This is a genomic window from Planctomycetia bacterium (assembly GCA_016795155.1).
Lineage (GTDB): Bacteria > Planctomycetota > Planctomycetia > Gemmatales > HRBIN36 > JAEUIE01.
The window spans coordinates 1-100,145 of sequence record JAEUIE010000027.1 but is presented as its reverse complement, the minus strand read 5'-3'; the positions used below and the strand labels follow the sequence as shown (position 1 = coordinate 100,145).

Annotated in this window: 73 protein-coding genes and 1 tRNA gene; 47 read left to right on the top strand and 27 right to left on the bottom strand. The window is 52.7% G+C overall.

The features are described from left to right. Positions 1 to 227: 227 nt before the first annotated feature. Together JNJ77_10930 and JNJ77_10925 are read right to left on the bottom strand one after the other, a co-directional pair. Positions 228 to 1,676 (bottom strand): DUF1501 domain-containing protein, encoded by a 1,449-nt coding sequence (locus JNJ77_10930; GenBank protein ID MBL8823092.1) that lies wholly within the window; start codon positions 1,674 to 1,676, stop codon positions 228 to 230. A gap of 132 nt (positions 1,677 to 1,808) precedes the next feature. Beyond that, positions 1,809 to 4,385: a DUF1549 domain-containing protein gene (locus JNJ77_10925; protein MBL8823091.1), complete on the bottom strand. Its 2,577-nt coding sequence runs from the start codon at positions 4,383 to 4,385 to the stop codon at positions 1,809 to 1,811. 151 nt (positions 4,386 to 4,536) lie between these two features. Here JNJ77_10925 and JNJ77_10920 point away from each other — a divergent pair, with 151 nt between their 5' ends. Genes JNJ77_10920 through JNJ77_10910 form a run of 3 tightly spaced genes read left to right on the top strand, consistent with a single transcriptional unit; the run spans position 4,537 to position 6,556 of the window. Further along, positions 4,537 to 5,223: a glycosyltransferase family 2 protein gene (locus tag JNJ77_10920; protein MBL8823090.1), complete on the top strand. Its 687-nt coding sequence runs from the start codon at positions 4,537 to 4,539 to the stop codon at positions 5,221 to 5,223. After that, positions 5,220 to 5,573, top strand: coding sequence for a DUF2304 domain-containing protein (locus tag JNJ77_10915; GenBank protein ID MBL8823089.1), 354 nt, complete (start codon positions 5,220 to 5,222; stop codon positions 5,571 to 5,573). The genes JNJ77_10920 and JNJ77_10915 overlap by 4 nt, the downstream gene beginning before the upstream one ends. Then, complete coding sequence (locus JNJ77_10910) at positions 5,573 to 6,556, top strand: hypothetical protein (protein ID MBL8823088.1); 984 nt, start codon at positions 5,573 to 5,575, stop codon at positions 6,554 to 6,556. Before JNJ77_10915 ends, JNJ77_10910 begins: the two co-directional genes overlap by 1 nt. A 154-nt stretch (positions 6,557 to 6,710) precedes the next feature. On the opposite strand, the gene JNJ77_10905 is transcribed toward JNJ77_10910, so the two are convergent. From JNJ77_10905 to JNJ77_10895, 3 genes are all read right to left on the bottom strand, one after another. Then, positions 6,711 to 7,313 (bottom strand): thermonuclease family protein, encoded by a 603-nt coding sequence (locus JNJ77_10905; GenBank protein MBL8823087.1) that lies wholly within the window; start codon positions 7,311 to 7,313, stop codon positions 6,711 to 6,713. A 65-nt stretch (positions 7,314 to 7,378) separates the two neighbouring features. Further along, on the bottom strand, positions 7,379 to 8,431 hold the full coding sequence (locus JNJ77_10900) for a hypothetical protein (protein ID MBL8823086.1): 1,053 nt from the start codon (positions 8,429 to 8,431) through the stop codon (positions 7,379 to 7,381). Positions 8,432 to 8,826: 395 nt separating this feature from the next. Beyond that, a complete protein-coding gene (locus JNJ77_10895; GenBank protein MBL8823085.1) occupies positions 8,827 to 9,324 on the bottom strand; it encodes a hypothetical protein in 498 nt (165 codons plus the stop codon). Between the two features lie 937 nt (positions 9,325 to 10,261). On the opposite strand from JNJ77_10895, the gene JNJ77_10890 reads away from it, so the two are divergent. Further along, the gene (locus JNJ77_10890; protein ID MBL8823084.1) at positions 10,262 to 11,335 is read left to right on the top strand and encodes a DUF1559 domain-containing protein; all 1,074 of its coding nucleotides are present in this window, start codon (positions 10,262 to 10,264) and stop codon (positions 11,333 to 11,335) included. Positions 11,336 to 11,507: 172 nt separating this feature from the next. Next, positions 11,508 to 12,611: a phytase gene (locus JNJ77_10885; protein ID MBL8823083.1), complete on the top strand. Its 1,104-nt coding sequence runs from the start codon at positions 11,508 to 11,510 to the stop codon at positions 12,609 to 12,611. Between the two features lie 103 nt (positions 12,612 to 12,714). Here the strand turns inward: JNJ77_10885 and JNJ77_10880 are convergent, their stop codons facing one another. After that, positions 12,715 to 13,293 (bottom strand): hypothetical protein, encoded by a 579-nt coding sequence (locus JNJ77_10880; protein MBL8823082.1) that lies wholly within the window; start codon positions 13,291 to 13,293, stop codon positions 12,715 to 12,717. Between the two features lie 640 nt (positions 13,294 to 13,933). On the opposite strand from JNJ77_10880, the gene JNJ77_10875 reads away from it, so the two are divergent. The 4 genes from JNJ77_10875 to JNJ77_10860 all read left to right on the top strand — a co-directional run bounded on the left by JNJ77_10875 (position 13,934) and on the right by JNJ77_10860 (position 19,945). Next, complete coding sequence (locus JNJ77_10875; GenBank protein MBL8823081.1) at positions 13,934 to 16,366, top strand: VWA domain-containing protein; 2,433 nt, start codon at positions 13,934 to 13,936, stop codon at positions 16,364 to 16,366. Next, complete coding sequence (locus JNJ77_10870) at positions 16,333 to 18,279, top strand: hypothetical protein (protein MBL8823080.1); 1,947 nt, start codon at positions 16,333 to 16,335, stop codon at positions 18,277 to 18,279. Before JNJ77_10875 ends, JNJ77_10870 begins: the two co-directional genes overlap by 34 nt. 146 nt (positions 18,280 to 18,425) lie before the next feature. After that, the gene (gene cysK / locus JNJ77_10865; protein MBL8823079.1) at positions 18,426 to 19,388 is read left to right on the top strand and encodes a cysteine synthase A; all 963 of its coding nucleotides are present in this window, start codon (positions 18,426 to 18,428) and stop codon (positions 19,386 to 19,388) included. 128 nt (positions 19,389 to 19,516) lie between these two features. Then, the gene (locus JNJ77_10860) at positions 19,517 to 19,945 is read left to right on the top strand and encodes a hypothetical protein (GenBank protein MBL8823078.1); all 429 of its coding nucleotides are present in this window, start codon (positions 19,517 to 19,519) and stop codon (positions 19,943 to 19,945) included. Positions 19,946 to 20,033: 88 nt separating this feature from the next. On the opposite strand, the gene JNJ77_10855 is transcribed toward JNJ77_10860, so the two are convergent. Next, a complete protein-coding gene (locus tag JNJ77_10855; GenBank protein ID MBL8823077.1) occupies positions 20,034 to 21,338 on the bottom strand; it encodes a thymidine phosphorylase in 1,305 nt (434 codons plus the stop codon). Next, positions 21,335 to 22,516 carry an HlyC/CorC family transporter gene (locus JNJ77_10850; protein ID MBL8823076.1) on the bottom strand — a complete coding sequence of 394 codons (1,182 nt, stop codon included), beginning with the start codon at positions 22,514 to 22,516 and terminating at the stop codon, positions 21,335 to 21,337. The genes JNJ77_10855 and JNJ77_10850 overlap by 4 nt, the downstream gene beginning before the upstream one ends. 166 nt (positions 22,517 to 22,682) lie before the next feature. Between JNJ77_10850 and JNJ77_10845 the strand changes: the two genes are divergently transcribed. Then, positions 22,683 to 22,937, top strand: coding sequence for a hypothetical protein (locus tag JNJ77_10845; GenBank protein ID MBL8823075.1), 255 nt, complete (start codon positions 22,683 to 22,685; stop codon positions 22,935 to 22,937). Between the two features lie 171 nt (positions 22,938 to 23,108). Then, the gene (locus tag JNJ77_10840) at positions 23,109 to 23,792 is read left to right on the top strand and encodes a hypothetical protein (protein MBL8823074.1); all 684 of its coding nucleotides are present in this window, start codon (positions 23,109 to 23,111) and stop codon (positions 23,790 to 23,792) included. 230 nt (positions 23,793 to 24,022) lie between these two features. Here the strand turns inward: JNJ77_10840 and JNJ77_10835 are convergent, their stop codons facing one another. From JNJ77_10835 to JNJ77_10825, 3 genes are all read right to left on the bottom strand, one after another. Beyond that, positions 24,023 to 25,249, bottom strand: a complete 1,227-nt coding sequence (locus JNJ77_10835) for a BON domain-containing protein (GenBank protein MBL8823073.1) — start codon at positions 25,247 to 25,249, stop codon at positions 24,023 to 24,025. A 166-nt stretch (positions 25,250 to 25,415) separates the two neighbouring features. Further along, positions 25,416 to 25,967: a hypothetical protein gene (locus JNJ77_10830; protein MBL8823072.1), complete on the bottom strand. Its 552-nt coding sequence runs from the start codon at positions 25,965 to 25,967 to the stop codon at positions 25,416 to 25,418. 320 nt (positions 25,968 to 26,287) lie between these two features. After that, on the bottom strand, positions 26,288 to 29,635 hold the full coding sequence (locus JNJ77_10825) for a PQQ-binding-like beta-propeller repeat protein (protein ID MBL8823071.1): 3,348 nt from the start codon (positions 29,633 to 29,635) through the stop codon (positions 26,288 to 26,290). Between the two features lie 182 nt (positions 29,636 to 29,817). Between JNJ77_10825 and JNJ77_10820 the strand changes: the two genes are divergently transcribed. After that, a complete protein-coding gene (locus JNJ77_10820) occupies positions 29,818 to 31,335 on the top strand; it encodes a hypothetical protein (protein MBL8823070.1) in 1,518 nt (505 codons plus the stop codon). A gap of 242 nt (positions 31,336 to 31,577) precedes the next feature. Here JNJ77_10820 and JNJ77_10815 read toward each other — a convergent pair whose 3' ends face one another. After that, positions 31,578 to 32,531, bottom strand: a complete 954-nt coding sequence (locus tag JNJ77_10815) for a methionyl-tRNA formyltransferase (GenBank protein ID MBL8823069.1) — start codon at positions 32,529 to 32,531, stop codon at positions 31,578 to 31,580. Positions 32,532 to 32,749: 218 nt separating this feature from the next. On the opposite strand from JNJ77_10815, the gene JNJ77_10810 reads away from it, so the two are divergent. Further along, complete coding sequence (locus JNJ77_10810) at positions 32,750 to 34,351, top strand: serine/threonine protein kinase (protein MBL8823068.1); 1,602 nt, start codon at positions 32,750 to 32,752, stop codon at positions 34,349 to 34,351. 153 nt (positions 34,352 to 34,504) lie between these two features. Here the strand turns inward: JNJ77_10810 and JNJ77_10805 are convergent, their stop codons facing one another. Both JNJ77_10805 and JNJ77_10800 read right to left on the bottom strand, forming a co-directional pair. Continuing rightward, positions 34,505 to 35,887: a DUF11 domain-containing protein gene (locus JNJ77_10805; protein ID MBL8823067.1), complete on the bottom strand. Its 1,383-nt coding sequence runs from the start codon at positions 35,885 to 35,887 to the stop codon at positions 34,505 to 34,507. A gap of 117 nt (positions 35,888 to 36,004) precedes the next feature. Next, positions 36,005 to 37,219 (bottom strand): hypothetical protein, encoded by a 1,215-nt coding sequence (locus JNJ77_10800; protein ID MBL8823066.1) that lies wholly within the window; start codon positions 37,217 to 37,219, stop codon positions 36,005 to 36,007. 202 nt (positions 37,220 to 37,421) lie between these two features. On the opposite strand from JNJ77_10800, the gene JNJ77_10795 reads away from it, so the two are divergent. Next, the gene (locus JNJ77_10795) at positions 37,422 to 38,405 is read left to right on the top strand and encodes a hypothetical protein (protein ID MBL8823065.1); all 984 of its coding nucleotides are present in this window, start codon (positions 37,422 to 37,424) and stop codon (positions 38,403 to 38,405) included. A gap of 142 nt (positions 38,406 to 38,547) precedes the next feature. On the opposite strand, the gene JNJ77_10790 is transcribed toward JNJ77_10795, so the two are convergent. After that, on the bottom strand, positions 38,548 to 40,851 hold the full coding sequence (locus JNJ77_10790; GenBank protein MBL8823064.1) for a hypothetical protein: 2,304 nt from the start codon (positions 40,849 to 40,851) through the stop codon (positions 38,548 to 38,550). A gap of 255 nt (positions 40,852 to 41,106) precedes the next feature. Here JNJ77_10790 and JNJ77_10785 point away from each other — a divergent pair, with 255 nt between their 5' ends. Further along, a complete protein-coding gene (locus tag JNJ77_10785; protein ID MBL8823063.1) occupies positions 41,107 to 41,979 on the top strand; it encodes a phytanoyl-CoA dioxygenase family protein in 873 nt (290 codons plus the stop codon). 68 nt (positions 41,980 to 42,047) lie between these two features. On the opposite strand, the gene JNJ77_10780 is transcribed toward JNJ77_10785, so the two are convergent. The 3 genes from JNJ77_10780 to JNJ77_10770 are packed head-to-tail and all read right to left on the bottom strand — an operon-like array spanning position 42,048 to position 43,855. Further along, the gene (locus tag JNJ77_10780; GenBank protein MBL8823062.1) at positions 42,048 to 42,290 is read right to left on the bottom strand and encodes a type II toxin-antitoxin system HicB family antitoxin; all 243 of its coding nucleotides are present in this window, start codon (positions 42,288 to 42,290) and stop codon (positions 42,048 to 42,050) included. Beyond that, positions 42,181 to 42,498, bottom strand: coding sequence for a type II toxin-antitoxin system HicA family toxin (locus tag JNJ77_10775; GenBank protein ID MBL8823061.1), 318 nt, complete (start codon positions 42,496 to 42,498; stop codon positions 42,181 to 42,183). The genes JNJ77_10780 and JNJ77_10775 overlap by 110 nt, the downstream gene beginning before the upstream one ends. Before the next feature lie 7 nt (positions 42,499 to 42,505). Continuing rightward, complete coding sequence (locus JNJ77_10770; GenBank protein MBL8823060.1) at positions 42,506 to 43,855, bottom strand: cystathionine beta-synthase; 1,350 nt, start codon at positions 43,853 to 43,855, stop codon at positions 42,506 to 42,508. A gap of 138 nt (positions 43,856 to 43,993) precedes the next feature. On the opposite strand from JNJ77_10770, the gene JNJ77_10765 reads away from it, so the two are divergent. Next, the gene (locus JNJ77_10765; protein MBL8823059.1) at positions 43,994 to 44,494 is read left to right on the top strand and encodes a gamma carbonic anhydrase family protein; all 501 of its coding nucleotides are present in this window, start codon (positions 43,994 to 43,996) and stop codon (positions 44,492 to 44,494) included. Positions 44,495 to 44,590: 96 nt separating this feature from the next. On the opposite strand, the gene prfB is transcribed toward JNJ77_10765, so the two are convergent. Together prfB and JNJ77_10755 are read right to left on the bottom strand one after the other, a co-directional pair. Continuing rightward, positions 44,591 to 45,698, bottom strand: a protein-coding gene (gene prfB, locus JNJ77_10760) for a peptide chain release factor 2 (GenBank protein MBL8823058.1) whose coding sequence is annotated in 2 segments (ribosomal slippage) — positions 44,591 to 45,625 and positions 45,627 to 45,698 — 1,107 coding nt in all. Because the reading frame shifts where the segments join, the coding sequence is not laid out codon by codon here. A 30-nt stretch (positions 45,699 to 45,728) separates the two neighbouring features. Further along, a complete protein-coding gene (locus JNJ77_10755; GenBank protein ID MBL8823057.1) occupies positions 45,729 to 46,871 on the bottom strand; it encodes a response regulator in 1,143 nt (380 codons plus the stop codon). A gap of 186 nt (positions 46,872 to 47,057) precedes the next feature. Here JNJ77_10755 and JNJ77_10750 point away from each other — a divergent pair, with 186 nt between their 5' ends. Next, complete coding sequence (locus JNJ77_10750) at positions 47,058 to 47,468, top strand: dual specificity protein phosphatase family protein (GenBank protein ID MBL8823056.1); 411 nt, start codon at positions 47,058 to 47,060, stop codon at positions 47,466 to 47,468. 1 nt (position 47,469) lies between these two features. On the opposite strand, the gene JNJ77_10745 is transcribed toward JNJ77_10750, so the two are convergent. Continuing rightward, positions 47,470 to 48,867, bottom strand: coding sequence for an alkaline phosphatase D family protein (locus tag JNJ77_10745; protein ID MBL8823055.1), 1,398 nt, complete (start codon positions 48,865 to 48,867; stop codon positions 47,470 to 47,472). An 81-nt stretch (positions 48,868 to 48,948) separates the two neighbouring features. Here JNJ77_10745 and JNJ77_10740 point away from each other — a divergent pair, with 81 nt between their 5' ends. Both JNJ77_10740 and JNJ77_10735 read left to right on the top strand, forming a co-directional pair. Continuing rightward, a complete protein-coding gene (locus JNJ77_10740; protein ID MBL8823054.1) occupies positions 48,949 to 49,509 on the top strand; it encodes a glutathione peroxidase in 561 nt (186 codons plus the stop codon). Between the two features lie 444 nt (positions 49,510 to 49,953). Next, positions 49,954 to 50,790, top strand: a complete 837-nt coding sequence (locus JNJ77_10735; protein ID MBL8823053.1) for a sugar phosphate isomerase/epimerase — start codon at positions 49,954 to 49,956, stop codon at positions 50,788 to 50,790. Positions 50,791 to 50,847: 57 nt separating this feature from the next. Here the strand turns inward: JNJ77_10735 and JNJ77_10730 are convergent, their stop codons facing one another. Beyond that, positions 50,848 to 51,804, bottom strand: coding sequence for a ribose-phosphate pyrophosphokinase (locus JNJ77_10730; GenBank protein ID MBL8823052.1), 957 nt, complete (start codon positions 51,802 to 51,804; stop codon positions 50,848 to 50,850). A gap of 162 nt (positions 51,805 to 51,966) precedes the next feature. Between JNJ77_10730 and fhcD (JNJ77_10725) the strand changes: the two genes are divergently transcribed. The 7 genes from fhcD (JNJ77_10725) to JNJ77_10695 all read left to right on the top strand — a co-directional run bounded on the left by fhcD (JNJ77_10725) (position 51,967) and on the right by JNJ77_10695 (position 60,920). Beyond that, on the top strand, positions 51,967 to 52,887 hold the full coding sequence (gene fhcD, locus JNJ77_10725; GenBank protein MBL8823051.1) for a formylmethanofuran--tetrahydromethanopterin N-formyltransferase: 921 nt from the start codon (positions 51,967 to 51,969) through the stop codon (positions 52,885 to 52,887). Positions 52,888 to 52,941: 54 nt separating this feature from the next. Further along, the gene (locus JNJ77_10720; GenBank protein ID MBL8823050.1) at positions 52,942 to 55,806 is read left to right on the top strand and encodes a protein kinase; all 2,865 of its coding nucleotides are present in this window, start codon (positions 52,942 to 52,944) and stop codon (positions 55,804 to 55,806) included. Between the two features lie 274 nt (positions 55,807 to 56,080). Further along, the gene (gene lpxB / locus JNJ77_10715) at positions 56,081 to 57,223 is read left to right on the top strand and encodes a lipid-A-disaccharide synthase (GenBank protein ID MBL8823049.1); all 1,143 of its coding nucleotides are present in this window, start codon (positions 56,081 to 56,083) and stop codon (positions 57,221 to 57,223) included. A gap of 36 nt (positions 57,224 to 57,259) precedes the next feature. Then, on the top strand, positions 57,260 to 58,156 hold the full coding sequence (fhcD, locus tag JNJ77_10710) for a formylmethanofuran--tetrahydromethanopterin N-formyltransferase (GenBank protein MBL8823048.1): 897 nt from the start codon (positions 57,260 to 57,262) through the stop codon (positions 58,154 to 58,156). Further along, positions 58,156 to 58,986 (top strand): formylmethanofuran dehydrogenase subunit C, encoded by an 831-nt coding sequence (locus JNJ77_10705; GenBank protein MBL8823047.1) that lies wholly within the window; start codon positions 58,156 to 58,158, stop codon positions 58,984 to 58,986. The genes fhcD (JNJ77_10710) and JNJ77_10705 overlap by 1 nt, the downstream gene beginning before the upstream one ends. A gap of 78 nt (positions 58,987 to 59,064) precedes the next feature. After that, positions 59,065 to 59,904, top strand: a complete 840-nt coding sequence (locus tag JNJ77_10700; protein ID MBL8823046.1) for a metal-dependent hydrolase — start codon at positions 59,065 to 59,067, stop codon at positions 59,902 to 59,904. A gap of 92 nt (positions 59,905 to 59,996) precedes the next feature. Further along, positions 59,997 to 60,920, top strand: coding sequence for a metallophosphoesterase (locus JNJ77_10695; protein MBL8823045.1), 924 nt, complete (start codon positions 59,997 to 59,999; stop codon positions 60,918 to 60,920). A gap of 2 nt (positions 60,921 to 60,922) precedes the next feature. Here JNJ77_10695 and JNJ77_10690 read toward each other — a convergent pair whose 3' ends face one another. After that, a complete protein-coding gene (locus JNJ77_10690) occupies positions 60,923 to 61,732 on the bottom strand; it encodes a hypothetical protein (protein MBL8823044.1) in 810 nt (269 codons plus the stop codon). A 223-nt stretch (positions 61,733 to 61,955) separates the two neighbouring features. On the opposite strand from JNJ77_10690, the gene JNJ77_10685 reads away from it, so the two are divergent. The 5 genes from JNJ77_10685 to JNJ77_10665 all read left to right on the top strand — a co-directional run bounded on the left by JNJ77_10685 (position 61,956) and on the right by JNJ77_10665 (position 77,907). Beyond that, entirely contained in the window at positions 61,956 to 63,050 is a 1,095-nt protein-coding gene (locus JNJ77_10685; protein MBL8823043.1) for a HEAT repeat domain-containing protein, read from the top strand. Positions 63,051 to 63,397: 347 nt separating this feature from the next. Continuing rightward, on the top strand, positions 63,398 to 63,604 hold the full coding sequence (csrA, locus tag JNJ77_10680) for a carbon storage regulator CsrA (protein MBL8823042.1): 207 nt from the start codon (positions 63,398 to 63,400) through the stop codon (positions 63,602 to 63,604). 410 nt (positions 63,605 to 64,014) lie between these two features. Next, positions 64,015 to 73,797 carry a proprotein convertase P-domain-containing protein gene (locus JNJ77_10675; GenBank protein ID MBL8823041.1) on the top strand — a complete coding sequence of 3,261 codons (9,783 nt, stop codon included), beginning with the start codon at positions 64,015 to 64,017 and terminating at the stop codon, positions 73,795 to 73,797. Between the two features lie 126 nt (positions 73,798 to 73,923). After that, entirely contained in the window at positions 73,924 to 74,910 is a 987-nt protein-coding gene (locus JNJ77_10670) for a malate dehydrogenase (protein MBL8823040.1), read from the top strand. A 102-nt stretch (positions 74,911 to 75,012) separates the two neighbouring features. Next, a complete protein-coding gene (locus JNJ77_10665; GenBank protein ID MBL8823039.1) occupies positions 75,013 to 77,907 on the top strand; it encodes a c-type cytochrome in 2,895 nt (964 codons plus the stop codon). Here the strand turns inward: JNJ77_10665 and JNJ77_10660 are convergent. Beyond that, positions 77,877 to 78,857 carry an alpha/beta fold hydrolase gene (locus tag JNJ77_10660; GenBank protein ID MBL8823038.1) on the bottom strand — a complete coding sequence of 327 codons (981 nt, stop codon included), beginning with the start codon at positions 78,855 to 78,857 and terminating at the stop codon, positions 77,877 to 77,879. The two genes, JNJ77_10665 and JNJ77_10660, sit on opposite strands and share 31 nt — an antisense overlap. A gap of 628 nt (positions 78,858 to 79,485) precedes the next feature. On the opposite strand from JNJ77_10660, the gene JNJ77_10655 reads away from it, so the two are divergent. The 10 genes from JNJ77_10655 to JNJ77_10610 all read left to right on the top strand — a co-directional run bounded on the left by JNJ77_10655 (position 79,486) and on the right by JNJ77_10610 (position 89,136). Beyond that, positions 79,486 to 80,445 (top strand): DUF1559 domain-containing protein, encoded by a 960-nt coding sequence (locus JNJ77_10655; GenBank protein ID MBL8823037.1) that lies wholly within the window; start codon positions 79,486 to 79,488, stop codon positions 80,443 to 80,445. Positions 80,446 to 80,610: 165 nt separating this feature from the next. After that, positions 80,611 to 82,119, top strand: coding sequence for a xylulokinase (gene xylB, locus JNJ77_10650; GenBank protein MBL8823036.1), 1,509 nt, complete (start codon positions 80,611 to 80,613; stop codon positions 82,117 to 82,119). 9 nt (positions 82,120 to 82,128) lie between these two features. Next, positions 82,129 to 82,644 (top strand): hypothetical protein, encoded by a 516-nt coding sequence (locus tag JNJ77_10645; GenBank protein ID MBL8823035.1) that lies wholly within the window; start codon positions 82,129 to 82,131, stop codon positions 82,642 to 82,644. A gap of 332 nt (positions 82,645 to 82,976) precedes the next feature. Then, on the top strand, positions 82,977 to 84,044 hold the full coding sequence (locus JNJ77_10640) for a polysaccharide biosynthesis protein (protein ID MBL8823034.1): 1,068 nt from the start codon (positions 82,977 to 82,979) through the stop codon (positions 84,042 to 84,044). A 77-nt stretch (positions 84,045 to 84,121) separates the two neighbouring features. After that, positions 84,122 to 85,834, top strand: a complete 1,713-nt coding sequence (gene polX, locus JNJ77_10635; protein ID MBL8823033.1) for a DNA polymerase/3'-5' exonuclease PolX — start codon at positions 84,122 to 84,124, stop codon at positions 85,832 to 85,834. Positions 85,835 to 85,921: 87 nt separating this feature from the next. Next, positions 85,922 to 86,818: a ParB/RepB/Spo0J family partition protein gene (locus JNJ77_10630; GenBank protein MBL8823032.1), complete on the top strand. Its 897-nt coding sequence runs from the start codon at positions 85,922 to 85,924 to the stop codon at positions 86,816 to 86,818. A gap of 42 nt (positions 86,819 to 86,860) precedes the next feature. Then, a tRNA-Pro gene (locus tag JNJ77_10625) sits at positions 86,861 to 86,935 on the top strand. Positions 86,936 to 87,112: 177 nt separating this feature from the next. Then, the gene (locus tag JNJ77_10620) at positions 87,113 to 87,994 is read left to right on the top strand and encodes an RNA polymerase sigma factor (protein MBL8823031.1); all 882 of its coding nucleotides are present in this window, start codon (positions 87,113 to 87,115) and stop codon (positions 87,992 to 87,994) included. A 66-nt stretch (positions 87,995 to 88,060) separates the two neighbouring features. After that, complete coding sequence (locus JNJ77_10615) at positions 88,061 to 88,816, top strand: glucose 1-dehydrogenase (protein MBL8823030.1); 756 nt, start codon at positions 88,061 to 88,063, stop codon at positions 88,814 to 88,816. A gap of 32 nt (positions 88,817 to 88,848) precedes the next feature. Continuing rightward, positions 88,849 to 89,136: a DUF1330 domain-containing protein gene (locus tag JNJ77_10610; protein MBL8823029.1), complete on the top strand. Its 288-nt coding sequence runs from the start codon at positions 88,849 to 88,851 to the stop codon at positions 89,134 to 89,136. A gap of 32 nt (positions 89,137 to 89,168) precedes the next feature. Here JNJ77_10610 and JNJ77_10605 read toward each other — a convergent pair whose 3' ends face one another. Continuing rightward, on the bottom strand, positions 89,169 to 90,035 hold the full coding sequence (locus tag JNJ77_10605; protein ID MBL8823028.1) for a LysR family transcriptional regulator: 867 nt from the start codon (positions 90,033 to 90,035) through the stop codon (positions 89,169 to 89,171). A 126-nt stretch (positions 90,036 to 90,161) separates the two neighbouring features. Between JNJ77_10605 and JNJ77_10600 the strand changes: the two genes are divergently transcribed. From JNJ77_10600 to JNJ77_10580, 5 genes are all read left to right on the top strand, one after another. After that, positions 90,162 to 91,511, top strand: a complete 1,350-nt coding sequence (locus tag JNJ77_10600; protein ID MBL8823027.1) for a proton-conducting membrane transporter — start codon at positions 90,162 to 90,164, stop codon at positions 91,509 to 91,511. A 10-nt stretch (positions 91,512 to 91,521) separates the two neighbouring features. Continuing rightward, on the top strand, positions 91,522 to 93,762 hold the full coding sequence (locus JNJ77_10595) for a DUF2309 domain-containing protein (GenBank protein MBL8823026.1): 2,241 nt from the start codon (positions 91,522 to 91,524) through the stop codon (positions 93,760 to 93,762). Positions 93,763 to 93,793: 31 nt separating this feature from the next. Continuing rightward, positions 93,794 to 94,633: a hypothetical protein gene (locus JNJ77_10590; GenBank protein ID MBL8823025.1), complete on the top strand. Its 840-nt coding sequence runs from the start codon at positions 93,794 to 93,796 to the stop codon at positions 94,631 to 94,633. Between the two features lie 297 nt (positions 94,634 to 94,930). Beyond that, positions 94,931 to 95,902: a hypothetical protein gene (locus tag JNJ77_10585; GenBank protein MBL8823024.1), complete on the top strand. Its 972-nt coding sequence runs from the start codon at positions 94,931 to 94,933 to the stop codon at positions 95,900 to 95,902. Positions 95,903 to 96,017: 115 nt separating this feature from the next. Continuing rightward, on the top strand, positions 96,018 to 96,824 hold the full coding sequence (locus tag JNJ77_10580; GenBank protein MBL8823023.1) for a hypothetical protein: 807 nt from the start codon (positions 96,018 to 96,020) through the stop codon (positions 96,822 to 96,824). Positions 96,825 to 96,945: 121 nt separating this feature from the next. Here JNJ77_10580 and JNJ77_10575 read toward each other — a convergent pair whose 3' ends face one another. Continuing rightward, on the bottom strand, positions 96,946 to 97,425 hold the full coding sequence (locus tag JNJ77_10575) for a DUF4411 family protein (GenBank protein MBL8823022.1): 480 nt from the start codon (positions 97,423 to 97,425) through the stop codon (positions 96,946 to 96,948). After that, positions 97,412 to 98,557: an ImmA/IrrE family metallo-endopeptidase gene (locus tag JNJ77_10570; GenBank protein MBL8823021.1), complete on the bottom strand. Its 1,146-nt coding sequence runs from the start codon at positions 98,555 to 98,557 to the stop codon at positions 97,412 to 97,414. Before JNJ77_10570 ends, JNJ77_10575 begins: the two co-directional genes overlap by 14 nt. Positions 98,558 to 98,886: 329 nt before the next feature. On the opposite strand from JNJ77_10570, the gene JNJ77_10565 reads away from it, so the two are divergent. Beyond that, positions 98,887 to 99,981, top strand: coding sequence for an NADH:flavin oxidoreductase/NADH oxidase (locus JNJ77_10565; protein ID MBL8823020.1), 1,095 nt, complete (start codon positions 98,887 to 98,889; stop codon positions 99,979 to 99,981). Positions 99,982 to 100,145 lie beyond the last annotated feature (164 nt).

Below are 100,145 nucleotides of genomic sequence, written 5' to 3'. Positions count from 1 at the left end.
TCCACCACGACGACCGGGAAGCAAACCTTCCAAACGGGCCCACTGCTCATCTGTCAACTCATGACGATGCATCGGCTTACTCCTTGCCTAATCTCGCACCATCATTTACCATCTTGGCTAGATTCAATCAACACGGCCTAGGACAATGGCTGTTTATTTACGCGGGTGCACGTGTGACGCCGTTTCGGCACCGTTAGCGACTACGCAAACTGTGGCACTCAACTCCTCTACACCACTTGCTCAATTACCTCCGCACCTTCTACCCCCACCAGCTTCTGATCCAAGCCGCCATAGAAGTAAGACAACTTGTTCTGATCCAGCCCCATCTGGTGCAGAATCGTGGCGTGCAGGTTCTTGACGTGGTAGCGGTTGCTGATGGCAGCGGAGCCTAGTTCGTCGGTTTCGCCGACGCTCACGCCGCCTTTAATGCCGCCGCCTGCCATCCACATGGTGAAGCCATAGCTGTTGTGGTCGCGGCCGGTACCCTGGGCGTATTCGGCGGTGGGTTGTCGGCCAAACTCGCCGCCCCAGACTACCAGCGTGCTATCGAGCAGGCCCCGGCGTTTCAGATCAGCCAGCAGGCCGGCAATCGGCTTATCGGTATCGCCCGCGTGCTTGGTGTGGTTCTTCACGATGTCGGTGTGGGCATCCCAGTTGTCGTCATTGTGGGCGCCGCCTGAGTAAATCTGAATGAACCGCACGCCCCGTTCCACCAGTCGGCGGGCGAGCAGGCACTTGCGGCCAAAGTCTTCCGTGCGGGAGCCATCGATGCCATAGAGTGCCTTGGTCTCTGCCGATTCCTTGCTGAAATCGACCGCTTCGGGAGCATGCTGCTGCATGTTGTAAGCCAGTTCATAGCTGGCAATGCGTGCCGCCAGTTCGCTGTTGGCTTCCCGGCCACGCTGGTGTTCGTTGTTCTTCTCACGCAGCCTGTCGAGTAGATCGCGCTGGGCAGCACGAGTCATGCCAGGTGGCAAATCGAGATTGAAGATTGGAGTCTTGGTTGCACGCAAGATGGTGCCCTGGAAGCTGGCAGGCATATAGCCCGATGCCCAGTTGCGTGGTCCGCTGATCGGCCCGCCTTTATTATCGAGCATCACCACGTAGCCCGGCAAATTCTCATTCACGCTTCCCAGGCCATAGTTGATCCATGAGCCGAGCGATGGATGGCCTGAGAGCAGTCGGCCTGAATTCATCATCAACAGCGCTGAGCCGTGAATAGGCGACTCGGCATACATCGAATGAATGAAAGCAATGTCATCGACATGCTGGGCGAGGTTCGGGAAGAGATCGCTGACGTACTTGCCACACTGGCCGTACTGCTTGAACTTCCACTTGGGACCGACGGCCCGGCCTTCGTTGCGGTGCCCACCCCGACCAAAGGTTTTGACGGGAATGGTCTTGCCATCGAGTGGATAGAGCTTGGGCTTGTAGTCGAAAGTATCAACCTGGCTCGGCCCGCCGTACATGAAGAGGAAGATGACCGCCTTGGCCTTGGCGGGAATCATCGGTGGCTTGGGTGCCAGCGGATTGACGAACTTACCCGACTGATCGCTCGCCTGCAGCTTGTTGAAGAAGCCGTCGCTGGAGAGCAAGCCGGTGAGAGCAACTGCGCCGAAGCCACAGCCTGTTTCCCACAACGCTTCACGACGGGTACGGTGACAGAATTGGGACATGGGTTTCACCCTAAGTCTAGTTCGTTGTTTTGATTGTACACACTCCGCCAGTATGTCCGGCGGGGTGTGGATTCTTGTTATTCGAAGCACACCCCAGCGGAGTACCGCTGGAGTGTGGCACAGGTTTAAAGCTCAATCCACATACACCATTTCGTTCGCATTCAGCAGCATCAGCATCACCTGCTTCATGGCCTGGGATTCGTTCATGCCATGCTTGGCTTTGAACCGCTCCAGCAATTCAACATCCTTCTGAATTTCCGCTTCCGTGGAAACACGACCGGTGGTCAGACGAATGGCACGGCCAATCTGCCCCTTCACATCGCTGGGCACATCCTTCGCAACGCGCTGGGCCAGTTTCTCCGCCTGCTGGTTCGTGAACTCGCTGTTGAGCATGCCCAGGGCCTGGGTAGGCACCGTCGTCGTGTACCGCACCGGGCAACTGCTGTCCGGATCAGCCTGATCATGGCTCACCAGAATAGGCACCTGGAGCGAACGCTTGACATAGACATAGATGCTGCGTCGGGCCGCTTCCTCCGCCGAAGACTTACCCCAGCCATCACCCGGAATCGATTGCCCCGCCAGCACTTCCCTGGGGATGATCGGGTAGACACTGGGGCCATACATCTTCATGTTGAGTGTGCCATTGACCGACAGGATGGTGTCACGCACTTCCTCTGCAGTGAGGCGGCGAGGGTTGAAGTGCCAGTATAGATTGTTCTCGGGATCCATGGTGGTCGCATTCGCTCCACTTGAAGAACCCCTCACCCCCAGCCCCTCTCCCCGGGAGGGAGAGGGGAGATTGGTTGCCTTCACCCCTGCCCCCTCAACCCTGGAACTCATCTGATACACATTCGACATCATGATCAACTTGTGCAGCCGCTTCATCTTCCAGCCATGGGTCATAAAGTCGGTGGCCAGCCAGTCGAGCAATTCGGGGTGGGTAGGTGGTGAACCGAACTTGCCGAAGTCGTTGGAACTGGCAACGATGCCTTTACCCAGATGATGCTGCCAGATGCGGTTGACTATCACGCGGGCTGTCAGCGGATTGTCCTTCGAGGCAATCCAGTTGGCCAGCACGGTTCGTCTGCCACTCGATTTGGCTTCCTTCGAAGGTGCAGGCAACTCCGGGTCTTTATCGGCCAGCACGCTGGGATAGCCTGGAGACACGCGGGCACCAGGAGAATGAGGCGATCCACGCACCATCACAAACGTGGGAGGCGGATTCACTTTGCACTTATTCACAGATAAGGCCAGGTCCCGGTCCGGCTCAGGCTTACGCTTCAACTGGGTCTGTTCTTTCTTCAACGTCTCATATTGCTGCTTCTCATCTTCCTTCCAGTACTTGTTTAGTTTCTTGATCACCTCAGGCCGATCCAGCCCTTCGGATGCTCGCTGTTCTTCTTCAGGCATACGCTTGATGATCTTATCTTCCAGGAAGGTCATCTCCTTTTCCAACGCATGCAGCTTGGCCTGCCGGGCCGTGAACTCAGCTTCATACCTAGCCCGTTTCTCCGGCGGAGAAATATCGGTCAGGTTGTAAGGCGAGCGCACATTCCGATCCAGACTGAAGCGTTCCACATCAGCAAAGAAAGCCAGCAACTTGTAATAGTCCGCCTGCGGGATTGGATCGATCTTGTGATCGTGACACCGGGCACAGTTCATGGTGATGCCCAGAAAGCCCTGCGACGTGGTCGCGACAATATCATCCATCTCATCGAACCGGGCCTGCTTCGGGTCTGCTGGTTCATCATCCCACAAGCCAAGCCGGTAGAAACCGGTAGCGATAATCGCATCAGGGTTCTCGCCCGGCAACTCATCACCCGCCAACTGTTCCTTGATGAAGAGATCATAAGGCTTATCGCTGTTCAAACTGCGGATGACATAATCGCGGTATCGCCAGGCGAAAGGCTTCGGGCCATCCCGTTCGTAGCCATTGGTTTCCGCAAAGCGCACCACATCGAGCCAGTGCCGTGCCCACTTCTCGCCGTAGTGCGGCGATGCCAGCAACTTGTCGATCAGCTTCTCATAAGCCGCAGGGTCTTTGTCGTTAACAAAGCTGTCGATCTCTTCAGGTGTTGGGGGCAAGCCAGTCAGGTCGTAGGTAGCCCGTCGGATCAGTGCCAGTTTGTCCGTAGCCGGGCTTGGCTGAATGCCCTTTGCTTCCAGCTTGTCCAAGATGAACGCATCAATAGGTGTCTTCACCCATGCAGTGTTCTTCACCGCCGGTGGCGCTGGCGAATTGACCGGTTTGAACGCCCAGTAATTCTTCGATTCCGCTGTCACCACGCCGCCCATTGCCTTGTGCTCTTCTTTCGAAGTTTCAAGCTTGACCGAATCGGACCAGGGGATGCCATCTTTCATCCACTGTTCGAGCACGGCCAGCTTCTCAGGGGCAAGCTTGCCTGTAGGAGGCATCTCGTAGCCATCCTGATGATGAATCGCTTTCCAGAACAGGCTCTCGGCAGGCTTCTTCAGATCAACCGCAGAACCGGTATCACCACCTTTCAGAATGTCTGCCCGCGAAGTGATGCGCAGCCCGCCCCGAATCTTGGCCTGCCCGCCATGACATTTGAAACAGTTTTCCTTCAGGATAGGCAGAACCTTGCTCTCAAAATGCTGCAATTGCGCTTTGGTCGCCTTCGGCGGCTCCTGGGCCTGCATCGATACTGCAACCACCGTTATGATCAGGGAAAGGATCAATAATCGCATGAGTTCAACCAGATACGGTCTGAAGGCAAGCAATAACACGCTGAGCATTATTGCCCAAATGGCAGGAAGGAGCATTCTCCCTCCTTTAGTTTATCATAACCCACCGTGAAATCATATATCCTGTTGCAACAACACCTTATAATACTTTCACATGGCCATGCATTCTCCATCCATCTGGATCATCGTCCCGGCATATCAGGAAGCAGCCCGGCTTGGCAACACTTTGCACACATTAATGCAAAGTTATCGGCAGGTCGTAGTCATCGACGATGGCTCCGCCGATGCTACCAGCCAGGTGGCCCACGATGCTGGGGCGTGGGTTGTCCGGCATCCTATCAATTGTGGCCAGGGCGCAGCATTGCAGACAGGCATCACCTTTGCCTTGCAACAAGGTGCAGACTACCTCGTCACCTTCGATGCTGATGGCCAGCATGATCCCACTGAAATCCCCAGGCTGCTTGAGCCACTGCAAACCGGCCAGGCTGATGTGGCACTTGGCTCGCGGTTCCTCGGCAACACCGTCAACATGCCTTGGACTCGTCGCTTCATTCTGAAAGCAGGCGTACTCTTCACTCGCATCGTTTCCCAGATGCGGGTGACCGATACACACAATGGCTTTCGCGCTCTCACACGACAAGCCGCCTTGAAGATCAACCTGCTCCAGGATCGCATGGCACATGCCTCAGAAATTCTCGACCAGATCCGCAGGCATCGCCTACGCTATGTCGAAGTACCTGTCACCATCCGCTACACCGCCGACACCTTGGCCAAGGGACAATCATCGCTACACGCTGTGAAAATTGCAGGCGAACTCCTGCTCGGGAGAATGATCAAATGAACCTGTTTCAAATTGCCGCCGTCACTGTGCTCTCGTGCCTGGTGCTCTGGGAGTGGGTCAGACACTACCGCTTGCAGACCAACCTCGCCGGCCCGCTGTTCCGCTCCGCCATCTGGCTGAGTGCCATCGGCTTCATTCTCTTCCCCGATTCCCTCACCTACATCGCCCGCTGGCTCGGCATCGGCGTCGGTGCCAACCTGCTTCTCTACTTGCTGACGTTGTCCTTCATCGCGGTCAGTTTCCTGCTCTACGCCCGGCAAGTTCAGTTACAACGGCAAATGACTTTGATCATTCGCCAAATGGCCCTGAGCCAGCCCGTAGCACCCCGCAAATCCACAGGCCCCTCGTAATGCTTTGTTTACTCACTGCACTTCTGCTGCAACCAGCCTCGCTTGCAACTCCTCAAGCCAGCGTGGTGATTCTTCAAGGTGGCGAGTCACCAGCACAGGTTTTGCAACTGCTGAACCAGACAGGTAATCGCGTAACAACACGAAATAATCTGCCTGTTCAATGGCCTGATAAGCAGTTTCAGTTGACTGCAGGTAAAAAGACCTTTTGGGAACTGCTCGATCTTCTTACTTTGCAGTGCCAGCTATCGGTGCAGCTGAAAGCAGAAGAGATAGAGTTATCCAGCATCGATTCCACTACAGCAACCTACATCGCCTACAGTGGCCCCTGGCGGGCCAGGCTGTTGCGTCGAAGCATCGTGGCCTATGAAGACGCATCGCTGGATAGGCTGATTCTTCAAGTAGAACTGGCCTTGGAGCCACGACTAGTTCCTTTGCTGATTGCCTTGCAGCCTGCTGGACAAAGCAGCCCTGCAACGAGTTACAGTTTCGAAGGAGAACCGATCAAGGTGCTGGAGTTTCGCCTGCCTCGCCCGCCGCGAACGCAAACGCATCTGGAAGAAGTGCAACTCGCTGGCATAGCCTGGCTCGCCCCGGGACGCATTACCATGACCATGCCCTGCCAGCCGAACACTCAGGAAAAGAAGTCCGGCATCACTGCAATCCTGCGTCGCGTGGATAAGAACTCCGCCAGCCAGACCTGGGAACTCTCCACCGAAGTGCAATATCCCCCCGGCACACGCGAATGGGAAAGCCATCAAAGCAGGCTGTTCAACTCTCTCAAGCTGCAACTACGCAGTGATTCCAACATCATCACACCCGTAGGCCGGGAAATCCGCACCGATTCAGGCAGCACCGTCAACGCCAACTGGCTCCTCCGCAATGTCCCCAACAGCCCCTCACCCTGGAAAGTAGAACTCACCATCCCCACCACCCCCCAGGAAATGCCCGTGCAGTTCACCTTCCGCAAGGTGGCGTTACCTTGATGTGCCGAGTAAGATGGGTGAGCGCTAAGTCTCAGGTGATAAGACACCCACGAAACCAAGCTCGCCCCATCAGCGCTTGCAATCGCAAGGCGGGGCGAGATTGATTCAGTGACTTCAGTATCGTTTCGAAGCTGTTTCGCTCGACCCACACTGTTTAGCTAATTCTGCCGAATAAACTTTTTGCTTTCAGACGAATACCTATGAAAGTGGCGACAAGGAGTAGGCAAACCAATGCTATAGATGTTCTGCTCCATCCATTTGGACTAGTAGGTTTTTTAACTGAAGCATTTTCATTCGGTATGTTACGGTCTTTCCGAAACTGCCAAGGCGAGATTGGATTATTTAATGCCCATAAACCACTTTTTGAATTTCTGGCTTCAGCTTCAGCATTTGACAACGATTTTGAGCTCGAATATTCCTTGAAGTGCCAGGCCATGCCGCACTTAACTAACTCTAGGTTAACGTGTAATTCACCAACAAAAACGTCTCCTAGTATGCGTCCATAACGATCCTTTTTCGACCAACGAATCGTTACATCCTTTCCCATTATCAATGTACTTAACGCATCCTTACTCTTTGAGCCGAATGGCTGGCTCTTTTCTGGAGCATCAATGCCTTCGAGCCGAATCTTATGTTGTTGTTTTTCAGAATCCAACACTACTATCGTGTCTCCATCAGTAATTCCAACAACTTTGCATGTCATCTCATCGGGAGAAATAAGCGTGACCAGGACAAGTTGAATTAATATTTCTAGCACAGCATCATTATCCTTCAATAGCTGGGTATCACAAGCTGCGAATCACTCACGTTGATCAATTGCTCTTAGAACCAATTTACGACGATGCAAACGCAGGCTGTTGCCCCTACCACTAGGATAACACATAACAACATTAAGCAACCACTGCTCTCTGGAATCTTTTGATGTTGCTTGTCCACAAGTTGCTGAGAATTAGAAGGACATGGCCGTCCCTCCATAATTCCTGTTGCAGATTTGTCAAAGAATATTTCTAATCTCTGGTTACATAGTGTGTATTCTTGTTTGATGCATTCCGTCCATTGCCCGTGTTGTTGAAGATGCTTCATGATTATTTTGGTTCGATTACTAGCATCCTCAATAATTAAGGCTCTTTCCTTCTCAAGAAAATAGTTCAGCAAATCTTGTCGTATCGAAACATCACCTGCAGAAAGCCAGCTAAACCGATTTTCGAGCTCATGGGGGATTGTGTACTTCGAAATGCTCTCAAGAAGATGCTGTTCAATAATATTGCAAGCCAAGGTTGGGTCGCAGTCTGGTCCAATAACATAGCTTGCCTTCGAACTCGGGCTGAACTTTTTCCAAAGTGTTTGCACCATGTCATATTTAATCTGCAAGGGCATTCTCGGCGGTAATAGATTGTAAAGTCGTTCTGCAACCAAGCCACTCATTTTTCTGCGTCCAGTTCGCCAGAGCGGTAGTATATTTTCTGCGTATTCTCTCTTGCTTGCACCATATTGATTTTCATATTCGTTCAAGATCACGGAAAGATCGCTTTCAGACAAACTGAATAGATACTGTTTCACATCAGCGTCTGTCCCTCCTAATAATTCAGACAACTTCTTCGCTTCATCAATGTGTTGTAGTGCTTGTTCTAAACCTTTATTCTTGAATGTTGACTTTGCAGACGAACGCTGAGCTTGAATCTTCCAGCGATGTTCTTCGTCCTTTACAGCTGTATGCCTAAGTTCAGAGTAGAGAATTGAATTGATGTCTTTTACCGTGATTGATGGTAGATCAAGCTCTCGACAAATGGAAGTTCTAATCTCTCTCGCCTTTAATGGGAGTGGAGAATTCTGAAGAATCTTTAGAATTGCATCCTGGAGTTGCTTACGGCTCATTGAATGATGTGCTCATTTTCATGGAAGGAATGAACGTAACCACGAGAATAAAGAACGATACTTTGGGTTACCGTAGGTAGCAGAGATCTGGATTTTGCAACCCAATAATTGAAGAGTTTTGACTGTCCTAAACTGGCTGCCGAGGGATGCTAAGTCCTTACCACGTTGCTCTAAGTCATAGATGATGGTGCTAATTTGTGAAATAATTTGATCCCGGTCGGTTGGCGTCATGTGTCCGCACTGGCTTGCTAAAGAGTCGAGCACTCTATTAGCTTCGATGTCGTCGCTGATGGTTAGATTAATCGTTGACATCGGTTCATTTTAAAGCAGCTTTAACATACTGGTTTTGAAAACGAATTTAGTTCGGACTGGCGTTGCAAACCAATTTCAAGATGCTACCAGGAAGAGAACACTGCTATGCACATAAATGCTCCAAGACCACCTGCTATGATAGCTGCAATCATTAGAGAACAACCACTTCCACGTTGTTTAGTTTGAGACAACGTCAGTTTGCCTTTTTTTGCTGCGTCGCTTGTCCCCATAATTATTTCGGTACGCCCAAGCGAGCTATCTTGAGTGTGAGTAATCGTCACGTCTTGCCCGGAAGATGCAACTTCACCAGTATGATGTGCCATTGTTCCAAGAGCATGATTCAATGCACCTGCATCGGTAACAAGTTCCTGCGCCTTTTTATTAACTCCAATCATGGCTTCTGCATGTTTTATTTTTAACTGTTGTTGCTGCTCAACTGTTAGACCGGTCAGGTCTAGCTGCAAATTTGCTCCAAGTTGGATGACTGCACCAGAACCTGCAGTTGCTGCAAGATCCTTATTTCCCGATTGTTGATCATTCAATCGGATCAAGTTCTTTTCCGTGCTATCGTTGATCGCCATGAAATGCTCCAGTGCAAACTACAGCCAATTCACTCACAATGCAATTTAGCTTGCAGCATGTTGGGATACAAGAGAAATGCTACAAACGCAGCCTCTTGAGAGCTAAAATACAGTAAATCTGAATAAATCGACCACATCAGTGAATTACTCTAGCCTGTTTTAGCCGAGTAGGATGGATCGAGCGCCAAGTCTCTGGTGATAAAACACTTGCGAAACCAGGCTCGCCCCATCAACGCCTGCAATTGCAAGGCGGGGCGAGCTTGATCCAGCGTATTAACCATTTTTTCAAGGTTTTATCGCTCGACCCGCCCTACTGCTTCTCATTCAACTGCTCATCCGCAAAACTGTATCCAGGTCTGCATCGGTATGGCTGGCAAAGCCTGCGGAGACAAAGTCCTTGGTTCGTCTTCCTCAAAGAGGATTTGTGCACACCCCGCAGGCCGGCCGGAGAGTGATGCTGCAACTCCTTAGGTCTGCTGCAACAGATCCCGCGACGTTGGTGCGTCTGTCTAATATGTTGCGAGAGCACACGTGCCTCGCAACTCTACGCTGTGACACACCCAACGGTTATCGAATATCGTGTTTCGGAGGCACCGTCGCTCAGCAGCAGTACACCCACCTTTTCTCAACTTCTGCCCAACAAAAAGCTAGCGTGCCTAGACGCAAACCGCGGTATCCTCACTGCCTGCAGTCTACATCAACTCTACACAAAACCTTTACTGACACTTCTCGGTTGCATGACAGCAGTAGTCCTAGAATCTCGTTGCCGTTAAGCATCAATAGTTTTTGACCGGCAGCGATCGAAGCTGAGTGGTCCAATTGCTGCTATGGATCGGCACACTGAGTATGGCTGAGTTTGCTTGACTAGCATCAACTCCGTGTTTGGCAACTGCCAAACAACTCCTTTTCTTTTTGACGAATCTGCTGGAGGCTTAGGATGAACACTTGTTTCCCATCAAGACGTCGAGCAGGGTTCTCCCTGATTGAATTGCTGGTAGTGATTGCGATCATTTCCCTTTTGATGGCCATGTTGCTGCCCGCCATTCAAAAAGTACGTGAGGCAGCCAACAAGATGATTTGCCAAAGTAACATGCGACAATTTGGCATCGCGATGCACAATTACGCAGGTGACTACAGCAGCCAGCTGCCTCCAGCCAGAGGTTTTGCTCCAGCAGGTCCAAAGATTGACGACAAGCACCGCTGTTGGACACACCTGGTGTTGCCGTACATCGAGCAGGATAACGTTGCCAAGCAGTACGACCCGAACAAACGGTGGAGCGACGCCACCCCCAATCTAGGCGGACTGTCCAACCTGGATGTTGCGAAGGCTAAATTCAAGGTCTTCATCTGCCCCACTTCCCCTTCCGAAAGAGCAGCGAATACCGCCTTCACCACGACCTTCAGCCCCGGGCCAGGCTCGGCATCGATTCCAAGCGATTTTTTTGGTCCTGGCGACTATGCAGCCATTCGCCAGGTGCGATATCGCTTTTACCGTGCAAATGGCTTGACCATTGCGGATAGTGCAGGCAGCCCAATCATTGATCCACCTGGAATCACTGCTGATAGCGAAGCTTCTCTGGGTGGCCCGATGAAGCAAACTATCAACACACCAATCATGTCGGTTTTTGATGGATTGTCGAACACCATCCTGTTCGTTGAAGATGCTGGCAGACCTAATAACTGGCGCAGGGTAGGAAATTCACCTCGAGTTGATCAGGCACCTGCGCTCACAGACCAGCTCGGCTGGGCCAGTCCCGATGGTGGTGTTATGAGTGTGGATGGATGCAACAGTAACACTGGCAACGTGAATGGCGGAAGTGCACCACGCACGACGGCCAACGCCATTATCAACTGCAACAATGATAGCGAACCCTACAGCTTCCACCCAGGTGGTGTCAATGTATGTATGGGCGATGGCTCGATTCGCTTTATCAAGGAAACGATTTCTGCCCGGGCGTTTGCTGCTCTGTGCACAGCTCGCGGCGGTGAAGTAAATTTCCTGGATGACTAGTCACCGGGTGAAGAATACCCGTACATCTCTGGCGATGACCTGACGTAATCATCAAGACTGACGGACGTGATTAATGATACCTGCCAGACTCATCAAAAGTGGATAATGCTGTAATTTCTTTCCGGCCCGCGTTTGTGCGGGCCGATGTCTTTTACCAGGATGGCTCACTCTTATGCTTCGAATGTTCATATTTCTGATGGCAGTTGCGACTTGCTCTGCAGGTTTACTCTTTCCACAAGACTCAAACCCAGCTGCCGATCGCCAGGGTGTACTGCTCCGGCCAGAACCAAAATTCGAAACGGTGTCGTCGGGTACTACAGAAGACAGCTTTGATGATCCCGCTATCTGGATACATCCCAGCGACCCGGCATTAAGCCTTATTCTTGGCACCAATAAGAAGGGCGGGATGCATCTCTTCCAACTGGATGGACGCCAGCTTGGGGTGGCAAGTCCCACCACACATCCAAACAACGTCGATATCATTTATGGGTTCCCTCTGCGCCAGAAACCTACCGATCTGGCTATCAGCGTCTGTCGCGACAAGACGAATCCCTGTGTTCGAGTCTGGAAGATCAACCCGACTGCCCGGACCCTGGAGGAAATCACCGGACCCGAGGGAATCAAGGTATTTGATGGTGATGTTGGCTATGGCTCCTGTACCTATTTCAGCCGCAAGACCGGCAAGCATTACTTCTTCGTAAATCACAAAAACGGAAAGTATGAACAATATGTGCTCGAGGATACCGGCGATGGCAAGGTGCGTGGGAACAGGGTTCGCACCTTCCAGGTATCATCGCAGGCCGAAGGGTGTGTGGCCGACCAGGAAACAGGTGCCCTCTATGTCTCTGAAGAAGACGTTGGTCTCTGGCGTTTCTCAGCAGAGGAAGATGGCGGGAACGAAGGTCGACTTATTGCCAAAGTCGGTGAGCACGGGCTTACTGCCGATTGTGAAGGTGTCACGATCTATTATGCGGCCGGAGGTAAAGGATACGTGATCTTATCGAGCCAGGGGAACAATACCTTCAAAATCTACGATCGTGGCCCCAACAATTCCTTTATCGGCACCATTGATCCTGCAGCAGGCAAACTCGGCAAGGTATCGGAAACCGATGGGCTGGAGGTCACCAACCGTCCTCTTGGTCCTCTGTTTCCCAAGGGTTTGCTCGTGATTCAGGACGGCACTAAAAGGCCAGACGGTCAGCGCTTTAAACTTTACTCCTGGGAAGATGTAGCTGTCGACCGACTGATCATCGACACGGATTATCGCCAGCGCTAGAGTCGTAGCACTGCCTCACCTACTCGTTAAGCAGTACTGGGTCATGCGATACATTGCACAACCAGCACTGCTTGCGGAATACCGAAAGCAGTAGCACAGTATTCTACTGCTTTTCATTCAACGGCTCATCGGCATACTGAACCCAGGACTGCACGGGCTTGATGGGCATTGCCTGTGCCTGCAGAGATAAAGGCCTGGGCTGTTCTTCTTCAAATAGAATTTGTGCATAACCTGCAGGCGGGCCTGACAGCGAGGCTGCAACACCTTCCGTCTGCTGTAGCAGTTGATGCAGCCCCTGCTTGAGCTGATCAATGCTCCGGCGGGTCTGGCTTCGTTCCAGGTGCAAGGCTGCCAGCGACTGCTGAAGCTGATTGCGATCCTGGCTGATGCTGGAAACTTCCTTACGCAGCTTTTCTATTTCCTGTTGAGCCCGTTTCAGATCGCGCTGATTGAACGATAGCTGCAATTCCTGCTGCTGCGACCATTCGGTCAGCAGGGATACCTGTTCCTGTGATTGGCTCAGAGTGCCTTGCAACTGATCCCGCTCCGTCATGGTGGATTTCAGTTCCTGCCTTAATAGTTGCGTCACTTTGATACTGGAAGACTGGTCCTGCTGGCTGGCGGCAAAAAGCACGCTGATTGCCCCGATGAAGGCAACCCAACCCCACTTGGCCCCTGGCATTTCACTCCCTCCACTCGGATGTCGGCTCGCGGTGCTCTCGTCAACTGGTGCGTAGTGACACTTACATGTCACATTGACGATAGACTGACATAGTTAAGCATCGGTGGACTCTCTTTCATACTTTGCGATTCTTGACACTGATGGCAGCGAGTTTAATCTTTTCCCGGTCGAGGGACGATTGCTGTAGCGATTGCAGCAGTTGTTCGCAGTCTTAGTTGAATAGGTGTCATACCCATGTCAACGCAATTAACAGGCAGCTCACTTTGCAAAACTCAACTTCCAGACTGGCACCGTTTGCCTACCCTGTATTTCTCCTCCCCTTGCCAAGGGGAGGCCGGGTGGGGGTTGAATCAGCGACATATCAGTGTCAATCACTACACTCTTCATGCAAAGTTGTGGCAGGGTTATTCGGTACTCCGGATGACCCTGCTGGATATGTAAAACTCAGTAGTTCTGCAGGGTCATGCATGATTACATGCATGACCCTGCCACACCTACCGGTTTCTCAACTGGCACCTGGTCACCCGCCCTGTCAAGAGGAGGTACGTGAGAAGTTTCTGAAGAGCACGCAAACCTCATGGCTTCATGCTCCCGCGATGCTATGACAGTAGTATGAGTTGATATTGCAAGGGGCCTTCGCTTGGATGGACTGGCGTCATGGCTGATCAATGAACCGGGCGCTGCTGGTACGCGCCTGCTGGAGTATGCGTGGAGCCTGCGAGCCATTCCACCCTGGTGGGTCTGGGTTCCCGCCATTTTGCTCATGGCTGGCCTGTCCTTCTGGTTCTATCGGCAGGAAAAACTCGCCCGCTGGCAACGCACTCTACTCGTTCTACTTCGCCTGGGCGTCTTCTCTCTCATCCTGCTCCTCATCTGCAGGCCTACTCTCGAAGCAACGTTGCAGTCACAACAGCCACGGCCTGTTGTCCTTCTGCTCGATAATAGTCTGAGCATGGCACTGATTGATCCCCGCTCGCAGGCTGCTGACAAATTACGGCTGGCCCTAGCTGCTCAACTTGTCCCGCCTGATACCAGCATTAATCCTTCCAGTTCCATGAGCCAGGTACCGCAAGGCACACCCGATCAGCTTTCCCGGGCCGATCTGGTTCGTCTGCTTCTGGCTCATCCGCAATTGCAACTTGTCAAGAAGATGGAAAAGCACAGCCCGGTGCGGATCATGCTCTTCGGCCAGTCGCTCAACGGCTCGCAGATCAACGTGCAGGCAGGAGGACAGGTTTCCATCGAAGGTTTCACTGCCACCGAAACCGCATCGACGCTGGGCGATGCACTGTATCAGTTGCTCTCTGCTGAGATCGAAGCTGATCTGCCTGCTGCCATCGTGGTGATGACCGATGGCCTGGAACAGGGGAGTGCTATCGCGCCTGAACAATCGGTCAAGCGGGCGAAAGAGTTCAGCATACCCATTCACACCGTAGGCATCGGCTCGACCGACTGGTCGCACCTGCAGATCAAATCGGTCACGGTGCCTGAAGCCATGTTTCTCGAAGACACCGTGCAGGCGCATATCACCTGGCGTGCGCAGGGGCTGAAAGCGTTGCCGATGACCATGACGATTTCACTGAATGACATCATCGTTGCCCGGAAAGATTTGGCAGGCCGCAACGGCGAGCAACTGCAGGAAACCATTCCGCTCGTGGTGCCAAAGAACCTGACGACCGATGGCCCGGTTGATCTGCGTGTGCAGGTCACTGGCCCGGCACTCGAAGATTCGCCGCTTTCCACCATCGAATGGAACCAGCGGGTGCGGGTCATTGATCGACAGGTCAAAGTGTTGCTGATTGATCAGTCACCCCGCTTTGAAACCAAGTTTCTCATGTCCACGCTGCTGCGCGATCGACGGGTCGAAGCACATTTTCACTTCACCGGCAACGACCCGGCAGGCATGCAGAAAACTCCGTTCGAAGCGCAGCTTCCCGCTTCACGAGCTGATCTGTTCCAGTACGATCTGGTCATTCTGGGCGATGTGAACCCTGAAGTCTGGGGAATCGAAAAGCTGACCTGGCTGCGCGACCTGGTGCGCGAAGGCGCCGGGCTGGTCATGATTGCAGGCCACCGCCACTCACCAGGCAAATACATGAAAACTGCGCTGGAAGACGTGTTGCCGGTCGAAGTGCCGCAAGAGCTTGAGCCCATTGATTTTTCCCGCAAGACCGAATCCGTTCTGCCTTTGCTTACCTCCGCAGGTCAGCGTCATGAGATGATGGCTTTGGCTGATGAGCAGGATGCCAACCATAAGCTTTGGCAGGAACTTCCCGGCTTTTATCAGATAGCCAACGTGCTGAAAGTCAGGCCCGGCACCGTGACATTGCTGGAACATCCCGACAAGAACATGGGCGAACGGGGCAGGCCTGTGATGGCGCTGCAACGCTATGGCCGGGGGCAAGTGCTTTACATCGGCTCCGATGAAACCTGGCGATGGCGAGCCAATGGCGGGGAAAAACTCTTCGCTCGCTTCTGGGGCCAGGTGGTCTATCAACTCGGGTTGCCTCGGCTGCTGGGTGGTGCTCGCCGCGTGCAGTTCTCCTTCGACCGCCTGGAACAGTATGTAGGCAAACCCGGCTTCCTCTATGCTCGGGTCTACAATCAGGAATATCAACCTGTTCAAGATGCACGCCTGTCGGCACGTATCATCCCGCTCGACCGTACTGGCAAGCCGAGTGGCGAACCCGTTTCCAACCTGAATCTGGAAGCCATCCCCGGCCAGCCAGGCGACTATCGCGCTCTGCTCAATAACGAAAAACCGGGCCGCTTCATGCTTGCCATGGAATCACCCGAACCGAGCCAGATGCCTTTCCATGTCGACTTCGCTCCGCATGATGAGCGATTGCCTATTCCAATGAATGCTGCCCTCTTGAAATCGTTGAGCGAAGGCAGTGGAGGCACCTTCTCCCGCGAGGAAGATTTGCATCTATTGCCTGAACGTATTAAACCCTTGCTGGGCATGTATCAATATCGTCGCGACTTTGTCCTATGGAACCCCCTGGCGCTGGTGCTGATCGGCTGTCTGCTGACTGGTGAATGGATTATCCGCAAACTCTCCAATCTGAGTTAATGCCACGCATGCCTGAAATACTGCTGCAAAAACTCGGTAGCCTGGCACAGCACGAAAGGCGTTTGCGCCTGGTCTGGGGAATTGCCCGCATTGTTGCCATCACCGTGTCGCTGTTCCTGATCTTTACCGGCATCGATTGGCTCATTGATCTTTGGCGGGATACTCCCGGCTGGCTACGCTGGGGTATGCGTTTCACCGTTGCAGGCACCATGGGCTGGCTCACCTGGCAATGGCTGATCAAACCGTGGAACCAGGGGCTTTCCGGCAACGAACTGGCCCTGTGGGTCGAATCGCAGGATGCTTGTTATGGCCACAACCTGGTTACCGCAGTGCAACTGAATGCTCCCGGCGCTAACCAATCAGGCATGTCAAAAGAACTGATCGCCAAGGTAACGCAAAATGCCGAGACGATGGCTGAGCATGCTGATTTCACGGAGCTGCTTGACCAACGGCGCTGGCGATGGAGTTGGACGCTGCAGCTTCCCGCATTGCTGATTCCACTGGTCCTCTGGCTCAAGTGGCCTGATACCACTGCGATACTCTGGCAACGGTTCATGGGTTCCGCGCAGCCCATCCCACGCAGCGTGCATCTGCTCAACATCACTCCCACGCTGCAGCCCAGTGGCGAACCAGCCACGCTGACGTACCTCGTCACAGGCAACTGGTCTCAGGAGATGACAGGCGCCGTCGAGATTCGACCTGAAGGCCAGGCTAAAGAAACTTACCCTCTTCGGTTCCACACGGTCACCAACGAAGGTGCGTTGTTCACCACGTCGCTTCCTGCTTCTTCCACTTCGTTCACGCACGATGCCTGGCTCTACGATGGCCGTTCGCATGAATCGGGTGAAATCAACTTCGTCCCCCGGCCTGTGCTCACTTCGTGGGAAGCATCGCTACTGTTACCCCGATATGTGGGGTTGCGGCCTGATGGTTCACCATACGAACTGCCTCAACCTAAAGGCGATTTGAAACCGGTGCCAGGCAGCGTGGCCCGCATCCAGGTCAGTACACCAACTCCCATTGCCGAGGCATATGCTGAACTGCTGGCGCCATTACTTCCTGAACTGGGGGCACAGTTAGCTTTGCCCGTCGGCCCGGTTGCTGTGCCGTTTCTACTTCATGCTGAACAATCTCTCGGCTGGACACCCAGTGCAGCCGGCCCGCTATTGCCTCTTGCCCGCATCCCGCTGTCCATTGCCTCGGATGGCTTATCGGCATCGGCACAAGTCGCGCTTCCCTCGCAGGCTGCTGCTTATCGCATTGTGGTGAGTGACCAGCATGGCTTAACCAACCGGCCGATACCGCGCCGATCCATTTCCTTTCATCCTGATGAAGTGCCCGTTATCACCCTGTTGCCCGAACGCTTTTCCCAGCCGAGCGAAGGCGCGGAAGAACTCGATCTCGATGGCATGCCCGTACCCTTGGGTCGCTCCATCCGCATCAGCTACCTGGTGCGTGACGACCTGGCTATCGATTCCGTCGTGTTCCGCTACCGCATCAACGAAGGCCCCTGGGAACAGTTGCCTTTGACCGAAGCAAAAGCCGGCCAGCAAGGCACCTTTGATTTCAAGACCGGTGCAATTACATCAAGTCAGCCCAAGGACCAGATCGCTTTTCACACGGTGCAGCCTGCTGACCCTGAACGAGAACTCGGAAGGGTGCAGGGTGGCGGACGCTTTGATTTCCAGACACGTTCCATCCCGCAACTGAAACTGGGCGACACGCTCGAATACTACCTCGAAGCCCGCGACCGCCACGCCGACCCCGACCGCAACCTCGGCCGGTCTGTCGTCAGAAGAAAATCCATTGTCTCCGAATCGCAGTTCATCGACTGGGTGGTCAACGTCGTGCAGCAGGAAAACCGCCTCAGGCAAGTGGAAAAGCAGCAGCGGAAGGTTTTTGAGCCGCGATAACATTTCTCCACTCTCCGCTGGTAGGAGAGGGGCCGGCGGTAAGGGTGTTTTTATTGTCAGCCCTTTCAACAGTTTTCCTTCCACCCAACCATTCATCTTGCTAAAATGCTGCTGCCTCTCTTGCATTACAATAAAGGGAATTCGCCATGCCTCTCGGCAAAACGTTTGACAGCATTACCCACACGATAGCCAACACCCCCATGGTTCGCCTGCGTCGGGTGATCCCTGCCGAGCATGCCACGGTCTTTGCCAAGTGCGAGTTCTTCAATCCGCTCAGCAGCGTCAAGGATCGCATCGGCGTCGCCATGATTGAAGATGCTGAACGCCGAGGCATCCTCACCAAAGACACCCATATCATTGAACCGACCAGTGGCAACACCGGCATTGCCCTGGCTTTTGTCTGTGCAGCCAAGGGTTACAGGCTGACGCTGACGATGCCTGAATCGATGTCGCTGGAACGCCGGGCTCTGCTGCGTGCCATGGGCGCGAACCTCGTGCTCACCCCCGCCGCGGAAGGCATGCGCGGCGCTCTCAACAAAGCACAGGAACTTGTCGATAACGGCGGAAAGCACGCCTGGATGCCCCAACAGTTTGATAACCCGGCCAACCCTGCCATCCACGAACGCACTACCGGACCCGAAATCTGGGAAGACACCGCCAAGAACATCGATGCCATCGTCTGTGGCGTAGGTACCGGCGGAACGATCACTGGCGTTGGTCGTTACATCCGCAAGTTCAATCCCAACTTCAAATGCATCGTGGTCGAACCAGTGCTCTCCCCAGTCATCACCCAAACCCGCAACGGTGAACCCTTGAAACCCGGTTCGCACAAGATTCAAGGCATCGGCGCTAACTTCGTACCCAAAAACCTCGACCTGAGCCTCGTCGATGAAACCCTGCAGGTCACCAACGAAGCAGCGATGGAATGGTCACGCCGACTGATGATCGAAGAAGGCATCATGGCAGGCATCAGCAGCGGCGCCAACGTCTGGGGCGCCGCCCAGGTCGCCGCCCGGCCAGAATATCATGGTAAACGTATTGTCACTATTCTGCCAAGCTTGGGTGAAAGGTATCTCTCGACAGCATTGTTTGATGGGTTGAAGGATTGAGGATGTGACTTAGCGTAGCTAACAAATTGATCTTTGCTTTCTCCCCTCGACCTGGGAGAATGGCTTGAGGTAAACGGGTTCTTGGTCTTAGATGCTCTAAGGGTTAGTTCTTTCATGTGCAGTTAAAAATGAATCGCCGCATCGCTCAAGTACTTTTACTGGCGTATCTCGTTTCTCTCGCACTTCCAGCCTTCTATATGCCTGGATTGGGTATCTCTGGAGCAAAAGGCTCTGTGTACTATGGATACGAGATGCTGTTTTCGCTTCCATATGCAATGCTGACGATTGCGTGGTGGGCCAATCCAGTGTGGTTATTGGGGTTGTATCATCTCTTTCAAGGCAACAGAAAATGGTCCTTTCGATGTGGACTACTGGCAACCATATTGGCATGTTCGGTTTTTCTGTTCGGCGTAACTCCTCCCGACACTGTCCACCTCTCTCAATTCTACCCAGGCTTTTATGTATGGATCGCATGCATGTTCGGTGAGTTTGTTGCATCCTTCCAACTCAAATCTCATGACGATAAGAAACAGCCTTCCTACACTGAAGATTCGTGACATTCGGTTCCACGGAAGGTTGTGTTGTGAATAGCTCGCTGTGAAATGACCTCCTGAGGTCATGAGACCCGCAACAGTTACCATATCTTTACCCCACCGTCTCCAAGATCAACTGCTCCAACTTCGGAGGCTTGTCCCCCATCTCAAACGCCTGTTCCGCGAGTGGGATCGCTTCATGCAACCTAGCTTCGTGGTTGTAATGCAACTCCACTAATGCTTCGCCCACTTGTATCGCATCACCTGGCTTGCGTAACATCACCGCTCCTACCGCATGATCGATGGAATCCTCCACTCGCGCTCGGCCTGCGCCCAACAGCATCGCTGATCGCCCCAGGTGTTCCGCATGCACCGATTGCACAAACCCGTTCTGTTTCGCGAGCACCCGATACCTGCCCGATGCCTGTGGGAACAGGCTAATGTCTTCCAGCACCTTCACATCGCCCCCCAGCCTGGCGCACATCTCACAAAACTTTTGAAACCCTTTGCCATTGGCCAAGACTGTTTGAACCATTTCTTCCGCCTTGGGCAGCGATGATGCCAGATCAGATAACACGACTAGCCAGGCTGCAAGCCTGACGGAAAGCTGTTCCAGGTCGCGTGGCCCTTGGCCCTGCAGTGTCTGCACCGCTTCCATCACCTCCAGGCTGTTGCCGATGGCATAACCCAAAGGTTGATTCATATCCGTAAGAAGGGCAACAGTTCGCACGCCATTTCGCTGGCCAATGTTCACCATTGTCTGAGCCAGTTGCCTGGCGTCGTCGCGGGTCTTCATGAAAGCGCCACGGCCTGCTTTCACATCGAGTACTACACCCTGGATGCCTTCCGCCAGCTTCTTGCTCATGATGGAGCCCGCAATCAGCGGGATACTCTCGACGGTAGCCGTCACATCGCGAATGCTGTAAAGCTTCTTGTCTGCCGGCGCCAAGTTGGCAGTTTGCCCCACGATGGCACAGCCTACCTCGCGAACGATGGCTTTGAATTCTTCAGGCGAGATGTTGATGCGATAACCCGGAATCGCTTCGAGCTTATCGAGCGTGCCGCCCGTGTGAGCCAGTCCTCGCCCGGACATCTTGGGAATCTTGCAGCCACACGCAGCCGCCAGCGGCACCAGCACCAGCGAAGTCTTGTCGCCAACGCCACCGGCTGAATGTTTATCCACCATTTTGCCGGGAATATCAGACCAATCGAGTACTACACCCGATTTCACCATGCGAGCAGTCAGTTCCGCCGTTTCCCCATCGTTCAACCCGCGCCAGACGATTGCCATCAGCATGGCAGATATCTGATACATCTCCCACGAATGGCTGGTCACGCCATCAATGAAGAAAGCGATCTCCTCGGCAGAGAGTGTGCCGCCATCCCGCTTATGGCGAATGACATCGACGGCCCTCATGGCAAATCCTTTCGTGGCGGCAATGGAGGAGGCTTGACCAGAGGCAACCCCTGCTGCTTGCTCAGTATCCGAGCCGTATTGCTTCGCCGGGGTGGCAGCTTCAGTTGTGGCCGATCATGTTCATCTTCAATGTCGCCAATGATCTCTTCGAGAATATCTTCCAGTGTGATCAGACCGACCACTTCGTTGTTCGTGTTGCGAACGATAGCCATGTGTCGATGCGTTTTCTTGAACATCCGCATCGCATCGGCAATGCTCTGTTCAGGCTTGAGGAAGCTGGCAGGGTAAATTGCATCATCGAGAATGGCCATGCCCTGCAATGAAACCAGATGGAGCAGATCTTTGGTGTTCACAATGCCAACAATGTTATCCAGCGTACCATCGAAAACAGGAATACGAGTATGTGCCGTCTCCCGTACTTGTTCCAGCACCTTGTCGAGAGGCGTTTGCAACTCCAGACAGACCATCTTCTCGCGAGGCAACATGCACTCGCCAACCTTCTTGGCTGAGAAGCGAAACACGTTGTGCACATACTCAGCCTGCTCCGGCGAAAGCAGCCCGGCTTCTTCCACCTCTTCCACCAGCATGCCCAGTTCTTCCACCGAATGCAGCCGATGTTCGCTGCCCACTGGCGGCAAACCCACCAGCTTGGCCACCCCATTGGACATCACATTCATAGCCACCACCAGTGGTTTGGTGACCTTCGTGAAATATTCCAGAGGCAGGGCAATCCAGAGCGACACGGACGTTGGTCTTTGCAAGGCGATCAGCTTTGGTGCCTGTTCTCCCAGTACCACATGCAGCACGGTGATAATGATGATGGCGAGGATGCTGGCCACGGTATGTGCCGCCGCCTGCTGCCAGCCACCGGTGAGAAACGAGAACAGGGGATGAAACAGTTGCGCCAGCGCCCGTTCCCCGAGCCAGCCGAGCATCAGGCTGGCTACCGTAATGCCCAACTGGCAGGCGGCAATGGCATCATCGAGCGATTCGACCTGGCGAGAAAGTGATTTGGCCCGCCGGGTTCCCGATTTCAACAGCTGCTCCACTTCGGTACGCCGAATGGCAATGAGGGCAAACTCGCCAGCCACAAAAACTCCGTTCACCAGAACCAGCAGTGGTATGACCAGTAATCGCCAACTGTCAGTCCAGGTAAACGATGCAGTCTCTGCAAACATACCATTCTCAAGGTGAAACAATCCGTTTCAGATTATCGTTGATTGATGAGGGAACTGCAAGCAGGGAGTCTGATACGATTCAACAACTGAGATTATTCTGGAATTCCCGTTGCAACCAAACTCTCGCAAGCTATGCTTTAGACACATTGTCTATAATTGGTGGTTCATGCGTGCCATTACTTTCCTTCTGTTTTGCTGCCTGGCTTCGAATCTGTTTGCACAGGATGCCCAGGCTCGCAAAATTCATCAACGATCTCTCGCTGCCATCCCCACGTCAAGCCAGTTGAAATTCTTCCAGCTCGACTGGGCTGAGAGTTTCGAACAAGCCCGGGAGCGGGCCAGGCAGGAACACCGGCCCATTGCATTGTTCTGGATCACCAACATCACCGCAGGCTGCAATTTCTTCACCGGCCACACCTGAGCCAGTGCCGATCATTTCCGAGGCAGTTGCCTCGGCAACACGCAGGTTCAGCAAACGCTGGCACCCTTTATCGTCTCCAGTTGGAGTGGCCGCGAACCTGAAGACGCTCCCGAAGAAATTCAAAAGCTGGTCCGCGCTCACAAGAGAAACCAGCCTTCCAGCAACATCCTCGTGTTCATCCTCTCCGAAGACGGCCAATTGATCCATTCCTTCGATGGCATGACGGATCGGCATCCCGCTCCGATCCATGAAATCAAGCAACGCATGCCCGACTACTTCGCCAGAGAAATGCGGCATGCCAGCAAGCTGTTGAACCTGCCAAACGAGAGTACGAGTCGCCCGGCTACCTCGGCCCTGCCTGTTCCCAAGGGGCCAGGAATCAGAATCTACCTGACACTCGGTTCCAACCGCCTGCAGCATTTCAAAGTGCCTACCGTGGAAGCCATCGCATATGCACCAGAGGAGTTGTCTGCTCTGGTATGGAGTAAGGATTCACGCAAGATCGAAGCACAACAACTGAAACGCTGGCTCGATCAAATGTATCCACCTGCAGTGATGGACGGGCATGGCGGCGTGGAGGCAGTGTCGGGGACTCTTCAATTTCAACAAGCCGGTGCTACATCTACTCATCGCTATGCCACGGTGTCCGGGCAGGTCAGCTTCACGCTCGATAACAAGACGAAGATCAGCTACCAGGGAAAACTGGAACTGGTGCTGCGATATCCATTGGAGAGTACGCAAATCGAATCAGTCTGGGGCAACATGACCACCACCATACCGAGACATAACCCGCAAGGCAAAGTCGCAGAACAGGTTACTATGACAGTTGCCATCGAACCCGTCAGTGGAAAGTAATGATTTATGCATCACGGGGCTGCTTTGTCTTCTCCCTTGGAGGGAGAGGGGTCGGGAGTAAGGGGGAACGGTGACAGGAGTATGTCACAACAGACGGTTCAGATTATAGCTTTTGATAAGCCGTGGCAGGGTTATTCGGTACTCCGAATGACCCTGCTGGATCTGTAGCAACTTTGCTTTCTTGCAGGGTCATGCATGGGTACATGCATAACCCTGCCACAACTGTCGAATTACTTATCCGCCAGACGAGGCATCACGTGAATCTGGTCAGGTACCTGCCTGCTTGTCTCTACAGAAACGGGCACGATCGTCGTTGCTGGCAATCCCACTTCTATTGGTCTGGTGATGGTTTTCTTACCAACCGGCGTTGTTGACTGCATGACATCCAGGTTGATGGAGTAACCCGTCTGCACAATCACCGGTGCACCCAGCAATACAACTGGTTCCGATACAGTACTGGTCCACCCCATCATGCCGGGTGGTATCAGTCCGCTCAGCGATACCTCCGGTGGCTTCTTCACCGTACAGACACCAGCCTGGATGACAGCAACTGCCAAGGGTGCCGTTTCATTGCGAGGTGGCTCTGCTTTCACCACCGGAATGGCAGGCACTGGTGGCTTCTGCAGTTTATCAGGCTGCACTACTGGTGGGACTGGCAAAAGCTGCTTCTCCAGCTTGGCAGGCGCCTTCTTCTCGGTGCTGGATGTCACGGGAGATAGCGTTACTGTTGGAGCCTGGTCAGGTACAGATACTGCAACAGCAGGGAGCAGAACCTGCGTAGCAAACACCTTCAGATCATATTTGACTGCAGTACAGCCTGGTATCGCCTGCAAGGCGCGAATGATCTTGCGACGGTCTTCAAACTCATCCACTCTGCCACTCACCAGGGCAACGCCCTGCGAGTTCAGACTCACCTGCAGTGTTTTGGAGATGCCAGGCATCACCTTTTCCAGTTCCACCTGGATCAGAAACACCTGTTCCGGATCAGTCGCTGCTTCATGCGAGAGCACCATGTGAGGCTGCAGCACCATCTGGTCAGCAACGGGAATGTTCCCTGCGGTTTGCCGGGCCAGCGTCAGTGCTTTTTCCCGCAGACGGTCGGTGGGAATGAAGCCACTGAGGACGATCATTTTCTCTTCCGGCCTGGCGTTGGCCCGCAAACGCAAGCCATAGGTCATGGCATCCTGCAACCAGGCTACTTCAACGCTGGCAGCTTTGACATGGTAATCGTGATCACTGAGTTTGATTTCTTCAACGACTTGAGCAGCCTGCCTGACAACCGGTTCGACTTTTGGTTCTACCGTTTTGACCGCGGCTGGTTTGACATCAGCAGGCTTGGCTGGTTCCGCATCAACAGACTTTTTCGATGGGAACGAGACACGCGACGGGCGTACCGGCGTATCGGCAACGAGGAACGAAGCAGCTAATCCGAAACAGCACAGCGAGAACCCTGACAAGATTATTCTGGAATGCATCATCACTTCCCTCGCTGCAAAGAGAAAAGCCAGTCGGGTGACCTTGCTGTCCCGAGGAGGGTGGCGGCCACACGTCTGGCTTTGCTAGCCCCCGATGCGGTGCCATCCGTGGCGGCATCGGGGTGTTCCTCAGCGTCCCTGCCGAGGTTTAGCGATAGTTACCGCTCGTCCAGTTGAACATCGACTGCTGGTAGCGTGGATCGTTGCCTACACACAGGTGCAGGTGATCCTTATCCATTTGCAGCACTTCCGTGCGATCATTTTCAACCCAGAAGGGGAAAGGCTGATCGGACTTGATGCGTTCCTTCCAGCGAACGGTCACTACATAGTGGCAGTGATGCAGCTGGGCAGGCCCCACCAGTGGAAAGTAAGTGCAGGGATCGATCGAATCGACGACTTTTTGAACATCGAATTCGAAGTCATCACGGAACTCTTCGATCACAAATGGAATGCCACGTTTCACGCGAGGCAGTGCTCGCACGATTTCTTCTTCAGAAGGTGGATCTTCACAGACTGGAATAGGCTGGCCAGGCAGGATCGGCGGCATGACGGTAGCGCGTTCTTTCAAACGCTTGTCATACTTTTCGTTCATGCGTTCAGTAATCCAGGCAGGTTGCGGGATGACGCCTAAACACCCCGTTAAGCCGAAGGCCAAGGCGACGCCCAGTATGGTCCCGCCCAGTGCCCGTGTGCTAATCATGGATCCCCCTCCTCCGCCTGAGTCGAGATGACGCCCCCCCTGGGCATACACAACGACTTACGGTGTACAGCACTGGTTGAATCGTCTGGTACAGATGCTGAACTTTAAGGGTTTTACCGAAGGGTGGGATGGAAGCGATCACACTGAAACTCGGATCATGATTAGTGAGTCCGCAGATTATCTATTTTACCTAGATATTCGACTAATCGATTGTTGGCTCTCATTGATTGCTGTACTACTGGCTGACATCCATGTCACATCGTGGCTATAAAGAAGCTCGTTGTCATGTCATTTCAACGAAGCGAGATGACAACAAACTGCTATTTGGAAATAGGCGGTAAGCGGAACGCCTGAACCTGGCTGCGGGTGCGAAAGAAGATGGTGCCGTTGCTGATGGCGGGGTGGCACAGACATTCTTCATCGAGCGGGTTAAGTGCAAGCAGTTGAAACTCCGGGCCTGCTTTCACCACGCGCACCAGACCTTCTTCATCAGTGCAGTAAATGCGTCCATCAGCAGCAACCAGCGAAGCGGTGTAGCCATTGGCGCCGCCGAGCCGTTTCTGATAGATGACTTTTCCCGTGGATGCTTCATAGCAGCTCAACACGCCATTGTTGCTGCAAACATAGAGATGATCGCCATAGACGAGCGGAGTGGGGAGATAGGGCCCGCCTCGGGTTTTGCTCCACGCGATCCAGTCGTTTATTTCCTTGCCTTTCTCAAGAGTAATATCTCCGCGGGCGCCGGGTTTGACGGCAAAGATTGGCTGGATGGGCCGATAGCCTGTGGTGAGGTAGATCAAGCCTTTGGCATAAAACGGCGTAGGTACAGCGATCTCGGAGAATTTGCCAAGCTTCCAGAGTTCTTCACCTGAGTAGGGATCGTAGCCTCGGGCAAATTTCGTTGCGACGGTGACGAGTTCCGGTTTGCCTTTCTCCGGATACACAACTGTGGGACTGCACCAGGAGGGAATTTCATCCCGTGGCGTTTGCCACATGGTGGAGCCATCCTGCAACGAGTAGGCAGCGATGAAGGAATTCTTGCCGATGTCGCACTGCACGATGACATTGTCGCCAAAGATGATGGGCGAACTGCCGAAGCCCCACTCGTAATCGGGATTGAAGAACCAGCCTGAGCCGAGTTTGCCCAGTTGGTTTTTCCAGAGCAACCGGCCATCCATGGAGTAGCAGTACAATCCTTCGGAGCCGAAGTTGACGACAACGTGCCTGCCATCGGTAGCGGGCGTGGCGTTCGCATGGCTCGACTTCATGTGCCTTTTCGTTTTGGGCACTCCGGTGCAGGAAGTTTGTTCCCAGAGCACATTGCCTGTAGTGGCATCGAGGCAATAAACCTTCCAGACGTGAGGTGAAGATTCAGCGACCGAATCGACGTCGCCATATTGACCGATGCGAAGTGAGGGCTTGGGACTGTCGAGGTTGATAGCAGTGGTCACAAAAAGCTGGTTCCCCCACACCACCGGGCAGGAAAGCCCGAGGCCGGGGATGGGAGTTTTCCAAGCCAGGTGCTTGCCGGTTTTGGAATTCCAGGACGTGGGCGGAAACTGACCATCGACCACGCCGGCATTGCTTTCGCCACGGAAGCCTGGCCAGTTGCGGGGTTCATTTGCCCTGCCTGTTGGTTCGACAACAGTTTCCAGCGGCTTGGGTGTGTCATCGGTTTTGGAAGGCGGAGTTGCTGCGGTTTTCTTCTCTTCTGCTTTAGGTTCTTTGGGCTTGGCCTTGGCGCCTGCATCGGCTAACAGCTTGGCGATTTCGGTTTTCTTCGGATCGAGCGAGGCCAGAGAGCTGTCGAGTGATTCCTGCTTGATGCGGCCTGTAGAGAGGATGGCAGCGACCATTTTCGGCTTGTTGCCGAAGATGGCCTGGGAGAGCAATGAGGTTTCTCCGGTGGCTCCCGATTTGAGCAGCAAGGCAACGGCTTCGTGCTGATCTTTCATGGCTGCCCAGGTGATGGCATCAGCGGAGTAGAAGGTATCCTTGGCTTTCAGATCGATCTGGCGATCAAGCAGCAGCTTCATCAGTTCGAGATGTCCCCGTTCCGCTGCAAAGCAGAGAGCGGTGGCCCCGTATTCTGTTTTGGTGTTTACATCCAGGCCGGCATCGAGCAGTGTTTTGACAGCTTCGACATCGCCAGCGCGAGCAGCAGCAAAGAATTTTTCCTTGTCGTTAGCCGGTGCAGTCAGGTCTGCAACCACTTTGGCAGGTGTTGGCGGCTGCCGGCGGTGGGCGGGTGCGAAGAACTCCACACCAAAGTCACTCGCTGACGTCATCATGAGGCCATCGTGACGGATGCGGCCGCCATCATCTTTCTGGTCCATCCAGACCGAGTAAAGCATGAAACCCTGGTCGGTGTTCTTCCAGCGGACGGGCTTTTGATCGTAGGGATCAATGGGAATGGCAGGGAAGAAAGACGGAACCAGGTCATTCCAGCCGGTGGGAACTTTTCCAGTGGCGAGCCGATAGCGTTCAGCGGCGAGTAGTGCAGCTCCCATTTTCAAAAGGGTTTGACGTTTGATGTCGGCACCGAAGACTTTGGAAACAGCACCTCCCATCAGCGAACTAACCGCGCCGGGGTTCTGTTTGACCTCTGTATCCAAGGCCATGATTTCCTCAAGTGAGTTAGGGGAAGCTCCATCAACAATAGCAAGCACTTTTTCGCAATGGCGAAGGAGGTTCAGACGCTCTTCAGGAAGATAACCCAGTGGAGAGGTTCTGGTCCATTCCCGCCATTTGTCGACGATGTACTGCCAGGAAAACCAGTTGTTGTTTCTATTCCAGGGGGGCGTAAACATGCGAACGAGTTCTTGATGGCTGTATCGTCCTTCGGCAACTTCACGCAGATAACGATCAATAATGGCCCGCTCACCGACGATGGCCCTTCGGAATAACGGCTCCTGTGATTCTTCCAGCAGCCGTTGCTGCAGTTGTTCCAGGGCTTTGGTCGGAAGTGGTTGATCCGTCATGGCAAGTGTGCGTTCCAGTGCGCTGACTGCATAGGAATGCATAGCCATGGCCACAAGATTATTCACCAGCCCCGGTTCATGTTCCAAAGCTCGTGCCAGATGCAGTATGGCTCGGCAAGCATCAACAGCCTCGGCATGTTTCTTCTCCTGGGACCAGAGCATCGACTGTCGCTGGAGGATATAGGCAGCGGTGCGGATATCCTGCTGTCTGCCGTAATTCTGAAACAGAACCTTGAAATTGGGCTGGCGATGATCGGGGAAAGGAAATGTTCCAGTTTTCGCCTGTAACAGAGTTTGCATCTCTGCAGGCAGTTCCTTGCAACCAATCAGCATGGATTGCAGCATGCTGATCTGGTCGGCATTGAGTTGCCTGGCTGGTTGTTCTTCGAAATGGAAGAAGATTTCAGAAAAATCAATGGGTTCCGGAGCGACTTTGGATTTCATGTTAAGGGCAAGGAAGGCCAGGTTTTCATTGTCGTTCAATACAGGCTGTCGCTCGTTCCATTTTTCAAATTTCCAGTTCGGGTCTTTTTGATCGAGTTCGGACAGTAGTTGCGCCAGTTCGCGATCCACGCGCCATTCGTGTACAAATCGGAAAGCCAGCATGAGCAAGCCAACGACGATTACCACCCCAGTCAGGATGACCCACCCGCGACGATACCACTTTGAGCGCTTGTTCTGCTGCATATTGCACCGGAATCTTCGAGCGAAGTAAGTCCGTAAAAGTAACTGTGCGGTGAATTGGCACGGTTAGCGTGAGTACACGCAAACCGTGGCACCCGTCCCGCACCGGAAACTTCCATCTAGCCTCTTGCAAGTTACCATGTCTTCCTTGATAAAGGAACAGTTGAAATGAGACGAGGCATTCGATGAGACTTTTTCTCGGATTGGATATCGGTACGCAAAGCGTGAGAGCAGTGCTGTTCGACAGCCAGGGCAAACGTCATGGCAGTGGGACGGCGCCGCTTGAAACAACGTATCCCAAGCCAGGCTGGGCGGAACAGCAGCCTCTCGACTGGTGGAAAGGCATCTGCACTGCCATCCCGCAGGCCATCAGTGATGCGAAATGTCAGGCAGAAGATATCGTAGCGATTGGTCTGGACAGCACAGCCTGCACAGTGCTGGCGGTGGATGCAGCGGGTTTGCCGGTCCGCCCTGCACTCTTGTGGATGGATCAGCGTAGCCACGCCCAGGCACAAGCCATTACGCAGACGCAGGACGATTCACTGCGATGGGTTTCGAACATCGTTTCACCTGAATGGATGTTGCCTAAGGCACTCTGGCTGAAGCAGAACGAACGAGCCAGTTACGATGCAGCCAGGCATGTGGTGGAATGCACTGATTGGCTGATGTACCAACTGACAGGGAACTGGACGTTATCGCTGAACCATGTCGCAGTGAAATGGAACTATGTAGCGCCTGAAGGTGGCTGGAGCAAAGCGTTGTTGCAGGCGGTTGATCTCGAAGATTTGTACGACAAGTGGCCAAGCGAAGTGGTTCCCTATGGTGCGGGCACAGGCAAACTTTCTGCTGCAGCAGCGGAGGCTATTGGACTCAAGGCAGGCACACCGATTGCTCAGGGTGGCATTGATGCCTATGCCGGCATGATTGGTCTGGGAGCTGTGGCACCTGGCAAGCTGGCGATGATCATGGGTTCGAGCACGTGTCATCTGGTGAATGCTGATCAGCCTTTGCTGGGAACCGGGATGCTGGGCTGCTATGCTGACGCCATCCGTCCGGGGTTATATACGCTCGAAGGAGGTCAAACCGCAACGGGTTCGATTGTGAACTGGTACCGTGAGCACTTTGCAGGGAAGGAAGAAAAGGAAGCTGCTCAACTGGGTATCCCTGTGTATGCACTGCTTGATCAGAAGGCGGAAAAAGTTGCACCCGGTTGCGATGGTCTGGTATGTTTGGAACACTGGCAAGGCGCTCGCACGCCGTTGAAAGATCCATTGAGCCGGGGCACCTGGTGGGGATTAACGCTTTCACATAGTGCAGGCCACATGCTCCGCAGCATTTACGAAGGAACCGCCTATGGTACCCGGCATATTCTGGAAGACCTGGCCCATCATGGTTTGCCTATCACGCAACTGATTGCCGGTGGTGGTGGAGCCAAGAGCAAACTCTGGCTGCAGATCCATGCCGATGTATGCCAGGTTCCAGTAGCAGTGCCTTCTGAAACGGAAGCGTGTGCGTTGGGTTCAGCGATGGTAGCTGCTGTGCATACTGGAGAGTTTGCAAGCCTTGAACAGGCAGCGGGGGAGATGGTCAGGTTTGAAAGCAACATCGAGCCACAACTATCCAGCCGGCTGAGTTATGAAGAGGGGTATGAGAAGTATCGACGGCTCTACCAGGTGCTGAAGGGTGTGGTTGTTCCCAAATAATTATAAGTCGTAGTTTAAACGAATTCGACGAATCACGTTTTTGGCTCCATCGGAGCGACCGGTAATAGCCAGGCCCGGTAGGGCCTGGAACTAGAATGACATAATCAGTAAAGCTCCGGAGGAGCGCTCGAAACTTCGAGCGCTCCTCCGGAGCTTTGTCCTTTTTCAACTTCTCACCTGGCCCTTCCGGGCCAGGCTAATATCGGTGGCTCCTTCGGAGCTAAAAACGATTTACGGTCAAGTTATTTGTTTGCTTCGCTTCCTAATCGATCTCCCACCTGCACTCGGTAACCCCGTATGAACTCAGAGACGGGTTGTTCTTTTTTTCCGCTGGGTTGGATGGTGAGCAGATTCAGCACGGTGCCTTGTCCACAGGCAATGCTTAACTGGTTGGGCCCGACTTGGATTACTTCGCCTGGGGCTTTTTCGGTTTGTTGAGATGCGTCTGGCGTGGCGCGGAGGACGATCAGCCTGAGTGGCTGTCCTGAACTGCGATGCCAATAGGTGTAGGGATTAGGCCAGGGTTGGAAGGCGCGTATCTGGCAATCAACCTGGCTGGCAGTACGGTTGAAGTCAATCAGTGCCATCTCTTTGCTGAGCTTGGGCGCTTTGGTGACCAGTTTCATATCCTGAGGGATGCCTTGCTCGGTACCCTGCTCTATCTGCTCCAGTACACTCAGAGCGAGTGATGCACCCAGCTTGGCGAGCCGTGCTTCGAGCGTGCCTGCGGTATCATCAGCATGAATGGTTTCCGTCGCCTGTGCCAGCATTTCACCAGCATCCATGCGTGGCGTCATGCGGATGATGGTGACTCCCGTTTGTGTATCACCATGATAGATAGCCCAGGCAATGGGCGCTGCCCCACGGTACTTCGGTAGCAGTGACGAGTGTACATTGATGCCGCCTCGTGCAGGGATGCTCAACACATCTTTGGACAGAAGCTGGCCGTAGGCTGCCACTACATAAATATCGGCTGCGAAATGTGTCCGCAGATAAGTGACAGCTTCAGGAGTATTGATGTTGAGAGGCTGATAGACAGGCAAGCCAGCATCTACTGCAAGCTTTTTGATGCCTCGTTCCATCTCGCGATCTTTGCCACTGGGGCGGTCAGGGTTGGTGACCAGACCGAGAAGAGTGTGTCTGCTTTTCAGTAATGCTGAGAAAGTTGGTTCAGCAAAGACACCTGTGCCCATCATGAGTATTTTCATGTGAGCATTGTAGGGTTGGTAAAGGCAAATAAGAGGCAGAAATTTTTGACATTTTACAATGAAAAAATGGCCGACAGATGAACTCCGGGTATAATCACTTTATCATTCCTTCCGATTTTATGTGCCTGATGTCGGTTTAGATATTCCGTTTTCGCTTTGATATAGTCAGATCATAGTATGAGCATCCTGCAACAGGAGGGACTCCCATGGCCGCTGTCCCGTCGTCTCGTCAGAACCTTACCGAAAGTACGGTAACGGTCAACGTTAAAGAAGTTCCCGCTCAAACTGTTCAAGAGACAACTTCTGAACTGGTTGGCCATAAAGAAACGCATCCTGATCTTGATGTTATTCAACAAGATACAGGCAGTCTGGGTGTGCCTGTTGCGGAAACCTTGCAGGAATGGTACGCTCGTCTGGATAACGAGTGTACTGGACTGCAACTGGGGGGCTATGAAATTCTTTCACGCCTGGGTAAAGGCACCATGGGTTCGGTGTTTCATGCCAGGCACACCAGTGAGCAGCGTGAGGTAGCACTGAAAGTGTTATCCCTTCGGTATGCCCAGGATGCATCCATTATTTCGCGGTTCAAGCGTGAAGCGAGTGTGCTTTCCAAACTGCATCACACCAACATCGTGCGATGCTACGGCATGGGAAAGATTCAAGGCTTGCGCTTCCTGGTGATGGAGTATGTAAATGGTGGTACGCTGAAGCAGTTGCTGAAAACCAGGGAACGGTTATCGGTTGAAGATGCCTTGTGCATCATCCTCGATGTAGCTCATGCACTGAAATATGCACATGAACACCAGATCATCCATCGTGATATCAAGCCTGACAATGTTCTGATCGGTCACGATGGTGTGGTCAAGCTGGCTGATCTTGGCTTGGCCAAGCCGGTGGATGACAACCTGTCGTTGACGATGTCGGGTATTGGCATCGGTACGCCGATGTATATGCCTCCTGAACAGATGCGTTCGGCGAAATCAGTGGATGCCCGCAGTGATATCTATGCTCTGGGAGTCATGCTGTATGTAATGCTGTGCAAGCACAAGCCCTTTGCATCGAAAGATTTCGCAGGCCTGCTGCAGGAAAAGCAGTCAGGGTACATGGCTTCGATGAGGCAATACAATCGGAACGTGCCTGAAAAGCTGGAACTGATCATTGCGAAAATGATGGATCGTTCGCCGGTCAATCGTTATCAGTCGTGTGAGGAAGTGCTTGCAGCGCTGGAACAACTCGATCTGGCTGGGCCATTTCTCTCGGAAAAAGTAACGGGAATCACCCAGATTGTTGCTACTCCTCGCAAATCGAAACCAGAGATCAACGTCTCCATGAGCTCGACCAGTTATCCGGAACAGGTGATTCTACCTGTCAGCGAACCGAAGTGGTATGTGCAGATCAAGAAAGATGGCAAAGGGCCGACCAAACTGGTAGAGTTGACAACCGAACAACTGCGTGTACAGATTGAGTCTCGCAAGATTGACCCGACGGCAATGGCCAGTCATCAACCCAACGAACGTTTCCGACCCATTGCGGAATATCCACAATGGGAATCGGTGCTTCGCAGCGTACTGGTGCAGGTACGTGCTGAACGACGGTCCGCGAAGCTGCAGAAGCAGTTTGAAAAGATCTCGGAGGAAGTGGATGCCTATGAACGCCGCAGGTGGTGGACTGATCTATTCCTGACTTTTGGCGGTTGGGTCAAGCTGATCGTGTTGCTGATGGCGGTGGCGGCACTGGGATATGTGCTGATCCGATTCCTGCCGCCACTGATTGAAATGCTGGGAAGGAAGATCGGCATCTTCAGTTGAACATGAAGGGCTTCGCCATGAGAAGAACCCCTCACCCCCAGCCCCTCTCCCCGGGAGGGAGAGGGGAGTATGTTGGCGATTCTTCACCCCTCACCCCTGAACCCTCTCCCCTATGGCGGAGAGAGTGGGGCACATGTGAGTGATTAGTTTGAATTACTTAATGCGTGCCTGGAAGGTTACTTCGCCACCCTGCTTGGCGGGGAGTGGATCTTTGAGTTCCCATCGCAACACCAGTGAGCCTGCTTCATTCACTGTGGTGACAAAGATGGCTTCACGGCTCGACTTGGCAGTGCCTGGCACATATTCCAGTCGGGTGGTCAGGCTGTCGGAAACCGCAACATCATGAATGGGCTGACAGCTTTTGTTATCGTACTTGATGGTAAAGGTCACGATATCGCCAATCTGGGCTTTCTCTGTTGAACAGCTTTTGCACAGTACCAATGGTTCATCCACGCATTCTGGAGAGGGAGGTTCAACACCCACCTTTTCCAGTGCCTGTTCCAGGCGGCCGATGATTTTGACACCTTCAACTTGTTTGTAGGTAACCAGCTTGTCAGTGGTGATGTCAGCCATCGCTTTCAGTGCCAGTCTCAGGATGAGGCCTTCTTCGAGTTGCTTGGCAGGAACAGCCTTGTCTTTGGAGACTGCACGTTCAACCTGTTCCTTCAAAATGACTGGCTGGGCTGCTTCGTTAAGAGCAAAGCCTTCCAGTTGAATGACCTGTCGGATGTTGACAAAGCGGGGCACGCACAGGCAGACCGGGTTCGAAGGCAGGATGTGCTTCTTCCCGGTACGGTCGGTATAGGTCATGACAGTATCGGAAGGATCAAGGCCTTTCAGCTTGCCTTCGGCAAAATGTGCAGGTCGATGGAAATCGCCACCATCACGCAGGCATTCTTCACCGGTTTTGAAGGGCTTGATGGGAACGACTGGGCCGCAGATCGGGCCACCCATGCTCTGTGATCTTCCTGCCAGGTCAGCTTCGGTAGGTTCCTTGTTGCCCCAGCGGAGAATTGCAACGGGTCTGCCAACTTCACGAGCGAAGGACATGATATCCAGGCCGCCTAGCGGTTCCGCATCAGCACCGTTGACGTTGCCACCTATGCCAATGAAGGGACTTTCGGGGTCTTCGAGCGTGATAATCTTGGTGACCATAGCGCCTTTCATCACAGCCAGTCCATCCTGTTCGGTGAGAGTCACAGGAGCTGGATGATCGGAGGCTTTCAAAGTTTTCGGCAGATAGAGAACGTCGAGCACTTCCAGCGTGGGATAGAAAACCAGCCCAGGGCAATGAGGCAACCCTTCGACTTTGAAAAGGTAGCGGGCACCGGGCTGCAAAGTCAGTTCACAAGGCAGTGATTGAGTTTTCCACGTATTGGGTGCAGTGAGGTACGAGAGCTTGGTGCCTGAATCACCTTGCAGGCGAAGGTGCAACTTCCCCGGTGGCGGAATGATTCCCGGCATCGGTCCCTGTGCTTGTCCCAGTGTGCAGATGCTCATCCAGCACATTGTCAACAACAGGATGATAGATCGCATGGCAGTCACTCGCTTTGGCGTAGAAAGCATCCTCAGAAACACACTGAGGTTGAGGTCTGAAAGCGTCGTCGAGGAGACAATCGCCAGCAGCCCTCAACCTCATTAACCGCTTTCAGATTATTTACCCCAGACTGCTTTATCGAACATGCCTGGACGTTCGCGGAAAGCAGGTTGAGGGGCATCGTCAAAGTCGAAACCCAAACCGCGAGGAGCGGAGATGGTGGTCAGCGGAAAGCCAGCCTTGGGAGCTTTGCCAGCTGCTGGAGGCATAGGAGGCATGCCACCCTGCTGTTGCATCATCATCATGAAGGCAGCAGGATGAACTGGACCTTGGCCGGGAGCGCCAGGTGCGCCACCTGGAGCAGGCATTGGAGCTGGGCCACCTTGTGGAACACCGAAGGTGCCGGGTGCACTCAGTGGAGGTGAGTTAGGCACATCCAGGCTGATGTTACCCACGCGGATGATCAGAAGGATGTGGCCACGTCGCATGGCTTCTGCGATCGGATCAACACCAGGTTCCAGGCGAGTGGAAGAAAGTTCTTCAGCACCACCAGCCAGGCTCATGTACTGAGCGTCAGGCAGGTAGATAACCTTGGTGATGTAGTTGCCTTCGCGAATCTGACCGAGGTCTTCATCAGAGAATTCGACAGGCACAACATTGTGAGACAGGAAAGCGTCAGACTTGGCGTTGCTGGGCACCACTTCGATGGTGGGGTACAGTTCAACACCAGGACGGCCCTGGATATCGGAAATCTTGAGGCGATAGATCGCAGCCTGAGCGAAGTTGAATCGTCCTGGCATGGTGATCTGGCTTGGTGAAAGCACGGGCTTGCCATCGGGGCCGTTGACATACCAGCCTACCTTGGCATTGACCGGACCAGAGAACTTTACTTGAGTTCGTTGTGAAGAGAGACCAGCATCGGGACCGTTAGGCAGATGTCCAAAGCTGTTGACTCGGCCGCCTGTGGTATAGCAGCCTGGGTCCATATTCACGCCACCACCCATGCCACCCATGGGGGGTGCGCCAGGCAGTGAGCATGCGCCGTTGGAGCAGCCAGAAACCTGAAGGATTCCGGCATCGCCACCAGCATAGCCCATTTGAACGATCGGTGAACCGCCGCCCATGGGACTGCTCATGGCTTGCATGCCACCCATAGCGCCTTGTGGTATCATGGGAGTGTTCCAGGGGCCAACAGGCCCGTATTCGCTGGAAGCTAAACGCATGGCGCCATTCTGCATGCCAGGCTGATTATAACCCATCCCACCATCGGTGTTCATGCAACCGCTGGTAGCGGCAATAGCGAGAAGGAAACCGGTGACTCGTCGTTTCATTCGTCTCCCCCTGCCAAGGCTGCTTTCCCTGGCGGACTGTCCTAAACTAATAGCTGTATCCAAGGCTACGGGCGTAAGGACCGCACCCGAATGTAGCCCAACACGCGTCCCCCCCGGGCAGCGCGCTTGTTCATGTGTCTCTTGTCTTGTATACTCGGCAGTTCCAGCATCCTTATTGCAATGATTCCAACGGAAAAACCTGATGCGACCGTTATACTTTGCCCTGTTCATCATTTCAGTTTGTTTAACCAGGCAATCCGGGGGATATGCGCAAACTCCTGGCAATGCCCCAGCTCATCATCCTGCAGCCCAGGCTTTACTGGATAACAACATCAAGCTCTTTACCAGGCCGGAAGGTATTGAGGTGGATTACCAGCAGATTGTTCTGGGCCGTTCCCAGAATGCAGTTATTAATGGGCGTTCCATCACTGCAGATAAACGCAAGGTGCATATCGACCTGGAGTATAAACAGGTAGGCCGCACTGCCCGGCTGAAACTGCTGTGCGATGGCAACACCTTCTATCGCCTGGAAACTCTACCAGAGCAGAGCACCATGGTCAGTTACACGTTGCAGGAACTTCAAACTGCATTGGATCAACTGGCGACCAATGAAACAGAACGAGTAGCACGCGATGATGTGGAGAAGGAACAAACAGGCATTCACGGCTTTGCAGGCGTGTCTGCAGCACTCGGCGATCTGAAAAAGCGGATGATCTTCAGCGAACCCAAAGCCACCACGCTGGAAGTTCCCGGGAAAGAAAAGTTGAACGTCAAAATGATTGAAGGCCAATGGACGAACGAGGTACTGGACATCATTGCACCGACCAAGAAAGGCACCAGCCCGAACCAGCAGGATCAGCGCTATCTGTGGAAGGAGAAACTGCACTTCTTCCAGGTGCCCCGGCTGGCGAGACTTTATTTCAATGCCAGCAACGATCAACTAGTGCGGATTGAAATGGTGGGCATCACCGAGAAGCAGGGGCCTGACAAGGTTCTTGTTTCGATTGATCTCAACAAAGTTGAATTGCTTAAAACGCTCGATGCAAAACTCTTTGAGCCGAACGAAACCGAAAAGAAGTATACACGAATACCTCACGACCTGGCTGCAGATATTAAAAACCGCCATCAGCAGACGATGAACATCATGAAGATTCAGCAGCAGATGCAGAATCAGCGCGATCGATGATCGTGCCACACTTCGACGTGTACTCACGTCGAGGTGTGCTGGTATCGCTCGTGGTGTCACTTTGAATAATTGAGATGCCACACGGTTTCCCGAAACCACACCCCGACTGAGGACAGTCGGAGTGTGGCACAGTTTCCGAGTGCTAACTTACCACCAGGCTTGCGATACCTGATAGCTTGCTATACGCACTAAAACCACCCACGGTGGTGGAACTGAGCTTGGCAATGCTGCCTGCCACTCCAGTTGACTGATCCCAAGCGAGGAATTTCAGTGTCACCTGGCCGGTAAAGCCTGCATTGGGAACGTAGCGGATTTTATCGCTGGCTCGCAGTAAACGGGCATTGGTGCCCGTGGTAGCTGGGAAGTTGACCCAGGTGGTGCCGTTATCGAGAGAATATTGCCATTTGCCGGTTGCGGTGCCGGTTAGACCGACCACAGCAATGCCTTTCTTGGCATTCATATCTGTATCGCTTACTGCGTTTCCAAGAAGGGTGCTGATCAGCGTTCCTGGGTTGCTGGTACCTTGTGTGTAGGGGTTCAGAACGAAAGGCGAGGATGTATTCAGAACCGGTGCACTGTTGCCCACCTGAACATGGGCAAAGACCTGGTCAGCACTGAATGCAGTGTTGCCTCCACCAGTGCTGGCGTTCACCAGTGAGCCTGCGGTGCCAAAGGTCTGATCCCATGCCCGGAAGACCATGCTCGATTGCCCGACCAGATTGTACTTAGGTTTGAATCGCAACAAGTCTGTTGCACGCAACAGGAGAGCACCAGTATTGCTGGCGGTGCTGAGAGTGTACCAGTTGGTTCCATTGTTCACCGAATATTGCCAGGCACCCTTGGTACTGTCGATGGCAGTGATGGCAACGCCCTCCACGGCACCGGCATCGCTGTCGGAAACGTTGGTGCCCAGCAGCGTGCTGATGCGGATAGGTGTCGGGGTCGTGCTATTGCGGGCAACGTAAGGCAAAACAAAGCTGCCTGCCGTGTTGAGAACCGGTGCGGTGTTATTGGTGGAAGCAACCACATTAATACTGGCAGAATCGGTGGCGGTGCTGAACGCCGTACTGCCACCCACTTGTGCACTGGTGGAGACATTAGCGGTGCCGCCAGGGGTGCCGGTAGTCTGATCCCAGGCCCGGTAGGTGAAGCTGTCGGTGCCGGTGAAGGTGGAATTCGGAACGAAGCGAACGCGATCACTCATTCGCAATAGTCTGGCTACTGAGGAACTGGCGGTGCTCAGGCTGTTCCAGGTGGAGCCATTATCCAATGAATACTGCCATTGCCCGGAAGTGGAATTGCCAGCAGTGACGGCGATGCCGAGTGAATTAGAGGTGTTCACATCCGTGATGGAGTTGCCGACGATGCTGGATACCGTATTGCCAGCGGGGTTGGTAGTGCCCTTGAGAATGCTCGTCAGCGTTGCGTTGTAGCTGGCGTTCAGTACCGGCGCGGTGTTGGTGGTGGGTGGCGGATTACTGGTATCTCCTGCTTTGCCATCCACTTTCACGTTGGCTGAACCCACGGTGACTGTTTTGACAATGGGGCTACTCAAGCTGCCACCGCTGAAGGTGACAGTGTAACTGCCTGAGGGAACCTGCAACTGGTAACCGCCTGCAGACATCGTGGTGGTATTGAAGTTGCCTGCCGCGCCACTGATATTGACGTTGATGCCGCCTAGCCCTTCGCCAGCGTTGTAGAAGTTGTTGCTGTTGGAATCGGAGAAGACGACGCCGAGCAGATAGGGATTGCCAAAGCTGAAGCGGTTGCCAAAGTCTTGGGTGATGACTTGAGGCCCCACCTGGGTGGAACTATTGTTCTCTGCAATCACCGAGATGCCTATTTCCCGGTAGCTGCTGTTCATCATGTTGATGCGATGCCCGGCGGGGCTTTGAATGCCACCGGGGCCACTACCCCAATCGATGGCGAAGCCAGCATGGCCATAGAGCACGCTGTTGGAGTAGGCATAGATATTTTCGCCAACGCCACTCCAGTTGGTGTAGCCACCTGCAGTAGCGCGTGCACCCAGGCTGGCTTCGCCAGGCAACTGATGCGACTGAGTATCAGCAGCGATCATGGCGAGGTTGTGGTTGCGTGCCGAGTTCATCAACCCTTCGTGCCAGGCCAGCGGAGCTGCAGGCGACAAGCTGGCCCATTGGCTGACCAGCGTGGATCCGCTCACGCCGAAGTAGGAAAGTGCTGCCTGCACCTGGGAATCACGAGCTTGCAGCGGGTTGGTGCTGACGAGAAGCCTGTTGAGTTCACCAGCCGGGTCCATGCGCATCCGGTTGGTGTACTCGAGCATTTCCTGCTCGAGGGGCGAGGGATTCAGTGCAGGCACATCGCGTGCTTCGAGATTTTCAATCGATGGGATAACGCGCAAACGTCTGGTGGCGGAAGTAGTGGCTTTGGCTGTGACCCATGAAAAGATATTGGCAACCCTCATGACGCAAGCTCCTGGGCATTTTCACTTGGCGGCTAACCTAACCATAGGTTAAACCCACACAGGCTTCAAATCAGGTGCACAAGGAATGACCGTTTTCTTGATGCTCTACTGTCTTGATTGGTACATTAGGTAAATTATAAATGATCCCTATGGCTTACCTGAGTTACATAGACTATCACTGTTGAATGCGATTAAACGACAAAGATTAACGAAATTCTTCTCTGACAACAATCCACCCCTGCGGATGGCGTTTATATGTCACAACATCCAGACCTGGCCAAACAGCATCAACCGGTTACCAATCTCTTCCCGCAGCCTGCCAGCGAAGCAGATTGGAACCAATACCGACTGTCAGATGATCAGGTTCTGTTTTTCCACGAGCATGGCTACCTGAAAGGTATTCGTGTTCTGAACGATGAGCAGGTTGCTGTTCTGCGAAAAGAGTTGGCAGAGATTGCAGACCCCAGGCACCCTGGGCATGAACTCTTCTACGAATTCCACAGCAACGAATCGGCGGATCCCAGCAAGGTGCTGTTCCATTGTCTGGGGCATTGGCGGATCACGCCGGGGTTTCATGACTTGCTGTGGAACCCTGCCCTGGTGATGCCTGCATCGCAGCTATTGGGTGGCAGCGTGCGGTTCTGGCATGATCAATTGTTCTGCAAGCCTGCACATCATGGTGGTGTGGTAGCCTGGCATCAGGATTATTCCTACTGGACACGCACGCAGCCGATGGCACATCTGACATGCTGGATTGCGCTCGACGACAGCAATGAAGCGAATGGCTGTTTGCGATACATCCCAGCCAGTCATCGCTGGCCGCTCTTGCCTATGCCTGCACTGGCCGGGGACATGGATGGCTTGCGTGAAGTGCTCAATGAGGAACAGATCAAGCAGTTCAACAACGAAGTTCTGGTAGAAGTGAAAGCAGGCGAGTGTGCCTTCCATCATCCACTGTTGGTACATGGTTCCAAAGAGAATCGATCGGAACGCTCTCGCCGGGCTGCGGTGATGAATTACGTGCGTGACGGCGTGATCAGCGCGAAATCGGAATCGCTGCTTCATGGCGTTCCACCGTTGAAAGAAGGGGAGACGTTGGGTGGGAAGTTTTTTCCACTTCTAAAATGATGAATCACGCACTACCTGAAAACTCGAAAGTTAGTTTGGGCAATGATCTGAAAAACAGCCACAGCAAGCTATTTGTTCGAAGCACCCTGCAAGGCAGCTTCATCAACCTCGACATATTCCAGTATAGATGGCATGGCAGGAACTGGTTCGCCTCGAGATAACATTCCTTCGAGATGCATGGGAATGGCTTCACGAAACAGGTCAATGGTTTCCTCGCGTGTTTCCGCAGCGGAGATGCACCCCGGAAGATCGGGCACCGAAGCGGAATAACCCGTAGACGTTGGTTCGAGTAGGATGGCATATTTTTTCATGTGCATCTCCATTACTCCATTGTAACCCGGCCTGCCTCAAAATACTACGCTCCGTTTTTAGAGCAACTTCCATAGATTCTTTGCCTGCAATGGTAACTGTTCCGGGTTTGGTTGGAAGGTGGAATTGACTATAGCTTCCGGTTTGCCTTACCTGAAACCAGCCATCCTTCTGAATCCGCCGGATGAGTTCACGTATTGTGGCAGGCATCCCGTTATCACCTCTTCCGCCGCTGATTCCAGTATTGAATCAGGTCGATCCTGGTGACGATATCGACTACTTTGCCTTGCAATGTGGCGAGCACGCCGGTGTTGCCAGCCTGCAACAGGCGGAATGCTTCATCTATATGTGTGCTGACATCAAGTTGAGGCAACGGCTTGGCCATGACATCCTTGACTTGCACCTGGGAAGGCTCGTGCCCTTCCTGGAGAAAACGTGCTACCGTAATCTCCTGAACAGAACCGAGTGCTTGGCCATCCAGAACGACGGGCATCTGGGAGATACCTCGCTTCTGCAGCACATCAATAGCTTCTGCCACCGTGGCGGTAGGTGCAATGCTGATGAGCGGCCTGTCGCCCCGTTTCTTCAGCATGTCGCCAATGCATTCGTTATTGGGATCGTCTTTGAGCAACCCGGTTTCACGCATCCAGTTGTCGTCATAAAACTTGCTGAGATAGTTCCTGCCCGTATCGCAGCCGATGACAACAACCAGGTCGTTCGGACCAAGTCGCCGGGCATATTGAATGGCAGCAGCGACATTGGTGCCAGCAGAGCCGCCTAGCAGCAATCCTTCCTTGCGTGCCATGGCTCGTGCAGCATAGAAGCTGTCAGCATCCTTAACACAGATCCATTCATCCACAATCTGGCTATCGAGCGTGCGTGGAACAAAGTCTTCGCCGATGCCTTCAACTTTCCAGCTTTTGGGCATGCTGCCTGAGAGAATGGAACCATCGGGATCAGCGCCGATGAGCTTGATGTCAGGATTCTGTTCCTTCAGATAGCGGCCTGCGCCGGATAAGGTGCCCCCCGTGCCAACGCCTGCAACCAGTGCCGTGACACGTCCCTCGCTCTGCTGCCAGATTTCGGGGCCAGTGGTGCGGTAGTGAATTTCCGGGTTGCTGAGGTTGGCAAACTGGTTGGGTCGCCAGGCTCCAGGAATTTCGCGAGTAAGGCGATCGGCCACGCCTGCATAGCTTTCGGGGGAATTAGGCGGAACATTAGTGGCAGTGATGACGATCTCGGCACCGTAGGCTTTCAGCAGGCTGATCTTCTCCTGCGACATTTTGTCAGGCAGCACAAAGATGCAGCGATACCCCTTCACTGCTGCAGCCATCGCCAGGCCGACACCGGTATTCCCCGCCGTGGCTTCGATGATGGTTCCGCCGGGTTTCAGATGCCCCTTGCGTTCAGCATCGGTAATCATGGCCAGGCCGACTCGATCCTTGACCGAGCCACCTGGGTTCATCGCTTCCACTTTGACATAGATGGGAGTGCGTAAGCCTTCGGTGACCTTGTTCAGGCGGATCAGTGGCGTGCGACCGATGGCCTGCAAAACGTTGTCGAGCATATCTGTCAACTCCTATGTCAGATACCGGTATTGTGCCGATCACAGCAGGATTCGCAAGGTCAGCTTGCAGCAGAGTTCCTACTCAGGATGGTTTCGACAGATATAACGAAACCATTCTTGAACCTCAGGAAACGGACGATGCGTCGAATACGTGACTACTTCCTCGCTGCCAACGCCACCGTTGTAGGCAAGGTAACTCTCTCCGAAGGTGTCAACATCTGGTATGGCTGCGTGATTCGTGGTGATGTTGATCAGATCATTGTTGGAAAGAATGTCAACATCCAAGACCTGACGATGATCCACTGCGACACGGGTTTCCCCAATGAACTTGAAGAAGGAGTTGTCGTGGGGCACTCTGCTATTATCCACGGTTCGCGTGTGAGTAAACATTGCCTGATTGGCATGGGAGCCACACTATTGGGCCGCAGCGTGATTGGTGAGGAGAGCATCATTGCAGCACGGGCTTTGATTCCGGAAGGAGTAGTGATTCCGCCACGCAGCCTGGTGATGGGAGTGCCCGGAAAAATAGTCAGGCAGGTAACTGATGAAGAAGTTGTTCGCATCAAGGAGTTGAACACCCACTACCTGAAACTGGCAGCGGCTCATGCGGATGGTGCGTTCACCGTGGGACACGTTTGAAACGTGTCATCGGGGATGTAGCGTTTAGACATCGCTCAGCAACGTCACGATACAATCGTGACCCACAAAACTGTGGGACACGTTTCCAACGTGTCATTACTTCTTATTCCGTTTCATTACCAGCTGCTGCAGGTAATCCTCCATGAATTGATCGAGATCGCCATCGAGCACTTTCTGCACCTGGGCGGTTTCGGTGCCGGTCCGGGTATCTTTGACAAGGGTGTAAGGCTGCATGACGTAATTGCGAATCTGGTTGCCCCAGGCCACTTCGCCTTTGTCGTCATACTGCTTTTCCACTTCGGCACGTCGGCGGTTTTCCTCCATCTTGAACATCTTGGCGTAGAGCATTTTCCAGCAGTTGTCCTTGTTCTTATGCTGGCTGCGTTCTGATCGGCTTTCAGCGACCAACCCGGTGGGGTGATGAATAAGCCTTACACCTGACTGGGTTTTGTTGACATGCTGGCCACCCGGACCACCACAGGAAAACGTCTGAATTTCGACATCGTCCGGCTTGATTTCGATAGTAGGCTGTTCGATTTCCGGAAGCACATCGACCGCGACAAAACTGGTCTGTCGCTTATCGCCTGAACCAAACGGGCTGATGCGCACCAACCGGTGCACGCCGATCTCTGATTGCAGCCTGCCGTAGGCATAATCGCCGGCAATGCGAATGGTGGCATTGCGGATGCCTGCTTCTTCGTTATCGAGTTGATCCGTCAATTCGACCGTGTAGCCATGATCTTCCGCCCAGCGGGTGTACATGCGGAGGAGCATGTTGGCGAAATCGCAAGCATCGGTTCCGCCAGTGCCAGCCTGGATGCGGAGGAAGGCATTGCTGCCATCCTCTGGTCCGCTGAGCATGGCCTGGAATTCGAATGCGTTAAAACGCTTTTCAAATCGGGCCAATTCGGAAGCCAACTCTGCTTCCATGGATGGATCTTCGCTGGCGAACTCCGCCATCACAACCATGTCGTCTTTGGTTTTATTCAGTTCTTCAAAAGGCTTCAGGAGATTGTTGAGCGGCTTAAGCTGGGCAATGACCTGCTTGGCTTTTTCAGGTTGATCCCAGAAGCCTGCTTCTCCCATTCGTGCTTCTAGCCTGCTTCGCTCGGCTAGTTTGCCCGGAAGGTCAAAGAGAGTCCTGCAGATTGGTCAGGCGGGCAACCACATCATCAAGCCGATGACGCAACTCAGGGTTAAGCACTAGAAACTCCTTGTGTTAATGACTCACCTTTCATTTTAACTGTACTTCGATGCTAGACAATGCTTTGGAAAGTGGATCGCCTGAAGTGCTGAGTACATGTTCAAGTGCTCGTTGCAACTGGTCTGGCGTAACGGGTTTACGGAGAAAGACCCTACCCTCCCCCAGCATGTTCTCGGTATACCCGGACATGAAAACCATCTTCAAGGTTGGTCTAAGCTTCTTGGCCTGCTCTGCCAACTGACGACCATTGATGCCTGGCAGAATCATATCGGTCAGGAGAACATCGATATTCACGCTTGTCTGCAGGCAGTGAAAAAGGGCATCGTTACTGTCCTTGGCTGCGATCACTTCATAGCCCAGATGCTGCAGTGCCAGTACCAGGTAATTGCGAACCAGTTCTTCATCATCCACTACCAGAACGGTCTGCTTGTTGGCTTTGGCTTGAGTTACGGGTTTGCTGACTTCCGTAGCAGCCAGGGGTAGCTCGATGATGATTTCGGTGCCGTTCTCACCGGTGTTCAGCAGCACTTTACCTTGTGCCTGGCGAATGATGCCGTAAGCAACTGCGAGGCCCATGTCGGCAGATTCAGGATCAACGCCATGAAAAGGTTCAAAAAGATGTTGTTGCTCTGCATCGGTAAGTGCAGGGCCAGGGTCACACAGGCTCAGTTGTATCCCGCCAGGAACATCACGGGTTTTGAGCGTGAGCGTTCCGGTACTGCTTCGCTGATGAATCCACTGAAGCAGCCTGACGATGGCTGATTCAAACTGGTTGGCATCGACCAGGATGAGCGAATCGCCGGCGTTTAATTGCACATCAATTTGAAATTCACCCCGGGCGAGGCTGTTGCCAAAGAGCATCGTGAACTTCTCAGCAACTCGTTTGATGATGGCGTGGAGTGTGATCAGTTCCACTTCGGGCGGGTGCCTGCATGAAAACGTTATCAGTTGCTGTACCAGTTGTGAGGCAGCACCGGCAGCAGATTTGATCTGTTCAATCCACGGACGTGAACGATCACCCGGCGGGTGCAACCCCAGAAGATAATTGCTCTCGCCAAGAACAGTCATCAGGTATCTGCCGAGCCTTAAGCCAATCTCACCCGCAAAATGGCTGAGGGCTTCCATGTGTTCCAGTGGCACTGGTGCATCAGAGATGATTTCTCGATTTTCCATCGTACGACTCGACTTGGAAGGATACACCATTATGCCTTGTTGTCAGGGTGCTGTCCACGATGTTCATTGCAGTTCCGGATTTAGGCTTTCCTGTCACGTGGCACCGGTTATACTGCAAAACAAGAGAATGGAGGTGGCGTGGAACCTTTGTACTTTTCCTGGTTAGTCAAGCCTTACCTGGCAGCGATGGCCAAGCCTCGTAGCGAGGAAGAGCTTCTATGGCTTCGCCAGCATGGTATTGATATCCTCATTTCGCTGACGGAAGAGCCGCCACAGCGTCGTGCCGTCAATCAAGCCGGGCTGATGCAGGTGCATATTCCCGTGATGGATTTTACCGCCCCATCGCAGAACGATTTGCAAACGGCTATCGATGCAATTCGCAAAGCGAAAGATTCACAACTGGGCGCTGCGGTACACTGTGGTGCAGGTCTGGGCCGCACGGGCACGATTCTAGCTGCGTGGTTTGTCGCTGAAGGAATGACTTCGTCCGATGCCATCAAGCATGTGCGGCAACTGCGCCCGGGTTCCATCGAAACCGAGGAACAGGAAGAGGCTATTCACCTGTTTGCCAGGGAAGTGAAGCGGGGAGAGAAGTAGTTTACGGTACTACTTTCATTTGTTTAGGATTACTCACCTTGATCTGCACCGTGTCGCGATAGGTATCCACTTTACCGGTTACCTGTATCTTCTTGCCTTTGAAATATTCACGTGGCTCAGTGATCTCGGTTGCAGCTTTCAGATACTCCTTTTCCAGCACCACCGTGAAGTTGCTGGAATCGCGAAAGTCAGCTACGGAGTTGAGAAACACGCGACTTCCACTGCCACCGGTTGCTTTCACCGTGAATTCCACGGTAACTTCTTCGCCAATCTTCTTGGCAGCATCCAGAGTGTTGATGGTGCCCGGGCTAGTGGCTTGTGGGGCGGCAGCAACTGTCGAAGGAAATTTCGGTGCCCAATCTGGGTGGATGGTGCTGAGCGACACCTTTTGTTGAAGGGTGACCTCACCCAGTTCATCGCGAATCTGCAGGCGGATCAGCGGATCTTTCTGATACCAGTCAAAAGTGATCATTCCGAAATTGTTGCCAAAGTTCATAGTGCCTACACGATGGCGGTTGGTTTCAAACGTTCGCCAGCGTCTGTTGGCTTCGGTCAAGCCGCTGGAGGTGACATCGTATGCAGGATAGCCCATGCCTGTTGGCAGCATCGAGATTTCAGCGAGATGCCTATCCCCACTGACAAAAATAACGCCTTTGGCTTTTGATGTTTCGATCAGTTTGAACAGTTTTTCCCGCTGCGTGGGGAAATTACTCCATTTTTCCCAGCCGTGGTCTTCCGCCACCACTTGGATGCTCGATGCAATGATCCTCACATCAGCAGGTTGTTTCAGTTGCTCTTCCAGCCATTTCCACTGGGTAGCACCGAGCATGTCTGCAGTTTCACTGGAGTCGGGAATGTAGGGACCTTCGTCCTTATTTTTAACAGGCTGTTTCTTGAGGGGGGTGCGGAACGTGCGGGTATCGAGCATGATGATCTGCACACGCTGGCCGGATGGGCCGAATGCTTCAGCAGAGTAAATGCCTTCCTGCTGACGACGGGGCGAGTCGGCTGGTATGCCGAAGAAATCGAGAAAGAGATTCTGTGATTCCTTCTTGGGGCCATACTCGTAGCCTGCATCATCTTTGCCGTAATCGTGATCGTCCCAGGTAGCCATCAGTTTGACTGATTGTTTGAGACGCTGAAAGCCTGGCACTTTGCCTAGCTGCTCGTACTTGCGTTTGAGAACAGTCATGTCATTGGTGTCGCCGTAGATATTGTCGCCGAGAAAGAGGAATATTTCAGGCTTCTGATCAAGCACGGCATCCCAGATGGGTTGAGGCTTATCCTGTCGGGCGCAACTGCCAAATGCGATGCGACGCAACGGAGCAGAACCAGGTTCTTGAGCATGCAAGGTTGCACAAACACACCAGCAGAAAATGAGAATTAGATGGAGGCGCATTGGATTACGCTCTTGAGCCAGATGGATTTTGTAAGATAGCGATAATCTAGCAAAAGCTGCTTGAGTGTCTGTGAACTTATCATGGAGAACATCATGTTGAGACTGCTCTGTGCGATGACGAGTGTACTAGGCCTGCTGGGGATCACTCTGCAGGCAGCAGAAAAACCAGAAGGTGTTTTGAATCACACCGTTAAGAACATCGAAGGTAAAGAAATTAAGCTGTCGGAATACCAGGGCAAAGTTGTTCTGGTGGTAAATGTAGCCAGCAAGTGTGGCTACACCCGTCAATACAAGACTTTGCAAAGTCTGTATGAGAAGTACAAGGACAAGGGACTGGTCGTGCTGGGCTTCCCCTGTAACCAGTTTGGCAAACAGGAACCTGGCGATGAAGCTGCGATCATGGAGTTCTGCAGCAGCAAGTATCAGGTAACCTTCCCGATGTTTTCCAAGATCGATGTGAATGGCGCAGAGACATCAAGCTTTTACGCTGCACTGAAAGAGAAGGCACCAGGCGACATCAAATGGAATTTCGAGAAATTCCTGATCGGTCGCAACGGTGAAGTCATCAAGCGGTTCGGCAGCAAGGTGGAACCCGATGGCCAGGAACTGGTTTCCGCAGTGGAAGCAGCTCTGGGTAAATAACGCATGAATGAATAATCAGGCTACCAGAAATGATCTGGTAGCCTGTCTACTTAGATGAGATTCGATGAATGGTTGTACAGTGTGAATAGTCAGTGAAGGATTGATGCGGTATGAGCTCGTCGGTTGGTATGAAAGTTGATAGTGTCAATAACCTGTCAATAACTTGTCGTTAAACTGTTGCCAAGTTGTCTATTTTGACACTGACCTGCACAAATACAACGATTGTATAATTCAAGAGGAATTTAACGATTTTGTTAAATTGATAAAAAGTTCCGGATATTTTTCTTGAAATACCCACATTACGCTATTACATTACTCCTCGTCGATAGGCGGGGGTTACGGCAGGAGACGTCCCCTGTCATCGACAACTTCTTGACAACTTGGCACACGAGCTTCCCAGGATGGGACTTGCTGGGCAAGGACGCCCCCCCTATTCTTGTGCCAATGCAGTACGCCATTTGCAACGAGACCTTCGAAGGCTGGAATCACCAGCAAATCTGCCAATCTATAGCCAATTTGGGCTACCAGGGTTTGGAAGTAGCGCCATTTACGCTGGGGCCGTCACCCGTTTTGCTCCCCAAAAATGAGAGAATTCTCCTACATCAGCAGGCAAAAGACCTGGGAATCGAGATTATTGGCCTGCATTGGCTCTTGGCGAAAACAGAGGGATTTCATCTAACCAGCCCGGATGCGACTACGCGATATCGCACAGCGCAATATCTGGCCGAGTTAGCGGTGCTGTGCCATGACCTGGGTGGTTCACTCATGGTGCTCGGCTCTCCTCTCCAGCGAAACAGGCTGCCTGGCGTTTCAGAAGCACAGGCTTTTGAGTTTGCACTCGATACCCTGAAGCAGGCTATGCCAGCATTGGGTGATAAAGGCGTTCGCCTCTGCATCGAGCCGCTCGGAACGGCAGAAACCAACTTTCTCAATACCTGTGCTGAAGCGAACGCACTCATCAAGGCGGTTGATCATCCTCTTTGCGTTCTGCATCTCGATGTCAAAGCCATGGCAGCAGAATGTCAGACCCTGGAAGATGGCCAGGCCATTGCATCATTGATCAGGGAAAATATTTCGAAGACCGGGCATTTTCATGCCAACGATCCGAACCGTCGCGGTCCGGGTTTTGGCCCGATGCCATTTCAGCCGATCATGAAAGCGTTACAAGATTGCAGGTATGCTGGCTGGGTTTCGGTGGAGGTGTTTGACTACACACCCGATCCTATGACGATTGCACGTGAATCGATCCGGTACATGAAAGAGTGTTTGCGGGTGGGCTGAACACCCGCCCCCTCACCCCTAGCCCCTCTCCCTCCAGGGGAGAGAGGAAAAAACGGATTACAGCGGATCGAAGAGTCTGCTGACGGATTCGTTGCTGTGCAGGCGGCGGATAGCTTCGCCCAGTAGCGGGCCGACAGACAAGATCTTCATGCTGGGCAACTGTTTCTGAGGTGGAACCGGGATAGTATTTGTTACCACGATACTGTTGATGGGAGCTTCACGCAGTTTCTCGACAGCTTGTCCACATAGCACTGCGTGCGTGGCAAAGATATGCACTTCCCGTGCACCGGCATTCTTGGCAATGTTCACTGCACCAACGATGCTGCCTCCCGTTGAAATCATGTCGTCGAAAAGGAAGCAGACTTTATCTTTCAGACTGGCTCCAATCAGATTGGCCTGCTTGGTGTCAGTTGCACTGGTACGACGTTTGTCGACGATGGCTAAATCACCACCCAGGCGTTTCTGATAAAAGACAGAGGTTTTGACGCGGCCTTCATCAGGGCTGACGAAGACGATGTCTTCGGGTTTGTAGCGTTGCTCCCGCAGGTAGCGGACAAAGATGGGTGCAGCCATCAGATGGTCGACCGGAATATCGAAGAAACCCTGAATCTGCGGTGCATGCAGGTCCATGGTGAGTACACGACTGGCACCGGCCTTGGTAATCAGGTCTGCAACGAGCTTGGCAGTGATAGGAACACGGCCCTGATCCTTGCGGTCCTGCCTGGCGTAGCCATAGTAGGGCAGCACGACGGCAATGCGGGCGGCTGAGGCCCGGCGGAATGCATCAATCATGATCAGCATTTCCATCAGGTTTTCATTGACCGGATGGCAGGTAGGCTGAACCAGGAAAACATCGCGGCCACGAACATCTTCATCAATGCGGTAGGAGATTTCACCATCGGGAAAATTCCCGGGCGTGTGTTTGCCCAGGGTCAGCCCCAGATAAGAGGCAATTTCATGGGCCAGGATGGGGTTGGACCGTCCTGTAAAAATCTTGATCTCGTAGTTCAGCATGGATAGCCCGACTGTGCTGGGGTTGCAGTGGCATTATGAAGATATGATGGAGTCGAGTCAACAACCTGCTGCTTTACTTGTCAGGCAAGTTGAAAAAACCGTGACAATAAGCTGGCCATTTGTACTTATTCCTCTGTCCCATTTTTCCGAAGTAGACCCACTATGAGCTACCTGGCCCCTGTCGATGACACCTATGCGGAAGCATTTAAGAGCATTTATGCTGAGATACTGATAACGGCTCGCGACCGTTACTGGGTGGAACGTGCGGTGGAAGCCTGCACGGGCAATGCCAGCAGCACCATCATGTGTGATTGCGAAGCGGGCAAATCGCATGATGTTTCACCAGCAGAAACACCCGATGGCCGGCCTGGCGCGGTGGTTCAGTTTCATGTGCCCCGTTTCTGGAAAGATCGTGCGGAGCGGCTGGAGAAATCGCTCATTCTTCGTGTTGGCCAGAACGTGCTGACCTGCCCAACCACGGCATGCTTCAGCACCATGCGTGATGAAGCACAGTTCTTCAAGCTGGGACGCAAGCTCTCGTTCTTTGGTGATGGCCATCAGTTCCGCGATGAACGGTTTGGTCGCAAAGGCTGGGTGATTCCAATTCTGGGTGGAGAGTTCTTTCTCGATCGACGTTTCGGGTATCGCGATGGTTTGATGGGAGGCAACCTCTGGTATTTTGGTACCACGGTTGATGCAGCAGTGGATGCAGCAATGAAAGGTGTGGAAGCTGCAAAGCGGCCTGGAGTTATCATGCCATTCCCTGGTGGCTTGGCGGGCAGTGGCTCCAAGGCGGGAAGCAAATACAAGTTCATCGTGGGGAGCACGTTTGCAGAATACTGCCCTACCCTTCGCAGTAAACTGGGTGATCAATCACGCTTGCCTGCAGGTGTGGCTTCGGTCCAGGAAATCATTTTGAATGGCAGCGATCTGGGAACCATTGCTGCAGCCATGCAGGCGGCGATTGCAGCATCACGGGCTACCGAGGGATTGGAAAGAATCTCGGCAGGAAATTACCACGGCAAACTCGGCAAGAGTTTCATTTACCTGCATGCAGAAAAACAGCCACCTGTTGTAACCTGACCATCGTTCAGCACGAATACCCATAGAACAACACAACGTTCATGGGAGACCCGAATGCAGTTGCAATGTGCTTCCTGCAGCGCTGTCCTCACCTATCAGGATGATGATCCGCCACGGTTCTGCAGCCGCTGCGGCTCATCGCTGACTGCGCAGAAACTCCCGACGTCCACCGGCCTGGAAGCAACGGGTGTGTATACACCCGATAACAGCACCTATATCAGCGACCGCAGAATATCTTCACCGTATGCCGGCATCCCGGAACAGGTGGGTGGCTATCGGCTGCTGCGCAAACTCGGCAGCGGTGGCATGGGTACCGTCTTTGAAGCTGAAGACATGGCGAATGGGCAAAAAGTCGCACTCAAGTTGATCAAGCGTGGTTCTGATCTTTCCGATTCCTCGGCACAGCGGTTCAAGCAGGAAGGCAGGCTGGCCAGTTCGATCAGTCATCCCCGATGTGTGTTTGTGCTCGCTGCTGATGAAGAGCATGGCCAGCCGTACATCGTGATGGAACTAATGCCAGGCCGGACGTTCGTTGACCATGTCAGAGAGAAAAGTCCGCTGCCTGTTACCGAAGCGGTGACGTTGATCCTTGATATTATTGACGGTTTGCAGGAAGCGCATCGGCTGGGGCTGGTGCATCGCGATGTCAAGCCAGCCAACTGTTTCATCGATGAGCAAGGCCGGGCCAAGGTGGGTGATTTCGGATTGGCAAAAGTGTTGGATCAACGTGGAGCCGGCGATGTTCCCACAGCAGTCGAGCTGACGGGAACCGGTGCATTTATTGGCACGCCACTTTATGCAGCTCCGGAACAGATCAAGGGGCATGTGGTCGATCAGCAGGTGGATGTTTATTCCGTAGGTGCGACGCTTTATTTTCTGCTCTCCGGCAAAGCGCCTTTTGAAGATCAGCAGAGTGTCACAGCTGTGCTGGCTCGCATTGTCAGTGAAGACCCAGTACCGCTGGGTGAATTGAGGAAGGATTTGCCTCCGGGGCTGGAGGCGATCATCAGGCAGGCACTGGAACGGGATCGACATCGGCGATTTCGCGATCTGGAATCACTAAGGCAAGCGTTAACGGTCTATTTGCCGGGCCGGGCAAGAATAGTTCGCTTCGGTCAGCGCATTGCTGCATTTACAGTTGATTTTGTCATCACGATGATCATTGCCGGCATCACGGCATTGGGTTTCAGCATCTACGCACATGCCAGTGCTGATGAGTCGCTGCGAGTCACCATGGATTCGCTGTTCGAGGAATCGCTGCTGGGTAGTATTATGATTACCCTGTTCGCTCACACGCTGGTTTTCATCATTCCTGAATCGCTGTGGGCCACGACATTTGGTAAATGGTGTTTCCGTCTGCGTTTATCGTCGCCTTCAGATGGCAGCAAGCCCAGGCCCAGGCAGGTCATTGTTCGCAATATTATTTTTCTCTGCATCAGCATGTTGCTGTTCTGGGTTACGTTGGCCTTGGGGCTGAATACCGACACGGTGAAGGTCAAGCAATCTGCGGCGGCAGGTAAACAGGTTGCCTTCCAGTTTGACATCGCAGATCCAACACTCAGCAACATCGTCGGGTTGCTGATACTCTGCTCGACGATGCGGCGAAGCAATGGCTATCGTGGCCTTCACGAACTGCTTAGCAGTACTTCGACGATCTGGCTTCCTCCACTTCCCACCCGTTCGGAACTGAAGTTCAATCGGCAGGCAGCGAGCGTTCCACCGCAGGCACAGCCTTTGCCAACGCCCATGACACTGGGTGGCTTCACGGTAACCCATCAGCTTTGGGCCAGCGATGAACAAACAGTTTACGTTGGTCGCGATGAACGATTGTCCCGCAATGTGTGGATATGGATGCGACCGCTGGAATTTCAGAAGCTGGATGCAGCCCGGCGGAAGCTGAGCCGGCCTACGCGCTGGCGGTGGATCGCCAGCGGGCAGCATGAAGGACGAGCCTGGGATGCCTTTCTGGCTACTGCAGGGTTCTCACTGCAGAACCTGGTGGATCAACAGCAGACGCTCGACTGGACTGCGACATTCCATGTTCTGACTGATTGTGCTGAGGAACTCGACCAGGCACAATCGGACAGGACAATACCGACGATGTTAAGCCCATCGCAATTATGGATTCAGTCGCGGGGCAGCACACAGTGGCTGGATGTGCCAATCAGCAGGGATGTTGCAACGACCTCGGTGCCTTCGCAGTCGGCGCTGCTGGAGTTTCTCGGTCGCGTGAGCCGCCTGGCGCTGGAAGGCCCTATGATGCTGGCGGGTAATCTATTGCAGAAACCCATTCCGGTGGGTGGTTACAACCTGATCAACCGGCTATTGGGAGAGCCGCCTGCGGTACAATCTTTCAGCGAGTTGCGGACCGAGCTGAAGGAGCTATCCTTCCAGCCTTTCTATTTAACCCGCTGGGCACGGTTCCGATCAATCGTGGTTCAGGCGATGTGGCTGGTGCCTGCCGCCATCTTTTCCCTGGCAATTACCCTGGGGTTAGCCTATCTGCTGGTCTTGTCAAGCGATAAGGAATCACTGATGCAGAGTTGGAATGTCATGGTCAAATCGATCTCTCCGTGGGCCGGGCCTGCTGCGGGATTGATTATCATGGCCATCTGGTCGTATGCATTTCGAGGCAAATTGAGCTTTGGCCTGGTGGGGCTGGAAGTTCGTCGGTTTGATGGAGCGCCGGTGGAATGCTGGCGGATGGCGTTGCGAACTCTTTGCCTGGCAACCCCCATTTTACTCTTTCTGCTGATCTCCTCTTACTTTGAATGGACCATCAGGTGGAGGGAGATGATCATCCGGGTGAATCAGTTGCCGGTTCCTGTGTTTGTGTTCCTGACATTTTTTATGATTCTCCGTCGTCCTGACCGCATCTGGTTCGATAAGTTGGCCGGTACGGTAGTGGTGCCCAAGTAACTGTAATCGAGTTATCCAGCCTTGCTACCTCGTGATAGTGTGTTAATCCAGCGTAGGCGTGCCATGCAGTAGCAGCCCGTGACGCCAGCCAGGGCGAGTGTGTAAAGGCATGAGATAATTTTCAACAAGCCATGAGTTTCTGTCGCCGCGAGATCACGTCCTGGCTAGCGCCACGGGCTGCCAGTTGCAATTGACTCTCATCACAAGTAAGCACCTCGGCTTGTTGTAATTGTCCATTTCATGGTAAGACATTATCACCATGGAAGGACTAGTAATGCGAATCTTCATCAGTGCTGGTGAGCCAAGTGGCGACTTGCACGGCAGCAACCTGGCAATGGCACTGCGACAGGCCAATCCGCTTGCAGAGATTGATGGATTTGGTGGCCCGCGTCTGCAGGCAGCCGGGCAACAGCAACTCTATCCGCTGGCAGAACATGCAGTCATGGGTTTCGTGAGAGTCATTGTTGCCCTGCCCCAGTTTTATCGTTTTCTCAACCAGGCCATTGCACATTTTGAACAGCATCGGCCGGATGCGCTGGTGTTAATTGATTATCCCGGATTCCACTGGCACCTGGCCAAGGCTGCTCATCAGCGGGGGATTCCGGTGTACTGGTTTGTGCCTCCGCAGATCTGGGCGTGGGCAACGCATCGGGTCAAGCGGATGCGAAAGTGGGTGGATCACGTTTTCTGCAATCTGCCTTTTGAAACGGAATGGTATCGAAGCCGCGGAGTGAATTGCACGTTCATCGGTCATCCCTATTTTGATGCGTTGAGTCAGCAAACGCTGGATGAATCGTTTCTGAAACAACAGAATCAGGCTGGCCGCAGAATTGCTATTCTGCCTGGCTCCCGCACACATGAGGTGCATGACAATGTGCCGATGATGCTGCGAGCTGCGCAGTATGTTCACGAAGCGATTCCAGATGCCCGATTTCTGGTAGCAGGATTTAAGAGTAAACAGGCAGAATGGATCAAGGAACAGGTGAAACAGTATCCAAAGCTAAACATTGAAGTTCATGTTGGCCGTACGCCGGAGATTATCCATTGGGCTGAGGTGTGCATGGCTGTATCGGGGTCGGTCAGCCTGGAACTGTTGAATGCCACGCTGCCTACGGTAACGGTTTATAAAACTGGTCCGTTCTGGTTGAAGCTGGCAAAGATTTTCAAACATGCCAAATACATCAGTCTGATCAACCTGCTCGCAGAAAAGGAATTGTCGCCGGAGTATCTGACAGCTCAGGATGATTCCAAAAAGATTGCTGATCATCTGATTGGCTGGCTGCAAAGTGAAGCATCCAGAAATCAGGTACGTGACCAGATGCAGCAGGTGAAGGGGAAAATTGCCAACACAGGTGCCTGTGAACGTGCGGTGCAGTATCTGCTGGCGACGTTGCCAACCAAAAGGCAGGCAGCCTAAGCGTGCTGTATGCATTCTTGATCATAAGATATCGCCATGCATCTTCGTGGCACCTTGATTGAAGATACCTACGCTGAAGCCTTCCGCATGTGGGCGGCCCGGCTCATCGTCACTGCATGCAACGAGAAGTGGCTTCGAACAGCTGCACAAGTAGTAATCGGCTATGGATCCTCGGTGATTGGCTGTGATGCGGAAGCTGGTGTTGAACAATGGTTGTCGCCCAGGGAAACACCTGATGCCCGGCCTGGCGTTAGCTTGTTGTTCTTCTGTTTGAGCCATGATGCGTTGATGAAGGTGATACCCAAACGAGTGGGACAGTGTCTGATGACCTGTCCGACGGCTGCGGTGTTTGATGGCATGGCTGGCAGTACCGATCGTGTTCCGCTGGGTAAACATCTACGTTTCTTTGGTGATGGCAGGCAGAAAAGCAAATGGATTGCAGACAAGCGGTATTGGCGGATACCGATCATGGACGGCGAATTTGTCTGCGAGGAAACCTGTGGAGTCATGAAGGCGATTGCCGGTGGTAATCTGCAGATCGAAGCAGCGGATCAGAAATCATGCCTGGAAGCAGCAGAGCGGGCAGTGCAGGCTATAGCTGAAGTTCCGGATGTTATCACCCCATTTCCTGGTGGGGTGGTGAGTAGTGGCAGCAAAGTCGGTTCTCGTTACCGCGGGTTGACTGTCTCAGCCAACGAGCAGTTTTCGCCTGTGCTGCGAAGCCGGGTTAATCATCAGTTGCACGATGGCGTCAACAGTGTTCTGGAGATTGTCATTGATGGGTTGACGGAAGCTTCGATCCGGCAAGCGATGAAAACAGGAATAGAGGCGGCAGCGGGGCCGGGAGTTATTGCCATTTCTGCAGGCAACTATGGAGGCAAGCTCGGTAAGTTCCACTTTCCACTTCGTGCCATCATGGAAGGGAAAGCATAATGGGACTGCGTTTTGAATGGAAACACGGGAAGCCAACCACAGGAACTATGGATGCCAGTAGCATTCGGCCTTATGAGTTGCGCGATGTGCCGTTGACAGAGTTGGCAAGCCGAACCATTCAGGCAGGCAATCGAAGTTACACCTGGTCAGATATTTTTGACATCACAGCAATGGAAGGCGATGAATGGTCTTTGCCTGGCAATCCAAATTACTTGTACCTTGCTGCAGGGCTGACTTCCTTTGCCCTGCGAGTTCGTGGCGATGCGGGCGACTATGCCGGCATGAAAATGACCGGTGGGCAGATCATCGTCGAAGGTTCGGTAGGCCACGCCGTTGGCGCGAGCATGCAGGGTGGCATCATTCGCGTGGCAGGCGATGCAGGTATGCGAACGGGTGGCCCGGCACCAGGCAGTTTCGATGGCATGACAGATGGTGAGATACTCATCCTGGGTCGCACCGGTGAACAGGCAGGCTACCGAATGAGACGAGGGCTAATTGCGGTGCATTCCTGCGACCAGCATCCGGGGTATCACATGCAGGGTGGCACGTTAGTAGTGTTGAATGGTAGTCTGCAACATCCTGGGATCAGCATGCGAAGAGGCACCATCATCAGTCTTGATAGACACACCAAACCTGATTGCGAGCCTCATTTTCAGCCTGATTGCAGCTATAACCCGGTGGTGTTAAGACTGATTTTTCAGCGGTTACTGTCGCTACAGTTTCCCATTTCGGAAAAGGCAATGGATGGCATCTTCCAGCAATATTCGGGTGATCGGCTAACTACAGGAAAAGGTGAACTCTTTCACTGGTCAGGCATGTCTTCCGAGTGAGAGCAATTTCCTTTGGTTGAATGATGTTCAGCCATATGTTGAAATCAGAACTTACTTTTTGGATTGAATGAAGATCACATGGTTGAAAACGCACCGTACCACAGTCTGAAAGTTGGCGATTTAACTGTGGAAGGTTATTCGCGGGCGGCAGTGCAGAGTTACTGGCGAATCCCGGAACTCAAGCTCGGTTTTGATCTGGGCGCCCAGCCTTGGGATTTCATGAACATGCCTCAATGGTTCATCACCCATGCTCACCTGGATCATATGGCAGCTTTGCCTGTCTACATTGCCAGGCGGCGGATGATGAAGATGGAACCGCCTGTTATTTACCTACCTGCTGAAAACCTGGAGGATGTGAAACGACTGTTGCTGGTCTGGCAGAGATTGGATCGAGGGCGCATGGTGTGCGAACTGCATGGTGTACATGCAGGAGATGAGATTCCCCTCAGTCGGGAACATGTTGTTACCGTATTCCCCACCACGCATACTGTTCCTTCGGTAGGTTTCCTGATCTGGGATAAGCGTAACAAGTTGAGAGAAGAGTATCAGCATTTAACAGGCGAGGAGATTCGTGATATCCGATTGAGTGGCATTCCGGTCACGAAAGAAGTGCGCACGCCTCTTGTGGCTTACACGGGAGATACCAGCCCAGCGGGGCTTGATCAAACGCCGGACGTGTTCCGGGCAAAGATACTGATTACCGAAATGAGTTTTATTCTGCCCAAACATCGCAAGGACAAGATCCACAAATTCGGACATATGCACCTGGATGATTTTCTTGATCGTGTACACCTGTTCCGTAATGAAGCGATTGTCATTGGCCACTTCAGCACACGATACAATCCTGATCAGGTGCGAAAGTATCTGCAACGGAAGCTGCCAGCGGAGTTGCAGGAGCGAATGAAGATTATGGTGTGATGCTTGCCGACAGCATTACTATCCTTCAGACTTTGATGATGACATGGAATCGTATATGATTGAGTTGCAGTCAGATTCAATACAGGCAGAGAATGACGCGACTCATTCATTTCAGTGATATTCATTTGTTTCACAGTGATGCCCGCTGGCGCGCTCGGGATTATCTGAGTAAACGCATCACTGGTTATGTGAACAGTCGCTACATGCCTCGCAGTAAGGGATTCAAGCAGGCTTCCCAGGTGTTGCGTTCACTGGTGGATGATGCGTATGCACGTTCGCCCGACATGGTGATCTTTTCAGGAGACGCGACGACACTAGGGGTTGATGAAGAATTTCAACATGCTGCTGAGATTCTGAAAGTAGGTCAGCCAGGCACGCCTGATGCCATAGCTGTTCCAGGCAATCACGATTATTACACGACGCACAGCGTGAAGTCAGGCTTGTTTGAAAAATACTTTGCACCCTGGCAGCAGGGCGATCGACTAGATGGCGACATCTACCCTTTTGCCCGCATGGTGGGAGACCTGTTCATCGTTGCGGTGAATTCCTGTCAATGGAACCGCTGGGCGTGGGATTCTACCGGGCGTGTGGGGGTGGATCAATTGGTTCGGCTGGAGCGATTACTCGCCAGCGAACAGGCTCAACAGCGCATCCGTGTATTGGTTACCCATTACCCCTTTGCCCTGGCGGATGGCAAGCCTGAACGCAGGCATCGCAGGTTACGTGACCTGAACGATCTGCTTCAGGTGGCTTTGAAGTATGGCGTTCAGCTTTGGCTGCATGGACACCGGCATCAGGCCTACGTGGTGCCTGCACAGCCTGACCGGCCTGTGTCAGCACTTTGCGTGGGTAGTGGCACCATGCACGATCACTGGTCGTATGGCGAGTACGTATTCGAAGATTCCAGCCTCTGGGTGAACCAGTATACCTACCATCCTGAGACTGGTCGATTTCAACGAACCCAGCAAACGCTCATGTCGTTTCAATCGCCTGAAGCACTTTCAAGTGGAAGTTGAAGTTAGCGGGAACCTGGCGGAAGCGGGGGCACTTCGGTTTCGATGGGTTCCAGGCAGGAGAAAAGCTGCTGGACTCGATTCCTGTTTTCCGTGTTGCTAGCCCAGTGTTGAAATGTCTTGCGCGTCCAGGCGGAATGTTCGGAAGCATACCATGCCATGCCTGAGAAGAAGAGTTCCAGTTGCTGGACTGCTTTCTTACCTGTGGATTCTGCAGTCATGCTGGTGATGCGATTCACCAGGGGGATGGAATCGTAATGCACGAGAATTTCGATGCGGTGTTTGATGCCTGTTCTGCCATCAATGCCTTTGACTTCGCTGAAGTGGAGGAAGACGAGAGCACGAATGGTCATAGTGGGCAGCAATGGCCCAATTCTGCCACTGCCTTCCGCGAACCAGATACGGGTGAGTGGGCCACTCGCGACCAGGTTCCAGCGTAACTCGCCACCTGTGCCATCCTTACCCAGGAAGCTGCCATTCTCCTGTCGGACAATTTCCGCTTTGGTGGCGCCGAGTTTTTTCCAGGCAAACAGTGAAGCATCGGGGCTTTCGAGCAGCCAGCGATAGACATCCGGATTGCAGGGGAAAGATTCAGGCTTACTCCGTTCAAAGATCTGTGCGTTTTGAACAACTTTGGAAAGTTTGGTCTTGAGAGGCTCAGCCATCTTCTCGAGAGGCAATTGAGCGATGCAGAGCTGTCTGGCCTGGTTAGTCTGTTCAATATCAATGAACGCCCAGCCTGGCGATGCAATGCATAGAAACCATGTCAAGACATGGAAAATACGCAATCTGGATGAAAACGCATGTTGTAACATAGGATCTCTAGCGGGAAAGAGATCATCTAGTCAAAGGTAAAAGACACACTGGCCAGGCAATATGGGTTTGCACAGGCAAGATAGCCCATGGTCATCATCGAACAGCGATGTGTTAAGACTGAAGCTAATCGGCAAAAAGCGTAAGCGGGGTAATACGGCAAGCTCTGCTTGTGGTTTTCGGGAAATTTGCTTAAAGTTTTCGATTGTTCAGGGAGGAACAGTCATGGCTTCGAAATCGAAATATGCCGCAGGTGTTCTTGGTTTAGTTTTGGCAGTTGGTGGCGTATTTGCTTACCTGAACTGGAATGCGCTCTTTGCCTGGTATCAGGTCAGAGGACTGAAGTCTGCTTCATCAGAACAACTGGATTGGCATATCAACCGCATTGAGAAGCTCGGCATGCCGGGTATTGAAGCGGTTATCAGCCTGCTGCAATCCGAGAATGAACAATCCTGTCTGAATGCCTCCACGGCACTGAATCATCTGATCAGACAACTCGAACCAGTCAGCGAATCATCCCAACAGGTGTTCAACGTCCTTGAAAGCCAGTTGCCTGCATGTTCTGACCAGGGCAGGCGTTCCGTTCAAAAGCTGTTCCATTCGCTGGTGGTTGATGAGCCTTATCTGCAAGTAGAAAATGCGTGTGCCATGCGTGCATTGATCAGGTTGACAGATTTTCCCGTTGTTCACGAAGAGGCTTATGACACTCTGATGGAAGTGGTCAAAAGCCGAGATTCGCTTCCCAAGGATTTAGTTCCGTTCATGCAGGCCCTCGTCAGAAAAGGCATCAATGATTCATCAACAGTGGTGCGCTCCGCAAGTGTTAGGCTGGCTGTATGCCCATCAGTTTTAATGCAGGAAGCATTAGTACCTATGCTCGCTCAGAACGGCACAGAGAAATCGGCAGAAGTCAGGCAACTGGTTATTCTCGCACTGGGTGAACACGAGGCATTGCTGTCTACCGATGAGCTGTGTCGTTTTCTCAATGATGAATCAGCGGAGGTGGTAAATACCACCATCCGGGCACTCAAAGTTCGGGGATTAAGTGATGGGCAGATTCAACTGGCCCAGAAAATGAAAAGTCGGGACGCATCGGTTCGAGCCGAGGTTCCAGATTATGTATTAAAAACCAAAGGAATCGATTCAATGCTCTGGCTGGAGCGGTTATCTAAAGATCCGGAACCAGCTGTCCGTGCAGCCGTTGCCAGAGCACTGTCACAACTGGAAGACCAGCAGACTGCCAGGCTGTTACTGCAATTGACGCAAGACAAGGACCCCACGGTGCAGGAAATCAGTCAGTATTATCTGAAAAAGCGTTAAAATTGGAGTGTAACGGACTGACTATTACGATTGTTACAGCTTAACGCTGTCGACTGTGCCTGTTGCGTGTTGGCTAACGATTGTACAGATTTGTCCAACTCCTGTGCCAAAATGCAACAAATTTGGATTCCTATAACTTGACGTAGGCAAAGTCAACGCTTAAATTTAAGTAGAGATGGGTTAGGGTTCTACAGAGAATTTCTGTACCCCCACCGCTGGGTCCATGTCTTCATGACCCCAACGAACCTGACTCACTGCACTGGGGATTGCGTCCCCGCTGGCACAACCCGTTCCTGCCGCGCAACCTATGGATCGCGACGTACATCTTAGGAAGAGGATAGGCAGCAATGCTCGTACTGTCCAGAAAAAAGAATGAAAGTATCGTCATCAACGACGACATTACAGTAACCGTGGTAGAAATACGGGGCGACAAAGTGCGCTTGGGTATTGTTGCACCGAAGGAAATTCCGGTGCATCGGCAGGAGGTTCACGATGCCATTCACGGCAAAGAAGCCAATGGCAAGACTCCTCTGTCACCGACGGGTGACCTCTAATTGTAGTTAAGTGCCATAACGGTAATCCAGGCCCTGGTCAAAAGCCGGGGCATTTTTGTTTTGTGAGGCAGGTTCGGCTAGACCTGCGTTCATTCCTCACGCATAATTTGTGGAACTTCCCGGCAAACCTTTTCGTCTACGTCATGAAGGGATGATATCCAAACTTTAGCAGTTCTTAACGTAATACCGGTTAAAGTTGATGTTCTACCTTCAAATCAGGCTGGATAGCCAAAATGGACATGTCGTATCGGATATACCTTCAAACATGTCCATAGTAAGCAGGTCGATTGGTGCGGGCAGCGAACCCGGATATTCCGGGAATGCAGGCGTGTAATGGGCCACACCCTGCAAACATGCGTGATATGTTATAACATCCGTCATTTTAGGCCCTTCGGATAGGAGTGGGTTGAATGTTTCTCCCCTGGTCACTCATTACAGGTCGTCCCAAGACACAAGACGCAACTCGACGTGGACGCAAAAACAACAAGCCCCTCCGCAAGCCACAGATAAAGGTGGAGCTTCTCGAAGATCGAGTGGTTCCCGCCAACTACTTTGTGGATGCATCCTATGTAGGTGTTTCCACTGGATCACTGACTCAACCTTTCACCAAGATTCAGGATGCGTTGATTGCGGCCAATAACAATCTAGGCCTCGACAACGTGTATGTTTATGGCAACCCTGCCAGTAGCGGCACTTCTAACCCCAGCGTAGCAGCCTATGTCTGGTCACGAGATGAAGACAACAACAACGACGGGCTGCTCGATGGAAACATGGACATCGGCATTGACGGAGCCAATGCTGTCAACATGTTTTTCCGGGCATCTGTTAGAAATATCAGCTCATCCGATGGTTCAGGCGGTGCTCCAGCTAATCTGATAGTCAAAATGCGAGACAATATTGTTGACGTGCATAATGGCAGTCAACTCCGAATTGAGGGAAGTAATTCCATCTCACGCGTCATCTTTACATCAGTCTTCGATGATGCAGCAGGTGGTGATGCCAATGGCGATGGTGACATCAACGCACCACAACGAGCCAATTGGGGTGGAATTCGTTACCGTGCCGATGCAATCGATCAAGGTGTCACCAGTGCCACAGGGTCAATTATTAACTTTGCTGATATTCGTTATACTGGCGCGACTATTTTCGATGAAGTTTCTGGATTCCCCAGCGAATTTGGTTCAATCCGCATGGAAGCCGATGCGACCAATGCCGCCAATGTGCGAAGTGCGCAGGTTCGTGTCTGGAATACAATCTTCAATCAAGGCGGTCGTGCTCTAGACATCAATCTTAATTCATTGGGTCGAGGTGGAAAAGCTTCAAGTGTTGTAACCGGTCCAGACCTTGGTGCTGCGACTGCTCAGCCACTTACCTTTATCGATAATTCTATCAACGGCGCATTCATCTTTATCCCAACCAATCCTGGCAGTGGCTCACTTCAGCAATTGTATGTTAACTCCACTCTGGATGATGTTGGCGTTCCTTATGTGATCACCAAGCGACTCATTCTCGCTGGGCCTCTGACAACTCCGGGTTTGCCAGCTTCCGGAATTACTCTCACTTTCAATGAAGCGATTGTATTCAAAGCTCAAAACACAGGTCTTGACGGCATTGAATTTGGACAGCCACGAGATCGTACTTTTGGAACCATCGTTGTTAATGGTAGTGTCAATCGTCCAGTCCTGTTCACCTCGCTCAATGACGATTCACTGATACCCAATACTGATCTTGCCAGCTTGTACAACAACGGTTCGACAGACACCAACAATGATGGAAATACCACAACTCCGGCACCAGGTGATTGGGCTGGAATCCGTATTGCCCAGGGTAATATCGATCATGCCCTGGTTCGATTTGGCGGAGGATTTGCAGAAGTTTCTGGTACCTTTGTTAATTGGCCAGCCATTCGTGTATTTACTCGTGATTTGAGAGACTCAGGCGGCGAACTGCAGCGTCTACGTATTTCCAACACGGAAGTCACTCAAACCTATAGTGTTGTGGATGACGAAAACCCACAAAACCTCGTCGATTCGCCAGCAATTGACCTTTTCAGTCGGGATGATCAAGATGCGCGATTCGATCCAAATAATCCATTCCTGCGTACGGGCGATGTGCAAATCATCGATAACTACATTCACGACAACATAGGGAAGGCTCTTCAAGCTCATCCCATGTACTTGCAGGATGCTCGTAACAGCATGGGTGGCTACGGTGTCTTTTACCGACGCAACATTATCGAGAATAATTCCAATAACGGTCTCTACGTTCCGTTTATCCTCGATCTCTCGTTCTTCAATAACAATGACCGTGGCGCCATCGATGCGAATCTGCCACTTGTCGGCGCGGTGATGGATGATACGGACATCGTCACGACCATTGATGGACAATTGCTGATCGTACGCCCTGATCAGTATTTCGCAATGATGAGCCGCCGCACAGTAGTGCCTGATTCATCCAGCGGTGGTTACCTGCAACGCTTCACCGATCCCGCTGTCTTCTTAAGCAACCTGGTAATGCGACTGCCTGGTAATCTGCCGACAGACACGACCAAGCCTCTTAACCTGCCGCTACAACGTGGGCCATTCCAGGTCAATCCAAACCTCGTGGATGCAGGTCTCTTCTATTATCAGACACAATTCGATGCGACTGCACGCGGTCTGGTTACTACGAACGGTATGGATCTGCGTGGTGAAGAATGGCGCGATTGGGGGGTGAATTTCAATTATGGTGGAGCAGTCGGAAACATCAGCGATCCGCTCCGCCCCTTTCATGTAGTTTCTGATCCCAGCAATCCAGGTGGATTCATGCTCCAGCCTAATACGCTGGACGGCAATGGCACCTATGAGATGGTGTTCCCGAATGCAGTTTCTGCAGTAGGATTCTGGGTAGTGGGTAATCAGAGTAACAGTCCCACACAACGCATCGAACTGATAGGTGCCGACGGTAAGCTGATTGAAACAGCAGCGATACCAACGACGACTGCCAATGGTCGTGCTTTCTTTGGGCGAGTAAGCCGCACGCCGATTTACAAAGTCCGCATCATTGATGAAGCCGGGGATTCGCCTGCTGCTGTTTCCAATTTCACCACAGGCAATGTAAATATTGCGATCCCAGATAACGGAGCAGCAGTTGAAGCATTGGTGAATGTGCCATCGATCTCCAACATCAATGACATTCGCGTCAATCTGACTATCACCCATGCTCGCGCCAGCGATCTGATCCTTGAACTTGTGGCGCCGAATGGAACTGTGGTTCAATTGGCCAACAGGACAGGTGGTACAATCAGCGGTGCGAATTACACTAATACTCATTTCGCTGACAACTTTACCACGCCGATTACCGCCGGTCTCGCGCCATTCAGTGGTACCTTCTACCCTGTTTCGTACGATCCCTTCTCAGCAAGTGCCACCGGGTTGGGTGTATTGGACGGCATTAATGCTGCTGGTACGTGGCGATTACGAGTTCGTGATGCAGCAACAGGTGCCACAGGTGCAATCAATAATTTCAACATTACGTTCAAAGGATCGGGCCTGGCTCTGAATAACCCTGGTATTACAGGTTTGACATGGGTAGATGCGGGGGAAAGTCTGGTAGTAAAGGCCAACAGTGAAGATACTGTTATCACGGCTGCATCGTTGCGTGCCATCTACCGTGGTGTAGGATTGTCACAAGGTAGCACAGGCAATATTGTCAGTGGCTTTGTGCCTACCATGGATAACCTGAGAACTGGATTCAATGCAGCAGGACAATTCACTTTCGGCCAGAATACCAATACGGTTTTCCAGCAGAACACACCCACCAATTTGAACTTTACTGGAGATACTGTTATTCCACTCCAGATTAACAGCGATTTTGTGGCGAACGAAATCGTTGTTAACTTGAACTTGAACTACAGTGGTCCTACCAATCAATTGCGAATTCAGTTGCAAGGTCCTGATGGATCAAGGATTGATCTGGTTGCTGCAGGCGCTGGACAAGGCAATGGCAATCAGTCCTTCATCAATACCACCTTTGATGATAAGTCTCAAGCTGCACTGAACTCTTACGACACTCTTTTCGGGCAGCCCTTCCAGTCACCGTACGATAGCACATTTACTTCCTTCCAGTCCTCCAGTTACACCAACACGTTGTTGAATAACCCGACACAAACTACTCCTTTTGGACTTGGTTTCTATCGTGGTAAAAATGTACGTGGCATCTGGAGCCTGATTGTCACCAAGAATGTAGCTGCCAATACTGGAACACTGCAGAATTTTACCATCGGTTTCCGGGCACCAGTGAGCGGATCAGGCGGTACTCTTCGTATTCTTGGTCAGGGCGCAAATCCTGTTATCCTAACTGGAATAGATGATGACACGGTTGGCGCAGGTCCCATTGGGCATGTTCAACGTGATACTGGCAGCAACGGTCCATCAACTGCCAGTCCCGGACAATGGCAGGGGATTCAAATTCTGCCCGGCGTGAATACGTCGATGTCTGAAGTCGTTACCACCAATCCTAACGGTACTATCAATCGACGATACGCCGATCTCAACCCATATACACGAGGCGATGAAGGGTTAACTTACCCTGGTCTCAATAACCCCAATGGTGTACTCTTGTCTACACAGGACAAGATTCTTAACAGCCTTGCGGGCAACAATGATGGTCTACTCGTAGCCACCAGAGCACCGTTCGATTCCTTCGATGGTTACAATCTGCAGGATGGTACACTTCTCGAATACGCGGAAGTCCGTTTTGCCACTACTGGCGTAGATATTCGGACATATCCCAAGACCAAACTGGCCATTGATGGTAATGAGTATGAGGCCTTGGCAGAACCGAATGGTGCTCGACCAAGTGCAACTGAACTTCTCCAGCCTGTGCCGGCCTTGGAATTCAACTATGACGGATTTTTGCGGTTTGAAACTACGGATGGCAGTTATACCGTTGCTGGACAACTTGGAGGAAGCGCTGCTGCACGCGGTGAAGGACAATTCACTGATGATGTCGATTGGTACGAACTTCCTTCCAATACTCCTGAAGGAGTATCAGCCTTATTGTACATCGATATTGAGCAAGGGCGGAGAACACGTGGCAGCAACTATTCTACTGCTTCCGATGAACCGAATACACGCCAGATCAACGTAGCTGTCTTTAATGCTGACTTCCAGCTCATCTACTGGAGTGGCGATGGATTTGGAGGATTTGGATTCGGTTATCCAGACAATCCAGGATTAATGGGAAATACCCTGGGACCCGTTCAAATTCTCAATGGCAATGTCCCCTACAATCAAGGAACAGGATTTGCACGTGATGCGAAATATATAGCCGTCATGCCGTTTGATCGCGCACCACGTTCCTTCTTCTCTACCGACTTCAATTCAGGAGTGGAGAATGGATTACAGCCAAATCAGACCACGTATGTTCTGACACCTTTCCAATCCGACAGAATGAGTCCAGTAAGCCCGCTGAACCCGCCTGGTTATGGTGCAGATGGTGGTGCGATAAGTCTGTTTAATCAGAATGGTGATAGAGTAACCATCACGAATGATTCCATTATCGATTTTGCGGGAAGAGGTGATGGAACATCAGTTGGCGGATATGAAATGAATCTCCGCTTCAGTGGTTTCGAACGTAATCTGAATCATCCCAAGCCTGCCGAAGGCCAAATCCTGATCCGTAGCAATACCATCCTCAGTAGTTCAGGCGATGCAATCTTGCTGCAAGATTCGCGTATGAATGCCAGCAACACCAACTTGGGCGCCAACCTGCCCACTCAGGCAGCCCGCTTCCCAGTGTCTGAATTTCCAAACCGAAACAATACAGCTGCAACAAGCAGTGCGAACACCATTTATCGAAATGAAGATGTCAATAACGTCAATCCTTCTCAAAGTTCGCCAGCGAACTTTATCCCTGGGCCGACTATCCAGAATAACCTGATTATCAATAATCAGGGAAATGGTATTCACTTGCGAGAAAATCGCACTACCAATGCGGTCACTCCCGGTAACCGTATTACACCAACAGCATTCACCGAAATTTCCAACAATACGATTGATGGCAATGCCGGTGTTGGAATTCTGCTGGAAACACGTGGCGGACCCACGGTTCAAAACAACATTGTTTCCAACAATGGAACTGGTCTAGCCATTATTGATGGTTATGACATAACCAACCTCACACCACCTGTTCTTCCTGTGGTGTCCTATAACATCTTCTACAACAATGCGGTGACAGGGAGCCCATTCACGGGTGTACAAAACATCATTGGCAATGGTGCATCCGCCAATCCGTTGTACGTCGATCCGAGTTCGCAAGACTATCGTATACGTCCGAATTCGCCCGCTATTGATTCGGCTGTGAGCGATCTCCAGGATCGGCTACGTTCTGCACGATCGCCACAACTTCCTACGCGTGCTCCTGGTCTTGATCTCCGTGGTCGTCCACGTGTGGACAATCCGAATCGTCCCAATGTAGGTTCCGGGGCCTTCCCGTTCTATGACCGTGGTGCATTGGAAGCCAATGAGCTTTCTCTGAGAGTCATCAGCTTGTCGGTACTGAGTGTGAACAATATTGTTGGGTCACCAGTATCCAGTATCACTGTCGTATTCTCTGGTCGTGTTGATACTTCTACATTCAATGAGGATTCAGTAGTATTGCGAATTGGCTCAACATCAGGTCTTGAAGTACCTATCAATTTCAATCTGTCACAAAACATATACGATGCCAACTCCGATACTCATACCTTCGTCCTGCCGCTTACTACCGAGTTGACATCGGGCACGTTCTACTTCATGATGAATGGAACAACGACTGGAACTGCGGTACGCGATATCGCTGGCCAACTGCTCGATGGTGAATTCCCTGCCCCCTATAGTCTGCCTTCCGGCAACGGAACGGCAGGTGGTACCTTCGTCTATCCGTTCACGATCCGCACCGGCACCATTACTGGAAACATCTGGCTGAATCCAAATGGCAACGGCACTATTGATCCTGGCGAACAAGGCATTCCTGGGATTGGCGTGAACCTGATTGGCGCTGGTAGCGATGGCATCCTCTTTACTTCAGATGACGTGCTCGAAAAATCAGTGACTACGGGTCTGGGTGGTGTATACACCTTCGCTAATCTTGGCAGTGGACAATACTATGTTGCAGTTAATGAATCCACACTGCCAACGGACTACCGCCTGAACACTCCACCTGCTCAGAAGCCAGTCAATCTGCCTATCGGCGGAACACGAGCTAATCTGAACTTCGGTTACTGGCTCGACAGTGGCAATGGCGTGGTCAATGGCCGGGTATTCAATGACATCAACGGAAATGGAGTCATCGAAGTAGGCGAACCCGGGATTACTGATTCCGTACCGAATCCTGTGATCTTCACGCTGACACTCACCAGTGGTGGCGCTGATTTCGACCTGTCAACCCTGTCTGACAACATCACCTATGTGACCACGACAGACAGCAACGGCAATTTCAGCTTTACGGGAACGACACAGAATCCTGTCTTTGCAGGCCCCTATCGCCTGGAAATCAATGAAACTCCTCTGCCTTCCACCTTTGTCCGTACTTCTCCAGCCAGCAATGCAGTGACCTTCTCGTTGTTGCCTGGTGGAAGTCGTACCCAGAACTTCGGCTATCAGGAAAAGCAGGCTACCGTCAACGGTATCGTCTTCAATGATGCTGATGGCAATGGTGTCCGAAATGGTGGCGAAGGCGGCATCGCTGGCGTAACTGTTCGCCTGCTCGGTGCAGGTGTCGATGGTCAGTTCGGTACTGCGGATGACCTTCCCGAACTCAACACCTCAACACTGGCAGATGGCAGCTACAGCTTCTTCCCACTGACTGCAGGGTCCTACCAGGTGGTGGTGGTCAGCAGTTCGGCAGTTCTGGCCAACTTCTATCTGACCACTGGAAACGATACACAGTCACTGCTGCTTACCAATGGAAATGGCACTTTCAGTGCTGCTGACGTGGGTTACCGCCAGGATCCATTCGCTGGCCAGATTCTGGGTCTGGTATTCAACGATCTGAACGGCAACGCACAGTTTGATCTTGGCGAACCAGGCTTCAACAATGTGACAGTTCAGCTCCGCTGGGCAGGTCGCAACGGAGTGGTGGGTGACAGCGACGATCAGTTGTACAGTGCAACAACCAATGCGTCAGGAGCCTATTCTGCTACGAATCTACCTGTCGGCGATTTCTATGTCGAACCAATCAGTGGTGTGCCTGCTGGATATGCTCTGACGGGCCCAGCAACAGTTCCACAGCTGATCACCCTGGGCTATGCAGGAATCGATGCATCACTGGGCTTCTTCGGATACCAGGCAGCCAATTCCTCCATCAACGGCGTGGTCTTCAGCGACCTCAATGGCGATGGCATCAAACAGGCTCTTGAAACCACGGTATTTGCTGGTGTGCGAGTCTTCATCGATGCGAACAACAATAATCAGTTTGATATCGGTGAACGCAACGCCGTATCGGCTGCAGTAACGGGTGCTTACAGCATTGCCGGTCTGCCTGCCAACCTGGCTGGCTATCGTGTAATGATCGATACCGCAACACTTCCTCCTTCGGTTCCCGCAGGGTTCGTGCCATCCACCGGCACACTGCTGGTTTCCCTGCCACCGGATACCCATGTCTTTGGACAGGATCTGGGTCTGCAACAGCGTAATTCGACTGTTAGCGGCCGAGTCTTCCTTGATTCTAATAATAATGGGAACGCCGATGACAATGAAGTAGGTTCACCTGGTCGGACCATCACGCTGACTTTCATTGGCTCACCAGTGCCAGCCAACTTCACGAACCCACGCACTTTTGTCACAGGTTCGGATGGCACGTTCAACTTCACAGGCCTGCCTGCGGGACAGTATCGCGTGGAAACGACACTGCCCAATGGTGGAACCGTACCCGCCAACCCGGGTAACCCACAGGAATTCACTCTGGGAGCAGGTGTTGGTTCAACCCGTCAGTTCCCAGTGCAGTTTGCAGGTTCACAGACGACCGGTGTGTGGTACTTCACTTACGCAGGCAGTTCCACCACGCTGTTCAACAGTGATGGCAGCTCGCTGGTAGTATCCGATACGGACATCGTACGCCTGACAGCTCTGCAATCGGGCGAGTGGAATTACAGTGTTTACTTCCGAGGCTCCAACTTCGGATTGACCAGTGGCAACGAGAGCATTGATGCATTCACCTTCACTAACACTGGCCAGATTCTGATCTCGACACGAGGCGGCTTCTCGGTCAACACCAGTTACAACAACGGTGTACCTTCAGGATCGAACATCAGTGGATTTGGTGAAGATCTGATCCGGTTTACACCCACCAGCTCCAATACTGGCAGTGGTCTGACCACCGGTACCTGGTCGCTGTTCTTCGATGGCAGCCGGGTCGGTCTCTCGGGTTCTTCCGAGAATGTGGATGCTGTCTCGCTGATCTACAGTGGCAGCACCCTGTCTCGCATCCTGCTTTCTACCTCCGGCACAGCACTGGTGGCTCAAGGTTCCGCAAACCCACAGGACATCCTGTCGTTCAGGCCAACCAGCTCTATCTCGCTCGGTAATAACACTGCTGGTACATTCAAGAAGGCATTCCTTGGGTCTACGCGAGGATTAACCAATCCATCGCAACATAACGTGGATGCACTGTTCTATCAAACTAACGCAAATCCAAGCACGCCAACGCTGTACATGTCTACTTCAGGCAACTTTACGGTTCCTGTCGCTCTGACTGGTAACAGCAGCGATATGCTGAAGTTTAATGCAACGGGAACCAGCCAGCCAAGTGAAGCACTTCAGGGTGCGACCTTTGATTCTGTTGCCTTGCGTGGTTCGGACTTTGGTCATGGCCATACCAATGTCACTGGGTTCTGGCTGGGTACCACTCAGTTCGATCCCAATCCGGGTGGCCCAGATCTGCCTCCACCAAGCTTCTTTGCTGCAATGAGCGCCAACGCTGGTTCTGCCGAGATGCAGGGTGACAGCTCACTGGCAGCAGCCCTCACAGGCAGCTCATCCAAGGCAGGCACCAGCACGGGAACAGCCAGCTATGCAGCAGGCCTTTCCAGCAAGGTAGCCCAGAGTCTGGCATCCAGCACCACTACAGCCAAGAAGACCAGCAGCGAGGCGGACAAGTTCTTCTCGACTGCTAAACGCAGCCGAAGTGCAGCCGTTAGCCTGGTGAACAACCTGCTGGCACGCTTCAAATAATCTGAATAGTTAACCATTCTGCAGCCCTTGAGCGATCCTCAAGGGCTGTTTCGTTTCAGGTCAACTTCCCGCTGGAGTATCGGCTTCATAAGGTGATAGTGTTCTTTCATCTTGTGAGGTCTCAACATGAGTCAGGTGGTTCGCGTTGCTGTGACAGGTGCAGCCGGGCAGGTGGCTTATGCCATGCTGGCCAGGCTAGCCGCCGGTGAAGTGTTTGGCAAAGACAAGAAGGTCATTCTACAACTGCTGGAAATTCCCCAGGCACTGCAAGCGCTGGAAGGCGTGGTGATGGAGTTGGAAGATCTGGGCTCACCGAACCTGGAAGGCGTCGTATTTACCGATGATGCCAACAAGGCATTTGCCGGCGCCAACTGGGCACTGCTGGTAGGAGCGTTCCCACGCAAGCAAGGCATGGAACGCAAGGATCTCTTATCGATGAATGGGAAGATCTTTGTCAGCCAGGGACAGGCCATTGCCAACAATGCCGCCAAGGATATTCGTGTCGTCGTAGTGGGTAATCCCTGTAACACCAATTGCCTGGTAGCACAGCGTAATGGCAAGGATGTACCTGCTGAACGATGGACAGCACTGACCCGTCTCGATCACAATCGAGCTGTAGCGGCACTCGCCAAGAAGGCATCGGTTGGCAACAGCGATATCACCAACGTCACCATCTGGGGTAATCATTCCAACACCCAGTATCCCGATTTCCAGCATGCCCGCATCAAGGGCAAGTCAGCGACCGAAGTCATCACCGATCGTGCCTGGCTGGAAACCACGTTCATTCATCAGGTGCAGAATCGCGGTGCTGCGATCATCAAGGCTCGAGGGGTCAGCTCTGCCATGTCTGCAGCCAATGCGACACTGGATCATGTGAAAAGTCTGCTCGCCCCAACTCCTGCAGGCGACTGGACAAGTGCCGCCATCGTTTCCAATGGTGAATATGGCGTAACGCATGGCCTGGTGTTCGGCTATCCATGCCGCAATGAACAGGGGCAGTACAAGCCGGTCAACGGCCTGCAACTGGATGCGTTCGGGAAAGCCAAATTCGATCTAACACACAAGGAACTCAAGGAAGAGTACGAAGCAGTGAAAGACCTGCTGCCGGGCTAAGGCCTATGATTCGAGGAATATCGTGATAAACCGCTGGGCATTCCCGGCGGTTTTTTGTTATGCTGAATCCCTGCCTGCCTTCTTTACGATGTGATGCCTTCCATGCGACTGATGGTGTTTTCGATAGGTGCCCTGCTCTTTTCGTTCACTCTGCTGGCTCAGGAAAAGCGTGAGTTGCCTCGCAATAAAGAGAACCAGACGGTGCCACTTTCAGCACGCGAGGAACTGGGCACGTTTCAGCTGGACCCCGCCTACACCATAGAACTGGCAGCAGCGGAACCTGAAGTGGTTGATCCCGTCTGTTTTTGCTTTGATGCGGCTGGCGATCTGTACGTGGTGGAAATGCGGGGCTACCCCAACGCAGGTGTAGGCACGGGGACTCCCAACCTGGCAGGCCGCATCCGCAGATTGCAGGATACCGATCACGATGGTTACTTTGAAAAATCCAGCATAGTGCTTGATGGCTTACGTTTTCCGTGTGGGATTGCGCCTTATCGCGATGGTTTCCTGGTGGGTGATGCCCCCGATCTGTTTTTTGTCTCGCGTGATGGTAAGGAGAAACGGGTACTCTACACCGGCTTCGGCAACAGCAACATTCAGCAGATGATCAATGGTTTGCAACTCCATTACGATGGCTGGGTGTATGGCTGCAATGGGGGCAACGATAGCCCTGTTAAATCGGTCGAAAAGCCTGATGCTCCCATAGTTCAACTGCGCGGCATGCATTTCCGTTTCAAACCCGATGTGCCTGGCAGCCTCGAGCCTTGTTCAGGCGGTGGGCAGTATGGACTGGCAGTGACACCCAGTGGTCAATGGCTGACGTGTACCAACAGCCAGCACCTGCGGCATATTGTGTTGCCTCATCATTATTTGAAACGCAATCCTGATCTGTCGGTTCCCTCGGTGGTGTTGGACATTCCCGATCACGGTGCTGCAGCTCGCGTCTTTCGCATCAGCCCTTTTGAAGCCTGGCGGCTGGAACGCACCACACGCCGTGCTGGTGGGAGTGATGCCAAGCGGTTTCCGACAACAGAATTGGTGCCGGGCGGATATTTCACTTCGGCAACGGGTTTAGCCTGGCATGACAATCAGGTCTTTGTCTGCGATCCTGCTAATAACCTGGTGCATCGGGATGTGCTGAAGGTGCAAGGCTCGACTTTTCAGGCACAACGCCATGATAAGGATTGCGAGTTCCTGGCCTCAACCGATACCTGGTTTCGGCCTGTCTTTCTCGCCAACGGCCCGGATGGATCGCTTTACCTGGCCGATTTCTACCGTGAGATCATTGAAACACCTTTGTCGTTGCCTGATGACATCAAGGCAAAATGGAACCTGAATAGTAGGGAACGGGGCCGCATTTGGCGGATCAAGCCAAAGCAAACAACAATAGTGAAACAGAAACGTTTAGATCAACTCGGCGAGCAAGAACTGATTCAGGAACTGGGTTCCAGTATTAGTTGGCGAAGAGAGACTGCATTTCGGTTGCTGCTGGAGAAAGATGTTAAGCACAATGTGTCGGAGTTGAAACAGTTAACATCACATCCCCTGCCCCATGCGCGCATTCTGTCATTAAGCTTACTTTCGTTGTGCAATCATTTAGATGATGGCAACTTGGAATCGGCGCTGAAAAGTACTTCGCTGGATGAATATGCAGTACGCATGGCTGCGCTGCAATTCTGTGAATCGCGACGCAGTTTGTCAGAACCACTGAAACAGCAATTGATGTATATTGCAGAAGATCAGCATCCGCAGGTACGGTTTCAACTGGCGCTCAGCCTGGGTTCGCTGCCACTGGATCATCAGGAAAGGCTACAGTTGGCGTATCAACTACTGAAGCGAAGAGATAGAGATACCTGGTTCGATACTGCTCTACTGTCTTCACTCCAGGGTTTGGAATGGCAGTTATTGCGATCGGTCATGGCTAATGAGAAGATATCCAATGCCTTTCTGGAAAGGCTGGCACAACTGGTCGGTAAAAAGGTACCGCTGCTGGAGTTGCAGTCGGATCAGTCATTGAAAAGGTATTTGCAAAAAGACTGGTCAGATAGTCAACTGGCTGTTTTGAAAGGGATTGGATCAAGTTATCTGCGCACCTTGCCAGATATCACTTCGAGATTGAACAGCCTGATTCATCAAGCCAAAATCAGTTCGAACACCAGGCAGATGGCCATCAGTCTGTTGGGCTATACCAACTGGAAAGAAGCCAAGCCATTGCTGCAGGAACTGCTCAGTTCTACGTCTTCTTTAGATGATCAGCGGAACGCACTGCAGGCCATCAGCCGTTTTGATGAACGGGAAGTTACAGTATTGCTGCTGACACTTTGGCCAACGTGGAGTCCGACTATCCGTCGGGAAGCACAGGAAGTATTGCTGGGCAGGACTATTTTCATCGAGTACCTTCTGGAGCGAGCGGAGAAGAAAGAGTTTGCCTGGCTGCAGCTTGATCAATCGCGTCGGGAGCAATTATTACGTTCGCGAAATGCGAACATCCGCCAGCGGGCAGAGAAGTTGCAGACCAGCGCCCAGGTTACGAGCCGTCAGCAGATACTGATCCGCTATGCTCCATCGCTTCAGATGACAGCTAATGTAGAACGTGGCAAAGCTCTCTTTGCCAAGCATTGCTCCACCTGCCATCAGATTCAGGGGCAGGGGCATGTTGTTGGGCCAGACCTTTTAGGAGCGCTTGGCAACAAAACGCCGGAAGCTTTGCTGATTGATATGCTCGATCCCAACCGTGAAGTCGATCCGCGTTATGTCAATTACCTGGTGATTACCAAAACAGGCAGAACCGTGACAGGGGTGATGAGCAGTGAATCAGCATCGAGCATCACGCTCAAGCGGGCTGAAGGTGTCGAAGAGACTATCCTGCGCAGCGATCTGGAAGAAGTGCAGGGCACCGGAAAATCGTTGATGCCTGAAAACTTCGAAGAACAGGTATCTGTGCAGGATACTGCCGACATCATCGGCTATTTACTCTCCTTGCGATCGCGTAAGTGAGTATACAGAAAGCGATAACACTTCTCACGAATGTCATCAGGGAAAGCATGTTCACAATCAGGGTGAACTGCAACCAGATTTTCTGTTTTGCCAAACAGTTGATAGACCGGCAAGGCAGCTTTGACACAATCGCGGACGCCTTCCACATCAAAGTTGGCATCACGCAGTGGAGCGTTGATGAACACAGGCCGGGGAGCCAGGGCTGCCAGCAGTTCGGTGAAGTCAAATGGCACTTTTTTCGGATCGCTGTCAAACAGACTCGCGATGCGTGGCATATAGCCTGCATGCGTCCAGCCTTTCAGATTGCCGCCGTAGTATTTCGGGAATGAGCAGAATCCGCAACTGCTGGCAATTACCTTGATGCGTGGTTCATACAGTGCAACAAAGATGGAATTGTGACCGCCCAGCGAATGGCCGATGCAGCCAATCCGTTCCGCATCGACTTCAGGCAGTTGCGTCAGCAGTGTGACACAATGCCGATGGTTGGCAATGCCCTTGGCCGTGGCACTTACATAGCCTAGCTGATAGGCATCGGTGGTGGAGTCGCCAAAGCGCGGGTAATCAGGTGCGATGGTGATGTAACCTCGCTGGGCCAGCTCCAGGGCATAGTGCAGGGTAGGCAAGCCAGCCAGGCCTGACGGTTCGCCTTTGCCAGACTTCGTGGTTTGATGCAGGCAGAGCATGGCTGGGAGTTTGACTTTAGATGCAGGCAGGAACAGGTAGGCGTGGATGATATCGTTGTCATCTATGGGAATAGTGATCTTCTTGCGAACGATGTTGCCCAGTGAAACGGATTCGTGAGTTTGATAAGTGATCTGTTCCGGGTCGCGAGATTTTTCGGACCTTCTGCCTGCAGCTGCTTCGAAGTTGTTGATGATGTGTGCTCGTCTTTTCTTCCAATCGTCGGCAGTTTTCACTGGCTGCAGAGCGCCGTGACTATCTTTCCACAACAGTAACCGTGTATGATCGGTATAGTGTACAATATTATACTCCTGTAAAAATTCAGCTACTGCAAAAGTTGAGGCGGTAACGAAAAGGTGTAGAAGAAGTAAGCCGCTGGTGATGAGAATCGGAATCGGCCACCTGCAGCGCCCCGTGCGCGCGCCATGATTACAGTGGTTTTGGCGTTGGCTTGAGTGCTGGAGTTGGATCATGCTTTGCCTTCACTAGATAAGGTTACTTCGCGAAATGGGCCACCTGCAGCAGCTCGTGCGCGCGCCATGTTTACAGGGATATTCGCGTTGTGCATGGCAGTATCATACACCACAAGATATTTTCCTGTCATGTATGAAAGCGGATTGGCCGTGTTGATTGTCATTTACCTGGCCAACTGCAGGGAATCAGAGGTCAATAAACAATAGTATACTATATTAGTGTAAGGATGTTATTTTTTCAAGAGTGACTCATTTCGATGTCCAGTTTTTGCCTCGACTGGTTACAGCAGACACACCCCGGCGGAGTACCGCCGGAGTGTGGCACGGTCTGCGGATTTGACGCAATACGCTGTACTCGATACCGTTCGGATGTTAGTGTGGGAGGCAACTGTCAGCAGTCGCAATAATTGGTTTGAGCATCTCCATGACACGGGAACGACGTGCGGTTCTTGCCGTTATGCTGTTTATCTTGGCAATGAGTATTACTATTTTCTACGACCCAGTATTGGCGCTCGATGCTACCGCCTTTTTCATTGGGTTATACATCATGTTCAGTTGTATCTTACGCTGGTGGAAGGAACCAAAAACAGTTATTCGAAGAATCATTGGTATACTGATCGGATCGATATTGTTATTCCCACTGGTCTTGATTGCTTATTCAATAGTACCACTGTTGAGTACGCTCTATGCATCAAACTATTCGAGTGGATATGCGGCAAAACAGTTGGAGACCATAGTTGCTGGCCTTCATCAATGGCATGAAAAACATGGTCAGTTCCCGGCTGTAGCCAGCTATTCTTCGACTGGTCAGCCTTTACTCAGTTGGCGCGTCCATTTGCTTCCTTTTCTCGGAAGAGAAGAACTGTATCGTCAATTTCATCTCGATGAACCTTGGAACAGCAATCACAATCTGACACTATTGAAATCCCTCCCAAACTGTTATCGACTTCCTGGCTATGGTCAGCAGGAACCATGGGGTGGTACGTTCTATCAATTAATAGTTGGGCCCGGAGCAGTGTTTGAACACGACAAGCAAGCGACGATTCCGGAAATCAAAGCACAGGGAAGAATGGATAGCGTCATCATTGCTGGAATTGCTCAAGAAGCAGTGCCGTGGACGAAGCCAGCCGATCTTGAATTTGCAGAAGGTAAGCCACTGGCATTGGGTCGAGTAGTAAGACACACCCCGGCTCCAATTGTTCCTTTCCTTATTGGTGTCAACATCAATGAAGATAATGCACCAGGAGAGGGGAATCGTCGATATCGTCTCGCATTCGCAGATGGGCATACCGACAGCGTGGTATACGATGGAGCACTGAATAGACTCGGACCGTTTATCAAGTGGCGTGGGCCATCACCCAGCTGTCTGGATGAAATCAAATAAAGAATAGGTTGTTGCCAAGACAGGATGCTGCAGGCACACCCCGGCGGAGTACCGCCGGAGTGTGGCACGACTTCTGTTGATTGACGCAAATCTCAGTCTCTTTTCCTGAGCAATGCACCCATTCTTCTGATACAACGAAGATGATCATCATTTGCTGGACACCATATGAGCGCATATCTTGGAATTGATCTGGGCACCAGTGGCACCAAGGCACTGGTTTGCCGGGCGGATGGAACCATCCTGGCAACGGTCACCGTGGAACATCCCATCTCTCATCCACAGCCTGGCTGGTCGGAGCAGAACCCGGCAGATTGGTGGCAGAGCGCCTGCGAGAGTTCCCGCCAAGCCATCGCTAAAAGTGGCATCAAGCCAGATGAACTGAAAGGCATCGGCCTGAGCGGGCAGATGCATGGTTCGGTGTTTCTCGATCGCGCACACCAGGTGCTCAGGCCTGCACTTCTGTGGAATGATCAGCGAACTCAACGTGAGTGTGAAGAGATTGAACAGGCAGCCGGTGGCAGGCTGGCACTCATCAGCATGGTCAGCAACCCTGCTTTTACCGGTTTCACTGCCCCTAAAATTCTCTGGCTCAGAAATAATGAACCTCGGATATTTGAAAGACTGCAACACGTTCTGCTGCCCAAGGATTATCTGCGCCTGAAACTGACCGGCGAGTTAGCTACTGAAGTAAGCGATGCTTCAGGCACACTATTGCTTAACGTCAGGGAACGATGCTGGCACACCGGTCTGTTAAACATGTTGCAACTGAATGCATCACTGTTACCTCGTTGTGTGGAATCAGATGAGGTAACCGGCAAGCTGACAGCCCAGGCAGCAAAAGAGTTAGGTGTTTCACCCGGTGTTCCAGTGGTGGGCGGAGCAGGGGATCAGGCAGCGAGTGCGGTAGGCAATGGCATCGTGAAGCCGGGGATTCTCAGTGCCACCATGGGAACCAGTGGTGTGGTATTCGCTCATGCTGAAAAGCCTGAAACACATCCGGAAGGTAAAGTGCATACGATGTGTCATGCAGTGCGCGGAGCCTGGCATCAGATGGGTGTGGTGCTGAGTGCAGGTGGATCGCTGCAGTGGTTTCGCAATCAATTGTGTGCGGATTTGATGCAGGATGCGACTAAGAAGGGGTGTGACCCATACGATCTGATCATGCAGGGCGTGGAACAGATAACTCCAGGAGCAGAGGGATTGCTGTTTGCTCCTTATCTTACAGGAGAACGGCATCCGTATAGCGATCCGCAAGCCCGTGGAAGTTGGGTTGGTCTGACCGTTCGTCATACCCGTCATCATATGGCACGTGCCGTGGTGGAAGGCATTACCTTTGCTATGCGCGATTGCCTGGAGGTGATGCGAGGCCTGGGTGTGCAGGCTGAACAGATACGTCTGTCCGGCGGTGGCGCCCGGTCGGAATACTGGCGTCAACTGCAGGCGGACATCTATGGACAGAAAGTAGCCCAGATCAATGCTCAGGAGGGGCCTGCGTTTGGAGTTGCACTCCTGGCGATGGTGGGAACCGGGGCGTATCGCTCGGTACCCGAAGCCTGTGCTGCGACTATTCGCGTGACGGAAGAGCGTTTGCCTGATGCAGTACAGAAGAAAGAATACGAATCGATCTATGAACGCTATCACAAACTGTATCCAACGCTGAAACAATTGTGGTAACGGTTTCCCGTGAAACGTGCCAGCGTGATGTGGGGGAATCGCGTGCCTCTCAAGAGCGAGTTTGATCATAAAGCTTATTGGATGGTTCTGGTGCGTGGCCTGACTGGCGCATTACTCGGATCCACTCCGGGCGTAGTTTATGTTGTTGCGACGCAAGCCACTCTGACAAACGATGTGTTTGGATCGCAGTGCATACTCATCGGTGCATTGGCTGGCTCGATGATTATGGGGTTGGCTGCACATGCAGGCGTGATGAACGCTGCAATCAAAAGTAGAGGCACGGGTCCGGGCAAACCGCGCACGCTGAAAGATTATCAGCAGGTAGACGCGCTCCCAGTGATTCCGCCGGCGAGCAAGCCAGTGGAACCTCCGCAGGAAACGGTGCAAACCAGACCTGTAGAAACTCCACCATCAGCACCGCCGGTAGTTGAGACTCCCAAAGTGGTAGAGAGCAAGCCTGCTGTGGAAGAACACAGGCCAGTATCGTTTGAAGACTTTGATCATCAGCCCGATGTGGCGCGCTAATCTCTTACAGCACGTGTAAGGTAATTGCAACAAGTTATCGATGCCTTGCAGATGCCGTCGCGTCACTGTCCTGAACTGTGATTTTCTCGCAAAGTACGCTGCTTTCCCAGACTGACGCACGAAAAAATATCTTCTGGAAAATCATCGAAACTGGCCTTTTTGATTCAAGTTTCTTGGTGTAGGATTCGCCCCGCTTCAGCATGACATTCATCGCGTCATCTGGAGTGACACCATCATGTCACTGTTCGACACGGATGTTGATCAGCGACAACGCAGCTTGCAAAAGCTGAGGATGGTGATTCTGTTCCCTGCCCCCGAAGGGAGTTGGTGGCATGATTCGCAATGCAGTTCTGTTCCGAGTGGATGGTACACGTGCTGGTGGCTGGGAATCGTTTTCCCGCTGCCTGACTTTTGCTTATGCCCTGCAGCGCCGGCGTCGCCCGGCACATTTCCTCAGCAGGCTGGAACCTTCCCTGCTGGGAGCACTGGTGAAAAAAGGCGACAACCAGTGGCTGAGCGCTGAAGCTCAGGTGGGCACGCCTGATGATCTGGAAGAGATCACGCGTGAGATTCGTCGTCTGCGTCCAGCTGCTGTGGTCATTGATGACCCGAATTGCAGTCCGGAATATCTGGCAGAGATAACGGCCTTGGGGCCAATGGTTTTCTGCATGGACAACGAAGCAAGCTACCGGATGGCCAGCCAGCTGGTGGTGCATCCCATGCTGAACAAATCCATTACGGAATACGATGTCTGTCCCGGATCACAGGTTTTGGCTGGCCCACGCTATGCCATTGTCAGGCCGGGCATTCGCCGCATTCGTCCTATTCGAGGTCAGGAGCCACCCGAACCATTCCGCTGCGTGGTCTCTCTTGGGGACGATCCCGCCAACTGGACCTCACGCACCGTCAAGGCACTGCTGCCTTTGAAGCAGCTGAGTCGAATTGATATTCTTGCCCGCATGGGTCATCCCAAACTGAAGCAATGGGAAGACCTGGCGGAAGCCCACAAGGGACGGGTGACGGTATCGATCGATACGCAGGATCAATCGCGGCGTATCTCCCGATGTCATTTTGCTGTGACGGAAGCAGATACCGGCTCGCTGGAACTGGCCTGTGTTGGCGTGCCCATGCTCATCATGGTGCAGAAGGAAGTCTACTGGCCAACTGCTCAGAGGCTGGAAGAAGAAGGGGCTGCCAACCTGATGGGCTGGCATGAAGCCATCAAGGAAAATACGGTTCGCATGGCGGCCGAGAACATTATGAAGGATGCTGCGGAACGGCGTTTAATGGCTCGCGCTGGTCGTGCCCTGATTGATGGCCGAGGCCCGGATCGCCTGGTGACAGCACTTGAAATCATGCTGCATCCATCGCGCAGTATTGATCTGCGGGAAGCAGCATAGCGAAGTAGCTGGTAGCAATTGAATTGAAGCCAGTAGAATATTTCTACTGGCTCTTTTCTTTTATGTGACATCCCATGATTGACAAAATGCAGGTCGCCAGGATTCTGGATGATTGCGGTACGCTGTTGGCGCTCAAAGGGGAAAACGATTTCCGTTGCCGGGCTTACCATGCAGGTTCGCGTGCCATTGAGAACTATGAAGGAGACTTTGTCGGCAAAGTACAGAGGGGTGAACTGGAACATGTGCCTGGCATTGGCGAAACGCTGCAAGCCAAGATCAAGGAAATCGTCACCACCGGCAAGCTGTTGTTTCACGAGAAACTATTGGCGGAGATTCCGCCGGGCCTGTTGGAGATGCTGAAGATTGCAGGGCTGGGGCCGAAGAAGATTGCCATCCTCCACCAGGAACTGAAGATCAACTCCGTCGCAGAACTGGAGAAGGCTTGCCAGGCTGGCACCATTGCCAAGCTCAAAGGGTTCGGCGAAAAGACCCAGGCCAAGATACTCGAAGGCATCGCCTTCCTTGGACAGGTCGGCAATCGCTACCTCATCTCCGATGCAGAGCAGACCGGGATCAAGCTGCTGGAACTGGTACGCAGTGTACCTGGAGTGATTCGGTCAGAACTGTGTGGCAGCCTGCGCCGTCGCAAGGAAACCATTGCTGACCTGGATGTGCTGGTGAGTGCAAAGGATGCTGACAAGGTCATGGAGGCATTTACGACTGGTGCTGAGGTCAAGCAGGTTCTTGGGCGTGGACCTACCAAGTCGAGCGTGCTCCTGAGCAATGGCATGCAGGCTGATATCCGTGTGGTGGAAGATGCATCCTTTGCTTTCGCACTGCACTACTTCACCGGCAGCAAGGAACACAACATTGCCATGCGGCAACGAGCTATTGACCAGGGGCTTCGACTCAATGAGTATGCCCTTGATGAAAAAAGGAAGCTGAAGGCACACACCGAGGAAGAGTTGTTCGCCCATCTGGGGCTGGACTACATCCCGCCCGAACTGCGTGAGAACACCGGTGAGATTCTGGCTGCCAGTGAGCATAGGTTGCCGGTGTTGATTACGCTTGATGATCTGCAAGGCACGTTGCATTGTCACACCACCTACAGCGATGGCGCCAACACCCTGGAAGAAATGGCGCAAGCCGCCAAGGTTCTGGGGCTGAAGTACCTGGGCATAGGCGATCATTCGCAATCTTTGAATGTGGCTCGTGGCTTGACGCCGGAACGGGTGAAAAAGCAATGGAAAGAGATTGATGCACTGAACGAAAAGCTGAAAGGCTTCCAACTGCTCAAGGGTACCGAGTGCGACATCCTGCCTGATGGCAGCATGGATTTTGAAGATAAGCTGCTGGCTGGGTTCGACTATGTCGTAGCCAGCGTGCATACCCATTTCACGCTGAGCCGGGAGCAGATGACCGAACGGGTCATCAAGGCGATCAGAAACCCACATGTCGATATACTGGGCCATGCCACCGGCCGACTGCTTTTGCGACGAGAAGGCTACTCCATGGATATTGATGCAGTCATGAAGGCTGCTGCGGAGACAGGGACGATCATTGAAATCAATGCCCATCCAGCCCGTCTTGACCTCGATTGGTTGCACGTGAAACAAGCCCGGTCGCTCGGTGTCAAGTTTGCCATCAACCCCGATGGCCATTCCATTACTGAGATTGCCTTGATTAAATACGGCATCGATGTCGCCCGGCGGGGTTGGCTCACGAAGGCTGATGTGGTGAACACGTTGCCCTGGGGCAAATTGAGGAAGTTGCTGAAACGCTACCAGTAAAACGGCTGTTGTGTAAAAATCGCATCCGTGCTATGCTTCGCCCCGATTGAGAAGCAACAGCGAAGGGATAGCAAGGAGGCGAATCCCATGACAGATAAACGCCGTTTAGGTCGCGGCCTGGATGCATTGTTAGGTGGCTCCTCAGCCACCACAGCAACAGCAGTTGCCAGCAACAGTTCCACGCTGACGATGGCGCTGGATCGCATTCATGCCAATCCACAACAGCCACGCAAAGACTTTGATGAGGATGATCTCGATGCATTGAAAGACAGTCTGCGTACGCATGGCTTGCTGCAGCCCATCCTGGTAAGACCCTGCGAGAATGGCTACCAGATTATTGCTGGCGAACGCCGATACCGGGCAGCTCGTGAAGTAGGCTGGTCAGAGATTCCAGTACACGTGGTTGATTTCAACGATCAGAAAGTTTTCGAAGCAGCCCTGGTCGAAAACCTGCAGCGCAGTGATTTGAATCCCATCGAGAAGGCACAAGGCTTTCAGGATTATCTGCAGCGTTACCAGGTAACACAGGATGAACTGGCCAAGGTCGTTGGCCTCGATCGTTCGACCGTTGCTAATATGATACGCCTGCTCGAACTTGCACCTGCAGTGCAGGAAGCAGTGCGACATGGACAGATCAGCGCTGGCCATGCCAGGGCTTTGCTTCCCGTGGAAGATCCCGTCAGGCAGACCACGCTGATGCAGGAGATTATTGCCAAGGGTTTGTCGGTTCGGCAGGTCGAATCTCTGATCAAATCAGAAGAACCTGCTGTGACAGCGACTGCGAAAAACGCTGAGTCACAACCTGTGAAAACTGCCCATGTTCAGCAGATTGAAGATGAGCTGCGACAGCGATTATCTACCAAGATTGCGATACGATTGCGCTCGCACGATAAGGGCCAGTTTGTCATCCATTTTGAGAATCAGGATGATTTCGAACGGGTAGTGCAGGCACTGCGAGGAGAAATGCAAAGACAAGCAGCGTGAACCTTGGTGAATGCCATTTCGTCTGTATCATGTGAAGTACGACGGGGTGTAGCTCAGCCTGGCTAGAGCACCTGGTTTGGGACCAGGACGTCGCAGGTTCGAATCCTGTCACCCCGATTGTTTCGTTATCATAAATCCCGTCACTGGTTGCGAAAGCGACTGTTGGCGGGATTTGAACTTTTTGATGCGGTAAATGCAATTTCAGCGGCGGTTGTCACAGTGCATTAGGTCGCGTGTCAAAGGAGTTGTTGTCCATCCGAACAGCATAGGTTGTCCTGAACGAGGAACGCGTCAATGCCCAATCCCTTTACCGAAATCGTCGATGAATCGACTGATGTCGACCTGGTTGAGCAGGCCAGGCACGGCAGCCGTGACGCCCTGGAAAAACTGGTACTGCGACATCAATCGTGGATTTACAACATTGCCGTCCGCATGGTCTTTCACGCGCAGGATGCGGAGGAAGTGACGCAGGAAGTGCTGATCAAGGCCATCACCCGTCTGAGTACGTTCAAGGGAGAAAGCCTGTTTCGGACCTGGCTCTACCGCATCACGGCCAACCACGTGCTGAACATGAAGCGGCGCGGCGGGGAGAGAATGCATCAGTCATTCTCCAGTTACGCCCAGGCCATCAACGAAACACCTGACCTTGATCTCCCAGATCCCAAGAGCGTGCCGGTCGAGGTGCCGCTGCTGGTCGAAGAGGCCAAAATCTCCTGCACCACCGGGATGCTGCTTTGCCTCGACCGCAAGCAACGGCTGATCTTCACCCTCGGCGAAATTTTCGGAGCCAGCGATACGGTCGGCAGCGAAATCCTGGAAATGTCCGCTGACAATTTCCGGCAGAGCCTCTCTCGCGCCCGCCACGACCTTTACCAGTTCATGCACGGCCAGTGCGGTCTGGTCAACGCAAACAACCCCTGTCGCTGCCCGAAGAAGACCAAGGGCTTTATCGAGGCGGGACATGTCGATCCCGGACAGTTGCAATTCGTCCCGCTTCATATGCGACGTATCTCGGAAGCGGCAGAAGGTATCGTGCGGACCATCGAGAATACCGTGGATGAACAATACGCGGCGATCTTCCGCGAGCACCCGTTTCTCGAACCGAAGAACCAGTTCGACTGGCTGCAGCAACTGCTCGACCAAGGCGATTTTGGGAAAGCCCTTCAACTCAACTGAAGAATCTTGAAATCGCTTGTCACAGTCTCCTTCCTGTAGTGTCTACAGGGGTAAGGAGGACAAGACATGTCGAAATTGCAATGCAAAGTGGCTCTCGTAACGGGAGCGTCCAAAGGCATTGGAGCGGGAATCGCCAGGGAACTTGCCGCTGCTGGTGCGGCAGTTGTGGTGAACTACGCGAGCGACCGAAATGGCGCGGAATCCGTGGTCAATGCGATTATCGCTGGGGGTGGCCGTGCCATCGCGATTCAGGCGGATGTCGCGAAGTCCGCCGATGTCGCCCGGCTTTTTGAGCGGGCGAAGGAAGCCTTTGGCTCTCTCGACATTCTGGTCAACAATGCCGGAGTCTATCACGCCATGCCTGTCGCGGATTTGACAGAGCAAGAGTTCCATCGCCAGATCAACGTCAACCTGCTCGGGCCGTTGCTGGTCATCCGCGAATCGCTCCGGCACTTCGGACCGGATGGCGGAAGCATCATCAATATCGGCTCCGTTGCCTCGCGCTCGCATCCGCCCGGATACTCAATTTACTCCGCCAGCAAAGCGGGCCTCGATGCCGTGAGCGGCGTGCTGGCCAAAGAATTCGCCTCCCGAAAAATTCGCGTGAACTCCGTCAATCCCGGTGCCACGCTCAGTGAAGGAACGAAGGAGGCGGGGCTCTACGGTGTTGGAAATAACATTGAAAAGCAACTCATTGCCATGACCCCGCTGGGACGAATGGGCACGCCGGAAGATATTGCCAAGGTCGTCGCGTTTCTTGCCTCGGATGATTCCGGCTGGTTGACCGGCGAAGTTATCCTCGCATCCGGCGGGTTGCGCTGATACAGATTCCCTCCCCTTTATAGGAGAAACCTATGCCCGCTTACGTGGTGTTCATGCGTGAAAAGACGCTCGACCAGTCTGAACTGGAAGTCTACTGGGAAAAGGTTGCAGGGACGTTGGATGGCCGCCCGCTGAAGGTGCTTGTCGCCTACGGTAAGCATCTGACGCTGGAAGGACCAGATGTTGAAGGGGTTGTTATAGCTGAGTTCCCGACCCTGGAAGAAGCCCGCAACTGGTACGAAAGCCCGGCTTACCAGGAGGCAGCCCAGCATCGTCATCGTGGTGCCATTTATCGTGGCTTGATTGTCGAGGGAGTGTGACTGCCTTGAGCAAGCCATTCCTCAGTCAGGTATCACGCTGATTGCACCGATATTTTTTCCAGGCTTTGCACGATGTGTTCCACAAACATATCTGCAATCTTCGAGAGTTCCTCCGACTTCATCAGTGCGATTTCTGCATCGGCTAGTCGTGGCAGTTTGATTTCTTTCCGAATCTGATGAATACCCTGCGGGATCATATGTACCGGAAGAACGGTAATGCCCAGGCCTGCTTTGACGGCTGCAATGGTCCCTGCGAGACTGGGGCTGACATAGCTGATATGCCAACTGCGTTTAGCGCGGTTCAAGGCAGCCAAGGCCCGTGCCCGGTAAATGCAGGGTTGAGGAGCCAGCACCAGCGATAGCGGCTCTTCAGGCTGGTAGCCATCCGCGGCGGCCCACACCAGTGGTTCTCTCCAGACTTTCGTGCCGCCAATCACTCGCTGCGGATCACGCTTGGCAAGAATGACATCATATTCACCGCGCTGAAAGCCCTCGTTCAGATTCAACGTCAGATCGCAGGAGACATTCAGTACTACTCGTGGATGATGTTGCCGAAAGCTGGCCAGCACGTCAGGCAGATAGTGCGTGGCAAAATCCTCCGGAGTGCCGAAGTGTATTTCCCCCTCCACTTCCGGTTCGCGAAGCCGGCTGTAGGCTTCCCACTGCAACTGCATCATGCGCTTGGCGTAGCCGAGAAATAACTCCCCCTGCGGGGTGAGTGCCACTCTGCGGTTGGTCCGGTCAAACAACTCACAGCCCAGTTCTCTTTCCAGTTTTTTGATCTGCAGGCTCAGGGCAGACTGGGTTCGATTGACGGTGGCGGCTGCCTGGCCGAAGGTTCCCGTTTCTGAAATGGCAATGAAGCTCTTGAGCTGCAGAGAATCGATGAAGAAGGACATGGTACAACCTATAAGAAATACTTATCGTTAACATAAAAACAATCAATTTTACAAATATAACTGCACCGTGTATGTTGTCAAGGAAGATAAACAGAAAATCATATGCATTTGGAAAAAGGAGTTTGCATGCCGCTGTTTCACTTTCACGATGCGAACCTCATTCTGCCTGATGGCCTGGCATGGGTCATGGCGGGATTAGTGGTGTTCATCGTTGCCAATGTGACCGTGTATTCACAACGCTATCTGGCGGGGGATCGGAGGCAGGCACGTCATCAGGGAACCATGCTACTGCTGGCTGTAACCACTATCATCATGGTCTTTTCCAACCATCTGCTGCTTCTGCTCACAGCCTGGGCTGTCAGCAACGCACTTCTGGTGAAACTGATGATTCACCAGCCGCTATGGAAGGCTGCCCGTCAGTCCGGTTGGCTGGCCTTGAAAACGTTCGGCGTGGGTCTGGTTTTGCTCGGTGCAGGTTTCTGGTTACTAGCGGAAGGAGCGGGTACTGCCTTGATCAGCAACCTGATGCAAAACCAGTCTGAACTGAACACCATGAGTGTGGCGGGGTTAGTGCTGATTGCCCTGGCTGCCTTGACTCAATCTGCTGCCTGGCCTTTTCATCGCTGGTTGATTTCTTCACTGAACTCGCCCACACCGGTCTCAGCCCTGATGCATGCCGGGCTGGTGAATGGTGGCGGTTTTCTGCTGGTGCGTTTCGCGTCTGTCTATGCCACGCAGCCGATGCTCCTGCAATTCCTTTTTGTCGCCGGGCTGATTACGGCCGTGCTGGGCACGTTCTGGAAACTGCTGCAGACAGATATCAAGCGCATGCTGGCCTGTTCCACCATGGGTCAGATGGGGTTCATGCTGATGCAATGCGGGATGGGTCTGTTTGCCCCCGCCATTTCGCATCTGTGCTGGCATGGTCTTTTCAAGGCCTATCTGTTTCTGAGCGCCGGGTCTTACATACGGGAACAACGCAGCCGCGCCCGGGCTGCCGCCTTAACGCCTGCAGGCATACTTGTTGCCATCATCGCGGGTGTAGTCGGGGCTGCGACCTTTGCCATCATCTGTGGAACACCCTTCAGCCTGGCCGATACGCGTTGCCTGATGCTTGCCCTGGCAATGATGGTTACCACTCAGCTTGCTGTGGGATTACTGGGTGAGCGAATCCACATCATCCGGGTATTGGGTACCATGCTGGCCTGTACTCTCGCCGGTGGACTGTATGGCTTGAGTATCCTGCTGGTGGATTCTGCCCTCGCTTCGCTACACCGCATCGCACCTCAGCCCATGAATGTCCTTTACCTGTCTGGATTAGGCATGATCACGTTGATGTGGTTAGCCATGCTTTTCGATATTCCCGCCAGGGTTCAGCAACTTCGCTGGTGGAAAAAACTCTATGTGGCAGCGCTCAACGCAAGCCAACCCCACGCCACCACCATTACCGCAACCCGAACCGCTTATCAGTATTAAAGGAGACTTCATGTTTGTGCAGACCCAGTCCGCCCGACGAGCCAGTTCTGCAACGAACCCGGAAAGGATTTCCATCAAGGAACTGGTCACCAGTGCCAGTGATATGGTGGCCCCCGTCTGGCCCCTGAAAACCTTTATTGCCGTGAATCCGCTTCAAGGACTGGAACATCTGCCTTTTGAGCAGGCAGTTCTGGAGGCAGATCGGCAGCGCATGGCAAGCAGCGATGCTTGCAGCGGTCGTGAACGGGTGAATCGCGAAATGATCAAGTGGTGTGCCGCCTATTTTGATGAAGGGCAAGCAACCATCGGTATGCCGGGCCGCGAACAGGGGTTGTACCAGTCCTTCCGAGATCTGGCACGCTTCGATGCTCGTCTGAATTCTGATCTGCATTCGACCCAACTGCTCGAAGTGTTGCCGGAATCGCCGGAGGCAGCCATCGTGCAATGCCTGCGGGAACTGGGAATCGCACGAGAAGAACAGGAGGACTTCGTCAGACAGTCCCTGGCGGCATTGCCCGGGTGGTCAGGCTATGTGAAATGGAAAGAACTCTGGCAGAATCGCGCAGAGTTTGCCCGGCGTCCAGCCACCCTCGTGGAGTATGTTGCAGTTCGATTGATACTGACACGGATCCTGTGGCCGGGAGTCAAGGCACAGAATGCCGCTGATACTCCCAAGCCATCCTTTCTGGAAGATATGCCAGTCAGGGAAAAGCGGTATCGTACCACGCTGCTGCAGCAGTTGGCATTGCAGACCGGAACAACCGCTATCACGACTAAGAAGCGGCCGAAGGCTCAACTGGTCTTCTGTATCGATGTTCGCTCTGAACCATTCCGGCGGTCTATCGAAGCACAAGGCTCCTATGACACCCTGGGGTTTGCAGGATTCTTCGGTCTGTCTGTGCAGGTGAAGAAGTATGGTGAAGAACAATCCTATGATTCCTGCCCGGTACTGCTCAAGCCTCAGCATCAGGTGGGTGAGCAGGCATGCGATACCCCATCTGGTTGTGTGAAACGGCATGAAAGGGGTCGTTCGCTGCTCCGGATGCCGACCCGGTTTTATCAATGGCTCAAGTACAACTTCACCACACCTTTCGCCCTCGTGGAAATGCTGGGCCCCTGGTTTGGCGTGCAAATGCTGGCGCAGAGCATCATGCCTGCCCGCTTATCGAACCTGGCAGAAGCAGTTCGCAGCAGGGTAGTTCCGCCGGTATTAACGGAACCTGTACTCGATGACATCACGCTTACTCAGCAGGCCGACTATGGTGAAGCAGCACTACGCATGATGGGTCTCACAGAAAACCTGGCTCCCCTGGTGGTATTCTGCGGGCATGGCAGCAGCACTACCAACAACGCCTATGCCTCGGCTCTGGACTGCGGTGCATGCGGAGGCAATCACGGCGGGGGGAACGCACGGATTCTGGCTGCCATCCTGAATCGCCATGAAGTGCGTTCTGCTCTGGCTGAACGAGGATTGCTTATCCCATCGGATACGCTGTTTGTTGCCGGTGAGCATGATACCACTACGGATCAGGTCGAGTTGTTCCAGCAACAGAGCCTTTCCGAGCAGCACCAGGAACAATTAAGCCATTTACAAACCGATCTGGCCAAAGCCCGGGAAGCCAACGCACAAACACGAACCCGAACCTTTGGCCTGCCTTCGTTGACGGGCCAGAAAGCGGTGCGGGAAACCGTCAGGCGAAGCAGTGACTGGGCGGAAGTACGGCCGGAATGGGGACTGGCACGAAACGCAGCTTTTATCGTCGGGCCCAGGGAACTGACACGGCACCTCAACCTCGATGGTCGCTGTTTCCTCCACTCCTACGACTGGAAGACCGATCCGGAAGGCAAGTTTCTGACCACGATCCTTACTGCACCCATGGTGGTAGCACAGTGGATCAATTCCCAGTATCTCTTTTCAACTCTCAACAACGTCGCTTACGGCTCAGGAAGCAAGATCACGCACAACGTAGCTGGCAAGCTCGGCGTGATGCAGGGTAATGCCAGCGACCTGATGCATGGACTTCCGCTGCAATCAGTCTATGCCGCCCATGATCAGCCTTACCATGAACCACTGCGTCTGCTGACTGTGGTGTATGCGAAGCGCACCACGGTAGATTCCATCATCCAGAAACAGGATGTATTGAAGAAACTCTTTGGCAATGGCTGGGTCACCTTGGCTTGTATTGACCCGACCGATCATCAACCTTACCTGCTCAATCGCGACCTGAAGTGGAGTTACCATGCTGAATAAATCATCGCCCTATCATGACGCATGTATACTCATGACGACGAAACATGCGAAATCTATAGCAGTGGCTCCAGCGTTTCAGGAAATTCTGGGTGCAACAGTCACTGAGTATACCCTGGACACCGATCAACTTGGTACCTTTACCAGGGAGGTGGAACCCACTGGTACGGTGCTGGAGACCGCTCGTCGCAAATGCGAATGGGGAATGAACCAAATCGATGCTGACTATGGGCTGGCGAACGAGGCCTGTTTCGAACCAAATCCAGGATATCCCTTCATTCCATTCTCTCTGGAAGTGCTCTATTTCATCGACCGCAGGCGGAATTTTCATCTGTATATGCGTCGATTTCACACCTTAACCAGCTACCAGCACGAGACGGTGGACTCCGTCGAAGCACTGCTACAGTTTGCCGCCAGGACACAGTTCCCCTCGCATGCACTGGTATTGCGGCCCAACGTCTGGAAGCCCGGGGAGCCTATCTACCCTGGCATCGATAATGCCAAAAATCTGGCATACTACTACCAGCTCGCAAGAAAACAGTCCGCCGATGGATTGGTCTGGGTTGCGACTGATATGCGTGCCCATGTCAATCCGACACGCATGGCGGAAATTGGTTTGCTGGCACGCAAGCTGGCACGTCGGCTGTCTACACCATGTCCGATGTGCCATGCACCCGGCTGGGGACCTGTTGGCAAGGATCAGCGACTCTCACGTAACTACTATGGACAACCATCCCAGCAGACAGAAAGCGAAACGTATGGATGTGTTCTCTGTGATCATACCCAAACCCGTCGATACACCGATTACCGCACCAGATACTGCCGCGACCGGTCGATGGGGTTACAACCCAGACAGTTCCACATCACACCATGATGAATGATGGTCAGCAATCGGTGTGGTCAGTCGACTTTTTGCTGTCCAATGGCCTTATTGGACGAGCGAAGTTGTCAAATTCACGGTTTTTCAGCTATTGCATTCCGCGATCCATGCGTCTGAGTAGTTGTGCTTCCTGAGATTACCAGTTAGCCTTTAGGCAGTACATAAACCCAGATAAGGCCATTCATGTTTATTTATCATGCTGTTTTTCTTTTCTCGCTTTTAGTCACAAAGTCTACATTCGCGTGGAACGACCAAAAGCCAAGGCATATTCCAGGCGACATTGTTTCTGAAATGAGCAAGAGTATCTGGAGCGTTTTCCAGGACAAGAGCAACCACCACTGGTTCGGCAGCGATGGCCAGGGTGTCTTTCGGTATGATGGAAAAACCCTGACGCAGTTCACCACGAAACACGGGTTGCCTGACAATCGAATTCGTGGCATCCAGCAACACAAATCAGGCGACATCTTCATCAATACCACCAAAGGTGTCAGCCGCTATGATGGGCAAAAATTCACTACGGTGAAAGTAGCAGAGAAGCATCCTCCCGGTACTGGATGGAAGCTGCAGCCAGATGACTTGTGGTTCGGCGGTGCCCAGAACTCTGGGTCCGTCTATCGCTATGATGGCACCGCCTTACACCAGTTGGCCTTCCCGACAACCAAGCGTGGCGATGACCACTATGCTAGCCTCCCGCGTGATAAATTCCCCAATGCCAGGTATACCCCGTACGACGTTTACTCCATCTATAAAGACCGGCGTGGCAGCCTGTGGTTTGGCACCGCCGACCTGGGTGCTGTCCGCTACGATGGCAAGACCTTCGACTGGCTGTACGAAGACCGTTTGACCAATGTGCCTGGCGGTGGCTCCTTTGGCATCCGCTCCATTGTGGAAGATAACGAAGGGAAGTTCTGGATCTGCAACACCAGGCACCGTTACAACATCTCGCCGAAGAGTAATAGCGGTCAGATCAACTACCAGCAAGAACCCGGCCTGGGCGATCTGAAAGCCCAAGTCGGAGAAGACTCCTTCTACTTCGCGTCCGCCATGACCGACAAGCAAGGCCACCTCTGGATGACCACCTACAACGAAGGCGTCTGGCGGTACGATGGCAAAACCCTCACCCGCTATCCCATACAAGCAGATACCAAGCAAATCTGGATTCAGTCCATTTACCAGGACAAACGTGGCGACTTCTGGGTAGGCACCAATGGTGCCGGAGTGTTTAAGTTTAACGGAAAGACATTTGAGGAGTTCAAACCGTAAAGATTGAAGCAAATGAAGGATGTCATGATTATTGGGGTGCGCGATCCAATGAGCCGGGGTTTTCTGCCTGCAAAGTCGCTATGATCTATAGCAGACATCTCAGCGAAGACCAGCCATGCAAATCGTCTACCGCAATCGAGCACCGGGGAGAGGGTTAGGCTCCATCGTGGCGGGCGTGTTGCTCTTTGTCATCGGACTGATGTGGCTGTTCATGGTAGCAGGGATGTTCAACCTTTACTGGCACCGGGCCCACTACATCGAAGGCGAACTTGAAGTAACTGCTTACCATTATCAGGAACAGGTTGATCGCAACAGGTACGGGAGGAGCCGACCTTCATCCCATCAAAATCAGATTGAAGGCATCTTTCATCCTGGCGGCCAGAAGGTTTACACCAACGACCGCGATGTCTCCGTGATGGTGTTTGAAACCGAAAGCAGTGCAGTAGGTACGCAGCCTACACGCCAGGAAGTGGAAGGGAAGAGATACAAGGTGATTCACTGGCCTGACCACGAGCAACAGTGGTGGCAGCCAGCTGCAACGATGTCGGGTTCGATCCCTGAACTGCGACATCTGCTACTACATTCGCTGATCCTGTTATTTCTGCTTGTCAGCGGTGTGCTGCTTATTCGCCGGGGAAAACGTCGAGCTTTGATGGCGAACAGGCAGCCTGCTGGCCCTGGCCAGTGGCCTCACTGGACGGGTGGCGTGTTCATGCTCACCATCGTTCTCTGGCTCTTCTTCGCACTCCTTACCAATGTCGTGTTGACTAGCGAGAAGCTGAACCGTGATGGCACCGAACGCCTCGCCCGCACTACCAAGGAATGGATCGTAGCTGGAGTATTCACCACGATCTTTGGCATCGTGGTGTTGCTCATGACCTGGTTGTGTCTGAAGGCGGTGAGACATCGGTTTTCGAAGTAGGTGTGGAGAACTTAATGTGCAACGTAAGTGCAGATGATTTTCAGTAAATAGTTGGCTAGAATCGACGGAATGGGTTGCTTTCGGCACTGCCTCTCCGAACAAGCGTAACTTGTAATGGACATTAACCCAATTCGCGCCCCGATTGCTTGATAATTTCAATGAATTGGACGCAGTTTACTCCAACATCAACATGTCTGCAAACGGCAGGTATTCTCCAATGTGCCATCTCGGATGGAAGCTGATGTTGTAGCCGCTCCTCAGATACAAGATCAATTTCATCAACCGATGCGCGAGCTATGATCAAGAGGTCGTTTTCGTCCACACCTTTCGGACTATATCGCTGACGAATTCCGAGAATTGTCTTTATGCGTAATGCTTCTTGAGCAATAGCGTTCGTAATCTCGGAGCATCTGAATCCGTTTTCTTTTAGCCATGTGTCGCAATCGGGTATTTTGCGGGTGATCGCGTCGTACGCCACGCGGCAGATGTCAAGTTCTCCATCGTTAATCTGCTCCGCGACCCATTCCCAGAGTCTTGGAAAGTTCTCGATCGGATAAGTATCCCACGCATGGATTATTGAAGAGGCGTCAACTGTTTGCAAGATGCGCCTCCAATTCATGCAAGTCCGACACCTTAAGGTTGTCTAGGTATGTGCTAGCCTTAGCTAATGTAATGCGCTTAGTATGCAACGCGTCGAATACTGATCGCACATACGATTGACCAAAAATATGAATTGGTTCGCGATGTCGATATTGTCTGCTTCCTCCCTTTGTCATTGGTGTTCGCACTTGAGCACGCCACTTTCGGTATGCCTCGTACTGAACTTCTTCAAGTCGCCCGATATCCAATAGTCGACGAAGAATCACTTCGGCACTGACGCCCCAGCGATCCCTATATTCCCAAAGCCAATCATCATACGCAGATACATTCTGGGGTCGTGTACGGTCATTAATCTGATCCAAGAATGCCTTTGGTACGAGCACGCGCCCGGCAAAACGGTTTGCATCGCGTTCACGACCTTGATAGTGAAAAAGATCCTTGTCCTCATCTATGAAACTGCCTTTGTGAAGTAGGATGTGTCCTAATTCATGGATCAGAGTAAAAACCTGTCTGGCCTCGAATTCTTGCTTTCGAACGACAATTACTGGGCAGCGCTCGAAGTAAAGTGAAAACCCAGCGATTGTACTCTCTCGTGGGAACTGCCATGCTCCCGCATATCCCATGCTCCTAAGTACAAGTATTCCCTTTAACTCGACAGCTTTACGATATGATTCAAATGTGTTGTGGTCTCGAAGTCCGAGCCACCTTCTTACTTCCCGTGCTGCAACCTGAATGTTACTTGGGTCGATTTCCGGTGGTGAAAATTCGCGCCACTCTTTTCCAAGCTCTTCTTGAAGATGCAAAAATACATGTCGAAACCATTCAGCCTTCTCGATGAGATCTTTGACTTTTGGAGACAAGTCCGGCTTCTGGCTTGTAAGTGTTCGAAATTGTGGCGTGTACAGCTTTTGCTCATTTACACGTCCAGGCTCAAGGAAAAAGAGGATTCCTCGGTTGAAGTAAGCCGCGAGGCTTTGCAGTTGCCTGAACGTTAGACCGCTTTCACCATCCATGACTCGCTGAAGTGTAGAGTCGGAGATACCGATCGCATTAGCAACGTCCTCAAGGGCTGTTCCACGTTCGGCACAGCACCACTCGATTCGTTTCGTATTGATCGATTCTATACGATCCATGAGCGGTCCAATGCATCTCTCATTTGTTTCACAAAGCAAGAGATGGTTACTTGATAAGTGAGAAGCCTCTCTATCCTCGCGAATGCACTTGCTTTCGTGTACTCGCACGAACCTTATATATCAAAGATAAGACACCATTCGCGATGGCTTCGCAAGTTCTGTTAAACAGTTTGCTGCAGTTATTATATCACATAGGCAACGTTAGTAGGGCAAGGAATCAAGCCAGTGCAAGCAGGCTATGATGTTGGTAAACCTGTCTGTACACATATGCATGACACCACTCAAGTTGCATCATATCCTAAACACTTCCCAACCCCACGAGACCCCCTATGCCCACGCTCTTCGATTCCTACACCCTCAAGGATGTCACGTTACGCAACCGCATCGTGGTGTCGCCGATGTGTCAGTATATGTCGGAGGAGGGACAAGCTACCGATTGGCATCGGGTGCATTACACGTCGCTGGCACGGGGTGGGGCGGGTCTGGTGATGGTGGAAGCGACAGCAGTGTCGCCTGAAGGGCGTATTACCTGGGCGGATGCTGGTCTCTGGAACGATGCACAGGCCAAGGCGCTCGCACCTATCGTGAAGGCCATCAAGCACTGGGGAGCGGTGCCTGGCATTCAGTTGGCCCATGCGGGTCGGAAGGCTTCTGCTAATCGGCCTTGGGAAGGGGATGATCACATTCCCGAGGGGCAGCCTAAGTCCTGGCCGACGATTGCACCGTCATCGATTGCGTTTGGTGCCAACCTCTCGCGTGTCCCCCGTGAGATGACGCTGAAGGATATTGCACGCGTGCAAGCCGACGTGGTGCGTGCTGCAGAACGTGCCCGTGACGTGGGCTTTGAGTGGCTTCAACTCCACTTCGCGCATGGCTACCTGGCCCAGAACTTCTGGTCGCCTTACTCGAACAAACGGACCGATCAGTACGGTAGCAGTGCCGAGAACCGGGGACGCTATTTGCTGGAAACGCTGCAGGCTGTTCGTAAAGTCTGGCCGCAGAACCGCCCGCTTACCGTTCGCTTCAGTGTCGTCGAGTTTGATGGCAACGATGAGCAGATGATTTCGGAATCAATCGTCCTGCTGAAACGGATGAAGCAGAATGGACTCGATTCGGTCGATGTCTCCATCGGGTTCAACACTCCCACCGCGAAGATTCCCTGGGGTCCGAACCTGCTGGGCGATATTGCTGCAAGAGTGCTCCGCGAGACAGGTCTGCCCGGCACCACCAGTTGGTTTATCAACGGAGCAGCCGGGGCTGACACCTTGATCCGCGAAGGCAAGATCGACTTTGCCACCATCGGCCGCCCATTCCTGACCAACCCCCATTGGCCCTACCAGGCCGCCAAGGAACTCGGTGTGGAGAATGCAGCCTGGAAGACGTTGCCCGCGCCGTATGCCCACTGGTTGGCGCGGTATCGCTAGACGTTTAGTACGCCGCGGAAGGCTCTAGAGCATTTTCAGTTCCATTCTTGCGGCGCATATCCTGCATGTCGGAGGTAGTTGGCGCATTCATTAGGCGAGAACCAGTCGAGGCACTGGCCGCAGAGTTGATCACATGCTTCCTTGGTGCGTGGCTTGCGTTTGCG

Bases quoted from the DNA above. Each gene is read 5' to 3' on its own strand.
- JNJ77_10930 (MBL8823092.1), bottom strand. From the start codon at position 1,676: ATGTCCCAATTCTGTCACCGTACCCGTCGTGAAGCGTTGTGGGAAACA.
- JNJ77_10925 (MBL8823091.1), bottom strand. From the start codon at position 4,385: ATGCGATTATTGATCCTTTCCCTGATCATAACGGTGGTTGCAGTATCG.
- JNJ77_10920 (MBL8823090.1), top strand. From the start codon at position 4,537: ATGGCCATGCATTCTCCATCCATCTGGATCATCGTCCCGGCATATCAG.
- JNJ77_10915 (MBL8823089.1), top strand. From the start codon at position 5,220: ATGAACCTGTTTCAAATTGCCGCCGTCACTGTGCTCTCGTGCCTGGTG.
- JNJ77_10910 (MBL8823088.1), top strand. From the start codon at position 5,573: ATGCTTTGTTTACTCACTGCACTTCTGCTGCAACCAGCCTCGCTTGCA.
- JNJ77_10900 (MBL8823086.1), bottom strand. From the start codon at position 8,431: ATGAGCCGTAAGCAACTCCAGGATGCAATTCTAAAGATTCTTCAGAAT.
- JNJ77_10895 (MBL8823085.1), bottom strand. From the start codon at position 9,324: ATGGCGATCAACGATAGCACGGAAAAGAACTTGATCCGATTGAATGAT.
- JNJ77_10890 (MBL8823084.1), top strand. From the start codon at position 10,262: ATGAACACTTGTTTCCCATCAAGACGTCGAGCAGGGTTCTCCCTGATT.
- JNJ77_10885 (MBL8823083.1), top strand. From the start codon at position 11,508: ATGCTTCGAATGTTCATATTTCTGATGGCAGTTGCGACTTGCTCTGCA.
- JNJ77_10880 (MBL8823082.1), bottom strand. From the start codon at position 13,293: ATGCCAGGGGCCAAGTGGGGTTGGGTTGCCTTCATCGGGGCAATCAGC.
- JNJ77_10870 (MBL8823080.1), top strand. From the start codon at position 16,333: ATGGATTATCCGCAAACTCTCCAATCTGAGTTAATGCCACGCATGCCT.
- cysK (MBL8823079.1), top strand. From the start codon at position 18,426: ATGCCTCTCGGCAAAACGTTTGACAGCATTACCCACACGATAGCCAAC.
- JNJ77_10860 (MBL8823078.1), top strand. From the start codon at position 19,517: ATGAATCGCCGCATCGCTCAAGTACTTTTACTGGCGTATCTCGTTTCT.
- JNJ77_10855 (MBL8823077.1), bottom strand. From the start codon at position 21,338: ATGAGGGCCGTCGATGTCATTCGCCATAAGCGGGATGGCGGCACACTC.
- JNJ77_10850 (MBL8823076.1), bottom strand. From the start codon at position 22,516: ATGTTTGCAGAGACTGCATCGTTTACCTGGACTGACAGTTGGCGATTA.
- JNJ77_10845 (MBL8823075.1), top strand. From the start codon at position 22,683: ATGCGTGCCATTACTTTCCTTCTGTTTTGCTGCCTGGCTTCGAATCTG.
- JNJ77_10830 (MBL8823072.1), bottom strand. From the start codon at position 25,967: ATGATTAGCACACGGGCACTGGGCGGGACCATACTGGGCGTCGCCTTG.
- JNJ77_10825 (MBL8823071.1), bottom strand. From the start codon at position 29,635: ATGCAGCAGAACAAGCGCTCAAAGTGGTATCGTCGCGGGTGGGTCATC.
- JNJ77_10820 (MBL8823070.1), top strand. From the start codon at position 29,818: ATGAGACTTTTTCTCGGATTGGATATCGGTACGCAAAGCGTGAGAGCA.
- JNJ77_10815 (MBL8823069.1), bottom strand. From the start codon at position 32,531: ATGATGGGCACAGGTGTCTTTGCTGAACCAACTTTCTCAGCATTACTG.
- JNJ77_10810 (MBL8823068.1), top strand. From the start codon at position 32,750: ATGGCCGCTGTCCCGTCGTCTCGTCAGAACCTTACCGAAAGTACGGTA.
- JNJ77_10805 (MBL8823067.1), bottom strand. From the start codon at position 35,887: ATGCGATCTATCATCCTGTTGTTGACAATGTGCTGGATGAGCATCTGC.
- JNJ77_10800 (MBL8823066.1), bottom strand. From the start codon at position 37,219: ATGAAACGACGAGTCACCGGTTTCCTTCTCGCTATTGCCGCTACCAGC.
- JNJ77_10795 (MBL8823065.1), top strand. From the start codon at position 37,422: ATGCGACCGTTATACTTTGCCCTGTTCATCATTTCAGTTTGTTTAACC.
- JNJ77_10790 (MBL8823064.1), bottom strand. From the start codon at position 40,851: ATGAGGGTTGCCAATATCTTTTCATGGGTCACAGCCAAAGCCACTACT.
- JNJ77_10785 (MBL8823063.1), top strand. From the start codon at position 41,107: ATGTCACAACATCCAGACCTGGCCAAACAGCATCAACCGGTTACCAAT.
- JNJ77_10780 (MBL8823062.1), bottom strand. From the start codon at position 42,290: ATGAAAAAATATGCCATCCTACTCGAACCAACGTCTACGGGTTATTCC.
- JNJ77_10775 (MBL8823061.1), bottom strand. From the start codon at position 42,498: ATGCCTGCCACAATACGTGAACTCATCCGGCGGATTCAGAAGGATGGC.
- JNJ77_10770 (MBL8823060.1), bottom strand. From the start codon at position 43,855: ATGCTCGACAACGTTTTGCAGGCCATCGGTCGCACGCCACTGATCCGC.
- JNJ77_10765 (MBL8823059.1), top strand. From the start codon at position 43,994: ATGCGTCGAATACGTGACTACTTCCTCGCTGCCAACGCCACCGTTGTA.
- JNJ77_10755 (MBL8823057.1), bottom strand. From the start codon at position 46,871: ATGGAAAATCGAGAAATCATCTCTGATGCACCAGTGCCACTGGAACAC.
- JNJ77_10750 (MBL8823056.1), top strand. From the start codon at position 47,058: ATGGCCAAGCCTCGTAGCGAGGAAGAGCTTCTATGGCTTCGCCAGCAT.
- JNJ77_10745 (MBL8823055.1), bottom strand. From the start codon at position 48,867: ATGCGCCTCCATCTAATTCTCATTTTCTGCTGGTGTGTTTGTGCAACC.
- JNJ77_10740 (MBL8823054.1), top strand. From the start codon at position 48,949: ATGGAGAACATCATGTTGAGACTGCTCTGTGCGATGACGAGTGTACTA.
- JNJ77_10735 (MBL8823053.1), top strand. From the start codon at position 49,954: ATGCAGTACGCCATTTGCAACGAGACCTTCGAAGGCTGGAATCACCAG.
- JNJ77_10730 (MBL8823052.1), bottom strand. From the start codon at position 51,804: ATGCTGAACTACGAGATCAAGATTTTTACAGGACGGTCCAACCCCATC.
- fhcD (MBL8823051.1), top strand. From the start codon at position 51,967: ATGAGCTACCTGGCCCCTGTCGATGACACCTATGCGGAAGCATTTAAG.
- JNJ77_10720 (MBL8823050.1), top strand. From the start codon at position 52,942: ATGCAGTTGCAATGTGCTTCCTGCAGCGCTGTCCTCACCTATCAGGAT.
- lpxB (MBL8823049.1), top strand. From the start codon at position 56,081: ATGCGAATCTTCATCAGTGCTGGTGAGCCAAGTGGCGACTTGCACGGC.
- fhcD (MBL8823048.1), top strand. From the start codon at position 57,260: ATGCATCTTCGTGGCACCTTGATTGAAGATACCTACGCTGAAGCCTTC.
- JNJ77_10705 (MBL8823047.1), top strand. From the start codon at position 58,156: ATGGGACTGCGTTTTGAATGGAAACACGGGAAGCCAACCACAGGAACT.
- JNJ77_10700 (MBL8823046.1), top strand. From the start codon at position 59,065: ATGGTTGAAAACGCACCGTACCACAGTCTGAAAGTTGGCGATTTAACT.
- JNJ77_10695 (MBL8823045.1), top strand. From the start codon at position 59,997: ATGACGCGACTCATTCATTTCAGTGATATTCATTTGTTTCACAGTGAT.
- JNJ77_10690 (MBL8823044.1), bottom strand. From the start codon at position 61,732: ATGTTACAACATGCGTTTTCATCCAGATTGCGTATTTTCCATGTCTTG.
- JNJ77_10685 (MBL8823043.1), top strand. From the start codon at position 61,956: ATGGCTTCGAAATCGAAATATGCCGCAGGTGTTCTTGGTTTAGTTTTG.
- csrA (MBL8823042.1), top strand. From the start codon at position 63,398: ATGCTCGTACTGTCCAGAAAAAAGAATGAAAGTATCGTCATCAACGAC.
- JNJ77_10675 (MBL8823041.1), top strand. From the start codon at position 64,015: ATGTTTCTCCCCTGGTCACTCATTACAGGTCGTCCCAAGACACAAGAC.
- JNJ77_10670 (MBL8823040.1), top strand. From the start codon at position 73,924: ATGAGTCAGGTGGTTCGCGTTGCTGTGACAGGTGCAGCCGGGCAGGTG.
- JNJ77_10665 (MBL8823039.1), top strand. From the start codon at position 75,013: ATGCGACTGATGGTGTTTTCGATAGGTGCCCTGCTCTTTTCGTTCACT.
- JNJ77_10655 (MBL8823037.1), top strand. From the start codon at position 79,486: ATGACACGGGAACGACGTGCGGTTCTTGCCGTTATGCTGTTTATCTTG.
- xylB (MBL8823036.1), top strand. From the start codon at position 80,611: ATGAGCGCATATCTTGGAATTGATCTGGGCACCAGTGGCACCAAGGCA.
- JNJ77_10640 (MBL8823034.1), top strand. From the start codon at position 82,977: ATGATTCGCAATGCAGTTCTGTTCCGAGTGGATGGTACACGTGCTGGT.
- JNJ77_10630 (MBL8823032.1), top strand. From the start codon at position 85,922: ATGACAGATAAACGCCGTTTAGGTCGCGGCCTGGATGCATTGTTAGGT.
- JNJ77_10620 (MBL8823031.1), top strand. From the start codon at position 87,113: ATGCCCAATCCCTTTACCGAAATCGTCGATGAATCGACTGATGTCGAC.
- JNJ77_10615 (MBL8823030.1), top strand. From the start codon at position 88,061: ATGTCGAAATTGCAATGCAAAGTGGCTCTCGTAACGGGAGCGTCCAAA.
- JNJ77_10610 (MBL8823029.1), top strand. From the start codon at position 88,849: ATGCCCGCTTACGTGGTGTTCATGCGTGAAAAGACGCTCGACCAGTCT.
- JNJ77_10605 (MBL8823028.1), bottom strand. From the start codon at position 90,035: ATGTCCTTCTTCATCGATTCTCTGCAGCTCAAGAGCTTCATTGCCATT.
- JNJ77_10600 (MBL8823027.1), top strand. From the start codon at position 90,162: ATGCCGCTGTTTCACTTTCACGATGCGAACCTCATTCTGCCTGATGGC.
- JNJ77_10595 (MBL8823026.1), top strand. From the start codon at position 91,522: ATGTTTGTGCAGACCCAGTCCGCCCGACGAGCCAGTTCTGCAACGAAC.
- JNJ77_10590 (MBL8823025.1), top strand. From the start codon at position 93,794: ATGACGACGAAACATGCGAAATCTATAGCAGTGGCTCCAGCGTTTCAG.
- JNJ77_10585 (MBL8823024.1), top strand. From the start codon at position 94,931: ATGAGCAAGAGTATCTGGAGCGTTTTCCAGGACAAGAGCAACCACCAC.
- JNJ77_10580 (MBL8823023.1), top strand. From the start codon at position 96,018: ATGCAAATCGTCTACCGCAATCGAGCACCGGGGAGAGGGTTAGGCTCC.
- JNJ77_10570 (MBL8823021.1), bottom strand. From the start codon at position 98,557: ATGGATCGTATAGAATCGATCAATACGAAACGAATCGAGTGGTGCTGT.
- JNJ77_10565 (MBL8823020.1), top strand. From the start codon at position 98,887: ATGCCCACGCTCTTCGATTCCTACACCCTCAAGGATGTCACGTTACGC.